The 105,832-nt window shown below is 35.2% G+C and carries 102 protein-coding genes and 1 riboswitch (1 of these 103 only partly in view); of the genes, 73 read left to right on the top strand and 29 right to left on the bottom strand.

The genetic code is table 11. The features are described 5' to 3' along the window. Positions 1 to 2,312 (top strand): MBG domain-containing protein (locus tag FD31_RS00985; protein WP_157049135.1); only part of this gene is annotated, 2,312 nt, incomplete at its 5' end. Positions 2,313 to 2,381: 69 nt separating this feature from the next. Here the strand turns inward: FD31_RS00985 and FD31_RS00980 are convergent. Further along, positions 2,382 to 3,671, bottom strand: a complete 1,290-nt coding sequence (locus FD31_RS00980) for a glycosyltransferase (protein ID WP_057890890.1) — start codon at positions 3,669 to 3,671, stop codon at positions 2,382 to 2,384. A 168-nt stretch (positions 3,672 to 3,839) separates the two neighbouring features. Here FD31_RS00980 and FD31_RS00975 point away from each other — a divergent pair, with 168 nt between their 5' ends. The 13 genes from FD31_RS00975 (at position 3,840) to FD31_RS00915 (ending at position 18,704) form a co-directional block, all read left to right on the top strand. Beyond that, positions 3,840 to 4,787, top strand: a complete 948-nt coding sequence (locus FD31_RS00975; RefSeq protein WP_057890889.1) for a LacI family DNA-binding transcriptional regulator — start codon at positions 3,840 to 3,842, stop codon at positions 4,785 to 4,787. A 94-nt stretch (positions 4,788 to 4,881) separates the two neighbouring features. Next, positions 4,882 to 6,543 (top strand): glycoside hydrolase family 13 protein, encoded by a 1,662-nt coding sequence (locus FD31_RS00970; RefSeq protein ID WP_057890888.1) that lies wholly within the window; start codon positions 4,882 to 4,884, stop codon positions 6,541 to 6,543. A 12-nt stretch (positions 6,544 to 6,555) separates the two neighbouring features. Continuing rightward, on the top strand, positions 6,556 to 7,851 hold the full coding sequence (locus FD31_RS00965) for an alpha-amylase family glycosyl hydrolase (RefSeq protein ID WP_057890887.1): 1,296 nt from the start codon (positions 6,556 to 6,558) through the stop codon (positions 7,849 to 7,851). Positions 7,852 to 8,035: 184 nt separating this feature from the next. Then, complete coding sequence (locus FD31_RS00960; protein ID WP_057890886.1) at positions 8,036 to 9,349, top strand: ABC transporter substrate-binding protein; 1,314 nt, start codon at positions 8,036 to 8,038, stop codon at positions 9,347 to 9,349. Between the two features lie 24 nt (positions 9,350 to 9,373). Further along, positions 9,374 to 10,234, top strand: coding sequence for a carbohydrate ABC transporter permease (locus FD31_RS00955; protein WP_057890885.1), 861 nt, complete (start codon positions 9,374 to 9,376; stop codon positions 10,232 to 10,234). Next, positions 10,234 to 11,046 (top strand): carbohydrate ABC transporter permease, encoded by an 813-nt coding sequence (locus FD31_RS00950; protein WP_057890884.1) that lies wholly within the window; start codon positions 10,234 to 10,236, stop codon positions 11,044 to 11,046. Before FD31_RS00955 ends, FD31_RS00950 begins: the two co-directional genes overlap by 1 nt. Positions 11,047 to 11,389: 343 nt before the next feature. After that, positions 11,390 to 11,989, top strand: coding sequence for a hypothetical protein (locus FD31_RS00945; protein ID WP_057890883.1), 600 nt, complete (start codon positions 11,390 to 11,392; stop codon positions 11,987 to 11,989). Positions 11,990 to 12,072: 83 nt separating this feature from the next. Further along, a complete protein-coding gene (locus FD31_RS00940) occupies positions 12,073 to 13,176 on the top strand; it encodes an ABC transporter ATP-binding protein (RefSeq protein ID WP_057890882.1) in 1,104 nt (367 codons plus the stop codon). A 63-nt stretch (positions 13,177 to 13,239) separates the two neighbouring features. Next, the gene (locus FD31_RS00935; RefSeq protein WP_057890881.1) at positions 13,240 to 15,483 is read left to right on the top strand and encodes a glycoside hydrolase family 65 protein; all 2,244 of its coding nucleotides are present in this window, start codon (positions 13,240 to 13,242) and stop codon (positions 15,481 to 15,483) included. A 67-nt stretch (positions 15,484 to 15,550) separates the two neighbouring features. After that, positions 15,551 to 16,243: a beta-phosphoglucomutase gene (gene pgmB, locus FD31_RS00930; RefSeq protein ID WP_057890880.1), complete on the top strand. Its 693-nt coding sequence runs from the start codon at positions 15,551 to 15,553 to the stop codon at positions 16,241 to 16,243. Between the two features lie 15 nt (positions 16,244 to 16,258). After that, a complete protein-coding gene (locus FD31_RS00925) occupies positions 16,259 to 17,245 on the top strand; it encodes an aldose epimerase family protein (RefSeq protein ID WP_057890879.1) in 987 nt (328 codons plus the stop codon). A gap of 13 nt (positions 17,246 to 17,258) precedes the next feature. Beyond that, positions 17,259 to 17,642, top strand: coding sequence for a VOC family protein (locus FD31_RS00920; protein WP_057890878.1), 384 nt, complete (start codon positions 17,259 to 17,261; stop codon positions 17,640 to 17,642). Between the two features lie 249 nt (positions 17,643 to 17,891). Further along, positions 17,892 to 18,704: an HAD family hydrolase gene (locus FD31_RS00915; protein ID WP_057890877.1), complete on the top strand. Its 813-nt coding sequence runs from the start codon at positions 17,892 to 17,894 to the stop codon at positions 18,702 to 18,704. A gap of 76 nt (positions 18,705 to 18,780) precedes the next feature. Here FD31_RS00915 and FD31_RS00910 read toward each other — a convergent pair whose 3' ends face one another. The 4 genes from FD31_RS00910 to FD31_RS00895 form a co-directional block, all read right to left on the bottom strand. Then, positions 18,781 to 19,368 carry a GNAT family N-acetyltransferase gene (locus tag FD31_RS00910; protein ID WP_057890904.1) on the bottom strand — a complete coding sequence of 196 codons (588 nt, stop codon included), beginning with the start codon at positions 19,366 to 19,368 and terminating at the stop codon, positions 18,781 to 18,783. 366 nt (positions 19,369 to 19,734) lie between these two features. Continuing rightward, complete coding sequence (locus FD31_RS00905) at positions 19,735 to 20,598, bottom strand: alpha/beta hydrolase (protein ID WP_057890876.1); 864 nt, start codon at positions 20,596 to 20,598, stop codon at positions 19,735 to 19,737. Positions 20,599 to 20,735: 137 nt separating this feature from the next. Then, a complete protein-coding gene (gene uhpT, locus FD31_RS00900) occupies positions 20,736 to 22,124 on the bottom strand; it encodes a hexose-6-phosphate:phosphate antiporter (protein ID WP_057890875.1) in 1,389 nt (462 codons plus the stop codon). A 225-nt stretch (positions 22,125 to 22,349) separates the two neighbouring features. Beyond that, positions 22,350 to 22,817 (bottom strand): ester cyclase, encoded by a 468-nt coding sequence (locus FD31_RS00895; RefSeq protein WP_057890874.1) that lies wholly within the window; start codon positions 22,815 to 22,817, stop codon positions 22,350 to 22,352. A gap of 202 nt (positions 22,818 to 23,019) precedes the next feature. On the opposite strand from FD31_RS00895, the gene FD31_RS00890 reads away from it, so the two are divergent. Both FD31_RS00890 and FD31_RS00885 read left to right on the top strand, forming a co-directional pair. Beyond that, positions 23,020 to 23,340: an ArsR/SmtB family transcription factor gene (locus FD31_RS00890; protein WP_057890873.1), complete on the top strand. Its 321-nt coding sequence runs from the start codon at positions 23,020 to 23,022 to the stop codon at positions 23,338 to 23,340. A 66-nt stretch (positions 23,341 to 23,406) separates the two neighbouring features. Then, on the top strand, positions 23,407 to 24,261 hold the full coding sequence (locus FD31_RS00885) for an arginase family protein (protein WP_057890872.1): 855 nt from the start codon (positions 23,407 to 23,409) through the stop codon (positions 24,259 to 24,261). Positions 24,262 to 24,269: 8 nt separating this feature from the next. Here FD31_RS00885 and FD31_RS00880 read toward each other — a convergent pair whose 3' ends face one another. Continuing rightward, the gene (locus FD31_RS00880; protein WP_057890871.1) at positions 24,270 to 25,151 is read right to left on the bottom strand and encodes a LysR family transcriptional regulator; all 882 of its coding nucleotides are present in this window, start codon (positions 25,149 to 25,151) and stop codon (positions 24,270 to 24,272) included. Positions 25,152 to 25,277: 126 nt separating this feature from the next. Here FD31_RS00880 and gap point away from each other — a divergent pair, with 126 nt between their 5' ends. Further along, complete coding sequence (gene gap / locus FD31_RS00875) at positions 25,278 to 26,306, top strand: type I glyceraldehyde-3-phosphate dehydrogenase (RefSeq protein ID WP_057890870.1); 1,029 nt, start codon at positions 25,278 to 25,280, stop codon at positions 26,304 to 26,306. Between the two features lie 223 nt (positions 26,307 to 26,529). Continuing rightward, complete coding sequence (locus tag FD31_RS00870; protein WP_057890869.1) at positions 26,530 to 27,786, top strand: GH25 family lysozyme; 1,257 nt, start codon at positions 26,530 to 26,532, stop codon at positions 27,784 to 27,786. An 816-nt stretch (positions 27,787 to 28,602) separates the two neighbouring features. On the opposite strand, the gene FD31_RS00865 is transcribed toward FD31_RS00870, so the two are convergent. Next, positions 28,603 to 29,013 (bottom strand): iron-sulfur cluster biosynthesis family protein, encoded by a 411-nt coding sequence (locus FD31_RS00865; protein WP_057890868.1) that lies wholly within the window; start codon positions 29,011 to 29,013, stop codon positions 28,603 to 28,605. Between the two features lie 194 nt (positions 29,014 to 29,207). On the opposite strand from FD31_RS00865, the gene arsC reads away from it, so the two are divergent. Both arsC and FD31_RS00855 read left to right on the top strand, forming a co-directional pair. Then, the gene (gene arsC, locus FD31_RS00860; RefSeq protein ID WP_057890867.1) at positions 29,208 to 29,621 is read left to right on the top strand and encodes an arsenate reductase (thioredoxin); all 414 of its coding nucleotides are present in this window, start codon (positions 29,208 to 29,210) and stop codon (positions 29,619 to 29,621) included. A 230-nt stretch (positions 29,622 to 29,851) separates the two neighbouring features. Further along, the gene (locus FD31_RS00855; RefSeq protein ID WP_057890866.1) at positions 29,852 to 30,826 is read left to right on the top strand and encodes an alcohol dehydrogenase catalytic domain-containing protein; all 975 of its coding nucleotides are present in this window, start codon (positions 29,852 to 29,854) and stop codon (positions 30,824 to 30,826) included. Positions 30,827 to 30,939: 113 nt separating this feature from the next. Here FD31_RS00855 and FD31_RS00850 read toward each other — a convergent pair whose 3' ends face one another. Beyond that, positions 30,940 to 32,055, bottom strand: coding sequence for a low temperature requirement protein A (locus FD31_RS00850; protein WP_057890865.1), 1,116 nt, complete (start codon positions 32,053 to 32,055; stop codon positions 30,940 to 30,942). A gap of 107 nt (positions 32,056 to 32,162) precedes the next feature. On the opposite strand from FD31_RS00850, the gene FD31_RS00845 reads away from it, so the two are divergent. After that, positions 32,163 to 32,429: a hypothetical protein gene (locus FD31_RS00845; protein ID WP_057890864.1), complete on the top strand. Its 267-nt coding sequence runs from the start codon at positions 32,163 to 32,165 to the stop codon at positions 32,427 to 32,429. Between the two features lie 49 nt (positions 32,430 to 32,478). Here the strand turns inward: FD31_RS00845 and FD31_RS00840 are convergent, their stop codons facing one another. Further along, positions 32,479 to 33,363, bottom strand: a complete 885-nt coding sequence (locus tag FD31_RS00840) for a LysR family transcriptional regulator (protein WP_057890863.1) — start codon at positions 33,361 to 33,363, stop codon at positions 32,479 to 32,481. 117 nt (positions 33,364 to 33,480) lie between these two features. Here FD31_RS00840 and FD31_RS00835 point away from each other — a divergent pair, with 117 nt between their 5' ends. From FD31_RS00835 to FD31_RS00775, 13 genes are all read left to right on the top strand, one after another. Continuing rightward, positions 33,481 to 34,344: an aldo/keto reductase gene (locus FD31_RS00835; RefSeq protein ID WP_057890862.1), complete on the top strand. Its 864-nt coding sequence runs from the start codon at positions 33,481 to 33,483 to the stop codon at positions 34,342 to 34,344. A 16-nt stretch (positions 34,345 to 34,360) separates the two neighbouring features. Continuing rightward, positions 34,361 to 34,948 (top strand): sugar O-acetyltransferase, encoded by a 588-nt coding sequence (locus FD31_RS00830; RefSeq protein ID WP_057890861.1) that lies wholly within the window; start codon positions 34,361 to 34,363, stop codon positions 34,946 to 34,948. 12 nt (positions 34,949 to 34,960) lie between these two features. Continuing rightward, a complete protein-coding gene (locus tag FD31_RS00825; RefSeq protein WP_057890860.1) occupies positions 34,961 to 35,578 on the top strand; it encodes a putative quinol monooxygenase in 618 nt (205 codons plus the stop codon). Between the two features lie 137 nt (positions 35,579 to 35,715). After that, the gene (locus FD31_RS00820) at positions 35,716 to 36,957 is read left to right on the top strand and encodes a PTS transporter subunit EIIC (RefSeq protein WP_057890859.1); all 1,242 of its coding nucleotides are present in this window, start codon (positions 35,716 to 35,718) and stop codon (positions 36,955 to 36,957) included. Continuing rightward, positions 36,944 to 37,834: an alpha/beta hydrolase gene (locus tag FD31_RS00815; protein WP_147007265.1), complete on the top strand. Its 891-nt coding sequence runs from the start codon at positions 36,944 to 36,946 to the stop codon at positions 37,832 to 37,834. Before FD31_RS00820 ends, FD31_RS00815 begins: the two co-directional genes overlap by 14 nt. A gap of 707 nt (positions 37,835 to 38,541) precedes the next feature. Beyond that, entirely contained in the window at positions 38,542 to 39,288 is a 747-nt protein-coding gene (locus FD31_RS00810) for a hypothetical protein (protein WP_057890858.1), read from the top strand. 136 nt (positions 39,289 to 39,424) lie between these two features. Further along, positions 39,425 to 39,757 carry a bacteriocin immunity family protein gene (locus tag FD31_RS00805; protein WP_057890857.1) on the top strand — a complete coding sequence of 111 codons (333 nt, stop codon included), beginning with the start codon at positions 39,425 to 39,427 and terminating at the stop codon, positions 39,755 to 39,757. Positions 39,758 to 39,833: 76 nt separating this feature from the next. Beyond that, positions 39,834 to 41,462 carry an ABC-F family ATP-binding cassette domain-containing protein gene (locus tag FD31_RS00800; protein WP_057890856.1) on the top strand — a complete coding sequence of 543 codons (1,629 nt, stop codon included), beginning with the start codon at positions 39,834 to 39,836 and terminating at the stop codon, positions 41,460 to 41,462. A 361-nt stretch (positions 41,463 to 41,823) separates the two neighbouring features. Next, positions 41,824 to 42,375 (top strand): PBECR4 domain-containing protein, encoded by a 552-nt coding sequence (locus tag FD31_RS00795; RefSeq protein ID WP_057890855.1) that lies wholly within the window; start codon positions 41,824 to 41,826, stop codon positions 42,373 to 42,375. Positions 42,376 to 42,573: 198 nt separating this feature from the next. Further along, complete coding sequence (locus FD31_RS00790) at positions 42,574 to 43,080, top strand: VanZ family protein (protein WP_057890854.1); 507 nt, start codon at positions 42,574 to 42,576, stop codon at positions 43,078 to 43,080. 278 nt (positions 43,081 to 43,358) lie between these two features. Next, entirely contained in the window at positions 43,359 to 43,724 is a 366-nt protein-coding gene (locus FD31_RS00785; RefSeq protein WP_057890853.1) for a helix-turn-helix domain-containing protein, read from the top strand. Between the two features lie 107 nt (positions 43,725 to 43,831). Further along, positions 43,832 to 44,341, top strand: coding sequence for a VanZ family protein (locus FD31_RS00780; protein WP_057890852.1), 510 nt, complete (start codon positions 43,832 to 43,834; stop codon positions 44,339 to 44,341). A gap of 108 nt (positions 44,342 to 44,449) precedes the next feature. After that, positions 44,450 to 45,136 carry a YjjG family noncanonical pyrimidine nucleotidase gene (locus tag FD31_RS00775; RefSeq protein WP_057890851.1) on the top strand — a complete coding sequence of 229 codons (687 nt, stop codon included), beginning with the start codon at positions 44,450 to 44,452 and terminating at the stop codon, positions 45,134 to 45,136. A 62-nt stretch (positions 45,137 to 45,198) separates the two neighbouring features. Here FD31_RS00775 and FD31_RS00770 read toward each other — a convergent pair whose 3' ends face one another. Then, a complete protein-coding gene (locus tag FD31_RS00770) occupies positions 45,199 to 46,059 on the bottom strand; it encodes a LysR family transcriptional regulator (protein ID WP_057890850.1) in 861 nt (286 codons plus the stop codon). 120 nt (positions 46,060 to 46,179) lie between these two features. On the opposite strand from FD31_RS00770, the gene FD31_RS00765 reads away from it, so the two are divergent. Next, entirely contained in the window at positions 46,180 to 47,019 is an 840-nt protein-coding gene (locus FD31_RS00765; RefSeq protein WP_057890849.1) for an alpha/beta fold hydrolase, read from the top strand. 50 nt (positions 47,020 to 47,069) lie between these two features. On the opposite strand, the gene FD31_RS00760 is transcribed toward FD31_RS00765, so the two are convergent. Then, the gene (locus tag FD31_RS00760; RefSeq protein WP_057890848.1) at positions 47,070 to 47,882 is read right to left on the bottom strand and encodes a Cof-type HAD-IIB family hydrolase; all 813 of its coding nucleotides are present in this window, start codon (positions 47,880 to 47,882) and stop codon (positions 47,070 to 47,072) included. A gap of 441 nt (positions 47,883 to 48,323) precedes the next feature. On the opposite strand from FD31_RS00760, the gene FD31_RS00755 reads away from it, so the two are divergent. The 3 genes from FD31_RS00755 (at position 48,324) to FD31_RS00745 (ending at position 51,448) form a co-directional block, all read left to right on the top strand. Continuing rightward, the gene (locus tag FD31_RS00755) at positions 48,324 to 48,989 is read left to right on the top strand and encodes an MmcQ/YjbR family DNA-binding protein (protein ID WP_057890847.1); all 666 of its coding nucleotides are present in this window, start codon (positions 48,324 to 48,326) and stop codon (positions 48,987 to 48,989) included. Positions 48,990 to 49,107: 118 nt separating this feature from the next. Next, a complete protein-coding gene (locus FD31_RS00750; protein ID WP_057890846.1) occupies positions 49,108 to 49,872 on the top strand; it encodes an ABC transporter ATP-binding protein in 765 nt (254 codons plus the stop codon). Then, positions 49,865 to 51,448: a hypothetical protein gene (locus FD31_RS00745; RefSeq protein WP_057890845.1), complete on the top strand. Its 1,584-nt coding sequence runs from the start codon at positions 49,865 to 49,867 to the stop codon at positions 51,446 to 51,448. Before FD31_RS00750 ends, FD31_RS00745 begins: the two co-directional genes overlap by 8 nt. 46 nt (positions 51,449 to 51,494) lie before the next feature. Here the strand turns inward: FD31_RS00745 and FD31_RS00740 are convergent, their stop codons facing one another. Next, a complete protein-coding gene (locus FD31_RS00740; protein WP_057890902.1) occupies positions 51,495 to 54,278 on the bottom strand; it encodes a cation-translocating P-type ATPase in 2,784 nt (927 codons plus the stop codon). A gap of 333 nt (positions 54,279 to 54,611) precedes the next feature. On the opposite strand from FD31_RS00740, the gene FD31_RS00735 reads away from it, so the two are divergent. Beyond that, positions 54,612 to 55,433: a Cof-type HAD-IIB family hydrolase gene (locus FD31_RS00735; RefSeq protein ID WP_057890844.1), complete on the top strand. Its 822-nt coding sequence runs from the start codon at positions 54,612 to 54,614 to the stop codon at positions 55,431 to 55,433. A gap of 168 nt (positions 55,434 to 55,601) precedes the next feature. Here the strand turns inward: FD31_RS00735 and FD31_RS00730 are convergent, their stop codons facing one another. Then, positions 55,602 to 56,810: an NADH:flavin oxidoreductase/NADH oxidase family protein gene (locus tag FD31_RS00730; protein ID WP_057890843.1), complete on the bottom strand. Its 1,209-nt coding sequence runs from the start codon at positions 56,808 to 56,810 to the stop codon at positions 55,602 to 55,604. A gap of 67 nt (positions 56,811 to 56,877) precedes the next feature. After that, positions 56,878 to 57,186 (bottom strand): ArsR/SmtB family transcription factor, encoded by a 309-nt coding sequence (locus FD31_RS00725; RefSeq protein ID WP_057890842.1) that lies wholly within the window; start codon positions 57,184 to 57,186, stop codon positions 56,878 to 56,880. Positions 57,187 to 57,353: 167 nt separating this feature from the next. Between FD31_RS00725 and FD31_RS00720 the strand changes: the two genes are divergently transcribed. The 3 genes from FD31_RS00720 (at position 57,354) to FD31_RS00710 (ending at position 60,186) form a co-directional block, all read left to right on the top strand. Then, entirely contained in the window at positions 57,354 to 57,668 is a 315-nt protein-coding gene (locus tag FD31_RS00720) for a bacteriocin immunity family protein (protein ID WP_057890841.1), read from the top strand. A 207-nt stretch (positions 57,669 to 57,875) separates the two neighbouring features. Beyond that, positions 57,876 to 58,784 carry a helix-turn-helix transcriptional regulator gene (locus tag FD31_RS00715; protein ID WP_057890840.1) on the top strand — a complete coding sequence of 303 codons (909 nt, stop codon included), beginning with the start codon at positions 57,876 to 57,878 and terminating at the stop codon, positions 58,782 to 58,784. Positions 58,785 to 58,833: 49 nt separating this feature from the next. Continuing rightward, the gene (locus tag FD31_RS00710; RefSeq protein ID WP_057890839.1) at positions 58,834 to 60,186 is read left to right on the top strand and encodes an MATE family efflux transporter; all 1,353 of its coding nucleotides are present in this window, start codon (positions 58,834 to 58,836) and stop codon (positions 60,184 to 60,186) included. Between the two features lie 68 nt (positions 60,187 to 60,254). Here FD31_RS00710 and FD31_RS00705 read toward each other — a convergent pair whose 3' ends face one another. Next, positions 60,255 to 60,809, bottom strand: coding sequence for a TetR/AcrR family transcriptional regulator (locus FD31_RS00705; protein ID WP_057890838.1), 555 nt, complete (start codon positions 60,807 to 60,809; stop codon positions 60,255 to 60,257). A 104-nt stretch (positions 60,810 to 60,913) separates the two neighbouring features. On the opposite strand from FD31_RS00705, the gene FD31_RS00700 reads away from it, so the two are divergent. After that, positions 60,914 to 61,570: an HXXEE domain-containing protein gene (locus FD31_RS00700; protein ID WP_057890837.1), complete on the top strand. Its 657-nt coding sequence runs from the start codon at positions 60,914 to 60,916 to the stop codon at positions 61,568 to 61,570. Positions 61,571 to 61,586: 16 nt separating this feature from the next. Continuing rightward, entirely contained in the window at positions 61,587 to 62,255 is a 669-nt protein-coding gene (locus FD31_RS00695) for an HXXEE domain-containing protein (RefSeq protein WP_057890836.1), read from the top strand. A 217-nt stretch (positions 62,256 to 62,472) separates the two neighbouring features. Here the strand turns inward: FD31_RS00695 and FD31_RS00690 are convergent, their stop codons facing one another. The 4 genes from FD31_RS00690 to FD31_RS00675 all read right to left on the bottom strand — a co-directional run bounded on the left by FD31_RS00690 (position 62,473) and on the right by FD31_RS00675 (position 65,770). Further along, on the bottom strand, positions 62,473 to 62,892 hold the full coding sequence (locus FD31_RS00690; protein WP_057890835.1) for a MarR family winged helix-turn-helix transcriptional regulator: 420 nt from the start codon (positions 62,890 to 62,892) through the stop codon (positions 62,473 to 62,475). A gap of 8 nt (positions 62,893 to 62,900) precedes the next feature. Then, complete coding sequence (locus FD31_RS00685) at positions 62,901 to 63,308, bottom strand: Rossmann-fold NAD(P)-binding domain-containing protein (protein ID WP_057890834.1); 408 nt, start codon at positions 63,306 to 63,308, stop codon at positions 62,901 to 62,903. A 450-nt stretch (positions 63,309 to 63,758) separates the two neighbouring features. Then, positions 63,759 to 64,772, bottom strand: coding sequence for an alpha/beta hydrolase (locus tag FD31_RS00680; RefSeq protein WP_201782106.1), 1,014 nt, complete (start codon positions 64,770 to 64,772; stop codon positions 63,759 to 63,761). Positions 64,773 to 64,897: 125 nt separating this feature from the next. Then, entirely contained in the window at positions 64,898 to 65,770 is an 873-nt protein-coding gene (locus FD31_RS00675) for a LysR family transcriptional regulator (protein WP_057890833.1), read from the bottom strand. Positions 65,771 to 65,888: 118 nt separating this feature from the next. On the opposite strand from FD31_RS00675, the gene FD31_RS00670 reads away from it, so the two are divergent. The 4 genes from FD31_RS00670 to FD31_RS00655 are packed head-to-tail and all read left to right on the top strand — an operon-like array spanning position 65,889 to position 68,863. Then, positions 65,889 to 66,281 (top strand): DUF2255 family protein, encoded by a 393-nt coding sequence (locus FD31_RS00670; protein WP_235805315.1) that lies wholly within the window; start codon positions 65,889 to 65,891, stop codon positions 66,279 to 66,281. 18 nt (positions 66,282 to 66,299) lie between these two features. Next, positions 66,300 to 66,941 (top strand): NAD(P)H-binding protein, encoded by a 642-nt coding sequence (locus FD31_RS00665; RefSeq protein ID WP_057890831.1) that lies wholly within the window; start codon positions 66,300 to 66,302, stop codon positions 66,939 to 66,941. Between the two features lie 15 nt (positions 66,942 to 66,956). Beyond that, positions 66,957 to 67,808: an aldo/keto reductase gene (locus FD31_RS00660; RefSeq protein ID WP_057890830.1), complete on the top strand. Its 852-nt coding sequence runs from the start codon at positions 66,957 to 66,959 to the stop codon at positions 67,806 to 67,808. Between the two features lie 11 nt (positions 67,809 to 67,819). Further along, positions 67,820 to 68,863, top strand: a complete 1,044-nt coding sequence (locus FD31_RS00655; RefSeq protein WP_147007269.1) for an NAD(P)-dependent alcohol dehydrogenase — start codon at positions 67,820 to 67,822, stop codon at positions 68,861 to 68,863. Positions 68,864 to 69,325: 462 nt separating this feature from the next. Here the strand turns inward: FD31_RS00655 and FD31_RS00650 are convergent, their stop codons facing one another. Together FD31_RS00650 and FD31_RS00645 are read right to left on the bottom strand one after the other, a co-directional pair. Beyond that, entirely contained in the window at positions 69,326 to 70,078 is a 753-nt protein-coding gene (locus FD31_RS00650; RefSeq protein ID WP_057890828.1) for an SDR family NAD(P)-dependent oxidoreductase, read from the bottom strand. 203 nt (positions 70,079 to 70,281) lie between these two features. Further along, entirely contained in the window at positions 70,282 to 71,172 is an 891-nt protein-coding gene (locus FD31_RS00645; RefSeq protein ID WP_057890827.1) for a LysR family transcriptional regulator, read from the bottom strand. A 191-nt stretch (positions 71,173 to 71,363) separates the two neighbouring features. Between FD31_RS00645 and FD31_RS00640 the strand changes: the two genes are divergently transcribed. From FD31_RS00640 to FD31_RS00615, 6 genes are all read left to right on the top strand, one after another. Further along, a complete protein-coding gene (locus tag FD31_RS00640) occupies positions 71,364 to 72,251 on the top strand; it encodes an aldo/keto reductase (protein ID WP_235805314.1) in 888 nt (295 codons plus the stop codon). Position 72,252: 1 nt separating this feature from the next. Continuing rightward, on the top strand, positions 72,253 to 72,894 hold the full coding sequence (locus FD31_RS00635; RefSeq protein WP_057890826.1) for an NAD(P)-dependent oxidoreductase: 642 nt from the start codon (positions 72,253 to 72,255) through the stop codon (positions 72,892 to 72,894). A 570-nt stretch (positions 72,895 to 73,464) separates the two neighbouring features. Next, positions 73,465 to 73,836, top strand: a complete 372-nt coding sequence (locus FD31_RS14545; RefSeq protein WP_057890825.1) for a cyclophilin-like fold protein — start codon at positions 73,465 to 73,467, stop codon at positions 73,834 to 73,836. Positions 73,837 to 73,849: 13 nt separating this feature from the next. Next, the gene (locus tag FD31_RS00625; protein ID WP_083483541.1) at positions 73,850 to 74,566 is read left to right on the top strand and encodes an SDR family NAD(P)-dependent oxidoreductase; all 717 of its coding nucleotides are present in this window, start codon (positions 73,850 to 73,852) and stop codon (positions 74,564 to 74,566) included. A gap of 32 nt (positions 74,567 to 74,598) precedes the next feature. Further along, on the top strand, positions 74,599 to 76,521 hold the full coding sequence (locus tag FD31_RS00620) for a cation:proton antiporter (protein ID WP_057890824.1): 1,923 nt from the start codon (positions 74,599 to 74,601) through the stop codon (positions 76,519 to 76,521). 273 nt (positions 76,522 to 76,794) lie between these two features. Further along, positions 76,795 to 77,616: a Cof-type HAD-IIB family hydrolase gene (locus FD31_RS00615; protein WP_057890823.1), complete on the top strand. Its 822-nt coding sequence runs from the start codon at positions 76,795 to 76,797 to the stop codon at positions 77,614 to 77,616. 56 nt (positions 77,617 to 77,672) lie between these two features. Here FD31_RS00615 and FD31_RS00610 read toward each other — a convergent pair whose 3' ends face one another. The 3 genes from FD31_RS00610 to FD31_RS00605 all read right to left on the bottom strand — a co-directional run bounded on the left by FD31_RS00610 (position 77,673) and on the right by FD31_RS00605 (position 81,580). Beyond that, positions 77,673 to 78,668, bottom strand: coding sequence for an aldo/keto reductase (locus FD31_RS00610; RefSeq protein ID WP_057890822.1), 996 nt, complete (start codon positions 78,666 to 78,668; stop codon positions 77,673 to 77,675). A gap of 421 nt (positions 78,669 to 79,089) precedes the next feature. Then, on the bottom strand, positions 79,090 to 79,473 hold the full coding sequence (locus FD31_RS14540; protein ID WP_420838389.1) for a GNAT family N-acetyltransferase: 384 nt from the start codon (positions 79,471 to 79,473) through the stop codon (positions 79,090 to 79,092). Between the two features lie 28 nt (positions 79,474 to 79,501). Then, the gene (locus FD31_RS00605) at positions 79,502 to 81,580 is read right to left on the bottom strand and encodes an extracellular solute-binding protein (RefSeq protein WP_057890821.1); all 2,079 of its coding nucleotides are present in this window, start codon (positions 81,578 to 81,580) and stop codon (positions 79,502 to 79,504) included. Positions 81,581 to 81,751: 171 nt separating this feature from the next. Between FD31_RS00605 and FD31_RS00600 the strand changes: the two genes are divergently transcribed. From FD31_RS00600 to FD31_RS00585, 4 genes are read left to right on the top strand one after another with little or no spacing between them, the layout of a single operon-like run. After that, positions 81,752 to 82,816: an extracellular solute-binding protein gene (locus FD31_RS00600; RefSeq protein ID WP_057890820.1), complete on the top strand. Its 1,065-nt coding sequence runs from the start codon at positions 81,752 to 81,754 to the stop codon at positions 82,814 to 82,816. 13 nt (positions 82,817 to 82,829) lie between these two features. Further along, the gene (locus FD31_RS00595; protein ID WP_057890819.1) at positions 82,830 to 83,846 is read left to right on the top strand and encodes an ABC transporter ATP-binding protein; all 1,017 of its coding nucleotides are present in this window, start codon (positions 82,830 to 82,832) and stop codon (positions 83,844 to 83,846) included. Beyond that, positions 83,843 to 85,579, top strand: coding sequence for an ABC transporter permease (locus FD31_RS00590; protein ID WP_057890818.1), 1,737 nt, complete (start codon positions 83,843 to 83,845; stop codon positions 85,577 to 85,579). Before FD31_RS00595 ends, FD31_RS00590 begins: the two co-directional genes overlap by 4 nt. Next, positions 85,569 to 86,405, top strand: a complete 837-nt coding sequence (locus tag FD31_RS00585; RefSeq protein ID WP_057890817.1) for a glycerophosphodiester phosphodiesterase family protein — start codon at positions 85,569 to 85,571, stop codon at positions 86,403 to 86,405. The genes FD31_RS00590 and FD31_RS00585 overlap by 11 nt, the downstream gene beginning before the upstream one ends. A 116-nt stretch (positions 86,406 to 86,521) precedes the next feature. On the opposite strand, the gene FD31_RS13840 is transcribed toward FD31_RS00585, so the two are convergent. Next, a complete protein-coding gene (locus FD31_RS13840; protein ID WP_147007271.1) occupies positions 86,522 to 88,348 on the bottom strand; it encodes an ISL3 family transposase in 1,827 nt (608 codons plus the stop codon). A 268-nt stretch (positions 88,349 to 88,616) separates the two neighbouring features. Continuing rightward, a riboswitch (FMN riboswitch) is annotated at positions 88,617 to 88,749 on the top strand. Positions 88,750 to 88,870: 121 nt separating this feature from the next. Between FD31_RS13840 and ribD the strand changes: the two genes are divergently transcribed. Genes ribD through ribH form a run of 4 tightly spaced genes read left to right on the top strand, consistent with a single transcriptional unit; the run spans position 88,871 to position 92,204 of the window. Beyond that, positions 88,871 to 89,917 (top strand): bifunctional diaminohydroxyphosphoribosylaminopyrimidine deaminase/5-amino-6-(5-phosphoribosylamino)uracil reductase RibD, encoded by a 1,047-nt coding sequence (gene ribD / locus FD31_RS00570; protein WP_083483537.1) that lies wholly within the window; start codon positions 88,871 to 88,873, stop codon positions 89,915 to 89,917. Beyond that, positions 89,917 to 90,522: a riboflavin synthase gene (locus FD31_RS00565; protein ID WP_057890815.1), complete on the top strand. Its 606-nt coding sequence runs from the start codon at positions 89,917 to 89,919 to the stop codon at positions 90,520 to 90,522. The genes ribD and FD31_RS00565 overlap by 1 nt, the downstream gene beginning before the upstream one ends. After that, on the top strand, positions 90,515 to 91,729 hold the full coding sequence (locus tag FD31_RS00560; RefSeq protein ID WP_057890814.1) for a bifunctional 3,4-dihydroxy-2-butanone-4-phosphate synthase/GTP cyclohydrolase II: 1,215 nt from the start codon (positions 90,515 to 90,517) through the stop codon (positions 91,727 to 91,729). Before FD31_RS00565 ends, FD31_RS00560 begins: the two co-directional genes overlap by 8 nt. Before the next feature lies 1 nt (position 91,730). Next, entirely contained in the window at positions 91,731 to 92,204 is a 474-nt protein-coding gene (gene ribH, locus FD31_RS00555; RefSeq protein ID WP_057890813.1) for a 6,7-dimethyl-8-ribityllumazine synthase, read from the top strand. Positions 92,205 to 92,310: 106 nt separating this feature from the next. Here ribH and FD31_RS00550 read toward each other — a convergent pair whose 3' ends face one another. Next, on the bottom strand, positions 92,311 to 92,697 hold the full coding sequence (locus FD31_RS00550; RefSeq protein WP_057890812.1) for a YxeA family protein: 387 nt from the start codon (positions 92,695 to 92,697) through the stop codon (positions 92,311 to 92,313). A gap of 161 nt (positions 92,698 to 92,858) precedes the next feature. On the opposite strand from FD31_RS00550, the gene FD31_RS00545 reads away from it, so the two are divergent. Next, on the top strand, positions 92,859 to 93,437 hold the full coding sequence (locus FD31_RS00545; protein ID WP_057890811.1) for a hypothetical protein: 579 nt from the start codon (positions 92,859 to 92,861) through the stop codon (positions 93,435 to 93,437). A 135-nt stretch (positions 93,438 to 93,572) separates the two neighbouring features. Here the strand turns inward: FD31_RS00545 and FD31_RS00540 are convergent, their stop codons facing one another. Continuing rightward, on the bottom strand, positions 93,573 to 94,793 hold the full coding sequence (locus tag FD31_RS00540; RefSeq protein ID WP_057890810.1) for an ArgE/DapE family deacylase: 1,221 nt from the start codon (positions 94,791 to 94,793) through the stop codon (positions 93,573 to 93,575). A 98-nt stretch (positions 94,794 to 94,891) separates the two neighbouring features. Here FD31_RS00540 and FD31_RS14005 point away from each other — a divergent pair, with 98 nt between their 5' ends. Then, positions 94,892 to 95,065, top strand: coding sequence for a hypothetical protein (locus FD31_RS14005; RefSeq protein WP_157049134.1), 174 nt, complete (start codon positions 94,892 to 94,894; stop codon positions 95,063 to 95,065). Positions 95,066 to 95,241: 176 nt separating this feature from the next. On the opposite strand, the gene FD31_RS14000 is transcribed toward FD31_RS14005, so the two are convergent. Beyond that, the gene (locus tag FD31_RS14000) at positions 95,242 to 95,421 is read right to left on the bottom strand and encodes a DUF2207 domain-containing protein (RefSeq protein WP_137432112.1); all 180 of its coding nucleotides are present in this window, start codon (positions 95,419 to 95,421) and stop codon (positions 95,242 to 95,244) included. Positions 95,422 to 95,572: 151 nt separating this feature from the next. Between FD31_RS14000 and FD31_RS14260 the strand changes: the two genes are divergently transcribed. Continuing rightward, positions 95,573 to 95,710: a hypothetical protein gene (locus tag FD31_RS14260; protein WP_164480477.1), complete on the top strand. Its 138-nt coding sequence runs from the start codon at positions 95,573 to 95,575 to the stop codon at positions 95,708 to 95,710. A 44-nt stretch (positions 95,711 to 95,754) separates the two neighbouring features. On the opposite strand, the gene FD31_RS00535 is transcribed toward FD31_RS14260, so the two are convergent. Further along, positions 95,755 to 96,261, bottom strand: coding sequence for an aminoacyl-tRNA deacylase (locus FD31_RS00535; RefSeq protein WP_057890809.1), 507 nt, complete (start codon positions 96,259 to 96,261; stop codon positions 95,755 to 95,757). A 175-nt stretch (positions 96,262 to 96,436) separates the two neighbouring features. On the opposite strand from FD31_RS00535, the gene FD31_RS00530 reads away from it, so the two are divergent. The 8 genes from FD31_RS00530 to FD31_RS00495 form a co-directional block, all read left to right on the top strand. After that, a complete protein-coding gene (locus FD31_RS00530) occupies positions 96,437 to 96,619 on the top strand; it encodes a hypothetical protein (protein ID WP_057890808.1) in 183 nt (60 codons plus the stop codon). Between the two features lie 285 nt (positions 96,620 to 96,904). Next, a complete protein-coding gene (locus FD31_RS00525; protein ID WP_057890807.1) occupies positions 96,905 to 97,783 on the top strand; it encodes an ROK family protein in 879 nt (292 codons plus the stop codon). 170 nt (positions 97,784 to 97,953) lie between these two features. Then, complete coding sequence (locus FD31_RS00520; RefSeq protein WP_057890806.1) at positions 97,954 to 99,447, top strand: PTS fructose transporter subunit IIC; 1,494 nt, start codon at positions 97,954 to 97,956, stop codon at positions 99,445 to 99,447. Positions 99,448 to 99,465: 18 nt separating this feature from the next. Next, positions 99,466 to 99,912, top strand: coding sequence for a PTS sugar transporter subunit IIA (locus FD31_RS00515; protein WP_057890805.1), 447 nt, complete (start codon positions 99,466 to 99,468; stop codon positions 99,910 to 99,912). Between the two features lie 34 nt (positions 99,913 to 99,946). After that, positions 99,947 to 102,574 carry a glycoside hydrolase family 38 N-terminal domain-containing protein gene (locus tag FD31_RS00510; RefSeq protein ID WP_057890804.1) on the top strand — a complete coding sequence of 876 codons (2,628 nt, stop codon included), beginning with the start codon at positions 99,947 to 99,949 and terminating at the stop codon, positions 102,572 to 102,574. Positions 102,575 to 102,585: 11 nt separating this feature from the next. Continuing rightward, complete coding sequence (locus FD31_RS00505; protein ID WP_057890803.1) at positions 102,586 to 103,389, top strand: MurR/RpiR family transcriptional regulator; 804 nt, start codon at positions 102,586 to 102,588, stop codon at positions 103,387 to 103,389. A 10-nt stretch (positions 103,390 to 103,399) separates the two neighbouring features. Then, positions 103,400 to 104,773, top strand: a complete 1,374-nt coding sequence (locus FD31_RS00500; RefSeq protein WP_057890802.1) for a glycoside hydrolase family 1 protein — start codon at positions 103,400 to 103,402, stop codon at positions 104,771 to 104,773. A 518-nt stretch (positions 104,774 to 105,291) separates the two neighbouring features. Continuing rightward, positions 105,292 to 105,832 carry the start of an RNA-guided endonuclease InsQ/TnpB family protein gene (locus FD31_RS00495; RefSeq protein WP_147007273.1) on the top strand. Its footprint extends 695 nt past the window's final position, so only the first 541 of its 1,236 coding nucleotides appear in the window; its start codon is at positions 105,292 to 105,294; the stop codon falls past the right edge of the window.

Genomic DNA, 105,832 nt, shown 5'->3' with positions numbered 1-105,832 from the left:
CTTTGAAATCAGATAAGAATTATGATTTTAAATCATTTGGCAGAGCTCTATTAACGGTCAATGCGGAAAATGCAAGCCCAACAGTTCAAACAAAAGAAATCACATATGGCGATAAAGTCTTACCAGAAATTACAGGTAGCTTAGATACTGCATCAGATGATCATAATTTAGCTCAATCAGATTTTGAAGTGGTTGATGCCGCAGGCAATGTATTAAAGCCTGAACAGTTACAAGCTGGTGGTGCCTATTGGATTCAATACACTGATAAAGCTAAGGCTGCTTTTGAAGCAGATAGAAATTATAATTTTAATTTTGGAAAGGCTGAGTTAACAGTTACACCCAAAGATGTAACTCCAACAATTCCTAAAATTACCGTGACTTATGGTGACGGATCACTGCCAGAAATTAAAGGTGATTTGGGAACGGAAGCAAAAGACCATAAATTAAGTCAGTCAGACTTTGAAATAGTAGATACTTCGGGTAATGTTGTAAAGCCAGAGGACTTACAGGCTGGTGGAGATTATACGATTCGCTATACTGATAAGGCTAAAAAGGCTTTAACGGCAGATAAAAATTATAATTTCAGTTCATTTGGAGAAGCACCATTGACGGTTGATAAGGCCGCGGCAACTACAACAAATACAGATCCAACAAAACCAGTGGAATCAACGTATGGTGATGCTCCTGAAATAACTAGAATTGCTAAAATAGGTCCTAAAACTATCAAACTTAATCCATATGATTTTAAATTTATTAATCTCCGCAAAGAGGAAGTTGCTCGTAAGCAATTACAAACGGGTACATATTCAATTGAATTAACAAAAGATGCTCTTAATAGATTAAAGGATGAGAATCCAAATTATGATTTTTCTAAATTGTCATTTGGTAATCTCACAATTCAACCACTTAAAATTACAGTTCAGATTAATAACCAAAACATGTACGCTGGTGATAGTAAACCCCAAGATACAGCTAAGTTGAAAGATGGTAGTCAATTAAAAGATGGTGACAACTTAGATAAACTAGGTATTAAGTTTGAAGATCCCAGTGTTTCTGATGTTTCTACGGTAGGAACTTACAAGATTAATGCCAAAACTACTAATCCAAACTATGATGTCACGATAGAAACAGGAACACTGAAGGTTTTAGGCAAAGATGTTGATTCTGATGGCAATGTCACAATAACTGAAAAAGATGCTGACGGAAATGTTGTCAAAGTTACTAAACAATGGAATGATGGCAGCAACACAGTTTATACTAATGATCCAGCCAATAACACTAAAGGTGCTGATGAAGTTGATAAAGATGGTAAAACATCTCCATATCAAACGATTGACCCACATTCTGGGAAGCTGATTTTGCCAAATTCTGATGGTTCTGCAACTGTCGTAACACTCGATGATTCTGGTCAACCAGTCTTCACACATTATGGAGTTGATCCTGACCATGATGGAGTTACAAGTGCAGACGAATTGAAGAATGGAACCGATCCACTAGTTTACAATTCACGTGGTGGCAGCGCTCCAGTAATTGGAAATGGAACGATGGTTAAGAAGAATCAAAACATTGCGACAACAACAAGTACCGTCAATCTCTATAATAATGAAGGTAAACTATTGGACAGTCGAGCTTTAGGTGTCGACAGTTGCTGGTTTAGTGATGAAGAATACACGATCGGTGGCATCATGTACTATCGTGTCGCAACCGACGAATTTGCTAAAGCAAGTGATGTCTACGTTTATATTGATCCAGAACCTGCACTTGTTCGTGTTTATAATAATATTCGTGGTAAATTAGTTGATTACCAAGGAACTAAAGTAAATCGCGAACTATCCCCAAGTTCTGAATGGAGAACCGATAGAATTGCCATCATTAATGGACAACAATTTTATCGTGTCGCAACTAATGAATTTGTTTCAGTTGATGAAGTTTATCCATACACAAACGTGAATGCGGAAGTCACGACTAATTCTGAACTACCAATATACAATGAACGTGATGAAAAGTTGGATATTGTTTTACCAGCCAATGGTACGTACAAAGCTGATAAAATTGTAGTAATGAATGGCGTGAAGTTTTATCGAGTAGCAACAAATCAATTTATTCCTGTTGCTGGAGTCCGTAATTACGCAAACGTTGATTTTAACGTCACAACTGATGCAGTTACAGCTACTTATAATGAACAAGGTGTTCTACTAAATAGTAAGTTGCCTGCCAATGCTACATACAAAGTCGATCGAGAAATCTTTGTTAATGGCAGTCATTACTATCGTGTTGCTACTAATATGTTTATTAAAGTAAAACGTTTTTAGAATGAATGTGATAATAAAAAACTTCTGAGTTTATATAGACTCAGAAGTTTTTTGTCATACACTAATAAATTAAATTCGTTTAGTCTTAGCCCAAGTATTTTGACCAATCATCTCATGGTAAATTGAAATAATGAGGCTAAAGAACAAAACCACATATATGTAAGAAATTAAACCAATTGCGAAGAAAATACGGTGGAGATGAAATTTAATATTAAGGACATCTTCACGATTGATAACCAGTTTGGCGTGGTCATTTAGTCGTAATTCTTGCAGATAAATAATGGTAAAGACAGTTCCAAAAAGTAAGCCAACTACCGCTAAAGCAAAGATAGCCACGAAAAGAAATTCAGGATTATTAATATGGCTCAAAATAAAGTGTGCTGTCAAATAAATAATACTAAAATCAGCTAAGAGATTTAGCACTGGTTGGAAAAAGAAAAAGTAAGTGTCGAATTTTTGAATTGTGGTCATTTTCTTAGAAGTAATGATTCTCCGCAAGTATTTCCAACAATTAAAACCACCTTGTGACCAACGAGCTCGTTGAACGACTAACTTTTTGACGCTGCGCAGAGCCTCTTGATCGACGTAAGCATCCCCAATATATCGAATATGTAATCCATGCAATTCCATCCGCAATGTCAGTTCGTAATCTTCCAACAAAGCATTTCCCCAAGGGGCAGTACCTAATTTCTTAGTAATACTGGAGTATCTGAAGAATTGACCATTACCACAAAGAGCAACGGCATTTAAGTTAGATCTAAATAATTGTGTCAAATGATTGATTGTAAAAAACTCGATATCTTGAAAGGTTTGTAAAACTTTTTTAGGAGCCTTCATTTTGACACGAAGTTGAACAGCATCAGTTTTTTCGTTAATGAAGGCATCATTGAGCTTATAAATACTGTTGTTGCTCAAAACACCGTCAGCATCAATAACGCCAACAATGCAGTTGTGAGGATTAAGGTGGTTATCACGAATGTATTTTTGAATCGTTGGCATTGCGTAATTGAGTGAATCACCCTTGCCAGTACGAGCATTCGGAAGTTTTCGTTCGACAGTCATAATTGGTCCGGGTGTCTCTTTAACCCGAATCAAGGTGTCATCAATTGAATCATCATCAATTACGATGATTTGCTTTTGTCCAGGAAGTCGGAGTGCATCTCGTAAAGTGGCCTGAATTACTTTTTCTTCATTTAAACAAGGTATCAAGATGAAATAAAAGAATTGATCAACAGACGTTTTCGAGTGGTGTGCATCCAATAACGCTTTCTTGTAGGGCTTACGTTGATTGAAATACACGAAAAGCATGATAAAGCACTGAGTCAAAAAGACGGTGAGGGCGGTCAAATAAATAATCATTTTTATCATCCCTTAAATATATTTACATTTATATATTCTTCCTGTCTAAACAAATAATCAATTTATAAAGATAGTCATTTTGTCTAAAAGTATCAACAAATTTATAAAAAACAGTTTGAAAACGCATTAAATTGGTATAATTAATTTGTGATATATGGAGGGGAAAGCATGACGACTTTAGTTGATGTGGCAAAAAAGGCCAACGTTTCAAAGATGACTGTTTCACGAGTGATCAATCATCCGGATAAGGTCACTGACGAGTTAAAGCAATTAGTCTATCAAGCCATGCGTGAATTGGACTACCATCCCAATATGATCGCCAAGGCATTAGTTAATAAGAGTACTCGAATTATCAAACTTTGTATTTTAGAAGACATTGATACAACGGAACCTTATTATATGAACTTAATGATTGGTATCGCAAAAACATTAGACTTGCATCAATATTCTCTGCAGCTAGTAACGCGGAAAAATTTTGATATTGGTAATTGCGATGGTTATATCATTACTGGTATGCGTGAACAGGATGTTGATTGGATCAATAATTTGAAGAAACCGGTTGTCATTTTTGGTGAAAACCGCTATGGTTTCGATTATGTTGATACCAATAATAAAGCTGGGACTTATTTGTTAGCGCAGTTAGCCTTAGAGAAGGGTTATGAGCGCCTGATTTATGTAGGAATTGATTCAAAGGAATCATTTGAATATTCTCGTGAAGCTGGTTATTTGCAACAAGTTCAAGAGAAACGAATGATGCCAGAGTTACATCGATTCGGGAATCACAGTCATTTGGCAGAGGAATTTGTTCGTGATAATTGGGATGATATTACCAAGAATACTGCCTTCATCTGTGCATCCGATCGTTTGGCAATTGGTATTGAACGAGGAATTACTCGTTGTGGTGGTAAGATTCCGGATGATTTTGGGGTGACTGGATTCGATGGTGTCTTTTTGAATCAAGTAGCATCTCCGAAAATTACTACTATTAAACAGTCGATTATCGAAATGGGCAGTGCCTGTGGCGAAAATCTCTTAGATAAAATCGATACGAATGCAAAACAGGGCGCATTAGTCTTTGAACCTAAAATTAGTTTGGGTGGGACATTACGCGAATAATTTGTTACCGATAATATTGAGGATAGCCTTGCTTAGGTGAGGCTTACTTTTTTATACTGGTGTGTAAGGGTTTACACGAAGGGGGCAGCTTATTGTGAGTTGGTATGATAAGGCAATTATTTACCAAATTTACCCTAAGAGTTTTCAAGATACTAATAATGATGGCATCGGTGACTTAAAGGGAGTAACAAAGCGCTTAGATTATATTAAAGATATGGGTTTTAACACGATTTGGTTGAATCCAATCTTCGTATCGCCGCAAGTCGATAATGGGTATGACGTTTCAAATTATTTTGCAATCGATCCAAGTTTAGGGGATACTGATGACTTTTCAGAAATGATAACAAAAGCTCATCAACTAGGTTTACATATTATTTTGGATCTACCGATTAACCACACTTCAGATCAACATCCTTGGTTTAAAGATGCGGTTAACAATGCAAATAGCATTTTTAAGGATTATTATATTTGGCATGATGCAGTTGCTGGTCATGAACCAAATAATTGGGGTTCATTTTTCGGTGGCAGTGTTTGGGAGAAAAACCCAACCGATGCAGGTGAGTATTATTTCCATCTCTTTGACAAACGCATGCCAGATTTGAATTGGAAAAATCCCGAAGTACAAAAGTCAGTTGCTGATATCGCTAAGTTTTGGCTGGAAAAAGGTGTCGATGGGTTCAGGTTAGATGCCTTTATCCATATTGCTAAAGCTAACTTGGAGCAAAACTCACTTTTGACTGATGGAAAATTTCCAATTGATGATACTTTTTATGCTAAGTTGCCCGCTGTGAAAAATTATATGGCCGGTTTCGTCAAGGAAATCAAAGACTATAATCCAGATGCTTTCTTATTCGGTGAGGCTTCATCAGCTAAAGCTCGTGATGCGGCTGAATATACACGTCCTGATGGTCATGTCTGTGATGTTGTTGTCAATTCTGATAATTACGGTGAAGTTTATGATGAAAGTAATCAAGATATTCCTAAGTTTTTCCAAAATCGCCAATTGTCATTACCAGCATTGAAACAGACCTATGTAACTTGGGAAAGTGTGCTCGATCAGGTCAGTTTACCAACATTAACGTGGGGAAATCATGATATTAGTCGAGTGCTAGATCGCCTGAATCTACCAGTTGCTGATGATAAAGTAACAAAATTATTAGCAATGATGTTGTTTTTACAGCGAGGAATTCCAGTAATTTATTATGGTGAAGAAATTGGAATGCATGGCCTAAAGTACCAGCAGATTACTGATTTTGATGACCAAAGAGCATTAGACTTGATCAAGAATTTACGTCAGAAGTCATATGATGATGCAACAATTTTGAAGTTGTTGAATAATCAAGACGAAATGACGGCCCGAGGACCAATGCAATGGGATACCTCAGAATATCACGGCTTTTCAACGCACCAACCATGGAATTGGGCTCAGACGGACACAAATAATGTTGATCAAGAAATCAAAGATTCAGAAAGTATTATGACGTTTTATCAAGCACTTTTACGTGTTAAAAAGCATGAATGTTTTACTAGCGGTAATTATCAATTGTTAATTACTGATCCGAAAATTTACGCGTATATCAGACAGACTGAGAAGTCGAGTGGACTTGTTATTGCTAACTTTTCCGATCAAAAGAAGACATTTACCCTACCAAAAGCAGCGTGGAAGAGTGTACTAACAAACGCAACAGTTAAGAAAACCAGTGGTACCATTGAGTTAGGTCCTTGGGGATGTTGTGCTTTAGAATCAAAAAAATAGAGGGGTGTAATAATGGCAAGTCAGACAGATATTAAATTGAGAAAAGTTCAAATTTATTCCATTTTTGTAAGAAACCATACCAAAAAGGGTACTTTGATGGCGCTAGAACCTGATTTACAACGTATTAAAAACCTCGGTACCGACTATATTTGGTTGATGCCTATTTATCCAATTGGTAAAAAAGATCGTAAGGGTAAACTAGGCTCACCATATTCGGTGAAAGATTATCGAGCAATCGATCCTAAATTGGGTAGCTGGCAAGATTTTCTAAAAATAATTAAAGCGATTCATGACCATGGTATGAAAGTAATGCTTGATATTGTCTACAACCACACTTCTCGTGATTCAGTTTTGTTACAAGTTCATCCAGAGTGGTTCTTGCACGATAAAGCAGGCAATCTTTATAACAAGAATGAGGATTGGACAGATGTAGCCGAATTGGACTATTCACACAAGGCTTTGTGGAACTATCAAATTGAAACACTAAAACGTTACGCTAAACTCGTTGATGGTTTTAGATGTGATGTGGCACCGCAAGTTCCAATTGAGTTTTGGAAAGAAGCTCGTAAAGAAGTTGCCAAAGTTAACCCTAAGTGTGTTTGGTTAGCTGAATCAACAAGTAAAGACTATATTCAAGACTTGGGAGCTAAGGGTTTCCACGTTTCATCCGATGCTGAGTTATATAGCGCTTTTGACATGACTTATGATTATGATATTGACCAAACATGGCGTTCTTATGTTGAAGGAGATACTCCTTTGAAGAAGTACGTTGATGCACTGAATACGCAAAGTGTTATTTATCCAAAGAACTATATTAAGATGCGTGGACTTGAGAATCACGATCAACCAAGAGCTCACAGTATGTTTATTAATGAGAATGATATGTATAATTGGACCGCTTTTTCTGAATTTCAAAAGGGTGCAACCTTAATTTATGCGGGACAAGAATACGGGTTTAAGCACACACCAAGCTTGTTTGATTCAGATAAGCTTGATTGGAAAGATGCAAAGATGAATTTGAGTTCATTGATTGCCAAAATGCATGATTTGAGTCAAAGTGATATCCAAGTTTCAGGTTCATATAAGGTAACAGCTTTGGAAAATGACACCGTTGAAGTAACATATCGTCTCGGTGATATTATCAGAATTGGTCTATTCACCTTGAAGGGAATGTCCAGTGAGGTGCCTGTTGCCTTGCCAAGTGATAGTTATACCAATATGTTAAATAATTCCTTGATCCATGTGAAAGATGGCTTGATTGAGCTTGATTATGATCCAATTGTTATTCAAGGGAAGACTAATGAATAAAGGTTTTTGATGAAATATAAAGCGACTAATTCGTTTGTGAATTGGCCGCTTTTTTCGTGGAAAGAGTTTAACTGGTTACAAAGCTGTTATCGGTAACATCTCGAAAGCGGTTGCAATGACAGCGGTTTCGCAACATAATGGAAATTGTAATAAAGAAATATTATTTTTATAGGGGGCTTTGGTAATGAAGAAGAACTTCTGGAAGCGTTTAGGTAAACGCGTGGGAGTTATTGCTTTGGCAGCCGGTGCAGCATTTATGTTGGCAGCCTGCAGTAACAGCTCATCCTCAGGTAAGGATGTTAAGATCACAATTCTTCAAGGAAAGGTTGAAAATAATAAGCAATTTAAGCAAATTGCGAAAGAGTATGAAAAGAGCCATCCAAATGTGAAGATTGAAGTTACATCAATCGGTGGTGGTACTCAATATGATCCAGTTTTGAAGACTAGAATTTCATCTGGTAATGCACCAACAATCTTCAGTTTGGCTGGTCCAGCTGATGTTAAACAATTTAAGGCTCACGAGGCTGACTTATCAGATACAAAGGCCGCAAAGGCAGCACAACCAGGAACATTGGATGCTGTTAAGAACGACCAAGGTAAGGCTGTTGGATTACCATTCAACGTTGAAGGTTACGGATTTGTTTACAACAAGCAAGTCTTTGAAAAGGCTGGAATCGATCCAGAAAGCCTAACAACAGTTGATAAGTTACAAGCTGCTGTTAAACAATTGGATGCTCAAAAGGATCAATTAGGCATCAAGGGTGTCTTTGCACTTCCTGGTAAAGAAGCATGGATCATGTCTGATCACTTGCTAAACCTTTACGTAGCACAAGATTACAACGGTAATGCTCAAAAGCTTTACAAGTCAAAGAAAATGGCATTTTCAAAGAATGCTGATATGAAGACAATGCTTGATCTTCAAAAAGATTACTCAATCAAGCCTGTAATGCAAATGGATTACTCAGCACAAGTTAACCAATACTTCTCACAAGGTAAAGCAGCTATGATTCAACAAGGTGACTGGATTTACCCAACAGTTGAAGGTATTGACAAGAACTTCGCTAAGAACGAAATTGGTATGATTCCTATTCCTGTACCTGGTGAAGAAGGCAAACTACCAGTTGGTACATCACTATACTGGGCTGTTAATAGTCAAAAATCACAAGCAGAACAAAAAGCTGCTAAGAACTTCTTAGACTGGTTGTACACATCAAAAGCTGGTAAGAAGGATGTTGTAGATACATTGCACTTCGTTCCTGCATACAAGGGTTACGACAACTACAAGATGAAAGATCCATTGACATCAGTAGTATTCAAGTACTCACAAGAACACAAGACAACTGGCTGGGCATTCCCAGGATACACTGGTACTTCATGGGATCCAGACGTTGCACAACCAAATCTACAAAAGTACTTATCAGGCAAACAAAGCTGGGATAAGACAGTACAAAATATGACTGATGGTTGGGCTAAACAACAAAAATCAGCCAATAACTAAAAGTAACAAAAGAGGGCAATGAATATGAAAAACAAAAGTCTTTCATTCTGGTTATTTTTAACACCAACCCTCGTTGCGTTAGCTTTGGTAGTGTTCATTCCTGTTCTTGAAGGTTTGTTCTATTCATTCACAAACTGGGACGGTTTAACATTTACTAAAGTGGTAGGATTTCAAAATTACATAACATTATTCCAAGATAAGGCGTTTATTAACGCCTTTTGGTTTACAGTGGGGTTTGTAATTGTCACTGTTATCATGCTGAACGTAATAGGCTTGGGACTAGCATTATTAGTTACACAAAAATTCAAGGGAAACAATTTCTTACGTACCGTATTCTTCATGCCAAATATGATCGGTGGTTTAATTCTAGGTTTCATTTGGCAATTTATCTTCACACAAGGCTTCCAAGCTTTAGGTAACGCCTTGCACATGGATTGGCTTCAAAACTGGTTGACTAATGAAACAACTGGTTTCTGGGGATTGGTTATTGTTACAGTATGGCAAATGAGTGGTTATATCATGATCATTTACATTGCATACTTACAAAACATTCCTAATGAAATCATTGAAGCTGCAAAGATTGATGGAGCTTCAGCTTGGCAACGTTTCACTAAGATTACGTTCCCAATGATTGCTCCAGCATTCACAGTCTGCATGTTCTTGACTCTATCAAATGGGTTCAAGATTTATGATCAAAACTTGTCATTGACAAATGGTGGACCATATAACTCAACCCAAATGTTGGCTATGGATATTGTTAATACCGCTTATAACTCTGGTAACTTCGCATTATCAGAAGCTAAAGCTATTATCTTCTTTATCATCGTTGCTGCTATTTCACTATTGCAAGTAGCATACAACCGTAAGAGAGAGGAGGATCTCTAATGGATAAAAAAGGTCGTGTCGGTTTAGGAATTATTGGACTATTACTCGGAATACTTTGGTTATTCCCGTTCTATCTAATCCTAACTAACTCATTTAAAACACCAAAAGGGATCTTCGCTTCAGTTCTCTCGTTCCCACATCCAAGTACCGGCGATAACTACGTGAATTCCTTCAGGGCATTGAACTTTATCGGTTCATTGACTAATTCACTTATTATCACAGTCTGCAGTGTCTTGTTGATCATTCTTTGTTCATCAATGGCTGCATATGCTTTACAAAGAAATCACAGTAAATTGAGTGGCGGAATCTTGATGCTCTTTATTTCAGCTATGTTGATCCCATTCCAATCAGTTATGATTCCTTTGACAGCTAACTTCGGTGCTGTTCATTTTCTAAACATGTGGGGATTGGTTATCATGTACCTCGGATTTGACGCTAGTTTGTCAGTCTTCTTGTATCAAGGTACATTAGCAAGTATTCCTATTGCGATGGATGAATCAGCTGAAATTGAAGGAGCAAGTCGTTGGCAGATTTTTACTAAAGTTATCTTCCCAATGCTTTCTCCAATTACAGTTACAGTTGCTATTTTGAACATCATTGCTATCTGGAACGATTATCTATTGCCATCACTTGTCTTGCCACAAGCGCAATATACAATTCCACTACAAATGTTCAATTTCTTCGGTGAATATACTAAGCAATGGCATTTAGCCTTAGCTGGTATCACACTTTCAATCATTCCAGTAATTCTCTTCTATCTATTTGCTCAAAAATGGATTATCAAGGGTGTTACAGATGGTGCTGTTAAGTAATTAATAAGATGTCGTCTCCGGTCACAAGCAGTGAAATCGCTGTGAGGACCGGCACAAGCCGAGGTCTTGAGCCTCGATTTTGAACTTCGCACAGACCGCGAATTTCAAAATACGTCCTGTGCTGTAAGGCCGAGAAAAAAGCTCGACCTAACACCACTGCCACTGCTGATTTTACTGCTTGTGGCCTCCGACTAGTGTATTAACTAATTAATTAAAATTTTAGTTTTTGGACGATATACAGATAATTATTTTCAATCTTTAAATTAAATAGAAAGGACAAAGTGTTGTGATCAATCTAAAATCAAAAAATGGACAGAGACTAATTGCGAGTGGGAACTGGTTGATGTCGTTATTCAGTATCAACTTCTCATTCTTCTTAATTAATTTTTCGGTTATCTTGACCGCAATCGTTTTGTTCAATCTAAAATTTTCAACTACGTATAGTGTTTTTTTGATAATTCTTTGGTTAATGATTTCGGTCTTCACGATTCCTGGATTGGTTGCGAGTTTCGCAGCTGTTCAAGAGTGGCAGACGAATGGTAGTGTAAGTTTCTTCAAATACTTTTTTAAAAAGTGGTTTGATTTTCAAAAGAACTATCGTATTAACTTTGGATTAGGCTTTATCGCAAGTTTGTTCATTTTGCTAAACAAAGTGACAGTTGGTAATCCTCAGTGGCACATGGCCGTGTTGATCTTTACATTCGTATATTGCATGGTTTTAGTCGCAACTGGATTTCAATTGGCAACACATAAATTTGCTAGCATCTTGACATTATTTGTTGAAAAACCTTTACCAATAATCATCTCAGTAATAGTATTTTTAATCTTGATCTTAATGAATTTCGTTTTGCAATTGGCTTTTCTAAGTGTCATCTGTAGCGTATCGCTTCCAACGTACGTTTCTTACAGACTACTTGGTGGTCAAATAGCCAAAAAGGATTGACTATAGGTGTGGTGGACACATCTAGATTAGTAAGATTAAACTTATTTGTTAGCTGAAAGTCGAAAATATAAGGAGCGTTAAAAATGGTAAAAATTAACTTGGAACACATTTACAAACGCTATCAAGGTAATACTGACTATTCGGTTAGTGACTTTAACCTAGACATTAAAGATGGTGAGTTTATTGTCTTTGTTGGACCTTCCGGATGTGGTAAATCCACCACATTGCGTATGATAGCGGGCTTGGAAGACATCTCAAAGGGTGACTTTAAGATGGATGACAAAGTTATGAACGAAGTTTCACCTAAAGATCGTGACATCGCCATGGTTTTCCAAAACTATGCTTTGTATCCACATATGACTGTCTTTGATAACATGGCTTTCGGACTCAATATCCGGAAAAATGATAAGGAAGATACTAAGAAACGAGTTGAAAATGCCGCCGATATCTTAGGATTAACTCCATATCTCAAACGAAAACCAGCTGCTCTATCTGGTGGTCAAAGACAACGTGTTGCTTTAGGTCGTGCGATTGTTCGTGATGCAAATTTGTTCTTGCTTGATGAACCATTGTCAAACTTGGATGCCAAATTGAGAGTTCAAATGCGTACGGAAATTGCTCAATTGCACCAACGTTTAGGACGTAATTTCATTTATGTTACCCACGATCAAGTTGAAGCTATGACTATGGCTGATCGAATCGTCATTATGAATGATGGTAAGATTCAACAAGTTGGGACACCTGCTGAACTATACAGCAAGCCTACTAACAAGTTTGTTGCCGGATTCATTGGTTCACCAGCTACTAACTTCTTTGATGTTAAACTCGTTGACGGTAAGATCGTTAATGATCAAGGTTTAAATATTGCTGTACCTGAAGGTCAATATAAAGTTCTTGAAAAGCAAGGCTATGTTGGCAAAGAAATTACATTTGGTATTCGTCCAGAAGACGTTCATGCCGAAGAAGTTGCTATTCAAGCTTTCCCTGATGCCGTAATTAATGCTAAGATCCAAGTTTCTGAATTACTAGGTGCTGAATCAATTCTTTATTCTAACCTCGGTGGAACCGACTTTATTGCAAAGGTTGACTCACGTGATCATCACAAACCTGGTGATGATGTTCAAATGGCTTTTGAAATGACAAAAGCACATTACTTTGACAAAGATACAGACGAAACGATTCTTTAAGGATTATGAAAAGGTAATTAGGTATTTTTACCTAATTACCTTTTTCTATAGGAGGTGTACTTGATGCAAAGAATTTTTGAAGTAGATCCTTGGAACGTTGTAACTCACAAGCTAGATAAAGAGAATAAACGTCTTCAAGAAAGTTTGACCAGCTTAGGAAATGGTTATATGGGGATGCGAGGTAATTTTGAGGAAGAATACACTGGAGACAGTCTTCCCGGAATTTATCTAGCAGGGATTTGGTATCCTGATAAGACTCGTGTCGGCTGGTGGAAAAATGGCTATCCCAAGTACTTTGGAAAAGTCATTAACGCCGTAAACTTTATTAAAATGAATTTTCTAATTAATGGTTCACAATTGGATCTTGATAAGGATTCGATCAGTGACTTTACATTAGACTTAAATATGAAAGATGCTACCTTAACTCGTTCATTTATCGTTGATAAATCAGGTAGTAAGATTAAATTTAATTTCGTCAGATTTTTAAGTGTTGCTCAAAAAGAACTTTCCGTTCAAAAAGTTAGTTTTGAAAATTTCTCAAACGAAAAGGTTGATATCAAGGTTATTTCATCATTAGATGCTGATGTTAAAAATGAAGATGCTAACTATGATGAACATTTCTGGAATGTTTTGGATATTACTAAAAACAGTTTGATTGCTGAAACTAAACCAAACGACTTTGGTACACCAAGATTTACTTCTGGTATGCAAGTCAATTATGTGACTGATTTACCTGAAACTGATACTAATATTACAGATTTGGAAACGAGTACAACGTTTGAAAAGGTTTTGGAATCAAAAGAAATCGGTACAATCGAAAAACGTGTTATTGTGTTGACTTCTCGTGATTATCAAGATATTGATGATTTGCGTGATGCAATGGAGGGTATCAGTGCCAAGGTTGCTAAAGTAGCTTATAAGGATCTCTATTGTGCTCATGAAAATGTTTGGGCTGAACGTTGGAATCAATCTGACATTAAGATTGACGGTGATACTGATGCTCAACAAGGGATGCGCTTTAACCTCTTTGGACTCTTTACAACCTATTCAGGTGAGGATTCACGCCTTAATATTGGTCCTAAAGGTTTCACTGGTGAAAAATACGGTGGGGCAACTTATTGGGATACCGAAGCATTTTGTATTCCTGTTTACCTAGGTATTTCTAAACCTGAGGTTTCAAGAAATCTATTGATGTATCGTTATAACCAACTGCAAGGTGCTTACATTAATGCACAGCAACAAGGTTTGAAGGGTGCATTGTTCCCAATGGTAACCTTCAACGGAATTGAATGCCATAACGAATGGGAAATCACCTTTGAGGAAATTCACCGTAACGGCGATATAGCTTTTGCAATTTATAATTACACTCGTTATACCGGTGATAAATCATTCGTTCTCAACGAAGGTAGCAAGATTTTGACAGAAATGTCACGCTTCTGGGCTGACCGTGTTCACTTCAGTAAACGCAATGGAGAATACATGATTCATGGTGTTACTGGACCTGATGAATATGAGAATAATGTTGATAATAACTGGTACACGAACTTCCTTGCTAAATGGACGTTGAAGTATACTTTACAAATTTTAGGTGAAGTATCCAAAGATCAATTTGCTAAATTAGCTGTTTCAGATGCAGAGATGAAACAATGGCAAGATATTGTAGACAAAATGTATTTGCCATACGATGAAGACTTAGGTATTTTTGTTCAACACGATGGCTTCTTAGATAAAGATCTTGAGCCAGTTAGCGCCATTCCTAAGGATCAATTGCCAATTAATCAACATTGGTCATGGGATAAAATCTTACGTTCACCATACATCAAGCAAGGTGACGTCCTCCAAGGCATTTGGGACTTTATCGATGACTTTACTGAACGTGAAAAGAAACGTAACTTTGACTTTTATGAACCACTAACAGTCCATGAATCAAGTCTTTCACCCGCAATTCATTCTGTTTTGGCAGCTGATTTGCACTACGAGGAGAAAGCGGTTGCATTATATGAGAGAACCGCTAGACTGGACTTAGACAATTATAATAATGACACTGCAGATGGTTTACATATTACTTCAATGACTGGTGGCTGGTTAGCTATGGTCCAAGGATTTGCTGGTATGAGAGTACATGATGATGGCTCCTTGAGCTACAAACCATTCTTACCAAAGAAATGGAATAGTTATTCATTCAGACAAGTCTTTAGAGGCCGTGTAATTGAAGTTGCGGTTGACAGTGATGGACCACATTTCAACCTTATTTCTGGAGAACCAATTCAGATCGAGGTCAATAATGAACCATTAATGTTGAAATAATTGTAGAATATGGGTGTCTGAATTACTAATTCAGGCATCTTTTTATTAAAAAAAGGAGCTAAGTAATATGGTTAAATTCGAACAGGTTAAAGGATTTTTATTCGATCTAGATGGAGTTATTGCTAATACATCAGCTTATCATGCCAAAGCATGGCACCAATTGGCTGATGAATTGGGTGTAACATGGACCGAAGATTTGGGTAATCAACTTAAAGGTGTCGGCCGTATGGATTCACTCAACCTCATTTTGAAGTATGGCGGTAAGGAAAATGACTATACTGAAGATGAAAAAGTTAAGTACGCTGCTGAGAAGAATGATAACTACTTGAAGTTGCTTGATACATTGGATAAATCAGAAATTTTGCCAGGTATGGAAGACTTCATCAAGGAGATTTCCGACCAACATTACTTAATTTCGCTAGCATCGTCATCCAAGAATTCACCGTTAGTTTTGGAAAAATTAGGCTTAGCTCAGTATTTTGATGAAAAAGTTGATCCTGCAACATTAAAACATGGTAAGCCAGATCCAGAAATTTATACTCGCGCCGCTGAAGTTCTAAAATTAAAGCCCGAAGAATGTATTGGCTTAGAGGATGCTTCAGCCGGTGTTAAATCAATCAACGGTTCAGGTGCTATTTCTGTTGGTATCGGGGACCCGAAAGTTTTAAGTGAAGCCGATATTAATTTCAATAACACTTCAGAAGTAACCTTACAAAATATTGCAAAGGCTATGGATAAAAAAAAAGTTTTAGATAGATGAGGGTCTGGATTGTAAATGGTAGTAGTAAAGACAAATTTTGGAGAAACTAATGGACAAGAGGTCTCTCTTTATAAAATAACTAATAAAAATCAAACAAGTATCAGTGTATTAAGTTACGCGGCCACTTGGCAAAATTTTGAAGTGGTTGAGGATGGTGTCAAACGTTCGCTAATTGAACGTTTTGATAATTTGAATGACTATATTAAAACACCGTATGAAGTTGGTAAAACAATCGGTCGTGTCGCTGGACGTATTACTAAAGCTCACTTCAGCATTAATGATGTGGGTTATCAACTACAACCAAATGATGGAGCAAATATTATTCACAGTGGGGATTACGGATTGCAGTCACAAAACTTCGACAGTATAGTGGATTCTGACAATTCAGTCTTATTTACCCACACGGTCAATGGTGAAGATGGATTTCCGGGTGTTTTAAAAGTTAAAATTCGTTATACATTGAATGATGACGATGAGGTAGCTATCACATATAGTGCTAGAACGAATCACGATACGTTGTTTAATCCTAGTTGCCATGTTTATTTCAACCTTGGTGAAAGCAATATCCGTCAACAGCAATTACGTATTAATTCCAAACATTTTTTGGATATGAATGCGGAAAAATTACCAACTGGTAAAATGTTGGCTGTTACAAATGCATATGATTTCAAAAACTTTAAAAAAATTGGTCAAGGCTTGAAACAACTTAAACCATTAGATAAGTTTGAATTTGATGATGCATATGTTGTACGTGATAAGGCAGCAACCTTGAAAAGTGACAAACGGGCAATTGATTTCTATACTGATCGTAATGGATTAGTTATTTTTACTGCCAATCCAATTGACCAGCAAAAGGCAAGTACCCATGATTACAGTTCAATCGCCATGGAATTGATGACTTTGCCAGATGCTATCAATCATGCTGACTTTGGTGAAACAATTTTAAATGCTGGTCAAAAAGTGAGCTATACGAATAAATTCAAATATCGAAAATTAGATTAGAGGGGTCTACTTTATGAAAATTGAACACGTTGGACTATTTGTAGGAGATTTGGAACGCACGGTTGAATTTTATCAAACATTCTTCGACGCAACAGCTTCTGAAAAGTATCATAATCCAGTTACAACTTTTTCATCACGATTCTTAACATTCCCAGACGGTGCCAGACTAGAAGTTGGTACACGTGATGATTTGAATCGTCATCATGAAAAAGGCTATCCATTAGGATATATGCACATTGCCATGTCACTTGGTTCCAAAGAACAAGTTGATAATTTAACAAAGGAAATTGCTGCAGCAGGTTATAAGCATCTCAGCGGTCCACGGACAACCGGAGATGGTTATTATGAAAGTGTTGTTTGTGATCCTGAAGGCAATCAAATTGAATTAACAGTTTAAAAAAAGAATCCTGATGAAGGATTCTTTTTTATGCTTTCTTAAATTTAATTAGAGCCGCCTCTGGGTACAAGGCTTCAAACCTAAGCAGAGGATTTTTAATTATACCGGTCAGATATTATTTATCAACAATAGATAATTTATAATTATACAATCCAATTTCAGAAATAAATCTCATAAACATAGTAAACGGTTTCAAAACTTTGCTACAATAGAATTGATAATTATTTTATTAATACGAGGATGATAGCAATGCCAAAATACTTAGTTTTTATGGATCTTGATGGAACACTACTTTCCAGTGACCATAAGCATATTTCTGTTCGGACAAAAAGCACAATTGAACGGCTTCAGAAACATGATGTAATGTTTTATATTTCAACCGGTCGTATGTATGAATTAGCTAAAATTACGCAAGGACTTTTAAATCCCAATGTACACATGATAACTTCTAATGGAGCGGTTTTTGACGGACCTGCTGGTCAAGAAGTTACTCATATGGGTGCTAAAGCTGTTGAATTGGCATATCAAGTTACACAAGTTAATAAGTTGCCTATGATGTTATTTACACCTAAGGAAGCTTACTTTACAGAAAAAATTCCCCATTTTATTGCTCAAAATGCTGGTAATTTCGATGAAGCATTCGGTTATAAAGAAATTAAAAGTCTCGATGAGTTAAAAGAGGTTGCTTCTGAAATTACTAATGGAGTTGTCTTGAGTAAGGGAGATTTGACTGAGTTGACTCAAGCTCATGATAAGATGGCAGAAAGTAAGTTATTGCGTTTGTCGTCTTCGGGTCCTGATAATATCGAAATGATTCCGTTGAAAACGGATAAAGGCACGGCTGTGAAACGAATCCAATTAGAACGTGGAGTTGATGCTGACCATACATTTGTCTTTGGTGATGGAATGAATGATGTTGGTATGATGAAAGAGGCTAAGTATTCGGTTGCAATGGGGAATGGTCTAGCTGAAGTTAAGGAAATTGCTAATTATGTAACTGAAACGAATGCCAATGATGGTTTGGCTAAATTTCTTGAGAATTTTTTTAAGAATGAATTGTAGGATTTAAAATATTGAACGCAAAACGGGTACCAGTAAGAATGCATTTCTTACTGGTACCCGTTTTCATATTAAAATATTAATTTTCACTGATTGTGGAGTGACTAATAATTTCAAATTCCTCTTGGCTAGGTTGCCACTCTTTTGCTTTCGGTTTGAAAGTTTGATCAAATGTATCAACCTTAGCCATATCGACATTCATTGCTGGACTTTCCTGATAAAGCCACTGATGTTCTTTAAGAACTCCAGGTACTAATTCTTTCACTAACATGGCCGTTGGATAAGTTCCATTCAAACTAACGTGATGTTTCAAGCAACTTTCAAAGCCACGACTGACATAGTTACTAGGCATACCGAAAATAACAATGGCATCGTAATTTAGTTGCTTGGCAATCGTGAAAGACTTTTCCAATAATAGTTTACTTAGGCCTTGACGTTGAAAATCAGGGTCAACACAAACGGGACCGAAAGTAAGAATAGTTTTCTCACGACCAGTTTCGTCAATCAATTTAGCCTTGGTATACATAACATTGCCGATGATTCGATTATCTTTTTCGACAACCAAATCTAGTTCAGGAATGAAGTCAGATGCAGAACGTAAAATGTGGGCCAAATAATGTTCAACACATCCCGGCATGTATAAATTCCAAAAAGCTTCACGGGTCATTTTTTCAACTGCTCGATAGTCAGCTGGTGTTTCGTTTCTAATAATAATATTTTTGTTTAAATTCAAAATAGGTTCCTCCTAAAAGTTAATGAACTGCTTTTGGAAGGCTTGAACTAAAATTGTTGCAGACCTTCCGGTTAAGCAACAATATCCAGACTATTATTTGTTTTTGTCATAAAGCGACTCCTTAAATTTAATTAATTATTGCGTTATGCTAGTTTATTCGTTGTTTTTGATTCCAATCAAGTTATGTTAAAAAATACATAATTTAAATTGATGGTTATAAATCAACTAGTACAACACATTAATTAGAGTATATCATACTGAATTAGGCTAACTGATTCATCTAAAAGATAGTTCACATGCTTACTTTTTGACAGGTTTTACTAGCTTTTCGCTACTCTTGATGATGAATTGATGGAAGAGGGTAATAAATTGCGAATTAGTTAACATATCTGAATGTTCAGCGTTTGAACCGGTCAAAGTGATAAACATATAGTGTTTGATTTGATCCTGATAAATATATTTACCTGCATCGACACTACTCAATGGCACAATTCCGTCGTCAGAGTATTGTTCAGTTCCTGCAATAGAATAATAGCTCATTGTCTTGGGGATATGGTTTTTATTCTTGATCAATTGATCCAACATTTCTGTCTTGTCATCATGACTAGTTTCCGCAAAATTAAACGGTGCTCCAACCGTCATCAAATGGTTTATTTTAACGTTGTGATAGTTGTCAAAATAGTCTTCTAGAAAGTAAGTCCAAATTAAACTGCCATTAGAATGTCCAAAGGCATTGAAGGTCTTAAAATGATATTTTTGCTGCAAATCTTTGAAAGCAGTATTGAACCAAGTTGTTTGTTTCTTAATATTCTCGAGTCCATCTTGACTGTTCTCAAAGCCGACGACGATATACGGATTTTTATCCTTAGTCGAAATATGACCGCTATACGTTAAGCTATTATCAGTATTGACGGTTACTTTCAGTACATTATGATGTTCCTTATAGCGTTTATCAACGTTGCTGATCAGACCATCTAAAACATTATTATCGGCTCCACTACCAGGAATCATAATAATTGGAGACATGGTTGAGCTTTGGTTAGTTGACGATGCCGCTGAATTGTTCCTTGTCCATAAATAAGAAATTGTAATTAATAATAGAATAATAATAGTTGTAAAAATCCAAAAGGTTCTTTTTTTATTATCTTGATTATGTTTACGCATTGGATAGCTACCTTCTTAAGCGGGATTAACAAATGCCAAATTGATTATAACTTGAAATTAAAAATGGTTTTACAAAAAAGTCTTGAAAATTGCAAAAAAAAATCAACCACCAAAAATGTGATTGATTAGATTAATTATTATTTATTAATTGATAATTGTTGACGAATTCGTTTCTCTTCACCAATGGCAATGACTGCTAAAACAATGATACTCAAGACAACAGCTAAATAGAAGACGATAAATGTATCATTCCAGCCATGTAAGTGCATCCCAAGCATTGAAAGACCATGAGCTTTTGGATCGGCAATGGCAGCAAAACCAACTTGAGCCATTAAGTCACCAAAAATGTAAGCAAACGTTCCGGTCATACCATCAGAAACATTCAAAGCATTCTTAGGAACAAAACTAATAACAGAAACACCAATCAAAAGTTGAGGTCCGTAAATTAACATCCCTAAGAAGAATAATGAAGTATTAATCATCATTGGAGTTGTTCCATAACGATAGCCCAAAACGACAAAGGCTGTTAGAGCCAAACAAATAATAGAAACAACAGCACGACGTCCCTTTAATAAATCAGAGAACCAACCCCAAACAACACTACCGATAATGCCACCTAATTGGAAAAGCAACAAAGTATTGGCACCTTGAGCAATTGTAAAGTGAAGTTGTTGAACGGTGTAGAGTGGTGCCCAGTTGACAATACCAATTCTGACGACATAAACGAAGACGTTAGCTAAACATAATAACCAAACCCAAGGACTCTTCATAACAAAAGTTTTGAAAATATCCCATTTACTCATTTTGGCAGCTGACGCATCAGCTTTTGAAACATTTTCGCCAAAGATTACTTCACTGGAGTCCCAGCCAAGTTCTTGTGGATCATCAGCACCGAAGAACAATCCCCAGAAACCAACGATTAAACCAATGACAGCAGGGAAAATGAACATTCCGCCGACGTTGCCGCTAAAAAGATGATTAGCACCCCAAAGTGCAATCACACCAGCAACAGCACCACCGAATTCATGTGAGATATTCCAAATACCAATATAACGACCACGAGTAGTTGTAGTTGTCCAACGTGAAATAGTTGAAAGTGAAGCCGAACCACCAGGTGATTGGAAAATACCATTTAATGACCAAAGTACTAAAATCAAACCAACTGGTGCTTGATTCATTAACAAGGCAACACCAATAATTAAAGTCATAATGGCAGCCAAGATAAGCAAGAATGACATGAATCGTTTAGTATTCTTACCATCAACGACATACCCTAAGACGGTTTTCCCAATACCATAAGCTAGTGAAAAGCCATAGCCAATCCAACCTAAAGCAGTTGTTGAGATACCTTGCTTAACCAATAGCGGTTGGGCAGCAGATAAGTTATTCCGTATCAAATACATACAGAAGTAAACAAAGAAAACGACCAAGAAAGACTTGAGAAATTCTTTGAACCAACGACTTTTTTGTTCGTCGATAGAAAGTCCCAATTTAGCAGGTCGTTTTAAATCAAAATAATGTAACATTTAAAACATCCCCCTCAAAATATCAACATTGAATTAAGCAGAGTGGGGATCAATTGAAAAGTATTTCGTGATTATGAATTATGATAAAAAATATTATAAATTGGTCGGCAACTGGTACTTAATTCACTTTAATTTTAGTTTATCGAACCGGTTCGATACCAAGTAGAAAATAAAAAAACACATCAAATTATCATAATTTATATAATAATTTGAAGTGTTTTAAATTTATTTATTTAATTTTAGTTGATAACCAATTTCACGAGCAACTTTCAATTCTTCAGTCATATACCACATTTCCTGAATTTTACCTTCATCATTGAAAGTAAATGTACCGACTTCGTCCCAAGTAACTTCCTTATTTGTTGCCGGAGCGCTGGCAAATGTTCCTTTATGTTGTACCGAGTAATGAAACTGTGCCATTACTTTGTTTTCTTCTGCCACGATAAATTTCATTTCAACTTTTTGTTCTCCAAGTGCGGCATGTAAGATGCTCCATCCGTCACGTACCCAGTCCATGAAATTACCTTCCTGTGGAATGGCGTCTTCGGTTGCCTCATATAGTGCCGCGAAACCTGCTCGATGAGTTACAGCATCTGGTACTACAACAGACTCTATATATTCTACATCGTTGTTGGGGAGAGCTTCGACGATAAGCTTTTCTACAATTTTCTTTTCTGCTGTTTCTTTTGTCATAATAAATGACCTCCAAAAAATTTTGTGATTGCTAAACTCATAGCGGCCGTCTATCGAGTTCCTGTTGAGTCACTTGTTAATGCGAGAAGTAATATAGCACGCAAATAAAATTAATGTCAACAATTTTATTCATAAATTCAAATTTGTCGATATGTTTACAAAAATCTATTTACATATCGTGAAATGTGAATATAATATAGTTATGAATATTAATACAAAAGTATTTACGGTTTTAGCCAACCAAACGAGGTTAGATATTTTACAATGGCTAAAGAATCCTGAAAAGGAAATCACTTCAGTATCATGTGAAACTGTGCAATTTATGATGAAAGAAAAGGGTGGCATTTGTGTAGCTGACATTGTTAAGCGTGCCGGCTTAGCACAATCGACTGTTTCAAAATATTTGAGTGATTTACAAACCTGTGGTCTTTTGATTTCTGAACGTCATGGTAAGTGGACATATTATCGACGAAATGAGGAGAACATTCAAGCTTTAGCTAAGGTGATTTCTGAGGAACTTTAGAGTTCCTTTTTATTTAAAAGAATACATCGTTAATTTGCGATTTATAATTATGAGGAGGTATTTTAGATGTCAGAAAATTTAAGAATTGTTTTACCACAATGGCAAGGTGGTATGAATCAAAATTATCGTATTGGTAGTAAAATTTTGGAAGCTATTGTACCTGAAAGCAGCCAGACACCAACACTTCATATACCAGTATCGAATGTCGCTGAAACTGAAAATGACAAAATTGATGCTGAAAAGACCTTGTTGAAACAGATGCAGGTGACTTTTGATACTTTACAACTGAAACAACCTAAGCGAGTAATAACTTTAGGTGGCGACTGTTCCATTTCTGAAGCTCCATTCGATTATTTGCACGGTCAGTATCCAGATAAATTTGGTGTAATTTGGTTAGACGCTCATCCAGATATTTCTGATCCTAAAACATCGCATCATATCCATGAAATGGTCGTTGCTAATTTATTACATAAAGGTGCTGAAAAATTTAATCAGCAGGTTAAGAATCCAATACAACCTAACCAGGTTTTGATGGCCGGGCTACAGTATGAACAATTACGGACAATGGATCAGAAAGTGAAGGATTTAAATCTTAGTTATGTGACACCATCAAAATTAGTTAATAATAGTGACAAAGTCATTGAGTGGTTAAAAGTTAACGAAATTAAGCACATAGCAATTCATTTGGACTTGGATGTTTTAGATCCTGATGATTTTCGCTCAATTTTGCCAGCTGAACCAGGAATGGATCGTAGTCAGTTTGGAGCTGCAATTGGTACGATGAAATTAGAAGCGGTAATTCGTTTACTACAAGATATTGGTTCAGTAAGTGATTTGGTTGGATTATCATTGGCCGAACATATGCCTTGGGATGCAATCAATTTACATAATGGTTTAGCTAAATTATCAATTTTTAAATAAGGGGTATCTTAGGATACTTCTTTTTTTGTGGTTTTGACAGCGGCATTATTTTTTAAAAGTTTGATGAATTCTTCAAATGGACGATTAATGAAATGATCTTTGCGATAGATGAAATCTAATTGAATCGAAGAAAATCCTGCCGGTAATTCTGTCATATATAGTAATTTTCTCTCAACGAAAGGTTGTGCAATTTTTTTAGGAACGATACTAATCCCAAGCCCTGAACAAACACTAGCCATAATTGCATCCAAGTAGTTGAATTCAATTGGGTGATGAATACTAATGTTTTGTGAGCGCAGCCAAGTTTCAGTAACTTCACGATAAATACAGCCAGTGGAAAAGACAAGAAATGAGGCAGTGTTTAAATCACCAATTTCTGGACTAGCAGAGACTAAGCACAGTTCTTCAGTTACAAGCGGAATGGAAACGAGGTCTGTCTTATCAATGTTTTCACCAATTACAGCACCATCTAATTCATAATTCAAAACCTGCTGAATATTCTCCATCGGATTACTTGTTTCAATAGCCAACCTAACTTTAGGGAAATTACGATAGTATTCAGTCAAAATTGGTGGTAAGAAGGTGGCTGAAGCTGATTGCAATGTTCCAATGCGTAAGTCACCCTCGACCTCATTAGGGTGTTTCATTTGATTAATAGTATCCTCAGTCAAGTCAACAATATTAATAGCCCGATTGTAAAATTCTTTGCCGGCATCAGTTAAAATAACACCACGATTAGTCCGATAAAAAATAGTCGTTCTTAATTCAGTTTCTAGTTGATGGACTCGAGCTGAAATATTTGATTGAGCATAACCCAATTGTTGGGCGGCTCCAGAAATACTACCGGTTTGCACAATTGCAATAATCATTTTGAAAGTATCGATATTCATAATAGTTCTCCTGATATCATTATTTGATATACCTACGTTCTGATTCTCGTAGTTTATTATATATCAAGTTGACCATATACTGTACTTGTAAGTTAAGAGAAAGAGGAAATCTTAGGAGGAAATATTATGACAACAAAAATTGGTATTAACGGATTTGGTAGAATTGGACGTTTAGCATTTAGAAGAATCGCAGCTTTACGTGATCAAGGTAAGACAGATCTCGAAGTTGTAGCAATCAACGATTTGACTTCACCACACATGCTAGCTCACTTGTTAAAATATGATACTGGTCATGGCAACTTTAAGATTGATTCAATTACAAATGAGGATAATGCAATCATCGTTGATGGTCAAAGAATTCCTGTTTACGCTGAAAGAAATGCCCAAGATTTACAATGGGTTAAGAACGATGGTGTTGATATCGTCCTTGAATGTACTGGCTTTTATACTTCAACTGAAAAAGCTCAAGCTCATCTTGACGCCGGAGCTAAACGAGTTTTGATTTCCGCTCCATCAGGACAAATGCCAACTATCGTTTATGGTGTTAACGAAGATACTTTAACAAACGACGTCCGCATTGCTTCAGTTGGTTCATGTACAACAAACTGTATCGCTTTGTTAGCCAATGCTGTTAATAAAGAATTTGGTATCAGAGCCGGTTCTATGACAACGGTTCACGCTTATACAGCAACACAAATGTTACAAGATGGCCCAGAACGTAATGGCAATGTTCGTGCCGCACGTGCTGCTGCTCAAAATATTATTCCTCATTCAACTGGTGCAGCCAAAGCTTTAGGGTTAGTTATTCCTGAATTGCAAGGTAAAATGGATGGACATGCACAACGTGTTCCTGTAATTTCAGGTTCAGTTACGGAATTAGTTACAACACTCGATAAAGAAGTAACAGTTGCTGAAGTTAATGCTGTTGTTAAGAAATATACTGATAACTCAGTTTCATTCGGTTACAACGATGATGAAATCGTCTCATCAGATGTCATTGGTACAAGCTATGGTTCAATCTTTGATCCAACACAAACACAAATTGTCGGATCAGGTTCAAGCCAAGTTGTTAAAACTGTCGCATGGTATGACAATGAATCAGGTTTCACAGCTCAAATGATTCGCTCACTTGAAAAGTATGCAAGTTTGGACTAATTAGGTAATAACAAAAGAATATTATCAAAATAAGGAATGAATTCGTTAGTGTGAATTCATTCCTTATTCATTTGATTGAATATTAGACTAATATTTTACTATTTAGTTACATTTTGGTAACTTTTATTACCGTTATTACACAGATGTGTAACTTTTAATCATAATCAGTAATCTTGACATATACTTCTTGTGTTGCTAAGGCGACAAAAGGGAGAGGAAGTTTATGGTTTTGAAGAAAAGGTTTATCGCGGCGTTAACAGCTGTGATGTCTTTGGTAGTCTTATTTTTTGGTGCATCGACGGTTGATGCGGCTAAGACGGATATGGTTGACGTCTCGAATTACAACGGTGATATGACTGTTGCTAATTTCCAAGATATGTATAACAACTATGGTGTTAAGGCCGTTGTAACTAAGATTAGTGAAGGTACTTCCTTTAAGGATAGTACTGCGGCTAACAATATCAAAACAGCTCAAGCAGCTGGCTTGTACATTAATGGTTATCATTATGCACATTACAGTTCTGTTGCTGGTGCGATTGCTGAAGCTGATTATGCAGCTCAAACAGCGAAAGCTGACGGATTACCTAGTGGAGCTGTCCTAGTTGCCGATGTTGAGAGTTCTGAACAAAGTGCTAGTTCGACTTCACAAAATGATGCGGACAATGCTGCTTTTATGAACGAGGTTGCTAAATATGGTTATCGTTCAACCATTTATACGATGGGTTCATGGGTCGGTTCAGTCATGAGTGTTGATCAAGGTTGGATTGCTTCATATCCATACGATCCAACAGGTCAAGATTGGTACACAGGTAATCATGGTTGGCAATGGTCAAGTACTTACCAATTTAGTGGTAGTTATGGTAATTTTGATGTTTCTGAATTGTACGATAGCTTCTTTACAAGTTATCAATCAACGACTGGTTCATCAACAAGTACTGGCTCAACTTCTACTGACAGTGGTTCGACATCAACTGGTAGTTCATCAAGTAGCTCTTCAAGCAGTTCATCAACAGATACAACTGTTACAGGAACTTCAGTTATCAATGTCAACAATGCTTCTGGTAGTTATGTACCACTAGTTTCAATCAGTAGCGATGGCAGTACCGTACAAACATTGAGTAGTCGAGCTTTGAGTAACCATTCAGCTTGGCAAACAGATCAAAACAAAGTTGTTAATGGGGTAACATATTATCGTGTTGCTACCAACGAATGGGTTTCTGCTCAATATTTGACTGATAATAATGCAAGTTCCAGTCAAGGTAGTTCAACAAGTAGTATGAGCGTTATTAAGGTTAAGAATAGTAATGCTAGCTTTGTTCAACTAATGGCTTTACAAGATGATGGTACGATGAAAGTTGTTACTAACCGTGCATTAGGTAACAATACTTCATGGCAAACTGATCAAAATAAAGTAGTTGACGGGGTAACATACTATCGTGTTGCAACTAATGAATGGGTTTCCGCTTCATATGTTATTTAAGCTTTATTAGGATATACATTTAAAACATACTTTTGATTATTGAAATCAAGGTATGTTTTTTTGAGTAGTTTTTAATTGGGTATATACTTGAGATATTTAAAAAATTAAGACGACAAACGTGAAATAAGCGGAAAGAAATGAAGTTAAAGTAAGAAATTGATTCTTACAATTTAAATTACATAATCTATGTTATATAAAGAGCTGGATTGGCATAGGAGGGTGCCTAAAAATCTTGATTTACTTTTGCAGATAATATATACTTACAACTGAAAAGAGACCACAAGGAATGCGACTCCTGTGATCTCAATCATTGAATGGAAAATGGTTAGATTTTGGTAAGACTAATCTAAATGATTAGTCTTTTTTAGTGTCTTAGCTTCAACGTATATATAATACGCTTTAGCTAAGTAATACACACTAATTGCAAACTCAAAGAGCTGCAAAGCCAAACCTCCAAACTTATCCTTGCTACCATAGTCATACACCTCCATCTAATGGATTAATTGAGGGGTGTTGCACCATATAACTGTTCGACTACAACCAACAAGGGTAATTACTCCTCGAAAGCTTTGCTGTATGTCTATTATATCGAATATCGCTAATGATTTAAAATTTATATATTTATTTACAATAATCGAAGAAATGTTTATTTCATGGGTGCTGACACGTGTATTAAAATACCTGTACAGTATTTCAAAGAAGATATGAAGATATCATATACAAATCTAAGTATCCTAATATTTTCGTGGCGTTAGTTGAATAGATACAAAAATAAGCTCCCAAGCCGTAATTTGCTTGAGAGCTTATTTCAATTTATTAACAAATTTTATCGCCTAAACTAATCATCTTTTCACGACGTTCAGCAGCCGTTTCAGGTTTAACATTTCTCCAGTCAACAACTGAGAGGGCACCATCTAAGATACCACTGTTATCTTTCAAAGCTAGGGCATTGTGCCAAAGTGAAATGTTTAATCCATTTGTCATTAAATCAGCATCTGATGGGGAGGTGCTTAAATCAAAACCGGCATCATTATCCAATTCAACGGTATATTTTGGATCAGCGTCTTTCAAAATTACAAGTTGGAACTTGTCACCGATAGCACAGCTACCACCGAGACTTGAGTATTTATTTGAACCATCATCAGTTGTGAGAATGATAGTTGCATCTGTTGGAACGTTTTTATTTTCTAAGTATGTGAGTGCTTCTGGTTTAATATTGATTTTCATGGTTAAAGGTCCTTTCTAATACTACATTTTATTAGCTTGCGCAAAATTGATTTGTACAAAACCTTTATTACAATTTTTAATATACATCATTTATGCCAAGTGTACAAATATTTGGCTTACGGTCTGAATTTAATTGAAATACCGGTTTGATTGGTCAATAATCTATCTATTAAGTAAATGGGGTATTTAAGTATATGAGGAAAATTTATTTCATTTGTACGGGAAATTCTTGTCGTAGTCAAATGGCAGAAGGTTTTGCCAAAGAATCCTTTAGTGAAGATTGGCAAGTTGAGAGTGCGGGAATTGAAGCTCACGGTGTTAATCCTTTGGCGGTGAAGGTAATGGCAGAAGTTAATATCGATTTATCTCACAATAAATCCAAGTTAATAGATACTGATTTTTTAAATGATTGTGATTTAGTGGTAACACTTTGTGGGGATGCCAAGGATCGTTGTCCTATGACTCCTCCAAGTGTGAAGAAATTACATTGGCCACTGCCAGATCCAGCTCAAGCAACGGGTACTGAAGCGGAAAAGATGGTTGTATTCCGTCAAGTTCGTGAGCAAATTAAAGATTTAGTAATCGATTTAGCCTCAAGTTTAAAATAATGGTTTAAAGGTGTTTCTCATGACGATATAATATGAGTATATTTTTAATTACTATATTAATTAGAGAGAAGAAAAACTATGTCTGAAAAAAATGAAAATCCATATTGCCATGCTGGAATGACTTGTCATGATGGTTGCCATTGTGCCAGTGACGATGGTATTTGTCATTGCCCAATGTTGGATGATGAAAAGTGTGCATGCAATGGTTACTGTGGAGTTAAAAAATAACGATGCGTGCTGCATATATTGAGCAAACCGGTGGAATAGACGAAATCAAAGTTGGTGAATTACCAATTCCTGTAATTAAGGAGACTGAGGTGTTGGTAAAAACAATCGCAGCATCAGTTAACTTTGTTGATACATTTGTTCGCGCTGGTGGTTTTAAAACTGAACTTGTTTTTCCATTTGTGATTGGTCGTGACGCCGTTGGAACCGTGGTCAAAGTTGGAGCCAATGTTAAAGATTTTCGTATTGGTGATTTAGTTTGGACTAACAGTATGGGCTATGACGGTCGCCAAGGAACAACGAGTGAATTGGTTGCTATACCATCTGAAAGACTCTTTGAAGTACCAAGTGGTGTTGATCCAATCAAACTAGTCGCTTCAGTTCATTCATCAGCAACGGCCGCAATTTTATTGGATGATATTTTGCAAGTAGAAGAAGGTCATCATATTTTGATTGAAGGTGCAGCCGGTCATGTTGGTTTGAAGCTGGTATCATTGGCAAAATCCTTGGGATTAGTTGTTTCGACGACTAGTAATAAAAGAGATTTCGAAAAATTAAGTCAAAATGGTGTTCAATCAACCAATGATTACCACCAACCAGTATTAGAAATTCCAGATAACTTTGACTATATCGTTGACACTTCAGGGAAGGTTGATTTACAGGATAATTTAGATAAATTAAATCTCCGCGGTCAAGTTGGGTTAATCACGGCTCCAAAATCGAATCAATTCACCTTTAATGTGAGTCAAATGTATACTAGTACAAAGTCAATCAAGGGCTTTGTCATTAGTCATGCGACGTTACCGCAATTACAAAAAGCTGGTTCTTTGTTGAATCAAAGTTTTGCGGCTGGAAAATTGCTAAATGATGAAGTTCTTCAATTACCAATGGAAAAGGCTGCAGATGCCCAAAAACTTTTGGCTGAAGGTCAGACACAAGGGAAAAAGATTGTTTTAAAAATGACAGAGAAAAAATTATAAAAAATTAATCATAATGATGGGTATTTTCGTTGCTTTTCTCACTTGAAACAAATAGCTCCAGCAATCCAAAATCGGATTGCTGGAGCTATTTATCTTAATGATAGAAAGCGGAATTAATTTGTTCTAGTTTGGCGACCCATACTTTCTGATAGGGTGAAAGCATTAACAATTGTCACGATTGTAGTGATAGTGACGATACCTTCAAATGTTGGGAAAAAGTTGCAGATAATTAGACCAAATAAAGTTGAAAAGATGAAAATCAATTGAACGTGACGTTCTTTTTTGATTTCTGCTTTATTGTAAAAGTCCGCTAAGAAAATTCCTAAGTAAAAGAGAATTAAGCCAGCATAGAGAATGGCAATTGCGGTTGGTTTTGACAATTCATTTTCACCAATAAAATCTAATGAAACAGTTATCAAGCTAATACCAAAAAGAATTGGGTAATGCAGATAAATTAAACGGTTGCCAGTTTGGTTAGCCTTATTTTCGTCAATATAGTGGTCAAATTGCGTAATATAAACCATAAATAGTGCACAAATAATTAGAAAAATCAAAATTGAATAAATATCAAATTCATTAATTTTAAAATAATCAGCAATGTCGACAATAGTTTCACCGAAACTAATAATAATCAGAGCTGTCAAACGTTCCAAAAGATGAGGAAAATTAACAGCACGATTTGTCATGTGGGAGGTGAAGATACCTGGTAAAATCCAACTAGCTAAGACCCCAATTAAAGCGACAAACAAGCCGATATTAAATGGTAAAAGAGCACCAACTAGTAAAAAGGCTGATCTTAGTGAAAGAATCATAATGAATAAACGAGTCAGACGTTTATCAACCGCATTGGTCGTTCGTAAATTGACTAATGAATATTGAAGTACCAAAGTACCCGATAAGATTGCTGCTGCAAGTGTAAAAGGGCGGAACCACTGTTGGATACTACCGTTGAAATTATTTGACATAAACAAAACAATTGCCATATCCAACATGAAAAATAAAATATTCACAATTGAATTTCGTCCATATCGATTCGTAAAGACAGTTTCAACCATCCACGTATTAATGAAAACAATCAGCACAATTGAGAAAATAACGAATTGCTGCAAGAAAGACGAGCCTTCAGGTATGTGACTGAGTAAACCGGTCAATTTCGAAACAGCATAGACGAAAACTAAATCATAAAACAATTCAGTTAATTCAACCTTCTTAGGGATTAACTTGTTCATAATAAACACATCCTAGTATTTGATAGCTAAATTATATATTTTCTGTCGTATAAATAAAATTAAAAACAGTATAATGGAGTACTTATCAAAATAATGGAGACGTTGTCATGGATAAAAAAGTTAAACTAGAGCAATTAAACGGAAAACTTGTTTTGCCAGTTCCTTTTAAAGAAGATCAAGTCGGGCAAGAATATTCTGTCGCTGAAAATGTGGATGGAACAATTATCTATACTCCGATTAATAAAAAACATGTAAATATATTTGAATCTGAAGAATTTAAAAATCATGATTTTCAAGCTGACTTGAAGAATCCAGAACTAATGGAATTAAAACCAGTAGGTAAGGAAAGATTGTTTGATGATGGCAATATTTGATAATTCTAAGTAAAAAATCTTAGGCCAATTGCAGTTAGCCTAAGTTTTTTTATTGGACTGATAATTGTCCCTTTATAAAATTAATGAGTGCCTGAGCGGGTTCACTGAGAGCGGTACCTTTACGCCAGATTAAGAAGTGGTTCAAAAGATGTTGCGGTTCAAAGGGGATGAATTTCAAGTGACTGTCAGCCGGTAATTCAACGCCTTTAATACAAATTAATGTACCTAAATCTGCTTTTGTTAAATAAATAACATTTGTCAATAAATTATATTCAGCAACAACATTCAAGGAAACGCCTGATTTTTGTAACCAATCGGACAAGTCATCTCTGACTAATTGTCGATGTGGAATAATAACAGGAATATCCTTTAAATCTTCCATGGAAACAGTTGATTGTTGAAATAAATGACTACTTTCATTTACAACTACGCCCCATAAGTCTTGAATTGGTAACTTTAAATAGTGATACTTAGCTGTATCAATTGGAGTCGAGACAAATCCTACTTCAAGCAATCCTTGATCTAATCTTTCTTTAATAGCAGTACCAAAAGCGTCATATATATTAAAAATAACATTAGGATTTTCTTGATGAAATTGACTGATTTTTGGAGTTAAAAATCTGGTGACGGCTGATTCAACACAGCCAATATCAATGGTTCCAGTGAGTTCATCATTATTAATGTTACGGACTAATTGATTAGCACGTTCTAATTCCAATAAAATTTGTTGAACGTGGAGTTGATATGCTAAACCAGCTTTAGTCAAAACCATTCGATGGCGTTCGCGAATAAAAAGAGGTGTTCCCAATTGTGATTCCAACTGTTGAATCTGTCGACTGAGAGTTGGTTGAGCAGCATGGAGTTCCCGAGCCGCTGCTGAAACGGTACCAATTTTGGCAATGGTTAAAAAATATTTGAGAATTCTTGTCTCCATAATTATTCCTCCACTTAATACAATTTGGGTATCAATGTATATCCATTATAAGTCTTTTACATGGAAATCTGGTGGTTTTATGATAGATAGTGTTAAGAGCATGAGGGGAGTAAGAAAATGATTCCAACGATTCAATTAAATAATGGTCAAAAAATACCACAAGAAGGTTTTGGAACATTTCAAATAACTGATTTTGAAACGTGCAAAACCGCAGTTTTGAATGCATTGAATGCCGGATATCGTCTGATTGATACTGCTCAAGTTTATCGGAATGAAAGAGCTGTTGGGGCAGCATTACAGGAGACAACCGTACCTCGGGCAGATATATTTGTAACGACCAAGGTTTGGTTACCATTTTTTGGTGATAAAATTACTGCTCAATCAGTTGATAATTCATTGCAGCGATTAGGCTTAGATTATTTGGATTTAGTTTTATTGCACGAACCTTATGGTGATTACTATGGCGCATATCGGGATTTGGAAAAATTAGTAGCTGCTGGTAAAGTTAAGTCAATTGGTGTCTCTAATTTTGATGCTGGACAATTGTTAGATTTATCGCATCAAATGAAAATTACTCCGGCTGTCAATCAAGTTGAATTAAACTTATATCAACAGCAGACTGCTTTACGTAAGTTTCAAAATGAACGAGGCATAGTAACTGAGGCGTGGGCACCACTTGGAGAAACCAGTGGTGCAATTTTACAAGAACCGGCTGTTTTACAAATTGCAGAAAGGTATCATAAAACTAGTGCCCAAGTTTTACTGCGTTATTTGGTGCAACTTGGTGCCGTGATAATTCCCAAGGCTGCTCAATGTCAACATATGCAAGCCAATTTAGAAATTTGGGATTTTAATTTAACGCCCAAGGAAATGAATCAACTGGCAAATTTAAATAAAAATAACTGGCTTTCACCTAATCGGCATTCTTTATGTGCTACACAGCATTATATGGATTTAATTGATGAAGGATTAGATTACTAAAATTGGAGGAATTGTTATGACAATGACTGAACACGAAAAACTTTTAGCGGGACAAGATTATGATTATCGTGATCCTGAGCTACAAAATATGTTGAGTAACGGTCGCAAGCTAATTGGACAACTTAATCAGACAACGGACTTATCTCAGAAAAATGATATTATTAAGCAATTATTTAATAAAGTTGGACAAGGATTGACGATTAATGGCCATTTTGAGGCTATTTATGGAAAGCATATTAGTTTTGGAAATGATGACTTTATTAATGGAAACTGTTTCTTCCAAGATTCTAATTTAATTACCTTCGGTGATCGAGTGATTGTGGCTCCAGATACCAAGTTCTACTGTGGTCAGCATTCATTAGACGCAACCAAACGTTTCGGAACAAGAGCTGATGGCAGCCGTTATTTGATTACTTATACTAAATCAATTTCTGTCGGGAATGATGTCTGGATTGGTGGCAATGTGACAGTCATTGGCGGTGTTCATATTGGTAATAACGTTATCGTTGGTTCCGGAGCAGTTGTTGTGAAAGATGTGCCTGATAATAGTGTTGTCGGTGGTGTTCCAGCAAAAGTGATTGAGCAGTTAAAACCATTACAATAAGGTCGTGTAAAGATGAAATTAATTGAAACACCAATCTTTCGAATGTATCAATTAACAATTGCCGCAGAAAAACGAGAAGCATTCCTTAAAGCGGGCGTAAATAATCTATTAACTTCACATCAAAATGAACCCGGGACACTGGCAATGTATGCGACTCACTTAGATGAAAAGGGCATTGATAACTTTGTTTTTGAACTTTATAAAAATGAAGCAGCTTATCAAGTTCATGCAAATTCATCACAATTTAAGGCTTATGGACAAGTGGCACAACAGGCAGTGACAGATAAAAGTCTTCAGGAATTACTTCCTAAATATATCAAAACAAATCAGGACGATATGACAATCCGTGGTAAAAATGATTATTTGTTGAAATTAACGACTTTTAGGGCAGATAATCAGACTATCGAGAAGATACTAAATGATTTATCCAGTGCCAACGAGTCTGTGACTTATTATTTGGCAGCAGTCGATGAGACCCAACAACAATGGCTTAGTTTGGAGCTGTTGGATGGTATGGAAGTGCCACTTTTAGATCCAACTGTTTTCGAACCAGTTACTGATAGAAAGACTAAGCTATTGCAAGTTGATACACTTGTCAGCCAAGGTAATATTTTGTTCAAAGGTTTCTAAATATTACGTTAAAAAGAATTCTATTTTTTCATAAGACATGTACAATCAGAAGGGATATTTAAATACCTGATGGTTGTATTTTTTTGTCGAAAAAATTCTACAGTAAATTGAATTAAAAATTGAGGAGATTCTGGGATATGAATAAATTACTGAATATCTCGATACGGTTTTACAGCAGTAAGATGATGCTGATTTTGCGTGATACTTTAAAAATGATGTTTCCGATTATGTTACTAGGGAGTTTTGCGGAAGTTATCAAGGGGGCCTTTTTGACACCAACGGGATTTATGGCAACGCTGTTTAAAATTACTAAGTGGCTGCCTTATAATCGGGATTTGGCTTGGATTATGGGCAGTATCTTTCATTGTACGATTGATATGATTGCTTTATATGGAGCTTTTGGAGCAGCTTATTACACGGCCAAAGTTTATGGTCGAAAGTCAGCTGCTGCCGGGGCAGTGGGATTGCTTTCATTTTTGATTATTTCGTTTCAATTAAGTGATTCGGGAATGCCAAATTTCAGTCCGAGATTGATGTCAGAAGGGATGTTGATTTCTTTAATCGTGGGCTATGTTTGCGGTCGAATTATGGTTAAACTAGTCGATGTCAAAAAAGATGAGCTATTTCAACTAATTAAACCAGTCGCGGTGGTGATTGTTTTATCAGCAATTATTAATATGATATTAGGTCTAGTTGGACGCTTAGAAATTCCCACATATGTCGCTAGTTTTGTCACACAACATACACAGATAAATGCGTTGTTATATGTTTTGGGTATGGGATTATTAACAAATTTATTATCATGGATGGCATTCGGAGGACCATTTACCAATAGCCCATCATTTGGTGACAATGCTTCCTTAGCCAATATGAACGCGGCTTTGAAAGCTGGTTCGGCTTGGAACGTCCCATTTAAATTTACGGATACAACGCTTTATCATAGTTTTGCTAACTTTGGTGGAACTGGAGTTGTTTTAGCCTTTATAATTGCGATCTTATTGTTCTCGAAGAAAGTTAATAATCGACGTGTTTCCAAATGGTCAATTTTTCCAGCAATTTTTAATAATAATTATGCAATGATGTTAGGGATTCCGATATTATTTAATCCGATTTACTTGATTCCATTTTTGTTGGCCCCATTGGTTAATATGATTTTAGCAGCAGGGTTATTGGCTTTGCGATGGATTCCGGCTGCTGCTTATCCAGTACCTGCAGGGACTCCGGGGCCATTAATTGCTTTCATTGGGACTAATGGTAACTGGTTGGCATTGATTTTCGGGGTGGTTTTAATTGTCCTAGATGTTTTAATTTACATGCCTTTCGTCAAGCTAGCCGATCAAATTATCGAAGAAGCAGGTGTCGCTGATGAAGAAATTTAATAAGTGGATATGGGCTGCTACTGGAGTAATCATTTCGATCATATTGATTGTGATGTCGCTACAGTGGTCACGCAACAACGTTGATGATTTAATGAAGTGGCATAATTCAAAGATGTCGCCAGTAATTATGATTCCCGGAAGTTCAGCGACAGTTAATCGTTTTGACACTTTGGTCAAGAAACTAAATAAGGGTAAAAGTCTCAAAAATCAACACAGTTTGTTAAAAGTACGTGTGACGAATGATGATAAACTGCATGTTTCAGGTCAAATTCGACAAGGTGACAATGAACCAATTATTGTGGTTGGATTTGAAAATAATCATGATGGTTATAGCAATATTAAACAACAAGCGCGGCGGTTTAACATTGCTTTTAAAGCGCTAACTTCTGAATATAGATTTAATAATTTTAAGGCTATCGGTCATTCCAATGGTGGCTTGATTTATACAGTTTTTTTGGAAAATTATTATAGTAGCTACTCATCAAAAATTACGATTAAACGTCTTATGACAATTGGCTCGCCATATAACTTTAATGAAAAATCTGTTGAACATAAGACACAGATGCTATCTGACTTTATTGCCGATCGTAAAAATCTGCCAAAAAGCTTGGATGTTTATGTCGTTGCCGGAACACAAACGTATAATTCAGATGGCTTAGTTCCGTTAGGGAGCGTGGTAGCTGGGAAGTATATTTATCAAGGTCAAGTTAAACATTTTACGACCATCTCAGTTTCTGGTTCAGATGCACAACATTCAGATTTGCCACAAAATGATCAGATTATTGATTTGATCAATCGTTATATTTTGGATAGGCAACAGGTCCCACAAAATGGACGGAAAAATAAGCAGAGTGTTGGTAAAATTAGTCAAAACTAATTGTTTTTTTGAACATAAGTAAGGCCACAATTAAATATTGAATAAAGTGCGAAGAATAGTTGAAACTATTCCAAGTATTGTTCTTTTAATATTTTTACTAGCAGGATTGTATTTAAAAATGGTCAACTAGCTTTGGGTAAATAGTTTTGTTATTGGCATAGCGGGATTGAGAGTATATTCGTTTGTGATAGTCATTATCGAGGGATTGGTTACTGGAATACGGGTTTCATTGCCACTTAGTTTGGCTTCCAAATTGGTTTCATGTCAGTTTGTGGATTCTTTCAACAACATTAGCAATATATTTAATGGCACATAATTGATGATGGAGGAAATTTAACAATGGATAAAACACGTCTTCGTATGGGGGAAATAAGGTCAGTTTGAAACGAATGATTGTTTCGATACTTCTAGTAATTTTTGTAATACAAGTATCCATTTTTCTAGAAGGATTTATTATTTAATAACTACGATACAAATTAATCCCGAAATATGGAATTTTTTTTACAAAATCTTTTGTATATTGATTAACTAATATTTTTTTTTGAAGGAATCAATTGAAAATAGTTTTCATAATAGATATCTTTTAGTCAAAGAGGGAAGGAGACGATAACGAGTAGTTCTTCTTCACTTTTTTATTTGATTGTTTTTTTTGCATGGAGTTTACTTGTTCAAGAATTAATTAATTGATAAAACTGGAGAGTGATGACATGGTCAACAATGAATACGATAAATTTAAGAACAGTCAGGACGTTTACGATTATTTTGTAGATAATATCTCATATTTAAGTGATTCAGAAATGGAATATTTGGATGGAAATGTAGAAAGATATGATGAAAATCAACACAAGTTGATATATAAATCGCTGATTGATAGGCTCCTCCAGAAAATTTTTGATAATTATAATGAACCTTCGCCAAATATAAAATTTGTTAATTCCAGTTTTTTAAGTTTTAGAGGTGGGATAGATATAATCTTTACAAAAGAAAGTGGTCAAACTTTTGAATTGAGTACTGAAAAAGACGAAAACTTAGAAGCAACTAACGTAATTTATCAAGCCTTTATGGATAAAGAAAAGTGTTTTAAATATTTTATCAGTAATTATACTTGGATGGATAATGAGTTTTCAAAATTAAAACCAAACGCAAAATTAAATAAATACATTACAGATGAAACAATGTTTTCATTAATGGAAAGCCATTATTTTAATGAGTCACCTACCCAAATTGTTAAAGCTTATACAGAGACTGAATTAGAAGTTATAAATGAAAATAAAATTCGATTAACCGACCATTATTTGGAGGAGGAGGCTTTCTCGGAAGAATACGCTATTACGGTTGAGTTCAGTATGGATACAAGTAGTAAAGAAATTGTAAATAAATGTGTTGAATCAATGATTAAAAAATATGCTGAAAATGGCATTGAGTTAAAAATTGAAACACATCGTATTAATTAAAGTTTATAAAAAATCTTCTTTTCTCAAAGTAGGGAAGAAGATTTTTTATAAACTTGCTTTTTTTTGTAGTTAGAAATTTCAATATAGAATATATTATGGGTGGATTTTGACATTAAGAATATTAGAGGATGAGCTCATGAACAAGCAGGTAAAAAATAAGGTGCTTGAGGCTTTTATAGATGAATTTCTAATTCAATTAAAAGAAGTTGCCCGTGATCCAGCAATGAAAAAACGTCCTGATTTGCAGGTAATCGTTGATCAAGATATAAAAATATTGGAACAAACCGATAATTTAGACAAATTGGCTCCTAAATTATTCCAACAGATCAGTACTAGATATATTGAGGAACCCAAGGATTTTCCAAAATCCTTGATTGAATTGTATTATTGGGCACGCGTGGAGACAAACAAATATGATGCCGTCGAGTGGAGCGATGTTCAGGCAGGTACCAATTGGTTGGAAAAGTGAAGAATATCATTGCGTATCATGACATTTCCCCGTATAATGCAAGCTAGACTACTTCGAAGAAATGAGGATTATATATTTGATTACTGTTACTGACGTTAGTTTGCACTTTGCTGATCGAAAGTTATTTGAGGATGTAAATATTAAGTTTGCACCAGGAAATTGTTACGGTTTGATTGGCGCTAATGGTGCCGGTAAATCAACTTTTCTAAAAGTTTTATCAGGCGAAATTGCGCCTTCAACTGGTTCTGTTAAATTAGGACCCAATGAACGTTTGGCTACATTAAAACAAAACCACTTTGATTATGACGACTACACAGTTATGGAAACTGTTTTGATGGGTCATACTGAGCTTTATAAAATCATGCAAGAAAAAGATGCTATTTATGCTAAACCAGACTTCAATGAAGAAGATGGTTTGCGTGCAGCTGATTTGGAAGCTAAATTTGGTGAAATGGGTGGCTGGGAAGCTGAAGGTGAAGCTTCCCAAATGCTCCAAGGACTAAATATTCCTGAAAAATTACACCAAGTTAAAATGAACACTTTGACAGCTGGTCAAAAAATCAAAGTCTTGCTCGCACAAGCACTCTTTGGTAAACCAGATGTTCTCTTGCTAGATGAGCCAACTAATGGCTTGGACGTTGATTCAATTGATTGGTTGGAAGAATTTCTGATCAACTTTGAAAATACAGTTATCGTTGTTTCCCATGATAGATACTTCTTGAATAAAGTATGTACTTACATGGCTGATCTTGATTACAGTAAGATTCAACTTTATGCTGGTAATTACGATTTCTGGCAACAATCTTCTGAACTTGCTCAAAGTATGAAACAAGATCAAAATGCGAAAAAAGAAGAAAAAATTAAGGAATTGCAAGACTTTATTGCACGTTTCTCAGCTAATGCGTCTAAGTCAAAACAAGCTACTTCACGTAAGAAGATGCTTGATAAGATTACTTTAGATGATATCCAACCAAGTTCAAGACGTTATCCATTTATCAAGTTTGTACCTAACCGTGATATCGGGAATGACTTGTTAAAGGTTGATAATTTATCAGTTACAATCGACGGCAAACAAATCTTGAAGGATGTTAGCTTTATTTTAAACAAAGATGATAAAGTGGCATTCTTAGCTAAAGATGATATGAAGACAACAGCATTATTCCGTGTTCTAGCTGGTGATTTAACACCTGATTCAGGAACAATTACTTGGGGTGTAACAACTAGCCAAGCATACTTGCCAAAAGACTTTAATGCCATGTTTAATGAAGAGACACCAATTATTGATTGGTTGCGTCAATTTGCTGAAAAGGGCGAGGATGATGATACATTCTTGCGTGGTTTCTTAGGTCGGATGTTGTTCTCTGGAGACGATGTTACTAAACATGTTGATGTTCTTTCCGGTGGAGAAAAAGTTCGTGTTATGCTTTCGAAGATGATGTTATTGAAGGCTAATGTCTTACTATTAGATGATCCAACTAACCATTTGGATTTGGAATCAATTACATCGTTGAATGATGGTTTGATTGACTACAAGGGTTCAATCCTGTTCGCTTCTCATGACCACCAATTCATTCAAACAATTGCCAATCGTTTAATCTACTTGACGAATGATGGAGTTGTTGATCGTGCAGATACAACTTATGATGAATTCCGTTTGAATCCCCAAGTTGAAAAGCAAATTGCTGAACTCGATAAAGAAGTTTAATTAAAGAAGGCATACAGAACCAAAAAGATAGAGAAATCTTTTCAATTATCTTATAGAATTATAATCTGTGAGATTCTTGAAGTTTATACCAGTCCTCTGTATAATGTGTTTGTAAGTAAGAGAGATGTAGCAGACATCTATAAAACCAGATATAAATGTAGGACGTACGGGCCTATCGGTCGCTGGGACCACAACTAAACCAGACATAAATGTACGACGTACGGGCGTACCGGTCGCTGGGACCACAACTAAATCTGCTCGAAGAGTTGTCAGTTTAATTACTGGCAGCTTTTTTTTATTTTGTTTTACCGTATATAGTTATTGAGGAATAAATTACACTTAGCACGAAAGGAATTATTGCATGGGACAGCGTAAAGGTGAGGGTATGCATGATGCAACCACATCCGACATTGAAATGTTAAATAGGTATAAGGGAACTCTTGTTAAAGCTTGTGCTATTTATGACAGGAATTTCCTAAATAAGCGAGTTACTTATATTACCAAAAGCAAAACAGTTTCTTTGGTTTGTAAAAGGAATAATTTTATGCACTTATGCGGTATAGATTATTATAATGAAAATCCCAGTAGATTTTATTATGATTGTAAAAGGGATAAATTGAATTTCAAGGAACATCACGTAAGAATAAAAAATGATGGTAATACTCCTAGAAAGCTACAGGTTATTGGATGTTTAGGTGACTTGTTAATCAAAGGAAAGGTTAGATTAGTTGGCAATACCATCACTTATTTTAGTAATTATAATTATGTATTAAGGTCTCATTCTGCAATAATTGATTTAGGATGTTCTTGGGGAAAAAATAATTACTATCCTAAATCTGTATTAAATTTAAAGTTTGAACAATTTGATTCCGGTGAAGAGATAATTGATATTCTTATTGAGAATTTAGTCTAGCAGTCTAAGTATTAGCTTTTTGTCTTAATACTCGAATGACCTTTTTTTGACCAACTATTTAATACTTTCTTCACATTTATCACAGAAAAGTCGTATTGATTTAAGCTTCTTTAAATTTACCGATAGTAGGATTGAAGTATCAATTAAATAACAAACAATCAAAACTTAAAAGTAAATTTAAATAAAGGAGTGTTGTTTATGCGTTGGATGCCATTATTTATTATTTTGATTTTGTCGCTGTTGAGTGGAATCTATCTTTTTAACAATATTAAAGAATTTAATCGACGTCGCGTAGCATTAGTTAGTTTGATCTACGTGACATTCTTAGGAACGATACTTTTTACACCAATGTCTTTCACCGGTACTTCGGTTTATATCATGCCGGCTGGAATTGGGAGTGTAAATTTATATCATATAACTTATGATTTAGGCTTTATCGAAAATATTGCATTGACAGTTCCATTAGGCTTCTTAATCAAACGAGCTTTTTCAAATGTATCAGTTGTTTCAATGGTACCAATTGGTTTAATGACAGGAGCTGCCATTGAGACGATGCAGTATTATTTGTCACACATGTTCTTGATTAATCGGACGAGTGACATTAGTGATGTAGTCGCCAATGGAATTGGAATCGTGATTGGTGCGACATTGGTTTTGGTTTACCGATATGTTTATGAGAAAAGAATATTGGAAAAATGGATATAAAGTAGCAATACAAAAGCGTTATGGAGTAAATTCCGTGGCGCTTTTGTTGTCGATTAAACTGGAACAGCGTTGTAGCAAATTAATAATGTTTGTTTGAAGAGACACTTCGCAACGTTGAATAACCTGATATATCAATGTTTGATTAAAAGATTGTACGTTTTTAGTTGCGCAAATTTTACTTTCTTTATTACATAATCTCTTAAAGATTTGCTTGTTCAATTGCAGAATATATAACAGAATAGAGTTAAGAATTAATCACTGATAAAGAAGGGATAATAATGACAAAGTTTGCGCAACAATTAAAAATGTATCGAACTGATCGTGGCATTACTCAAGATGAATTAGCGGGAAAACTTTTTGTTACCAGACAGGCCATTTCAAAGTGGGAATCTGGTGATTCAACACCGGATTTAAATAACCTAGTGAAATTAACGGAAATTTTTAATGTAGGTTTGGATGATCTAGTTTTCGGAATCAAGAATCAACCACAAATTGATGATGATGAATTTGTGCTTGATCCTAAGACACATACATATGTCCGACGTTATGGAAAGATGAATTTTTGGGATTATATCAGTAAAAATTGGTGGGTAGTCATTGCTGTTGGCCTTGTGATTATCAATGTAGCAATGTTTTTACATTAATATCGGATATTTTTTGCCATTCTTCACAAAAAAGTCTAACTTTCTTCGTTTTGTTTGAACCAAAAAACGGTATGATTGACGTAATAAGTTAAAAAGGAGCGATATGGATGCGTTGGATACCGTTATTAATTATATTGAGTCTGGCATTTTTAGGTGGACTTTATATTCTTGGTAATATTGATGATGCAAATCGTCGTAAAATATTATTAATTAGACTAGCTTATTTGACCTTTCTAGGCGCAATTTTGTTTTCACCATTATCTTTTACTGGTACAGCAGTTTATATCATGCCAGCTGGTATAGGAAGAGTTAATTTACGTTATATCTATATTGGATTAGGCTTTATCGAAAATATTATTTTAACTATTCCGTTGGGATTTTTAATTAAACGAATTTTTTCAAATATGTCATTAATTTCAATTGTGCCGATAGGATTTTCGCTCGGTGCAGGATTTGAAATTATGCAGTATTATTTGTCGCATACTTTTTATATCAATCGTATTAGTGATATCAATGATGTTTTAGCTAATGGGATTGGTATAATAACAGGCTTTATTTTGGCAATGATGTATTACTATTTTTTTGAACGAAGCCAATATACTAAACAAGGTAATTAAAAAGGTTTGGGTCTTGATAGAAATCAAGACTCAAACTTTTTGATTTTTGTGGCAGTAACCGTTAAGAATATAGTAAAGTCTTAGTTAATACAAGATAGGGAAATTATTATGATGAAATATATGATTTTTGATTTAGATGACACAGTTTTAGATTTCCATCGAGGCGAAATGGAATACGTTACTGAAATTTTACGTCAACAAAATGTTCCTGATGTGAATCAAGCTATGAAGGCATATTTAAAGCTTAATAAAAAGATTTGGGAAAATATTGAAGCTGGTGCCCAATCACAGCCGTTGTTAAATACTCGTTTTTCAAAAACCTTAGCATTATTCGGAATTGAGGCTGATGGAGTTAAGTTAGAGGCTCAGTATCGAGAGATGCTGAATCACAATTATTATATTGTTCCCGGAGCTAGTGATTTGTTAGGTGAATTGAAAGCTGCAGGGATTACATTATTTGTCGGGACTAATGGTGTGAAAAGAACTCAATTGGCACGATTACACGGATCTGGTTTAGATAAATATTTTGCGGAATATTTCATTTCAGAAGATATTGGTTATTCGAAACCAAATGTTAAATTTTTTGAACCGATGTTTCAAAAGGTTCCGGATTTAACGGCTAATAATACCATTATGGTTGGTGATCGATTGCAGTCCGATATTTTGGGAGCTACCAGAGCAGGATTACAAAGTATTTGGTTTAATCCTAATAAAAATATTAATGAGTTTGATTTTCAACCAACTTATATTGCAAATAGTTATCGTCAAATTGAACAAATTGTTATTAATGACTAGTTAGTATTAAGCAAATAAAAAAGTCAGCGGTCCCAAAGTGGGATGGCTGACTTTTTTTGCCATTAAATAGTAGTGTTAAGTAATTTTATTCCATCAAGAAACTTGTCAAATGCGGGTCCAGCAAAATAGTCTTTACGATAAATAAATGAGATTGGTAAGGTAGAGAACCGTTGGGGTAAATCCACTTTTTGTATAGCTCCAGAATCAATGTAGGGTTGAACTACTTTCTCAGGTAAAATGCTAATGCCTAGTCCAGCACTGACACTGGCAATTATGGCATTAAGGTAGTTGAATTCAATCGGATGATGAATCATGATTTGTTGTGAATCGAGCCAACTTTCTAAGGTTTTCCGATAAGCACAGCCAACGGGGAAAACTAGTAAAGAATCATTTTCGGTATCTACGTTACTACCCTGAGCAGTAACTAAGCAAAGTTTTTCGGTCATTAAAGGAATGGATTCTAAATCCTTTTCATTAACTCGACCGCCGATAATAGCGCCATCAAGTTGATAATTCAAAACCTTTTTAGCACTGGCTAAAGTAGTTCCTGTTTCGATGGATAGTTCGACATTAGGGTTGTTTTGATGATAATCAGAAAGAATCTTTGGTAGAAAAGTTGAAGCAGCTGTTTGAAGGGTACCAATTTTTAGTGATCCGGCGACTGTTTGGGGATGCTGCAACAAATTAACTGTTTCGTTGTTTAATTGAATAATTTTAATTGCTTGCCGATATAACTCGTTTCCAGTATCAGTTAAAGTTACTCCTCGGGCTGTCCGATACAGTAATTGGGTGTTTAGTTCTATCTCTAAATTATGGATTTTGGTAGAGATATTAGATTGAGCATAACCCATTTGCTGTGCGGCTTTAGAAATACTTCCCGCTTGTACGATTTGGACAAACATTTTTAATGCATCAATATTCATTATTTAACCGACCTATCTGTTTTTGAGATAACTCATTTCTCATATTCGTAGTTTATTATATACCCACTAAGCATTAGAATGAATTTGTAAGTTAAATAAACAGCTAAAGAGGATAAACAAATGAAATATTCAACAGTTAAAGTAAATGGATTAAATGTTTTTTATCGTGAGAGTGGAGACTCTAGTAAACCAGCGTTTTTATTACTGCATGGTTTTCCAACTGCCAGTCACATGTTTCGTAATTTGATGCCCATGTTGGAAAATGACTTTCACGTGATTGCACCAGATTTTATTGGATTTGGACAATCAGATGCACCATTACACACTGATTTTGATTATACATTTGAAAATTTAACTAATTACGTTGAGGGATTTATTAAGGAAATGCAACTTGATAAGTTTTATATGTATGTTTTCGACTATGGTGCACCAATTGGTTTTGAATTGGCTGCTCGTCATCCGGAGAAAATTTTGGGTATTGTGAGCCAAAACGGTAATATTTATCAAGAAGGTCTCGGTTCAAAATGGGCTGGACGTCAATCATACTGGGACAACCCTACACCGGAATTGCGTGAAAGTTATAAATCGGCTTTTAAACCAGAAACGATTATAGGCCAATATATGGGTGGAGAAAAACCTGGTAGCATTTCACCAGATGGTTATACATTGGATATTCATTACACAGAGTTACCAGATTATGCTGAAAGACAGTCAGATTTAATTTTCGATTATCAAAATAATGTTAAGAACTATCCTCGTTTCCAAAAGTACATTCGAGACTATCAGCCAGAAATTTTGGCTGCTTGGGGTAAAAATGATCCAAGTTTCGTATATCAGGGTGCCGAAGCTTTCAAGAAAGATGACGCAAATGTTGAGGTTCATCTGTTAGATGGTGGACACTTCGTACTCGAATCACACTGGCAAGAAATCGGTAAATTAATTTTAAATAAATGGGCGTAAACAAATAGAGCTTTGTCATGGAAAAAATTTGCCAAGACAAAGCTCTATTTTTAAATCTGCAATAATTTTTCAATAGCATTGCCAACACCGTCGTGGTTATTATCAGTCGTTACATAATCACTAGCAGCTTTTGAACCAGAGGTGGCATTTGCCATAGCAATTCCAGTTCCAGCAATTTTCAGCATAGGAATATCATTGTCACGATCACCAATCGCTATAACTTCTTGGAGGTCAATGCCAAGCTTATTGGATAAGAAGGCCACTGCATTACCTTTATTAACACGGTTAGGGAAAATCTCTAGGTAACCAACCCCAGTCCGCACAACAAAATAGTCAGTAAATGATTCTTTAATAAAGTTAGTAATTTCATCTAACTTCTGCTCCTGACCATTAATTACTGCTTTGGTGATTTCGAAACTAACTGGCAAATCCTCAGGACGACGAATTAGTAGTCCATCATTATTTTCGAAAGCCATGGCAATTGTATAAGCATCAATATTATAGTTGTTGCTCGTATAGACATTACCGTGAACATCAAAGACGCAATATGATAAATCATTTGTTTCAGTGAAGGCCACAAAGTTTCGGTAAAACTCATTTGAGAGTGTTTTTTGCATAACAAAATCACCGTGCATGTTTTCAATAATGGCTCCACCGTTAGTAATCATGTACTGTTCGGAGCCCTTAATCCCCAGTTCCTCAGCGTACTTAATCATAGCTTTGTGCGGCCGACCAGAACAGAGCACGATTTTGATATTATTTTGCAGAGCTTGGGCAATCATCAGTTTATTCTTAGTTGAAATAGTTTTGCGACTGTCTAAAAGAGTGTCGTCGATATCAATAGCAATTAATTTATAACTCATAATGTCTCCTAAAAGTTGATTTAACAAAATCAATATAATCAAATGAATTCTTTCAAACAAGGAAATGTTTTAAGTAATTAATTTTTTATTTTGAATTATTACTTGACTAACGTACGGTGGTAGTTAAATATGCCGTCTCCAGAATCGAGAAATAGTTACTGGCTGTGCGGACCGGTCTGAGCCAAGGTCTCAGACCTCGGTTTGGAGCCTCGCAAAACACGCGAGTCTCCAAACACGCCCGGTGGTGTAAGTACGGGAAAATCACCCGCACTAACACCACGTTCACAGCCAGTAACTATTCTCGATTCTTACGACTAAAGTGTTTTTTAAATTAGTGACAACAAATAAACTATCACCAAACTTTTGATTAGAAATTAAATTGTAGAACAGATGTTTGCTATAATTAACACAAAGGGTCAATTAGACGTAGGGGGAAAGATAATGGCAACAGTGATTTTCAAAGACAGTAAGGTTGATTTTGATAAATTAACCGATTTCGGTTTCTCTAAGCAAGCGGATTTTTATGTATATCAAGTACCGATTGTAGATCAACAATTTGAGTTAACTGTGAAGGTTGATAACGAGGGCCAATTAACGACTGATGTCATTGATAATGAAACAAAGGCTGAGTATGTTTTACATTTACAACCAGCAGCGAGTGGTAAATTTGTGAAACGTGTTGCTAATGAGTATCAGGCAGTTTTAGATGATATTAAAGCCAATTGTTATGAAACGGATATATTCAAAAATCAGCAAGCCAAGGAAATAATTAAGCATGTTGAAGATACTTATGGCGATGATTTAGAATTTCTTTGGAAAAAATTTCCACATTATGCTATTTGGCGTCGGAAAGATACTAAGAAATGGTATGGAATAATAATGATTATTCCAAAGTCTAAGTTAGGCTTTGATTCTGATGAACCGATAACTGTGATGGATTTTCATGATAAACCAGACAATGTTGCAAGTATCGTTGACAACCAAAAGTACTTTACCGGCTATCATATGAACAAACACAGTTGGTACACAATTATTTTGGATAACAATATTAAAAATTCAGAAATATTCGCTCGTTTACAAGTTAGTTATGATATGGCTAAAAAGTAAATACAATCTGTCAATCCAAAATCAAAAATAAACCAAAAACAAAATTTGCTGATATTCTAAATTCAAGATGTATGCTCTGTTATGCTTAATAGAATGAATTATTAAATGGGGTGTCTATATGATTGAAATTAACGATTTAACAAAAAGTTATGGAAATAAATTGGCTTTGCAACATCTAACGTTAAAAATTGAATCTGGAAAGATTTTCGGCTTTCTAGGTCATAATGGTGCTGGAAAATCGACAACAATCAAAAATTTGGTCAGTATTATTCAACCAACCAGTGGTTCAATCATCGTTGATGGTTTGGATTTAGCAGAACATCGTCAGGAGATTAAACAAAAAATTGCTTATGTGCCTGATACACCGGACATTTTTCTTCAATTGACAGCGATGGAATATTGGGACTTATTAGCTGCTGCGTATGATTTAGCTGAGTCCGATGTGCAAGCTCGTCGTCACAAATTAGTAGAATTATTCAATATGAGTGAACGTGTCGATGAAACAATGGCAAGTTTTTCACATGGTATGCGTCAGAAAGCTGTTTTAATTGGGGCACTATTGACTGATCCCGATATTTGGATATTAGACGAACCAATGCAGGGACTTGATCCACAAGCGGCATATGATTTGAAACAACTGATGAAAGCACATGCTGAGAAAGGCAAGACTGTTATTTTTTCAACGCATAATTTGGATACAGCCCAACAATTATGTGATGAATTAGCTATTTTAAAGACTGGTCAACTAATTTATAACGGTTCTGTGCAAGATTTATTGGCTCAACATAATGGTGAATCACTAGAAGATATTTATTTACAAATGGCTGGTCGTCAAGGTGATAGCCATTTAGTTGACGATATTGAGGGTGATTCCCATGAATAAACGACAATTACGTGCTTTAATGGCGGTTAATTTGCGACTATTGAATCCCCAAGTAACTGACCGTCTTCGTAAAAAAGGTAAAAGTGGTGCAGCGTTAACGAGAAAACTTTGGTCGCAATTTTTACTTAGTTCCATTGTCTTTTTGGTAATTTATGGGATGGCAATGGCAGCGGGCAATCTTAGCAAAATGCCGGGGATGTTTACTTTTTACGTGGCCATTTTTATACTATTAGCTTTTTCGCAGAGTATCTCCGGAATTTATAATCTTTTCTTTGCGGGTAAAGATTTAAATAGTTATTTACCATTACCGTTTCGGCAAAAAGAGATTTTTTTAAGTAAGATTTTAACAGTTTCATTTAATGTTATTCCGTATACATTGCCACTTTTGATGGCTTTTTTTCTCTTGAGTTGGCAGTCAGGAACAATGATTCCCTTAGCAATTGTGATGGCAGTAGTCGTACATTTGCTGATTATGGCACTGATTTTTATGCTTTGTTCGGTCATAGTTTTTGCTTTAACTAAGACAAAACTTTTCCATGACCATCAAAATTTGGTTATGAATGCTCTGACTGGAATTACGATGATACTTGTAATTGGTGGAATTCTTTTGATGAATCAAGGCAATAGTAGTTCTTCAGAATCGTTTGACCGTAATCCGATAGCCATTCTAATGCCCATTTTTGAGTTATTTAACAAACCAACTTCATTGATCAGTGGGTTAACATGGTTAGGTTTAATAGGGTTAATTCTCATTTTCACTGGTATAGTGAGATTTTTGATTTTACCAAAATTAAGTGAACAGTTGACTGCGGTCAATACAGCCATGTTAAGCGGTTCACATCGTCACCAAAATGTTAAACGTAGTGGTTTAAATGCTAATTTAGATGCATATAATCGTCAGCTATTAAAGGAACCCAATTTATTAGTGCAAGTTATTATGAATTCGGTAATGATACCGATTATATTTATGTTTTCTTTTGCATTTGCGAAAGTACCGAATGGCTTGCCACTAAAGTGGTTGGGTGTGTTCTTCGTAGCAGGTTTGGCTTTCAGTACATTTACAGTTAATCCAGCTTCTTTAGTTGGTAATTTAATATCCTTAGATCGAGCAAATCTGGAATTTGTTGAATCATTGCCAATTTCAATGAGACATTATTTGCAAAGAAAGTTCTTATTGGGATATTTATTGCAATTAGTATTGAACATTCTGATGATTGTTATCATTGCGTTTGTAATTAAAGCGGGATTTTTGATGTCTGTATCGTTAGTATTAGGAACCATTTGGGGAACATATTTAGTTAGTTTGCACTACTTCCGTCGTGATTATCGTTTGCTAGTTACCAATTGGACCAACGTAACGGAATTATTTAATCGAGGTGGCGGAAATATTGGGATGATGGCCACGATGTTTGGAGCATTATTTGTTGGGGTTATTATTATTGTTGCTTACAGCATGATTATCATGTTGACGCCTTTTGCAGTGTTGATCAATTTGATTGCAGCGACCTTAATAATTGTTTTATCAGTGTTAATACTTAGACATTATCAAACTAAATTTTGGCAAAGATTCAATTAAAATAGGACTTAAACTTACTGATTACGGTAGGTTTAAGTCCTTTAATTTAAGCGTTTTGTTGGAATTTAATTCTAACAATTAATTTTCTCAATTCTTCGACTAAGAAAATTGGGATTGGTACGATAACTAGGAAAATCCAGTCTTTAACTTGTAATGGTGCAGTATTGAAGACGGATTGGATTCCTGGTGTGTAAACCAAAATCGCCAAGAGAGCAATTTCGAAAATAATTCCGGCCCAAATCCGATGGTTACTGAAGAGACCGAGTTTAAAGACTGATGTATATTTACTCCGACAATTCAATGCGGCAGCAATTTGACAGAAGATAATGGCTGCCAGTGTCATTGTTGTTGCTCGATTATACCCAATACCAGATGATAATAGCTTTTGTACAGGCCAACCATTTTGCATATTAACGAAGAAGTAAGCAAATGTTGAAACTGCTGAGGCAATGGCACCATACCAAGCAAAAGCAGTTAAAATCAAGTGTTTATCAAGCAAGTGAGAGTTACGTGAACGTGGAGCTTGATTCATGATACCTGGTTCAGGTTGTTCTGATCCTAAACCTAAGGCTGGTAACATATCAGTTCCTAAATCAACTACCAAAATTTGTAAAACAGTCAATGGTAGAGGAATTAAGCCACGGCTGAGTAGGAATAAGACTGATGGAATAGCTTCAGGAACGTTAGAATTGAAAATATATAATAGAAACTTTTGGATGTTGCTATAAACAGTCCGTCCTTCTTCAATTGCAGCAACGATTGAAGCAAAATTGTCATCGGTCAAAATCATATCGGCAGCATCTTTCGCAACGTCAGTTCCGGTGACACCCATAGCCACACCGATATTAGCTTTCTTTAAGGCTGGAGCATCGTTGACACCGTCACCAGTTGAGGCTACGATTTGACCCATTTTTTGTAATGTTGAAACGATTTTATACTTTTGTTCTGGGGCAACACGGGCAAAGATAATTTCACCTTTTAATGCTTCAGTTAGTGCTTGTGAGTTCATTTCATCTAATTCAGTACCGGTGACAACTCGAGCTTTATCACTAGTGATGCCGATTTTAACAGCAATTGATTTAGCTGTGATTTCACTGTCACCCGTAACCATAATAATTTTAATTTTAGCGTTGTGACATTTCTTGACGGCATCGTAAATTTCAGGACGTGGGGGATCAGCCATAACAGTTAAGCCAACAAAGGTTAAGTTCTGTTCAGTGTTTTCAATGGTCATTTTATCAAGCTGTTCTGGACCAGTGTAAGGGATAGTTTGATAGGCAAAAGACAATGACCGTAATCCCTTAGTTGCATACATTCGGTTAGCTTGACTGATAGCTTTTTTATCATCAGCAGTTATTTGACGAACATTGCCATGATCTTGAATTGTAGTACATTGTTTTAATAAATCACTCAAAGAACCCTTAACGGCAACTAAAAGTTGGTTACCTTGTTGATGAATAGTCGTCATACGTTTACGGTCTGAATCAAAAGGCAATTCCTTTAAACGGGGACTATTCTTTAAGGATTCTTCAATTGGAAAACCAGCTTTTTGTGCCAAAATAATTAGAGCTGCTTCGGTTGGTGTACCTAGAATTTTTGGCTTATTAGTATCTTTAGCATATTCAACCGAAGTATCATTATTGAAACCAGCAATCGTTAAAAGTTGTTTTAAATCTGGATCGGTTTGATAGTCGATATCTTGCTGATGCTTTTGGATTTTTCCATTGTTGACGTAACCTTGACCAGAAACTGTGTAAATACCAGAAGGTAGCCAAATATGGTTAACGGTCATTTGATTTTGTGTTAAAGTACCAGTTTTATCTGAACAAATGACGGTCGTTTCACCCAAAGTTTCGACACTATTCAAATCTTTGACTAGGGCGTGTTTCTTAGCCATCCGTTGGACACCTTGTGCCAATGACAAAGTGACAGTTGGTAATAGTCCTTCGGGAATAAAGGCAACAATCATGCCGAGAGCAAAGATAAATGATTGAGCAACGGGATGATGAACAACAAGAATAGCAGCCACAAAGAAGGCCAGACCAATTCCCATTGCAATCAAGGATATCTGTTTAGTTAAACGATTTAATTCATTTTGGAGAGGACTGACTTCCTTATTTTGTTTCTGTGTCAAAGAAGCAATTTTACCAAACTCAGTCTTCATACCAGTAGCAATGGTAACAGCTTTGCCGTCACCAGCACCAACAGTGGTACCAGCATAGACTAAATTTGATTCGGAAAATTTTCCTTCACCAGATAAAAATTTAACATTTTTTGATTCAGGAACTGTTTCACCTGTTAAAGCTGATTGGTCAACTTGAACAGAAGTTGCTTCAAGTAGTCTGGCATCAACGGGGACTGAATTACCAGCTTGTAGTTCAAAGACATCCCCAGGAACTAATTCAGTGGCATTCAGTTGCTCAATTTTGCCATCACGATAGACTCGTGTGTATGTTGGTAACATAGCCATTAAAGAATCAGTGGCTTTAGCAGCTTTGTGTTCTTGCCAAAAACTGAAGATACCGTTAATGATATTAACGAGCCAAATAGCGATACCTAATTCCATTGACCCGGTTAACATTGCAATTAGACCACTTGCCCAAAGTAGAATAGCCATGAGACTAATAAAATTTTTCAGAAAAGCCTTAATTTGAGATTTCTGCTTACTATGGTTAATCGTATTTGGACCGTAGGTAGCTTGTCTCTTAGTGGCTTCAGTTTGTGTTAGTCCATTAGACGTTGTCCTTAGTTTGTTGAGTAATTGTTCAATCGGTTCAGTTGCATAATTTTCTTTTGTAGTTTGTGTATGAACTTCTTTCATATTTTTCACCATCTTTTTTGAAATTCTTCAATAGATCAATGAAAAGAGGTTTGAGTTAAGAAACTTTCATCACATTCATCAAAGTATATTATAGGTCTCATTAGTAATTATGAATAAGACAATTATAGTTATTTATTTTTAAATAATAATGTATGGTGCTAGTTAATTGTTTTGATGGGTAACAAATTGAAACGGAAATAAATAATCTTTAAGAAATACTTTTATCAAGCAGTTGGTACTGTTATTCATGTTAAAAAATCAGGTTATTATAGTGTTCAATTTTCTTAAAAAACAATTTTTATGATATTATGTAATAATGATTTTCAAGAGGATGTGGGTAATATGACTATTAAATTGGTTGCTTTTGACATGGATGGAACTTTTCTAAATGACAAGAACACATACAATCACCAACGTTTTGGTGAGATTTTACAAAAATTACGTGCTAGAGATATCCGCGTAGTTGCGGCCAGTGGTTCGCAATATCAGCGATTACTTGATCAATTTGCAGAATTTAATTCTGAAATGGATTTTGTTTCTCAAAATGGAGCTGCTGTTTATAGTAATGGTGAACCATTATTGATTCAAGCAATGCCAGAGGAAGCTGTTACAGCAACGCTGGATATTATTAATAATCAATTTCCGTCAACTGATATTGCGGAACATTTAGTTGTTGGTGTTAAGTCAGCTTATGTGGATCAGACAATTTCACAAGCTGCATTTGATTTAACATATCATTATTACAATCATTTACAACGTGTCGATAATTTACCAACTGTGACACCAAAGATTTTACAAGATCAAGTTACTAGTATTGGGGTGACATTTGCTAATCACGTTGACTTTAAATCCGTCATTACTAATTTGCGCCAAGCATTACCAGTTGGTTTGTCCAGTCAAACATCGGGCTACAATACTGAATTGATTAGTGAAAATTCAGTTAACAAGGCTGCAGGACTTCGTGAATTGCAAAATCGTTTTAATATTGCTGATGATGAAATTATGACTTTCGGTGACAATGAAAATGATTTGAGCATGTTGAAGTTGACTCCATATGGTTATGCCGTTGAAAATGCAACTGATAAAATCAAAAATTCAGTTAGTCACTATACTGAATCTAATAATGATGAAGGTGTACTCAACGTTTTGAGTCGCTTAGTCTAAAAAAGTGTGACAAAACATGGTTAGCTTTCGAGCATTAAGGCAAATAGCGCTAGTAATCCGATTTTGAATTGCTAGCGCTATTTGTTTTAAGCGGAAAAAGATATGTTTTGTTGCACGTTTATGCCGCATGTTTGGGGACAATAATAGTTTTGTCCCAAACTCGTTTTTTTAACCTCGTTGTGGTATAAATGCTGACAGACCCTGTCGTTTAACCGCAAATCCCAGTGAACTCCAGGCATTTTCAGTTATTTGAACGGGGAGTTGTTTAGCAACGCGGAACATTTGTTGTTGATAATAGCTTAATCCTACAAGTGAACCAACTTTTTTATCTAATCCTTTGAGACCAGTTGATAAGTGGTGTAATTGAATAGCAGTAAAGTTACCAACTTCAAATTGATTAGGTAAATCAGGAATCAGGACAATTGGTCGTGCTAAACCGATAAAATCAGCTTCGTTGTTTTCAATGGCTTTAGACATACCGTTGGCTGTACTGAATCCTCCGGTAACTGCCACGGGAGCTTTGACTGATTGTTTAACTTTTGCAGCGTAATCAATAAAGAAGGCACCTTTACCAATACCCTGAACAGTTGGTTTTTCATAATTTCCACCAGAAATTTCTATTAAATCTATTCCTAGTTGGTCCATCTTTTGAATTACTTTGAGTGAATCTTCTTCGGAAAAGCCCCCCGAACGTAAATCAGATGAGTTAATTTTTAGAGCAATCGGAAAGTCGGAGCCTAATTTTTCACGCATACCAGTGTAAATTTCGACTAAGAGACGCATGCGATTCTCAAGGCTACCACCGTACTCATCGACACGTTGGTTATCGTGAGGGGAGAGGAATTGACTCAATAAGTAGCCATGGGCGGCATGAATTTCAACTCCGGAGAAACCAGCTTCTTTTGCAACAACAGCAGCGTTAATGAATTTTTGAACGATTGTTTTGATCTCGTTGTTAGTCAATGCTCTAGGAGTATTAAAGGCAAAGCTGTTTGAGCCTTCCATAGGGACAGCACTAGCTGAAACAGGTTGTTTACTAATTGTCTTAGGTGATTGCTTACCAGGATGATTTAATTGCATAAAAATCTTAGCCCCGTTTTGAGTTCCAGCTTTAGCCCATTGTTTCAATAGTTCTATGTTTTGAGTGTCTTCAACAACGACATTGCCAAATTCTCCACGAGCGGTTTGATCAACCATTACATTACCGGTGATGATTAAACCAGTCCCACCATCAGCCCAGACTTTGTAAAGGTTAATTAGTTCTGCGGTGGGGCGATAGTTTTTGTCACCCATAGTTTCACTAGTTGCGGCTTTCATAAAACGGTTTTTGATGGTCGTTCCATTTGGTAGTTGTAGTTCTTCTAAAATGTTTGTCATAATTTATAATTCCTTCCGGTTGATAGGTTTAAACGCTTGAACATATGCTGCAAAAAATAATTTCATCTTAATTAGATGAAATGCTTTTTTCTAGTGCTGTGGTTAATTCTTTTAGTAATTGGACGGTGTCATCCAGTGCAACTTGATAAAAACGTTCTTTACCGACTTTATTGACGGTGATGACGTGTGCATCAAGCATCAGTTTTAGATGATGTGAAACAGCTGGACGGGAAAGTTCTAACTGATCTGTAATTTGATTTACAGTCATTTCCTTATGCTTGCACAGTAGTAGAATGATTTTTTGACGATTCTCATCTTGAAAGATTGAGAAAATCGGCATGCCACGTTTAAAGATTGCCATTACTTCTTCAGCCATAAATTTTCTCCAATGCGTTTAAAGGTTTAAACGTATTATATTTAGTTCTGGAATGAATGTCAATAATGAATTTAATTGAGGAATAAAAATCCCCCATTTAAGATATTTTATAGCTTAAGAAGTGCAAATTATCTATACTTACTATAGATTCGAAGGGAGATTACACCATGGGAGAAAATCTGGAAACGGAAACATTTCAAATAATTGATTCAATGTATAACCGCCTATATAAAGATAAAAAGGATCAACAAATATTGACCATATTATTAAAGGCAGCCGCCGCTTTAAATAAGAACGTTCCGCCACAGATTGTTGCTACTAAAACAGTCAATGGTTTTAGCTTATATATTTTGACACATATGGATGAAAATTTTGGACCAGAAGTTGACCAAGGTATTTCAGAGTTAACAAGAATTGCACGTTTAGCTGGGTATAAGTGGAACAGTATGGGCTTGGGAGATTTGCGAGTTCAATTTGAATAACATGAATTTGGAAGTAAAATAATACTTTAGATAAGTAAGAGAGTGATGACCAATATTTTGGTTTTCACTCTCTTTTAAATGTTAAGAAATTTGCATTTAACGATGGTATTATACAGAAATTAGATTGTGATTTAGATATTTTCTTAGTAAACACGACATATAGTTGTCATGTTTACTTTGATAGTCTAATCCAGTGAGGACGTTTATATGAAAATTGATAGATTAATTGGTATCCTTTCAATTCTTTTACAAAAAGATAAAGTAACTGCTCCAGAGTTGGCAGCTAAATTTGAAGTGTCAAAACGAACGATTAACCGTGACATTGATGTTTTGGAACATGCCGGGATTCCCTTATTTACTACTCGTGGAGCCGGTGGTGGCATCTCAATTATGCAAGGTTATCGGATGGAACGTACGTTGTTAACTTCAAAGGATATGCAAAGCGTGTTGGCGGGTCTTCGGAGTTTAGATAGTGTGAGCGGTAGTCACTATTATGAACAGCTGATGGAAAAGATTCAAATTGGATCGACAGAAGTCATGAAGGGTCGGGACTACATGTTGATTGATTTATCGTCTTGGTATTATAAGCGACTAACACCGCAGATTAAAACTATCCAAGATGCCATCGAACAACATCATTTACTTTCGTTTACGTATGTATCGCAATCACATGAAGGTCTAAGAAAAGTCGAACCGTATTTCTTAGTATTCAAATGGTCCAATTGGTATTTATGGGGTTGGAGTATTGATGACAATGATTGTCGGCTTTACAAATTACAGCGAATGACCGATATGCATATGTTAGCTCATACTTTTATACCACGTGATGTGCCGATGCCAATCATGAAACCGATGCAATCTCATCAAACTTCAGTACAATTTACGGCGTTGTTTGATCCGATAGTTAAGTGGAGGGTAGTGGATGAATTTAGTCCAAAACAACTTCAAGTAATGGACGATGGGCATTTGCTTTTGGAAGGTAATTATAGTGATATACCAAGTTTAGTCCAATGGCTGTTATCTTTTGGTAATCAGGCAGAATTATTAAAACCAAAAGAAGCACGTGAATCATTATTGTCAATTGCACAACAAATTGCTCAAAAGTATCAATTGTAATTTTATATAAACGCCTTTAATGCTTGGGATTAGAGGAGAATCAAGAATCATGAAACAAAATCAACACACTAATTTAGGACAGGATAATTTATTTCCTCTTGTTTTGAAACTGGCAATTCCGACTATGTTAGCCCAATTTGTTAATGTTTTGTATAGCGTAGTGGATCGCATGTTCATTGGTCATATTCCGGTAATTGGGACAGATGCTTTAGCTGGAGTAGGAATTTGTGGACCAATAATTGCGGTTTTATATGCCTTTTGTTATTTAGTCGGACAGGGTGGTACTCCAATTATGGCAATGGCATTAGGCGCTGGAAATTCCAAAAAAGCCGAAGCAGTTATTGCAAATTGCTTTCGGCTTTTAATTGGAATTGGGTTAGGGTTAACAATAATTTTTCTGTTGTTACGAGAAAAGTTACTGTGGTGGTTTGGTGCCAGTGCGGCAATTTACCCTTATGCAAAAACGTTTTTAACAATTTATTTATGCGGAACTGTTTTTGCACTTTTGTCTGGAGGAATGAATAGTTTCTTAATTGCTCAAGGCCATGCTGGATTAGGTGTTGGTACAGTATTAACAGGGACAGTACTGAATATTTTATTAGACCCCTTACTTATTTTTGGTTTGCACCTAGGTGTTGCAGGAGCGGCAATAGCAACAATTATTTCACAGGCTATTTCAGCAGGATTTGCGATGATATGTTTGAAAAAAATGCCTCTAGAGGCCAAACTGCATTGGGGTAAAATTGATTTAAATCTTTGTCGTAAAATACTCCGGTTAGGATTAGCACCTTTTTTAACTTATGCTTTAGATAGCGGGTTGTTAATTCTTCTGAATACGGTATTGCAACGGACTGGTGGACCAACAGAAGGAAATATGTTAGTTACTTGTGCAACTATTATTCAGAGTTATATGTTATTAATAACTTCGCCATTAAGCGGAATTACAATGGGATGTCAAGGTATTGTAAGTTTTAACTTAGGTGCCAAGCAATATGATCGTGTTAAAAAAGCCTTATGGTCAGTCTTCGCAGTCTGTTTTGCTTTTTGTTCATTGATGTTAATAGTGAGTTTGACAGCTACGCCATTATTTGTACGGCTGTTCACTCCGGATAAAGCTTTACTTGCAAGATCAATTCCGTATATAAAACTTTATTCAGCAGGAGTTTTGTTTATGGCTGTGCAGTGGACTGTGACAGATATGAGTATTGCAATGGAACAAACTAAGATAGCTTTAAGTTGTTCGCTCTTACGAAAGGGTTTATACGTGTTAGGAGTTTTATTGTTTCCAATCTTATTTCAGCCAGATATGGCATTTGCGGCTCAACCATTCTGCGATGTTATTGCTGCAATTGTTTCGGGAATCGTTTTTTTACGAGTTGTGCCAAAATACTTATATCAATAAAGAAGAATGCATAAATGAACTCTGAATTTGGATTAATTATCCGATTCGGAGTTCATTTTTTAGATACATCAATTATTGTTTAAATGCTGACGAATTGCAGTAGCAATTTTGACCATTGCTTGAGGTGATTCATTAGCACCTTGTTGAATCCAGTGTCGCAACATCGCAAACATTCCACCTAAAGCAAATTGTTGAAAATAGTCAGCGTCTGCCATGGAAATATTACTTAATTGACTGGAAACTAAATTATTACTCCAGGATTCTTCTAATAAGTAGAGTCGATCGTTATCAGCTAATTGGAGTAAAAAATTTTGATGTTGTTTCCAAAATAAAAAGAATATTTGAACAGTTTCCTCAAAAGATTGGCTGGGTGATTGGTTGTGATACTGATATAAATTTAAAGTTAATTCATCAATTTTTTGTTCTAAAACATCATCAAGCGTTGAAAAATGACGATAAAAGGTTCGTCTTGCATAGCCAGCACGCATAACAACATCTCCAACACTAATTTTGGTTAAAGGCTTATTGTTCATTAATTGAATAAGTGCAATAACTAAATCTTGTTTGGTTTGATTAGTTTGTGCGGTACGAATATGTTTTTTAACTGTCTCATTTTTATTCATATGTGCAGGTTATCCTCCTAAGTCTAGAGTTTGTCTAATATCTTGACTATAATTTGAATCAATAAATGTTTCAAGTGTGACAGTTATTTTAGGAGGAAAACATTATGATGATTTTTCGAAATTATTGGTTTCGTATCGGTGGAATTTTATTGGCACTGATTACTTTGGATTTGATTTTTAGGCAACCTCAATTGACAAAGGTACAGTGTTTACTAATTTTCAATTTTATGGCTTTGCTGGCTCATCAACTTGAAGAATACCAGTTACCGGGAGGAGCACCGCTAGTTATTAATCGAGTGATTTACGATGAACATGAGCTAACTGATCGTTATCCAGGCAATATGCAATCAATTATGATTGTAAATACAAGTGCTTGGATTATATATGTACTAGCAATTGCTTTTCCCGGGGTTTACTGGCTCGGATTGGGTGTTATTTTGTTCAGTCTATTTCAAGTTCTAGGTCATGTTTTTCAGATGAATCTGAAGTTACACACTTGGTATAATCCAGGAATGGCAACAACAATATGCTTATTTATACCCATTGGCGTTAACTATATTCGATTTGTGATGAAGAATAATTTAGTTACCGGATGGAATTGGGCAACAGCGGTTATTGTTCTGATGGCATGTATTTTGTTAACTATTGTTTTACCAGTACAAGCACTCAAAAATAAGCAAACTTCATATCGAATACCTAATTGGCAAATTAAAAGATTTCATGAAGTATGCCGGTTTGCACATGTAGGACGTTTGAAATAAAGTGAGGGAAAATATTATGGAAAGAATAGTTCGTCATTGGTATGAATTGGTAGTTTATATTGCTGGTGTATATGTTTTGATTTTAGGAATAGGAAAGTGGTCATTACAGCAAACGACATTGTTGTTAGGTTTGATTTTAATTCACCTGCACTTTTTTGAAGAATTTGGTTTTCCAGGCGGTTTCGCATGGGGTGGGATCAAAGTTGAGAAAGGCCGTGTTAGTGACGACGTTTCGGTTTGGCCATTAAATCAATTAAGTGCTTTGTGGGGCAATGAATGGTTTGCAATCTTGGTATATTTATTGCCATTATTTATTCCACAGTGGCATTGGTTAGCTTTGGCTGCAATTATTTTTGCATACGCTGAATTAATAATGCACTGGGTTATCTTTAACCTCGGATTACATAGTTGGTATAATCCAGGAAACTTTACGGCGTTATTATTGAGCGCTCTAGCAATTTGGTATTTGTGGCAAGCTGTTCCTATGAAAATATTCAATTGGGAGGATTTGATAATTGCTATTTTTTGGATTGCATTCAATTATTGGATGGCATTTAGATCATCAATTTTTAAATGGTTTAATTCACATACAAAATATACGTTTTCTTATGATGATGTAGCAAAAGCAACCCCCTATATGACCAAATTTGAGGTTCATATAAATGACTTTAAAAATTTGCATTAAATGTCATTTGCTAAATAATTCATTCACTTTTTTATAACAAACATGAATGATTGACAGTGGCAAAAAAGTTTCAACATTTGATATTGCTACAGCTTGAGTGGTTACTAAAGGAACAACCAATGGATAAAGAATTTTTAAATATGTTTTTTCTGTTTAAATCAAATAGGGCCATCCATCCAAAGAATTGGATCGATGGCTCTATTTGGTTCGTACGTTCTTATTCATCGATTATTGATGTCATTTTACGCATTAATTTGAGTAATTGTTCTAAATTATTATTACCCATGTCTTTAACAAACTCTGCGAAGGCCATGTCAAAAGCATCATTCGTCGCATTTAATTGGTGAGTACCTTCTTTAGTCAAAGTTAATGTTAAATTACGACGATTGTCAGGATCAATATCACGTGTGATTAAATTTTTCTTTTCCAACGAAGTAGTACCTTGAGAAACGGCAGCTTTTGTGAGACCTAATTCATTAGCAATTGTTACGGAATTTTTGCCGTCAACGATGCACTGCATAATCAGCAAGTCAGTTAAACTTAATACATCTTTTTTATTGTGTCCAAATTCAGTATTAATTACCTTTTTAAAATGGAAAATTGTTTTTAAATATTCTTCTTTTAGCTGGTTATTCATAGTTGCTCCTATTTGAGAATAGTTTCGTTATTAGAAATATTGGCGAGATCTAGGCTTTGTCGCCAAAGTTTATTTTGTGCGACTTTATTGTATGATGCTGGAGATGATTTGGTTTCTTTTCCACGATCAATATACTTGCCAGTAATACCTTGCCATTGGCTTCCAGTAACAGTTTCAGCTAGTTGTTTACCAGATGTTTCAGCACTTCCGTGACGACCAATTAAGTATGAAAAGGCGTTCATGGTTACTTTCATGATTCTGTTAGAGCCAGAATCGCCATTTAGATTAGTAGACGTCATCAGACCAGGATTGAATGCATTAACTGTGATATGCTTGTCAGTTTGTTCATTAATTTTTTCAGAAAAAATATAAGCGGCCATTAAATCGAGTAATTTAGATGTTGGATAACGAGACATGGAATTATCATCTTTTTGTGGATGTGCTAATTTATTGATATCAGTAAATTCTGGGGCAGGAAATGGGAAAATCTTTGGTGGATTATGTGTGTCACTAGAAACGAATACGATTCGTCCATTATCAACGACTGAGCTTAATAATAAGTTTGCCAGAAGGAAATGTCCTAGATAGTTTACTCAAAAAGTCGTTTCAAATCCTTCTTTAGTATAAGTTAAATTTGTAGGATTTAAACCTGCGTTACATATAAGCGCATATAGTGGTGGAAATTCGGAATTTTTGAACTCGTCAGCAAAATTACGAACTGAATTCCTTAGTTAAGTTATTTACAGTTTAGTACTTAACTATTTTTTTGTCAAGTAAAAAACTCTTTTTAATATAAACCCTTCTTGAAATAATTATGATTTCAAGAAGGGTTTTATATAAAGTTTAATTGTGGTGTTTATTCTAAATTACAAATTATTATTGAAAAAATCATTTAATTTGGCAAATGGAATTAAATCGGTTTTATCATATAAATCTACATGTCCAGCATTAGGCACTTTGTAAAGTTCTTTAGGTTCATTGGCAGCTTTATAAGCATCCTCACTAAACCCAAAGGAAATAGCTTTTTCACCAGCAATGAATAGTAATGGACGTGGTGAAACAGTTTCTAAGTCACTTAATGAGTAAAAGTTTAGCAATTTAGCAAAACTGGTTAATGTTGGGTGAGTAGTTGTTGCAGCGGCACCACGTTGTGTACGGTAGAAATCATAAAATTCTTTAGAGAAGGCATCAGAATTTTCATTGATTTCCTCTGGGGTTCCACTTGTATAAGCAATCGCTTGTCCAGCCATTTCTTGAGTACGTTGATTTGAAGCTTGGTCAACCATGGCAGTTTTACCCATAGCATCCCGTTGACCACGGGCAACTGCACCCATATCAGTTAAACTAACAGTAGCAATTGCTTTGAGTCGTGTATCAATTTTAGCCTCGTTTAAAGCAAAACTGCCAGAGGCACAAATACCAAGAACACCAATTTTGTCATTATCAACGTATTCTAATTTTGTGAAGTAATCTGCAGCGGCTGAGAAACTTTCCGAGTATAAGTCAGGGGCCATGGCATTTCGAGGAGAACCATCACTTTCACCCCAGAAAACTTGATCAAATGATAAAGTTACAAACCCATATTCAGCCATTTTAGTAGCGTACAGATTAGCTGATTGTTCTTTGACGGCACCATTTGGTGCACCGACCACGATCGCAGGGTGAGTTATCATTTTATTTAAATCTTTTGGTGTAAATAAATTGCCAGCAATTGACATGCCATAAAGATTCTTAAAAGTTACTGGAGTTTTGTCAAACTTGTCACTTGTATACCAATTATCAGCCCCATTACTTTGATCACCAGTAGGTAGGTCAGTATTTCTTGATTGAACATTTTTAATACCAGCAGGATATGTTGGTAAATCCTTTTCTTTATCCATAATATTCCTCTTTTGTTATTTGATAAATTCATTATAAAAAGGAAATCCTAAAATTACTAATACTTACAATCAATGGATTAGTATAACTACAAAACATACTCATTAAATTAATATAACGTAAAGTATCAATTAAGATCAGAAGTTATTTGTTTAAGAAATGCATCGGCAGCTAATGAAAGTCGAATGTCCTTTTGCCAAACTAAACTGGCTCCAGCTGTGTGTCGTGGTTCTAAGGGAATAAAATTTAAATCAGATTGATTGGTATTGATAATACCATCTAGGCAAAGTGCATATCCAACGCCAGCCGAAACTAGTAGAGAAGCGTTATACAGCAAGGTATAAGTTGCCACAATATTGAATTTGCGTTTACTTTCACCATACCAACTCTTTAATAAATTTAACATTCCTTTTTGACCGGAAATGATAATGTCATTGCCTTCGAGATCACTTAATGCTAAGTGGTCTTTTTTGGCAAGTGGTGAACTGTTAGGAACTAATAATCCCCAACGACTTTCACCTGGCAAACTTATAAAGTCATAATCACTTTTGTCAGCAGGTTCCATGACGACGCCAAAATCGTAAACTCCTGATTTCAATTGTGAACGGATTTCATCAGCATTAGTACTAACAATATTAGTCTGAATATGTGGATAGGATTTTCGTAAAGCGTGAATCGATTGAGCAACATTGATAAAACTACGAGCTTCAGCAGCACCGATAACGACTGAGCCAGTAATATCTTGATCTTCATGGATATTCTTCAGAGTTTTATCAGTTAATGATAAGATCTGATTCACTTGTGCTGAGAAGTATTCGCCACTGCTTGTCAATTCAATATTACGGCTACCACGTTCAAACAAAGTAACTCCTAATTCATCTTCTAAACTTTTCAGCTGACGAGATACGGCTGGTTGAGAAACGTGCAGTTGTTCAGCAGCACGGCTGATATTTCGTTCACGGACGACAGCTTGAAAGTATCTGAGTACACGTAATTCCATAATTACCTCCTATAACAAAAAAACATATATTTCAATTAAACCTAAGCATTAGACATGACACATGTCAAGCCTTAAGGTATTACTTGTGAACGACAGGGACTTAATGGAGGAATCAATTATGAAAGAAATCAAAACTTCAACTTTGAGTGATGAACAGATGGAACAATTTTCTCAGGCTGATGATTTAAGAATTTCACCATTTTACAGTGATGGAAAAACTTATGGAACACCAACATGGATCTGGTCAGTCGTCGTTGATAAAAAATTATATGTTCGAGCCTGGAATGGACAACAATCACGTTGGTATCGGTCAGCGGTGCAACAAAAAGCCGGTCGAATGCACTTAGCTGGTGGGAACTTTGAAATTAGTTTTAAACCAATTACTGATAGTCAGTTAATTAAGCAAATCGATCAAGCTTATAAGATTAAGTATGCGGACAGTGCCTATTTAGCACCCATGCTTCAGTCAGGACCACAAAGTTCAACTTTAAATATTGTACCTAGACAATAAAAAAGAAGGTTTTATTTTATGAAAAAAGTAATGATTGTTGGTGCTCATGGTGCCACAGCTCAAATTTTAACTAAGCGTCTTTTGAATGAAACAGATGATGAGTTGATTTTATTTTTGAGAAATGCGAAACGTTTAGATGAATATTCTGATAACAAACGTGTCACTTTGGTTGATGGGGATGTTTTGGAGACTACCGAATTAGCTAATGCTATGAAACCTGCTGACATTATATATTCAAATGTTGGCGGAACTAATTTAGCTGACCAAACAGAGAGTATTTTGGCAGCAATGAGACAAACGAATAAACAACGATTAATTTTTATCAGTGCCTTAGGTGCTCACCATGAATTATCTGGTAAATTTGGTCAATGGAATGAACAAGCGATTGCTGCATTTTTGCCAGGTTTTCGTAAATCGGCTCAATTATTGATTGATTCAGGAGTGATTTATACGGAAATTCGACCTTCATGGTTAACTAATAATGATGAAATTGATTATGAAGAAAAAAATTTAAATCAACCATTAACAGGGACAGAAGTATCACGAGCTAGTGTGGCTGATTTTGCTTTAAAGGTTATTAATAATCCTGAACAATATCAAAAAGCAAGTGTTGGTTTGAGTAAACCCAATACAAATGGTGATAAACCGAGTTGGATGTAGAAAGGAAGTTATTTAATGGGAACAATTAAGTTAAACAATGGTGTGGAAATGCCAGCTAAAGGTTATGGAGTATTTCAAATAACTGATTTAAAGCAATGTGAGACAAGTGTTATTGATGCATTAACAACTGGCTATCGCCTGTTAGATACCGCTGCAACGTATGGAAATGAAACTGCTGTTGGTAATGCGATTCAAAAGAGTGGCGTACCCCGTGATGAAATTTTTATTGCATCTAAAGTTTGGATTCAAGATGCTAGTTACGAGAAAACGAAGGTTTCCTTTGCCAAAACATTAGAAAATTTGCAAACAGATTATTTAGATTTATATCTAATTCATATGCCTTATGGTGATTATCATGGGGCTTGGCGTGCGATGGAAGAACTATATCAATCTGGAAAAATTAGAGCAATTGGTGTTTGCAATTTTGAAGCTAATCGTTTGGCAGATTTAATTTTGACACATGAAATAGTTCCAGCTATTAATCAAGTGGAAATGCATCCATTTTGGCAAGAAAAAGAATTACGTTCAGTTATGGATTGCTATGGAATTAGAACAATGGCTTGGGCACCTTTTGCAGAAGGTCGGCAAGGTATTTTCCATAATGAAATTTTTTCAACAATTGGAGCACAATATGGTAAAACACCAGCTCAAGTAGTTTTGCGTTGGTTATATCAGAGTCATATTATTGCGATTCCTAAGTCGGTTCATTTAGAACGGATTCAACAAAATTTTGATATTGATGATTTTGAATTATCGGACCAAGATATGATTCAAATCGAACATCTTGATCAAAAAAAGCCTTTGATTTTAAATATTCATGATTTGAATGAGGTTTATCGTTTACATGGAATTACATTTGAACAATAGGAGTGAATAAATTGGAAAAAGTTAAAGCTTTAGTAGCAGATCATTCAGCATTTGATTCATTTCATCATACAGTAATAACAAGACGTTCTTTACGACCAGATGATGTTGCGATTGATATAAAATATTGTGGTATTTGTCATTCGGATATTGCTCAAGTCGAAATGATAGATAATTTTCAACATCCAGTTGTGCCAGGACATGAAATTACAGGTATTGTGAGCGCTGTCGGTTCGGATGTTAAAGATCATAAAGTTGGCGACCGCGTTGGAGTAGGTTGTTTTGTAGATTCATGTGGTAAGTGTAAATATTGTAAAGCTGGTCAAGAACAATTTTGTGAAAAAGGTGTTGTTGCAGTATTCAATTCGCCTGATTATGAAGGTAACATCACTGCTGGAGGTTATTCACAATCGTTAGTTGTCAAAGATCACTTTGTTTTGGATATTCCGGATAAAATTGATTTAGCAGTTGCTAGTCCATTACTTTGTGCTGGTATTACAACCTATAATCCGTTAAAACGATATGGTGTTGGTAAAGGTTCTAAAGTAGCAATCGTTGGATTGGGTGGTTTAGGCCATATTGCAGTTCAGTTTGCCAGCAAGATGGGAGCAGAAGTTACCGTGCTGGGCCATTCAGAAAGCAAACGAAATGAGGCCAACCAATTTGGGGCAAACAGTTATGAGATTTTGAAAACTGATCATGATTTTGATCGGTTGGCTGGTAAATTTGATTTTATTTTGAATACTGTGGCAGTTAAATTGGATTTAGATAACTATCTCAAATTGTTGAATGTTAACGGTATCTTTTGTTTTGTTGGTTTAACAGCAGAGGAGCAGGAGTTTAATATTTTAAATATGTTTAATAAGCAAGCGACAATGACCGTTTCCAATGTCGGCGGAATTGCTATGACACAAGAAATGTTAAACTTTGCAGCTGAAAATGATGTTAAACCAATGATTGAAATGATTGGAATCAACGATGTTCCAGCCGCTTATCAACGGGTGATTGATAGTGACGTGCATTATCGGTTTGTGATTGATATGAGTACTTTGAATTAGAAAATAGGAACATGGTTAGTTTTAAAGCAAAAATCAGTAAGTTTCTTTCTCATACTTGGTTAGGGTATGATTGAAAAAAATAAGAGTGAATAAATCCTAGTAAAACTGGAATTTACTCACTCTTATTTGTCGTTCTTTTTAAAAGTAACTAAGTTTGAGAAAGAACCTCAGTAATCGAATGTAACACTATTCAATTGAAAATGTGTATACTTGTCTTAACTCATTTTCAATTTACGTAATATCTGTAGCACTAGCGTTTTTCGCGGTTTATTAAGTTTTGCTACTGGACAATCCAAGATTTTTGATTCAATAACCAGGCCAACGAAATTTGAACTGGAGAGGTATCATTTTATCTGCAATTTCTTGAATGAGATTAGTTAACTTTTGTGCTTTAATAATACCTTCACTTTAATACTTTAAAATGCGACTACGAAAGGTATTTTGTTTCTCTCTTGCTATAAATTAGGCTAGAAAGCCACCGTCTACTTTATAGTCCGCCGCTGTGACAAATTCGGCATCATCAGATGCTAAGAATGCTACGGCATTTGCAATATCAGCTGGTTGACCAAAGTGACCTAATAAGATATTTTTAGCAACACCATCGTGATGTGCTTTAGCTTCTTCAGGGGTTAGATCTGTTTTGTCATAAATTGGTGTTTCGATAGGTCCAACATTGACGGTGTTTACTCGAACATTATCGTGTGCCAATTCTTTAGCCCATGAAACGGTTAACGCCCGAACAGCAGCTTTACTTGCGGAATATACGGACATATTAGCCATTGGTCGATCAGCAACAGTCGAAGAAATATTGATGATGTTACTTTGGTTAACTTTTAATAACGGTAAAGCTGCCTGAGTCATGTAAATGATACCAAATACATTTATTTTGAAAGTTGTGGTGATCTCCTTATCTTTAACATCACTTAGGGGTGTGACGGGTGCGACACCAGCGTTATTGACAAGAATATCTAGATGACCGTAATTAGCTTTTATTTTGTCCATTAAAGCAGCCACGGATTCTTTAGAAGTGACATCTGTTACTTGGTAATTAATATTTGTATGTTGATTCGCTGAATCTTGTAAAGTTGCTTCAGTTCGTCCAATAATCGTAACTTGGGCACCTTCTTGGGCTAACTTTAACGCAATTTCTTTACCAATTCCTGAACCGCCACCGGTTACAACCGCAATTTTATTTTGTAATTTATTTGTAGTCATTATATGTTTCTCCTTAAATTTATGATTTGAAATATATCGTTTTGAACAAAGGTTATATTACTAGCAAATGCAAACTAATCGAAGCCCTCAAAAAGCTAAAGACTTATTAACCACTAGTTAATGCCATTCAGCAAAAATAATTTTTTGACAAAAAAGAGTGAAAATCGTAAACTGATTTTCACTCTTTTTTCGTGTGTGCCTTGTTAATTTAATTCATGACTAATAATGGAAACAAATCGTTTCATTTTATCAGACGGTTCCTTAGCGTAAATTAAGCCGTATGGTGATTCGTAGTCCCAATCAACTGGGATGGTCTTCATTAATGGATGCAGATTTTGCCAGATGTCACGTGTTAATAGTAGATTATTAGAATTTGCATATTCATTAAAGACATCTGTGTTATAAAAACGAGTTGTATTAATAATTGTGATTTTAGGGTGATTATTTTCTATATCCTGACAGATTTTTTCAATGATTGAGGCTTGGTCACGTGGTGGGAATACAATAGTTTCACCATCTAAATCGGCAAAAGTTAGTCGTTCTTTATCAGCCAATCGATGCGTTCGTGGGACGGCCAAACGGAATTTGTCCATACCTAATAGTAGAACACTGTAATTTTCTTGCCATTGTAAAGAATCAGATGGTCCGGCAACGCAGTCGATTTGAGTTCCAATCTCTGCTGATGGACTTTTCAAAGTAATATCATCATCGCTGATTGGAACCACTTGTAATTTATAGTCTTGTAGAGCGTCACTGTATTTACGCCAAATTTCAACTAGTGGCACACCTGGACGCATAATGGAAGCACCTACTTTAATAATTTCCTTTTCCTGTTGGCCCGCTGAACGAGCACTTTCAATGGCAGCATTAGCAGTAACGTTGATTTTAGTTACTGAATCAAAAAGACTCTGACCAGCTGCAGTCAGTGTGACTCCTTGGGTGGTTCTTTTGAAAAGTGGCACCTCTAACTGTATTTCTAGGTTGTTTATTTGTTTCATGACGGAAACTGGTGAAATAAATAATTGTTGGGATGCTTTTGAAAAACTACCACTTTGGGCAACTTGTAAAAAGGTCATATAAATTTGATTAATCATAGTACATTCTCCTAGCCATTAACTTAAAGTTAATGCAATTTAAACATTTTGGTCACTTCGCTGTCAATTAAATCGCTGATAAGATAGCTTTTGTTGAAACATTGATGTCGCATTTGATGCCAAGTAGTAATTAAATATATGACATGTTGACTCAATCTTTTAAGATACTTTATTTTTAGGAGGAAACAATAATGACAAATGTACCAATGGTAAAGTTAAATAACGGTATTGAAATGCCTCAAGAAGGATTAGGAGTTCTAGATGCAGGTAATTTCGATGAAGTTAAACAAGCCGTACTAGATGCTTTGGAAACGGGATATCGCATGATTGATACTGCCCAAGCCTATTACAACGAAGAGGCTGTAGGTGCTGTACTCAAAGAAAGTGGTATTGATCGTAGCGATGTGTTTGTTACTACCAAAGTTTGGATTAGTAATTATGGTTATGAAGCTGCAAAGGATTCTGTTGAGAAATCATTAAAGAAGTTACAAACGGATTACATTGATTTGGTCTTACTACATCAACCATATGGTGACTATTATGGTGCTTACCGAGCATTAGAAGATTTATATGAAGCGGGTAAGATTCGAGCAATCGGCGTTGCCAACTTTATGCCTGATCGATATGTTGATTTAGTCCAATTTAGTAAGGTTACACCCGCAATTAATCAAGTGGAAACGCATATATTTAATCAACAGTGGTCATTGCGTAAGTACTTAGATAAATACAATACCCAACTTGAATCCTGGGGACCATTTGCTGAAGGTAAAAATGATTTCTTTAAGAATGAAACTTTGAAAAACATTGGCTTGAAGTACGGTAAAACGGGGCCCCAAGTTGCATTAAGATATCTAACTCAAAACGGCGTCATTATTATTCCTAAGTCTGTTCATAAGGATAGAATGGCAGAAAATTTAAACATTTGTGACTTTGAATTGACCGATGAAGATTTAAAATCTGTTCGAGCTCTAGACAATGAGGAAACGTTATTTTTTAGTCCTCATAATCCTGAAACAGTGGAAATGTTTGCTAAATTTGTCAAAACTGGTGACTTTGATTTTCGGGAAGATGGTGAATAGAATGAGATTAGTTGTACTAGGAGCATATGGAAAATCTGGACAGGCAATTATTAATGCTGCCAGTGAACGTGGACATGAGGTTTTAGCGGTTGCTCACCGTCGGCACGATGATATTACACTGCCAACAAAGCATATTTTAATTAAGGATTTAATGGAACTAACGTTTGATGACATTGCCGGATATGATGCCGTCATTGATGCTGTCAGCGCTTGGACACCGTCAACATTTTCAGTACATACCGATGGTATTTCGCATTTGGCTAATTTGTTACGCACAACAAATACGCGTTATTTAAAAATTGGTGGTGCTGGAACGCTATATATTAACAAAATACATACTAAGCAACTTAAAGATCGTGAAAATTACCCAGCTGAAATGTTGCCATTAGCTGATGTTTTATGTGAAAGCTTGAATCGATTACGCTCGTATTCAGATTTAGCTTGGACCTATGTAACACCAGCATTCAATTATGATCCAGATGGTGTCGCTACTGGAAAATATCGTATTGATGGTGAAGAATTTCTAGATACTAGTGATGATGATAGTTATATCAGTTACATGGACTTCGCCACAGCATTGTTGGATATTATCGAATCAAAATCGTATATTCGTCAACGAATTACACTGGTGTCCTCAAGGTAGACAACAGGAGGTTTATTATCGGAATAGAAACGAATTGTTAATCGTATTCTGATTGTCGGTATTACATTATTGTATGAAATCTGGAATATTTTAAAATTATGGGTTGTTTGCTTAGGATGATGGGTTGTGATATAACTGTTTTTTTCTAAGCATGTAGCATAAACGTGGAACAAAACATAGCTTTTTCCGCTTAACTCAAATGGTTCCAGCAATTCAAAGTCGTGTTCTTTCTCAAACTTGGTTAGAATATGAATATCTTAAAAAACAAGAGTAAATAAATCCTCCGATTCCATAGGAACTTATTTACTCTTATTTTTTGTTCTTTTGTAAAAGTAACCAAATGTAAGAAAGAAATAAAATCAAATTACTGGAGCCGTTTGCCTTAATGCTCGAAAGCTGACCGTTTTTTGTCCCACTCTTAGGTTTTTTAATAGACTTTTGAGAGATTCGGAATCCCTTTTTTTACCTGTGCTTTACCCTGTAGTTAAAGCCCTCTTAGCATTTTGAGACCTTCGAAGGCATCAATTTAATTGTTAATATAGTTTTTGTAAAGTAATCGAGATAAGGAGGGTGATAATAACGTTAACTATTAAATTACAAAATAGACAAGAAGAATATCGCATTCAAATGGCCGCAAATATTCTTAGCCAGAGTTTTCTGAGACATTTACCAGAACAATTAGATTTATACGTAGGCGAGGATACACATTACTGGGGCTACTTGTCCAATAAATTAGAGTTTACACAAAGTCAACGATTGAAGGGTCTACCGGAACCTGGACTCTACTACGTGCCAAAGCTTCAGACTATAACCATTTATTATAGAAAAAGCCCTATTCCCGCACCTAACGATTTATATTTATTGGGAGAACCAGTGGATCAGTTAGAGGTATTAGCAACGCACGCCGATGAAGTGACTATTAGATGTAGTTTTAAAATTTAAGGAGGTTATCATTATGGCAAAAATTTTTGTTACGGGTTCAACTGATGGTTTAGGATTTTTAACAGCAAAACGTTTAATTAAAGAAGGTAATGAAGTTGTTTTACATGCACGAAATCAGCAGCGTGCTGAAGAGGTGAAACTTAAATTACCACAAGCTAAGAATGTTGTAATTGGTGATTTGAGCTCTCAAGTAGAGATTGAAAGCTTGGTAAAACAAATTAATGATTTGGGACCATTTGACACAATTATCCACAATGCTGGCGTATATACAGGAAATAAAAAGTTAACGTTTCAGGTGAATGTGTTAGCACCATATTTATTAACGGCTCTAGTTAAGAAACCTAAACGCTTAATTTACATTTCTTCTGGTATGCACTACGGTAGTTGCTTGGATTTAAAAAACTTATCTAACTTAGATTACTCGGGTTCGAAATTACAAATTTTGTTATTTGCAAAGTTGTTAGCACGTTTATGGTCAGATGTTACGACAACGGTTGTTGATCCGGGCTGGGTACCAACAAAAATGGGTGGCCCTGCTGCTAACGATGATTTAACGCTTGGATATACAACTCAAGTCTGGTTGGCGACACTTGATGATGCTGGTATCTCTGGGACATATTATCATCACATGAAACCAGATCGATATGATTCAAGAGTTGATAATCAGGCTACTCAAAATAAGTTTTTAATAGCTTTAGAGAAAATTACTGGAGTAAAACTACCACAATAATTTACGATTCATATTTATAAGAGGAGGGCATTATGCGGTTATTTTTTACGATTATGTTGTTATTGTTAGCTGTTATTCCGGCACAACTATTGTTTGATCGATTTAAACGAATACCATTGGCAGTCTATCAAATTTCATTGGGGTTTGGTCTATCATTCTTACCATTATTTTCTAACTTGAACATTGACCCAGAGGTGTTTTTACTAGTTATTATTTCAACGCTAATGTTCAGCGATAGTCGTAAATTAAACTTGGGTCGCTTTGCTTATTCTTTACGTTCCACACTATCGTTGGCTGTTAACCTAGTTTTTATGTCAATTTTAGTAGTGGGTACATTTGCACATGTTATTGTTCCAGAACTGACTTGGTTCGGTGGATTTATGATTGCAGCCATTTTATCGCCAACTGATGCCGTGGCTTATCAATCAATCACTGCAGGATTATCTTTACCTAACGAAGTAGATACCACACTTAAAAATGAGTCATTATTAAATGATGCAACGGGATTGGTAGCTTTCAATCTAACTGTATCAGCATTAATTACTGGTCATTTTTCTTTTTTTGGAGGATTGACCAGCTTCGGTTATGTATTTCTAGGTGGTATTATTCTGGGCTTACTACTGGGGTGGGGATTTATGACAATCCGTCGTTGGATGATTATGCATCATTCAGATACTAATATTGTGATTGTGCCATTTATTTTAGTAACTCCGTACATTGTTTATTTTATTGCAGAAGAATTGAATATGTCTGGAATTTTGGCGGTCGTTGCAGCTGGATTGTTACGAACCTGGGAACAAAGAAATTGGCAATTAAGTACAGCTCGGATTCAAAATAGTACTTATACTGTTGAAAATATGATTAGTTCTGTATTGAATGGTGTTGTCTTTATCATTTTAGGTATTAATTTGCTGACTATTTATCAATTAAGCACTACACTTCAAATAAATGTGATAATTATCGGTATTATCAGCATTAGTTTATATTTAGTACTTGCAATGGTTAGATTCACTTGGTTTTATATGAAGTCGAAAAATGATAATGATTGGCAAAAACGTTGTCAAAAAAGCTTACTTTCCAGCATTAATGGTGTCCATGGTACTGTTACATTAATGATGGCACTTTCAATTCCACAAGACCTACCAGGAGTATCAGTTTCTTTACGCTCAGCAATTGTATTAATCACAATTTTTGTGATTTTGTTAAGTATGATTGTTCCAATTATCTTTACTTCAAAAATAGTAAGAAATACTTCTATTTCGACCAAACCAAATAATAGGGATATCGAAATATGGAATGGATTGGTTGATAATACACTTCAAAATCTGAAATCTCAGAAATTACCAACAGTGATTTTTGATTTCTTGTATCCAATCATTGTTACTCAACGTCCAATGACTAAATTAAAGCAACGTGATTTAATGAATCTTTTTCAAGATACGCAAAATATTGAGCAGCAAGTCGTTAATACACTGATCAATCAAAAACTTGTGTCTACTAATATTGCTAAATATCATCAAAATATTATTGCTCGTGAAGTATTAAATCAGCAATTAACACCGTGGACATCTTTAATGTATTGGTTTCAAGTTATAAACCACCGTCAGTCTGTTTCAAATATAAAGTCAGAACAAAGTATTCTATATAAACAACGACAATTAATAGAATCGGTAAGCTATGAATTGATTATGGATTTTTTGAAGCAACAGGATACCAATTTACAATCTGTAACAGCTAATACATTAGCTAGAATTTATAGTACTCGTCATGATGAAACTTTGAATCTGGAAACTATCAATCAAGAACGTTTTTATATGTTGCAAATGTTTGCTAATGAAATTGAACAAGTTAGACAACTTTATTGGCAAAATGAGATTACATTAAGTGAAAGTCGAAAATTTATATATGATTTGAGTTTGCAGCAAACTATTTTTGTAGGTCGACATTTTGAATAGAAATGTCGATAAAAAATTTTTATATAAAGACTAGTGATTGTGAATTTTCAATAGGTGAAAATAGAAAAGAATTATCTTGATTTGATAGTTGGATACATATTTTGATATGTTTATACATGGTTTTATTTTAATTATTGGATTTCACAGTACCAAGGATTAGAGTGTGTTTGAACCTTTCAATTTTTAGTTAATTAATAAAATCACAGTGGTTGCGTTTACATCAATATTTCGCTAAGGTTAATAGGTAATCTTTAAAGGTGAGAGGGTTTTACTATGTATAAAATGATTGTGTGCGATCTTGATGAAACGTTAATGAATGATGATGGAAGTCTTTCTAAGAAAAATGCTGAAGCCATTCAAGCTTCCACAGCTAAAGGGGTTCACTTTGTAGTGAACTCCGGTCGCAGTTATACGTCATTTCAAAATGATTTAGAAACAATGCACTTACGTGACCAACCAAATGAATATTCAATTTCTTACAATGGTGGATTAGTTTTGGAAAATAAGAATAACAAACCATTGATTGTTAATGCGATGCCATTTGAAGTTGCTAAGGCTGTTTTCGAAGTCGGAGCAAGTAATCATGATGCTGCTACACATGTCTATACGCAAGATAAATTATATATTTACAATCCAGTTGCTGATGATTCGTCATACTTGAAGACGCGAGGTGTATCGTTTGAAATTATGGACACACCTGATTTTGATCAATTTAAGAATCAAAATATTATGAAAGTTATCATGGCTTTGCCAACAGTTGATGAACGTAAAGCAATGCGTGATGCGGTTTTAAATAAAGTTGACTCAAGTAAACTAGCGGTTACTTTTTCTTCCGGTCGTTATGTTGAATTTAATCCAGCGGGAATTGATAAAGGCAGTGCCTCAGTCCAATTAGGTAAATTACTCGGTATCAAACCAGATGAAATTATTGCTGCAGGTGATAATAGTAATGATTTGCCAATGTTAAAGGCTGTTGGATTACCTGTTAGTGTTGCTAATGGAATTGATACTGTAAAAGATGTTGCCAAATATGTGACGAAAGCTAATAACAATCAGGATGCTTTAGCTGAAGTTATTAATAAATTTGTTTTGTAAGAAATGAAAAAAATGAACTCTTATGCTGAATTTGCTTCAGTTAAGAGTTCATTTTTTTATTTAATTAAATTGTTTATTTGTTCAACTTCATCAGTCGAAAATTCAAGATTATCAAGTGCTTTGAGATTTTCATCCAAGTGCTCATTGCTAGTAGTACCAATAATAACACTAGCAACAACGGGATCACGAAGTAACCAAGCTAATGACATTTGACTGAGTGTTTGGTCACGGTCTTTAGCAATGTCATTCAATTTATTCAACTTAGCAACTAAGGCCTCTGGTCCATTGTCTAGTAAGCTGGCGTTAGTGTGATGAATACTAAAATCTTTAGAAATTCCGCCAAGATAACGGTCGGATAGAAGACCTTCACAAAGTGGCCCGTAAGCAATTGCACCTGCACCATTATCTCTTAGCACTTGAGCAACGCCACTTGTTTCAACGTGGTCGTTCAAGAGATTCATACTCATTTGATCTAAGACAAATGGTGTGCCAAGTTGCTTAAATAATGCGATAGCTTTCTTCAATTCAGGCACTTCATAGTTCGAAACGCCAACGTACAAAGCTTTACCTGAACGAACGATATCATCTAAGGCACGAACTGTTTCTTCAATCGGAGTCTTATCGTCATATCTGTGTGCATAATAGATATCAACGTAATCCAAGTTTAGTCTAGCTAATGAATCATTGATACCTTGAAGTAGTGACTTACGTGAAGTCCCAATACCATAAGGGCCGTCGTGAATTTCGTAACCAACTTTAGTTGAAATAACTAGTTCATCACGATAAGGTTTCAAATCATCTTTTAAAATTTGTCCGAGTAATTCCTCAGAACTACCGAAGCCAACGTTACCATCACCGTAGTGGTTAGCAACGTCGAAGTGAAAAACACCTTTGTCAAAAGCATGTAAAATCACGTCACGACGATCACTCAATGGATCGGCACTACCAAAGTGGCGCCAAAGTCCAAGTGAGATAGGTGGCAACATTAAGCCAGTTTTACCAGCGTGGCGAACGGTATTATTTTCATAACGATTATTTGCTGCAGTGTACATATATTCTTAACCTCCCAGTATTCTTACCATTTAATAGTATGACAATGCAAACGGTTACTCAAGAATATTGCCGTTTATCTTTATTTGGTCGAGGCAATCAATCGATAATAAATTATGTGTATTGCTGACAATAATAATGTGATTGTAAATGTCCAGCCGAAGATTCCTTGAGGACGATTATAGGCAAATATTGGTGTGACAGCTGATAGACCGTTTTTCTTTGCTACAAGTATGAAGAGAACAATTTGAATAATCCACACGAGTATTAAAATAATTCTTAATGTTTTGCGCATAATTTCTCCAATTCCAAATATTATATTATTTATTATAGCTCCAATTTAGTCACTAGACGTTACCAATCAATTATCAAAATAAAATACCCTTCCAGCAAATTGATTATTACTGGAAGGGTAGGCAGATACTATTTCCACCATTTAATATAATTTGTCTGATCTTTTCGAACTTGATAACCATTTTTCTCATAAAATTTACGAGCAGCTTTTCTTTCAAATCCGGTCACGAGTCGAATGCCATCAGCACCATTTTCTTTGGCCCATTGTTCACCTGCAGCTAACAGTTGTGAGCCTACACCCTGAGCTTGTTTAGAAGAATCAACGGCTAAAGTGACGATATTTTTTAAGCTCTTGTGATAAGTATTTTCATAATCAGATAATTGAATGTATCCGACAACCCCATCATTACTTTCAGCGATAAAAAGGACTGTCGTTGGTAAATTGATGATTTTTTGAATTTGTTCTTTAGTTTCTGCTAAAGGGAATTCATAACCTAAACTGTTGGTATTGATTTTTTGAATGGCTATATAGTCATTTAATTCAGCTTTTCGAATGATGATGATAATTACCTCCCATTAATTTTGAGCGATTTTTAATTAAATCATTATTCAAGTTCAACAAAACCGTAGCTGGATTCAATTTATTTTCAATCCCATTATAAATTTGAGTACCAATGATTTTTTCGAACAAAAGGGTGTTTATAGGTTTATTAGCATCCAACTTAGTCTTTCTTTTACCAGTCGAATAAAGCCTTGTTGAATAAGAAAGGAATGGAAATTGCTCATATATTTCTAATTCAAAGAATAAATCATTTGCCGGAACATCGCCACCCATTAGAGCAATTTCATGTTGAATTTGATATTGATATAGCCATTGAAGAAATAGTGTTGCTGCTTCGGTCTTATGAGAATTCTTACTAATACCGATTACGCCACCACCTAAAGCAGGCGTATTACCTGGTATCGGTGCAATCCCATAATTTGTTTGATTGATATTAGTAAGGTGATTTGTAAAGCCAATAATCAGAGCGGTCTTTTGGTTATTAAAGTCAGTAGTCTCAGAATCCCACCACGAAGTCTTAGTAATTCTACTTTGTTGTCTGACCTTTTTATACAGTTCAAAAGTTTTAATAAACGTTTCAGCATCAAATTCAAAGACATTGTCATCATAGGATATTTGACCACCAAGGGAATAGTAATACGGCAGAAACTCTGAAGCTATCAAAGTACCCGTATTATTGATGAGTGATATTGGCGAAAAATCATTTTTTTCAGGAATATTCAAATTCCCTAAGAACTCTGAAAAGTCAGCTAGTTCAGCGTAATTGGTAGGTGGTTGTAATGAACGATTATACTTTTCAATAAACTGTTTTTGCAATATAGAATTGTCAAAAATATCTTTTTGGTACAACATCATTTGGACACTTGGATCAAGTGGCAGTGCGTATGGAATTTGGTTTAAATTAATATATTTATTCCAATTAGATAATTTTTTAATAATTGTTTCCAAGCTTGGAAATTGCTTCAAGGATTGAAAAATATCTGGTCCATACCAGTTAAAATCACTAATATCGAGTCTAATTAAATCATAATCTTCTAATTTATTGGAGGAGAGAATTGTTCGCATTTCATTAAAGTTTTTAGTATGGATGTTTACTTTAATTTGATATTTGCTATAAAAATCGTCAATTAGTCCGGCTAAAATTTCTGAAAAAGGAGTGTCCAGCATTAAAATATTGATGGAGGAATGGACAGATTCATTAGTAAATAGTTTGTAATTGGTTTGATAAATGTTGATTTCATGCGTTTTATCAGTCGCCATGGAGCTGACAAAATCTAAAGCAGTTTTGTTAGCAGAGTAATGAAAGATATCTTTCTTCGGTGTTGGTTTAAAGGACACAATATTTTTAGAAGTTAATAAAATTATTTTAATTTCTTTATCAGACATATTATTCAAAATATTTTCGATACGGCTTGCTAGCTTGTCATCAAAGAGTATTATCGTGAAATTATTATGATCTTTTAAAAGACGATATATATCACGCATTGAGTTTTCGATAACTGGATGATTTGGAAAATATTTATAAAATCCTAATGACAATTCATCTTTGACAACAAAAATATTTTTGTTGTCTATTTTTTTTGTTATTTTAGTGAGATTAAATTGCAGTGATCCTGATGTAGATAAAATTGTCGGTTGAATAGAATTGTTCAACCATGTCTGCAAAGTTTTTTCACTTGCCAGTGGATTGATTACCAAAACGGCCTGATAATTTTGCTGATTAATTTGTTGGTAACATGCCTGTTCAGTGATTTCATTGGCATTAGTTTCGTATAGTTTCAATGATAAATTACGTCGTTTTAATTCATGATAAATATTTGTATACAGGGGATTTGTCTGATCATTTAGCTTAGGCATAACCAAAGCCACAACGGTTGAATCTTTTTGACGAATTGACAAAGCATCTTCATTTCGAAAGTAGTTCAATGATTTGGCTGCTTCTTCAACTCTGCGAATGGTATCGACCTTGACATTGCCTTTTTTATTTAAAACATTTGAAACTGTTCCGATGCTGACATGGGCTTTTTTGGCAATGTCACTGATAGTTGCGTTACTCATAATGGCCTCCAAAAGGTTAGTATAGTGGGCTTTTTGAAAAATTTACACAATCTTTACATTGATTTTGTTGAAGACTGTCGGAATTTCCATATAATGATTATATCATCTTGAATTAAAACGTTTCAATTTTTAAGATGAAAAATATTGAAACATTATAAGGGAGAACAGATTGTGAAGAACATTTTTAAAATATTCTTTATTTCGGTACTATTTTTAGGCGTTTTAACTGGTTGTGGAGCGAAGAAATCCAGCCAGAGCGCAAGTAAGGATGCAACTAAGAATGAAAAAATTGTTGTGTATTCTAATTCGGTTAGTAATGGCCGTGGCGATTTCTTAAAAGAAGAATCGCACAAGAAAGGCTTTAAGTTGGAAGTTGTTGATTTGGGTGGTAACGATTTATTCAATCGTCTGATAGCTGAAAAAGATGCACCAGTTGCTGATGTTACTTTTGGTATGAATCAGATGATGTTTACAACATTGAAACAAAAAGGGATGCTCTCAACTTATTCACCTAAGTGGCTTAGCAATGTTGATAAGAATTTAATTGATAAAGACAATAAATTTGCACCATTATCAGAACAACGAGTATTCATGATTTATAACTCAGAAAAAATCAAAAAAGATAAAGCAATCAAGTCTTGGAAAAATCTTTATACAACAAGTAATTTGAAACACAAATATATTGTACCAACAAATCTTGGTGGAGCGACCGCAAATGCTGTTGTCTATACACAATTAATGAACCATAAAGATAAGCATGGTAAATTGGGTATTTCTAATAAAGGTTGGAACGAGTTAGATAAATTCTTTAAGAATGGGGCAATTTTATCTGAGGGTCAAACCGAAGTCGCTGCTTTAGCTAACGGAGATGTGGATTATTCATATACTTTCTTGAGTAACATTCCAGTAGTTGAACAAAAGCTTGGCGTGAAGTTGGGCGTTGTAAATCCTCCGTATGGAGTGCCACAAACAGTTGAGCAAGTCGGTATTTTGAAGAAAAAACATGTTAGTGCTAGTGCTAAAAAGTTTGTTGATTGGTTGGGAACAGCTGAATTCCAAGGCAAATGGGCTAAGAAGTTTGGAACTGCTCCAGTAAATAAGGATGCACAATCATCAATGAATGAACGAGTTAGAGAAGTAATGAAGGAAACTACACCACAAAAGCTTGATTATGAATTCGTAAATGATCATACAGCTAAGTGGGCTGAAAACATTGAATTGAATATTTTGAAGTAGAGGAAAGAATGTCATGATTACGTTTAAGAATATTCAAATTAAGTATGACGATTTTGTAGCGATTCCTGATTTAACTTTTGACGTTAAGGAAGGTGAATTTTTTACCTTGTTGGGTCCCTCTGGTTGCGGAAAAACTACGACCTTACGAGCTTTAGCTGGTTTTTTAAAGACTAGTCATGGTGTAATCACGATTGATGATAAAGATATAACTGATGTTCCAGTTCATGAACGACAAGTTGGAATGGTTTTTCAAAGTTATGCCTTATTTCCAAGCATGTCGGCATATGAAAACATTGCTTTTGGATTAAAAGTCGAAAAACAATCGAAAGATTATATTAAAAAACGAGTTGCTGAATTGGCAGAAATGGTTGATTTGACTAAAGAACAATTAGCAAAAAATGTTTCAAATATGTCAGGTGGTCAACAACAACGTGTAGCAATTGCTCGTGCGCTAGCTAGGAAACCGAAAATCTTAGTTATGGATGAACCGTTGTCGAATTTGGATGCTAAATTGAGAAAGTCTTTACGGAAAGATATTCGTGACTTTCAAAAGAAGTATGGTATCACGATGGTTTACGTAACTCATGATCAAGAAGAAGCACTGATGTTATCTGATCGAATTGCCGTTTTTAGTAAAGGACAAATTGATCAAATTGGAACGCCAAACGAGATTTATAATCATTCGGCAACTGAATTCGTTTGTAAATTTATTGGGGATGCTAATTATTTCTCAAAAACTGATTTAGAAAAAATTGGTCTTAATCCGTCACACTTTGGACATGTCAATAAATTTTATATTCGTCCAGAAAAAGTATATTTATCAAAGGAAAAGCAAAGCTTGATTACTGGACGGATAATTTCCAAAGAATTTTATGGGATGTACGCTTATTACAAGATTGAAGTTAATGGTGTAAGTTTCTTGTCTTTCCAAAGTGAAAGTACTGCCGGTAAATTTGAAGTTGGTGATGAGGTATCAGTTTTCATTAATTTGGAGAACATTCTAAATTACGCTGATGAGGTTCAACTATGATGGCAAAATTAAAAAAAGTTAATTTTGGGATTGTGCTTTTTCTGGGAATATTCTTATGGTTTATTCTTGCTTTTGTCATTATTCCCAATTTCTCGATTATTAAATCAGTTTTCTTTACGGCTGATGGAGTTTCCACTGAAAGATTAAAAGCTATTGTTAGTTCGCAAAGAGCTGTCAGAGGAATTAAAAATTCGTTTCTCTTAGCAGTGACATTGCCGATAACGACGACTGTCATTGGTATCTTGGAAGTTTTATTTTTAGAATACTTTGAGATTAAAGGTCGTAAATTGATCAAAGTAGCTTATATGATTCCTTTGGTATTTGGGGGCGTGATGTTAGCCAATGGTTATATGTTTACGTATGGCTCCAGAGGTTTTATCACAACACTTTTATTGAATGTCTTTCCCCATATGAATCCAGCTTGGTTTCGTGGTTACGGTGCAGTTTTATTTTTGATGTCATTCGCTTGTACATCGACATATATGATTTTTTTTCGAAACGCTTTTACCAATATCGATTATCAAACAATAGAAGCTGCTAGAGGTCTGGGGGAGACGGATTTAAAAATCCTTTTAAAAGTTGTCTTTCCAACTTTAAAGCCAATTTTGTTAACGTGTACGATTTTGTTATTCCAAACGGGATTGATGGCTATGGCGGCACCTTTAATGATTGGGGGTCGCGAATTTGAAACGATTAGTCCGTTGATTTTGACATTCACACAACGACCATCTTCTCGAACTTTAGCAGCCGTTTTGTCATTCTTTTTAGGATTGATGCAATTAGTGTTGTTATATATAATTCAAAGAAATGAACGGAAAGGAAACTTTTTATCCATTTCTAAAGTCAAGACAACAATCAAGCGGGTAAAAATTCATAATAAATTATTGAATGCTTTGACACATGTCACAGCATACGTATTTGCTTTGATTAATACAATGCCGTTGTTGATTGTTTTATTATTTTCATTTACTGACTACCAAACAATCTCATCACGACATTTAACTTTTAAAAGTTTTAGTTTGGACAATTATCGGTTGATTTTGACTAGCGATACAGCTTATCGTCCGTTTGTAACTAGTGTGTTTTATGCAACTGCAGCTTCAATTATTGTTGTGTTGATGATGCTGGTGGTTACTAGATTTATTTTTAAAAATAGAACTAAATTTTCAACGATGCTGGAAATGTTAATCCATATACCGTGGGTCTTTCCAGGTTTAATGTTTGCCTTGGGATTGGTTATGACATACTCTCATCCACATGGTATTGTTTTCAATAACGTTTTGACTGGGTCCTTAGTAATTATGTTAATTGCTTACGTGGTTGTGTTAATGCCGAATACATTTAGATTTTTGAAAGCATCTTATTATGGAGTGGATCAATCCTTGGAAGATGCGGCTAAAATTTTGGGCGCTAAGCCATTGTATTCGTACATTAAAGTCGTGCTACCAATTATTTTGCCAACTGTTTTGGCTATGTTAGCAATTAATTTTAATGGAAAACTGAGTGATTATGATTTATCCGTCTTTTTGTATAACCCGATTGCTAAACCAGTTGGGGTAGTCATCAGAAGTAATTCCAGTTCAGAAGCGGGGATTGAAGGTATTGCGTTGAATTTTGTTTACTCGGTATTACTGATGGCAATTAATACATTAGTTTTCTTCTTCGTGTATGCTGACGGGAAAAATGTTCTAAGAAATCTATTTAAAAGTAGAAAGATGAAACATGAAAGTTAACAAAAATAAATTTTTAGAAAAATTACATCAAAATAAATTTTTAATTGTCGTTCATCGTGGTTCGCATGGTGGGAATGTTATTGAGAATACGAGTGATGCTGTTAAAGTATCCCAGTTGCAACATGCTGATATGATTGAGATTGATATTTCAATGTCGACTGATAATGACTTCTTTATTTTTCATGATGGCGGAGAAGAACGACTTTTGAACGAAACTCGTAATATTCAAGAACTTTCGACTGCTGAGATTAACTCTAAACATTTTAGAAATGCTTTAGGTGAAACCATCACTAAGTCTGTGGAGACATTTGATTATTTTTATGATCATATAAATCATGATGTGCTCTTAAATATTGACCGATCTTGGGATTATTGGGATACGTTTTTGCCAGAATTAGATAGATATGAAGCAATGCGAGAATATTTTATTTTGAAATCTCCAGTTAAACGTGAATATTTGGAAAAATTGAATAATCATTCAGTTCAATACTTGTATTTTCCGATTGTCACTAGTGTAGAGGATTTGGAAATTTTGGCTGATTATCCTAATTTGAATATTATTGGATTTGAAATTATTGAAAATAAGCCACAGTTTACGCTTATCAATGCACCAGAATTGGATAAATATCGAAACGGTGATTATATGTTCCTTGGGAACAGTATTAAATTGAATGATAAGACTGATTTGTTTGGTAAATTGGACGATAATTTAGCTTTACTGTCGGGAGTTGATTGGAGTTGGTCAAGAATCTTAAATTTTGGAATTAATACCATTCAAACTGATTGGCCAGATATTTTGAATGATTATCGAAATCGCTTGAATTAAAAAATGACTACCTACGTATTACTAAGATTCTTTCTCAACTTTGGTTATAGAACTGAATATAAAAATGGAGTGGATAAATTCAGATGGGTTCTTTCTCAAGTTTGGTTATAAGAAATTTAGACTGGATTAGTGATCCAGTTCGGATTAAATTTTTGAAGATTAAAATCATCTTGGCTAGCTGCAAATGCCAATAAACATTTTTCACGGAAGTTGACTATTCCACTTCTACCATATACAATTCTTTTGATTAGTTTGAGCTTATTGTTGTTGCCTTCAACAAAGCCAGAACTGATACTTAGAGATATCGCGCTTTTGACTGGGGCGATATCTTTTTTTATACGCTCACAAAAATTAGATATTATGAAATCATTATATTTTTCTAAAAAGTCGTCTAATTTATAAGGATTTTGTCCCATCAGGATTTTATGGAACTCTGAGAATATATGGGAAGCAACTTTAATTATTGGATAGGCATGTTCCATAACCGATAAGTTTAGAATCAAATCTTTATTTACATTGGCACTTTTATTTACAGACAACAGATATTTTATTAACCTATGTCTTTTGATGAGTATTATTGAAGTCTTCTTTGGAGAAGGTTCTACTCTACTCGATGGACGATTCGGAAAGTTATTTTCACTTATATATCTGATATATTCGTGCAGTTGTTTCTTGTTACCTATATATCCATGCGTAATGATGTAGGAGTAAATTACCGAATCAGTTAGTCCATCACACATCATTTTAAAAATAATATTCAAATAGTCATTCATAATAGATCTACGTTTTTTATAATTTTGTGGAGCGTTCAACTTTTGAATTTCTAAAGCAGACATTTTCATATACTTTTTAACAGTAATTTTACTTAGATCAAAATCCTCAGCTGCTTTTGCGATGGACTTTGATGTCAGTTTATAATTCAACTGGATGTATTTAATATTTTTTTGTTTTTTATGTCTCCTAGATGCTTGAGCCTTATATTGTTTTGAATTAAAATTATGTTTTTTATTATCAAATAATATCTTATTTTCTTTATTATCTGTTGGAGGAGTATTGTCATAATATAAATGGTCCAATAATTCTGGTGGACATAATCCTTGGCTATTTTTTCTCTGCAGTGGTTTCTCTATAACTTTTCCGTGCTGAATAAAAATGGTGGAAGGTAACTTCAATTTAAGAATGTCATTCAAACGACTTATTAAGTTCTGTAGGAGATGAAATCTGTCCGCCACTTGTACAGATTGAGGTAATTCTTGATTGATAGCAGTTGCATAGGCACTTTCACGATCTCTAGCTACAAGTCTTATTTTCTTATGACAGTTCAGCCAGTCCTTGACGGACTGAACTTCACGTCCTTTTAATAAAGTTATCATTTGATGATTATCTACTCTGTATATTGCCGTTGCATAATTATTTCCTTTTTTAATAGCAATGTCGTCAATCCCAATTGCCTTGATATTAGGATCATCATTAAATTTTAATTGATCATATAGCCTTTGAATTGAGTCATTGCTTACACTTACGCCAAGCATTTTAAGTATATGACTGGCACTCTCATTGCTTAATAGAATGGAACAACCGACTATAAATGTATTTAAGGCATGTGTTCTGACTTGATAAGAACCAGCAAATGGTAGTCTTTCTACAAAGACATTTTGAGAACAACTAGAGTTTAAACATCTGTACTTATAACAATCAATATCTAAGTAAGCTTGTTTATTATGGATGGGGGTATCTTGTAAAATACGATGATATGTGGCAGAAAATGTATGTGAGATAGTACCACACTTAGGACATGCACAACCATGTGGACGTGACTTTATATAAAAGTAAAGTTTTCTATTCAATTCTCTAAAATTGTAAAGAATATAATTTTTACCAAGTAAGAAATCACTAATATTCAAAGAAAGATATTTGCCCATAACAAAGCCACCTTTCATCATAAGCGTATACTCAAATATTAAAAATGTAAGAGAAAAGAAATAGAGTCATCATCAACTTGAATAATCAAATTGATGATGACTCTATTTCTTTATAACCAAACTTGAGAAAGAACCTCAGATGAGATTTATCTACTCTTTTTAATTTTATTCTAAGCTTACAATGACTTAGATTTCAGTTATGTCTAACCAAATTTAAGAAAGAAACATTATTGAATATAATTGCAATTATATTTTTGCAGTGATATTATTTTTTTTGAAAACTAAATAATGATTTCTTCGGGGCAGGGTGTAATTCCCGACCGACGGTAACAACTAAAAGTTGAAGTCCGTGACCCGCGTTTTGCGGTGGATCCAGTGTGAGTCTGGAACCGACAGTATAGTCTGGATGGGAGAAGAAAAATAAGATTTTTTCGTACTCAGTACGTTTATTTGAAATTGTCTTCGAAAGAAGTCTTATTTGGCTTATTAAAATAATGGGGCCCCGCATTTTTTGCGGGGCCTTTTTTTGTGGGGTGAATAAGATTGACAGATCAGCAGTATTTAGAAATAGCAATGGATCAGGCCCAAAATGGATTAGGTCAGACTTGGCAAAATCCTTTGGTGGGTGCGGTCATTGTTAAAAATGGTCAAATTTTAGCAAAAGGTTATCATCATCGTTTTGGGGATAAACACGCTGAAATTGATGCAATTAGTCATTTAAAAAATGAGAAAGCTGCAATTGGAGCAACACTTTATGTGACTCTAGAGCCTTGTAGGCATCAAGGAAAAACGCCGCCATGCGTAGACAAAATAATCGAACTTGGATTTAAGAGAGTGGTTGTTGGTCAAATTGATCCTAATCCATTAGTTGCTGGCAAAAGTGTTGAGCGCATGAAACAATGTGATATTCAAGTAACTAATTTGGATAATAGTAAATCAATGAATTTAGCATATAATTTTTATTACCAAAATAGCAGACCACTCATTACTTTGAAGTATGCCATGTCTTTAGATGGGAAAATTAATCAAAGAAATGGTGAACGAACTAGATTAACGGGAAATGATACTTTTCAAGATACTCAAAAATTGCGATTAATGAACCAAGCAATTTTAATCGGAGAGAATACCTTGAAAGTTGATAATCCGCAATTAACGGTGCGGTGTAACCCTACATTTCCACCTCTTAGAATTGTACTGATTCGTAATGCCCAAAAACTGGATTTACAACAGGCAATTTTTCAGTCAAAAGGTCCTATTTATATTTTGACTAGTTATGAGAATACCCAAGTTTTACCGGAAAATGTCCATGTCCTAGTTGATGAAGCTTGGACTCCAAAGAAAATTATCCATTTTTTAGCGCAACAAGGAATTCAATCTTTGTTGATTGAAGGTGGAAGTCATATCCACGCGAATTTTATTAAAAGTGGGTTAGTAGATAATTTGGTTGTCTATATTGCCCCAAAGTTGATTGGGGGAACCGGATTACCAAGTGTTTGGGGACAAGAAATTTTTGAGATGATGAACTTCAAAATTAAACAAATTGTTCAATTAGGAGCAGATGTAAAAATTTCAGCAAGGAGGGTATATTGATGTTTACAGGAATCGTCAAAGGACAAGGAAAGATTGTTCAACTACAAAAAAATCAGGGGACTAAGCAAATTAGGATTGCGTCACAATTAATTAATCCTGAAAGTTTTGCAGTTGGTGAAAGTATTGCCATTAATGGTGTATGTTTAACAATCACTAGATTTCAAAACAATGATTTTTGGGTTGACGCAATACCAGAGACATTAAATAGAACTACTTTCGATGAACTGCAATTAAATAGTTTAGTTAATTTGGAACCAGCCTTACAAGTAACTGAACGTTTGAATGGTCATTTTCTTTTGGGACACATTGATACGACGGCTATTGTGACCAATATTGAAGAATTATCTACTTCTAAGGTATTTACTTTTAAAATAATCTCCAGTCAAATGCCGTTTATTGTAGAAAAAGGATCAATTGGCATAGATGGCGTTAGTTTAACAGTGGTGGCTGTTGGACTTGACTGGTTCAAAGTAGCATTGATTCCTTATACATTGAAAGAAACAATATTAGGACAACTGAAAGTTGCAGAAAAAGTAAACATTGAGACGGATATTTTAGGTAAATATGTTGTGAAAATGAATGATGGAGTGATTGATCATGGGTAAAGATGGATATATCGAAAGGGTCGAATCAGCAATCAAATCTTTAAAACAAGGCAAGTTAGTTATCGTCGCTGATGCTGTTGATCGAGAAGGTGAAGGAGATATGGTCGGTTTAGCTGAATTTGCGACACCTTACACTGTTAATCAAATGATCACTCAGGCGAAGGGATTGCTGTGTGTACCTATGAGTCAGCAGGTTGCACAGAGATTATCTCTAGAACCAATGATCTCCCATGGAACAGATGCCTACGGAACTGCGTTTACAGTTAGCCTAGATGCTAAAACAACTACGACTGGAATATCGGCTTATGACCGTGCGGAGACAATTAAGACGTTAGCAAATCCGACGAGCAATTGGGATAAATTCTATCACCCAGGCCATATTTTTCCACTCATTGCTAAAGATGATGGAGTCAAAATTCGTGGTGGTCACACCGAAGCAGCAGTGGATTTGGCAAAACTCGCGGGAGCAACATCGGTGGCATATATTTGCGAGATAATTAAAAAAGATGGTCACATGGCTAGAACAAAAGATTTACAATTATTTGCCAAACAGAACAAAATGAATTTTTTGACAATTAACGATATTTTGAAATATCGGGAACATCAGGAAAATTCGCAGATTAGCCCGTATGCGGTTGTTGACTTGCCAACTATGTTTGGACATTTTCAATTACAGGCATTTGGTGATGGAAAAAAAGAGCCAAATCTACTAATATCTAAAGGTGATTTTAATAACAAGGAACCTTTATTGGTCCGTGTTCACAGTGAATGTCTAACTGGAGATGTTCTTGGTTCTCTTCGTTGTGATTGTGGCCCACAATTGCAGGAATCATTGCGTAAGATTGAACAAGCTGGCCGCGGTGCGGTGATTTATTTGCGACAAGAGGGTCGTGGGATTGGTTTAACTAACAAATTACGAGCATATCATTTACAGGATCAAGGTATGGACACAGTTGAAGCCAATCAAGCACTAGGATTTCCAGCTGATGCGCGTCACTATGGAATAGCTGCTGAAATACTTAAATCCAAAGGTGTTAAGCAGATAAAGTTAATGACCAATAATCCTGATAAGGTTAAGCAACTGCAAGAATCAGGAATTAAAGTCGTTCAAAGAATTCCCTTAGAAGTTGGCTTAACGAAAGAAAATCAAACTTATTTGAAAACGAAAAAGAAAAAATTCCATCATCTATTGAATGAGGTAAATTAAAATGAAGGAAATTACAACTAAACAAATTAATAGTTCTAAGAAAATTGGTATTGTGGTAGCGGATTTCAACAGTGTCGTTACTAATATGTTATTGCAGGGAGCGGTTCAAAAGCTCCAAGAAAGCTCTGTAACTTCCGAGCAAATTATGATTGTACATGTGCCTGGTGCATTAGAATTAGCTCGTGTTGTCAATAAATTATCAAAGAGTGGGTTGGTTGATGGAATCATCGCATTAGGGGCTGTTATTAAGGGCGAAACAAATCATTACGATTATGTCTGTAAAGAAACTGCAGCAGGGTTGAGTCAGGTATCTTTAAAGGGTGCAGTTCCCGTTATGTTTGGTGTTTTGACGACCGAATCTTTAGCTCAAGCGATTGATCGTGCTGGAGGTAAATCAGGCAATAAAGGTACCGAATGTGCTATGGGAATTGTACAGATGCTTAGTGTTGAAGATCAAATTGATAAGTTGGCGTGAGTAAACTACTCGATAGAACCATATTAATGACATAGCAAAAAGCACTTTTGAGGCAATTTCTCAAAAGTGCTTTTTATATAATTTGATCATTAGCGTGATTCAGTGTTTATTCAGTTAAAAGTTTGTTATAAACATTATTTGGCATGTCGTTTTTGAATACCTCTCGATAAGTAATAACATAGCCCCCTTTTGCTGTAACTTCTAAAAAGTGACCTTGTTTCAATTTGCCCATACCAGTGAATTTAATGGGATGTTTATTGCTATCCTTATCATAGCTGGTTAAAGTGTACTCATAATTGCCATAGCCGTCTTCATCTTTACTTTTAGAATTGTCAATTTTGACAAAGCGTGGTTCTTCTTTGACCAGAAAGTTGAATTGACCCATTGCCTGAGAAAATTCATCTGTCCGATCCTTTGTATAGGCGCAGGCACCGATGTAAACTATGCCGATAATTGTCATAGGTAGTATCAAAAACTTTAATAGTTGCTTCATTTGTCTGTACCTCCTGACAACTATATTAAAGAATAGGCTGATTTTTCTACATTTGATTTACTTACATCTTACTTACAGATATGTAAGTTTGGCAAAGAGTATCCTTAAGAGTTTGAAAAAATAAATTGTGCGATTTTACTATAATTTGGAGGAAATTTATTTTGAATGAATTGCGATTTGTAAGAGAACGTCAAAATGTGATTCTGGGAAGATATAATACCCATGGGAAAACTTATTCCTGGTATTTACCCTATGAGTTACAAAAAGTAATTCACGTTGGAGATATTGAAATAATCAATAGTGATGGAAACAAAGATAAGATCATCGTCGTTTCGTTTAAATATGAAAAAAACGCTAAATTGAAATATAAAAATTTTCCATACCGGAGGGGAATTGCTAGTTGGCAAGTTCAACATATTTGTAGATACTTAAAATCTTTGGGATATGATTATTCGCGTGAAAGACATTTCAAGGGATTGATGAACGAGAGGGGCCTACATCTTGGAATGGATATTGTTTTTTGTATAAATAAACGTATGTGTGTTATTGAGTATAATGGGGTGCATCATTATAATAATCAGGGCCCTAGATATAAGAACTTTAAAAAGAATATGGACATAAAAAGAAATTGGTGTCGTCAAAATGATATGCCTCTTTTAGAAATACCTTTTTGGTGGCAAAATGATTTGGATTCCATTCTTAATTTATTTATAACCAGTGTTCTGAGTGACAAGGGTTAAAACTCTATTAATAAGCGCTTTCAGTGTATTGAAAGGGTACTGAATTCAAAAAAATCTCACTAACTTAAATAGGTTAGCGAGATTTTTGAATTATTTTTTTACTTGTTTATTTTTTCATTTCTTAATTAATTGAGATTATCCAAAGTACTTAGTAGCAATAGTTTTATAAATATCAATATACTTCAAGTAATCATCTTCAAAAACAAACTCATTAATTTGGTGAGCTGATTCATTACCAGGTCCAGCAACGACAACATCTAAGTTTTGATTGGCTTGGATAAATTGAGAAGCGTCTGTACCACCGGGAGCACCGACTGTTAAAATGTTGACGCCTAAGACATCTTTATAACTTGCACGAACAAGCTTCATGAAGTCAGAGTCAATGTCAGTCTTAACTGGCCAGTTACTGCTTGATAGTTGGAATTCCAGATTCATTCTTGGGTCAGCTTGGTTCATCTTGTCGATAATATCTTTTAATTCAGCAATGATTTTATCGTTGTTATATTCCGGAATAGTTCTGATTTTAACCGTCATTTCAGCATAATCAGGGATAGTGTTTTCTTGTTTACCACCGTTCATAATTGTTACCGATGGTTTAGTTGTGCCAAGTACATCATCTTCAGCTTTAACTAGTTCTTGGAAATAAGTAGCTTGTTTGTTGTAATAAGCAACTAAATTGTCCAAAGCGTTGATACCGACTTCTGGCATTGAACTGTGAGCAGCACGCCCATGAGAAATAACTTTGTAAGTTACTGAACCCTTATGAGCACAAAAGGCAGCGATTCTTGATTCTGGCTTTTGACCATTAGTTTCAATCAAACCAGATCCAATTAGTTTTTCCATAACTAAGCGTGATGAAGAGTTACTTGGTTCACCAACAACTAAAGCGTCAACGTCATCGACATAGCCTTCTTTAGCTAATTTAGCAGAACCGATTTCACCGATTTCTTCACCAACGGTAGCGATGAATTTGATATTACCTTTGAAGTTTGCGTCTTCATTCAATTCAATTAAAGCAATAGCAAGTCCAGCTAAACCGCCCTTCATATCAGATGAACCACGACCGAAAATCTTGCCATCAATATGCTTAGGGTTGAAAGAACCATAATTCCATTTACTGTCATCAACAGTAGGGACGACATCTTCATGTCCAGTGAATCCTAAAAAGTTACCGTCACCCTTTTTGATAGTAGCAATTAGGTTGTAACGGTTATCATCGTATTTATTGAGTTCTGTTTTGATACCGTTTTGTTCAAATAAATCCCTTAGGTAATTAGCAACAATTTCCTCGTTACCATTGACTGTTTCCAACTTGATTAAATCATCTAAAACACTGAGTCTTTGTGCTTTATCCATTTTTAGCCCTCCAAGATAATGTATAATGTTAGTAATAAACTTATCACTCTTTATTTTAGTATTTTTTGGTTAAAATTAATAATAAAAGGACGTGCAAAATGAATTTATTGATGAAACTTGACCGTTGGTTGGGTATTTTACTATTAGTTGTGGCTCTTTTAGGTTTTATTTTTAAATGGTTTAGCAATTCACAGCTACTTTCGGCCGCGGTTGCTGGGGGAGTTCTATTGTTGATTTCGGCAACAGCTGATATTGATCGACCAAGTAAATAAGAAACAAAAAGGAATTATGACTTAACCATTTTTTCTTAAATATGCAGCATAAACGTGGAACAAAACATAGCTTTTTCCGCTTAAAACAAATAACGCTAGCAATCCAAAATCGGATTACTAGCGCTATTTGCCTTAATGCTCGAAAGCTGACCATGTTTTGTTCCACTCTCGTTGTTTTAGTTTACTTTTTTACGCCCATCAGGGGTATATTTATTGTTTTGATGTCTTCGATAGAGATAATAGATACCACCGATGATTGCTAGGATAACAATCAATGGCAATATTATGTGAATGAAGAATGAGAATAGTAGTAGGGCAATAAAGAAGCCCAAAACGTATTTCCAAATGTTATTCATTTAGTTCTCCTTTTCTAATTGTGTCTTAAATTTTATTCGAAATCCTTATAAAGTCAAGTGAAAGTGCTTTTGATTGACTTTAATTTCAAAAGCAAGTAGTATAACAATCAGTCGCTACCCTTTGATACGGAACATAAAGGAGATGTGAATAATGAAATACAGAATTTTATTAGATCTTAAGGATCAATTATTCACCGCAGTTGATGTTAACGATAGCAATAACTTTGGCAACGGTACAACCATTGAAAAAGCTATTAACAATTTAAAAAACAACAATAAAGCTGCATAAGGTATAAATTTAATTCGTCAATGACTTTGGTCATTGGCGTTTTTTTATTCTGGATTATCAACTGCAAAGTCACCAAATGTAGCGTTAACGGATTTAGCTAAAGCGTGTGGTTCAATTAAAATTGATTGACCAACTTTACCAGCCGAAACGATAATCTTTTCAGAACGTTCAGCTTCATTATCGAAGAAAATTGGATAATTGTGTAGTGAGTGGATACCAACGGGACTATTAGCGCCATGTTCGAAACCACTTGTCTTAATAAGATCCTTTAATGGAACCATACCAACTTTTTTATTACCGGAGAGTTTGGCTAGCATCTTATAGCTGAGATGTTTGTCTAATGGCAACATTCCCACTAAAGGACCAGTTTTATTACCAGTCAGAACTAAAGTTTTGTAAATTTTATAACCATCACGAGTACTCTTATCGGTAACTAACTCTTGAGTATCACCGTCGGATTCTGTTTCGAAAGTCATTGGAATGTAATCAACTTTTTCTTTATCGAGAATTTTCTCAACTAATGTTTTTTGTATTTTTTTCTTTTTACTCATTTTTTCTTTTCAACCCCTAAAACTTAAAGCTTACTTAGTATATAATAACAAAGCTACTAATTTTTAAAAGTGAAGTGACCTTGTAATAGGGGAAATTTAATTTTATTTTTCAGGTTCATTTTCATGCGATTGTTATATAATTATTAGCGTTACAACAGGATAAGGAGCGATTATCATGAGTTTTTTCAAAAAACATCAAGAAGATCCTGCCAAGAATGATTTTAGTAAAATTTCTCAAGAAATTAAGAATAGTCCTAAAAAATTATCTGAGGCTCAAAAATTATTTAAGAATGATGAATCTTTAAGAAAAAAAGTTGTCGATGGTCCTAATAAGGTATCTCAAGACGATGATAAGTAATAAAGGCGAATTGGAAGTTATTAAGTATGTAGCATAAACGTACAACTAAACATAACATTTTCCGCTTAAATACAAATAGGGCAAGTAATCCAAAAATCGGATTGCTTGTCCTATTTTTTATATGATTGAAAGCTGACCATGTTTTGTTCCACTCGCTGTGAAATAAAAATCAGGTCACTTGAAACTATTTTCAATATTAATTAAATCGGTTGTTAGTTGCGCATTTATCAGCTAGTATTTTGATTAATATTAGAATATTAAATAAAAGTTTGGGGTGGAATTTCGATGAATGCAGACAAATTAATTGTGATTGATATTGGCGGTACTTCTATAAAATATGGACTGTGGAATCAACGAGAAATGGCTATTTCAAATAAAAATAATGTTAAAACCCCTGATACTTTAGAAGAGTTTTATGGAATTATTAAATATATTGCTGATAAATTTAAAGGGGATGACGTTCAAGGAATCGGGTTAAGCATTCCAGGAGCTGTCAATCAAGCAAGCGGAATTATTAATGGTGTCAGTGCATTGCCATATATTCATGGATTCCCAATTTTGAAGGAATTAGAATCGCTAACTGGTTACAAGATGACGATGGAAAATGATGCAAGTTGTTCGGCTTTAGCGGAGCTCTCGACAGGAGCTGCTCGTGATTTCGATAATATTGTCTTTTTAGTTATAGGTACAGGTGTTGGTGGAGCGATTGTGATTGACGATCACATCGTTTACGGAAGCCATCTTTACGGTGGTGAATTTGGGATGATGTTAGTCCAAAATGGTCAAACTCTGAGTTCACTTGGTACAGCAGTGCATTTGGCTGAAAGATATAATCAAAGATATCAGACTAATTTTTCTGGAGAGCATATTCTTAAACTAGCTGATGCTGGTGATCGAGGTGCCATAAAAGAGGCTCAAGTTATGTATGATAGTTTGGCGCAGGCTATTTATAACTTGCAGTTTGTTACTGATCCAGAGGCTATCATAATCGGTGGTGGCGTTTCCGCAAATAATAACTTTTTAGCTAATCTAAAAGCTACTGTTTCAAAATTAATGAGTGCCTGGGGAGATACTCCGGTATTGCCACAAATAAAACCAGCTAAGTATCGTAATGATGCCAATTTAATTGGAGCTGCTTATAATTTTTATAATCAAATTAATTGATGAATATTATTTATAAAATGAAAAGATACCTTTGCATAAAGGTATCTTTTTTTGTAAAAAATTTCAGAGATAAATGCTGATAAGTAAATAGTTTCTAAATATACAGAAAGCGTTTACTATTTATTGACTATAAATTATTATCAAAGTATCAAAACAAAGGGGATGAAAGAATGGCTAAAAAATTAGTTGCAGTAACAGCGTGTGCTGCAGGAATTGCACATACTTATATGGCGGCCGAAGCAATCGAAAAAGCTGCTAAAGAGCTTGGATACGAGGTTAAGGTTGAAACTGACGGTGCTATTGGGGCCGAAAATAAATTAACCGATGAAGATATCGAGAATGCAGATTTAGTAGTTGTGGCAGCCGATATCAAAATTGATCCAATTAGATTTACTGGCAAGCGACTCTTTGTCACTGATTCGAACGATGCAATCAATGATGGAAAAGCAGTTATTGAAAAGGCTGAGAAAGAAGCAACTGTTTTTGGTAAAAAAGGTGGCAAGGTCGGTAAGATTCAGATTGGTAGTAATAAAGAGAAAACTACTTTCTTTACTCATGTCATGAGCGGTATTTCATACATGTTACCAATGGTTATTGCTGCAGGACTTATTTTAACTATTGCCAATTTATATGCATTCCAAAAAGATGATTTAGGTCGAATCGTTAAATGGGGATTTGATACAAGTACTCCAATGGGAATGCTAATGTCCAATTTATTTCAAGTAGGTCAAGTTGGTTTTAAATTGATGATTCCACTATTTGCTGGATTTGTTGCTAATTCAATTGCTGACAAACCTGCGATTGCACCAGCTATGATTGGTGCTTATATTTCAAATGATCCTGAACTATTACATGCTAAAGCCGGTGGTGGTTTTATCGCTGCCATGTTAGTTGCTTTTATTGTTGGTTACTTTGTACTACTTCTAAAGAAAATTAAATGGCCTAAAATTTTACAACCGATTGTTCCAATTATGATTATTCCATTTATTGCGACCTTGTTCATATCGTTAATGGTCTTTTATGTTATCGGTAAACCGATTGCTGGTGGTATGGATGGACTTTATTCATGGCTAAATTGGATTAATGCTAATTCAGCTAGTGCTCCAATTATCTTGGGTGCAGTTATTGGTGCCATGATTGGTTTTGACTTAGGTGGACCTGTTAATAAGACAGCTTTGATTTTTGGGACAGCTATTTTTACAGATACGATGACAAAATACGGTATTCAACATGCTAACTTTGTTCCCGGAACAGCAGCTCAAGCAGCTATTTCAGTTGCTCCGTTAGGTGTGTGGTTGGCTTCAATTATTTGGAAAAATAAATTTTCTAAAGATGAAAAAGCAGCAGCTAGTGCGGCTCTCGGAATGGGATTAGTTGGTGTTACTGAGGGAGCTATTCCATTTGTGGCGTCTGATCCACTTCGAATGATTATTGCAAATGTTTCAGGTTCAGCTGTTGCTGGTGGGTTAGTTGCTGCAACAGGATGTAAATTTTATGGTGGTATTGGATCTCCATTAGGAACTTTTATCGGATATATTGAACAACCAATTCCGTTTGTTACATGGATATTATGTGTTAGTGCTGGTATTTGTGTAACAGCTTTAATAATTGGTATGACGCGTAGTACAGCAGTTATTGAAGCTGCAAAGAGTGTTGATGAATAAAATAATGTAGGTGAAAACATGGAAAAAGAAATTTTCAATCAAACTAATATTTTTTTTGATAATGAAAGTCAAACACAGGATGAAGCTTTTCAAAGTATTGCAAAATTTGTAAGTTATAACGGATATAGCACATCAGAAAATGATTTTTATGAAGGACTGAAGAATCGCGAAAAAGAATCTACAACTGGATTTAAAGATGGGATAGCCATTCCACATAGTAATGATGATAGTGTCGTTAAGCCAGGCTTGTTCTTAGTGAAATTTTCAAATGCAATTGAATGGGATTCCTTAGATAAAAAGCCAATCACAGTTGCCTTTGTCCTAAGTATTCCCAAGAATGGCTCAACTGAACATTTAAAACTGTTGAGTAAAATAGCACGGAAATTAATGGATGAAAATTTCCGTCAAACTATTTTAGAAAATGAAGACAAAGTAGTTTTGGCAACAACAGTTGATGAAATTTAAATTATAAAAAGCCTCTCTTTTGAAAGGAATTGATATGAAAAAAGTACACGTAATTCAACATACGCACTGGGATTTCGAGTGGTATTTCACTAGAAATGAAGCCATCGTGCAATTTGTATATCATATGGACGAGGTTTTTAAGGCATTAGAAAAACAACAAGTTGATTATTATTTATTAGACGGTCAAATGAGTATTCTTGAGGATTACTTAGATGCATATCCAGAAAAGAAGTTTGAGTTGACTAAGTGGGTTCAAACGGGTCGATTGTTTATTGGACCTTGGTATACACAAACTGATGAGTTGATTGTTACAGGTGAATCCATTATTCGTAATTTGAGTTTAGGGATGAACTTGGCAAAAAAATTAGGCGGTAGTCAAAAAATCGGTTATTTACCAGATTCGTTTGGGCAAGGGGCTGATATGCCTAAAATATACAATGGGATGGATATCCATGATGCCGTGTTTTGGCGTGGACTGTCAGCTGACAAAACCAAATCCAGGGAGTTCAACTGGAAATCTGAAGACGATTCAGAAGTTACAGTGGCAAACATTAAGGATGGTTATTTTGTTGGCGTAGGTTTAATTTACGATGATAATGCAACAGAAGTTATAGAAACAGTTGTGGATGGTGCCACGATTGATGATATCGTTTTGCCAGTAGGTGGAGATCAGCGTTATGTTGATTATGATTTAAAGGAACGAATTTCTTTCTATAATCAACAGTTAATGGATAAAGATACATACTTATTTGAAAGCAACTATCCCAAACTGTTTGAAGACATTGAACAGTATAAAAATACGCTCGATAATGTTTCAGGCGAATTCATTAGTGGCTCAGTTTCAAAAATACATCGATCCATTTATTCTTCAAGATATGATCAAAAGTATTTAAACGATAAAGTTGAAAGAAGGATGATTTATCAGTTAGAACCTCTAATGGCTATGGCTGATCGAGTTGGTATTCCGTATAAAAAATCTTTGCTTGATAAGATTTGGAAATTGATTGTTAGAAATCAAGCACATGATAGTGCTGGTGGTTGTAATAGTGATAAAACGAATCAGATAATTTTAGAGCGACTTCGTGAAGCAGATCAATTATCATATTCAGCAGTTGATTATTTAACACGTAAAATTTCAGAATCTGAAAAAAATAAGCAGTCTAATGACCTAACTTTTTTCAACACGTTGCCTTTTCCAATTCAAAAGGATATTGAATTTAAAGTTTCCTTGAAAGAAAAGAATTTTGAGCTTTTTTATGAAAACTCCAAAATTCCTGTAGATATCTGGAATGTTACTAAGAAGTATCATGGTCAGATTAAGCGAGATGAATCTCAATATCTTGATGATGATTATTACTATGTTTATGATTGTTCGGCTCAAATTACAATACCTGCTTTGCAATGGATTACATTGAATATTAAGCCGATTACGGATAAAACTATTGAAATAGTTCCCGCAAAAGACTGTGACCAAATTCAAGATTCTCATTATCAAATTAAATTTCATGATGGACAACTGGCATTATTAAATCTTCAGACTGGCAAGACAATCGATAATTTCTTATCAATTGTAGATGACGGTGATGAAGGTGATACCTATGACTATTCACCAGCATACGATAACCAAGTTTTAGATTTAAACTTTTCAGACAGTCAGGTAAGTTGTGAGTGTGGCAATTTACGTCAACAGTTAAAAATTAAGGGTATTTGGGATTTACCCAAGAATTTAAGTGAACGAAGTTTAAATCAAAAGACAGTCCAAATTAATTATGAATTGCAGCTAGTATTGGATGACAGCGGCTTAGTTAAAACACATCTGCTCATTGACAATCAAGCAGAAGATCATCGGATGCGAGTTGTGATTAAGTCTAATACTCAGTTAAATAATTATTCATATTCAGATACACAATTTGGTTATATTAAACGACCAGTCGTTGATCCACACTTGCATGATTGGCAAGAAATTGGTTGGAATGAAGAACCAACTGCAATTTTCCCAATGATTCATTATGCTAATTTGCATGCAGACGGAGGCAGTACAACTGTTTATTCAAAGGGAATAAAAGAGTATCAGATTGATGGACAACAATTCGATCGTATTGCCCTGACGTTGTTCAGATCGGTCGGTTTCTTGGGACGACCAGATTTAATTAGACGTCCGGGTGTTGCTTCTGGAAATCAATTTACTTATATTCCCACACCAGATAGTCAGTTGAAAGAACAACTTCATTTTAAATTTGCGATTGGTTTCGATGAAAAATTCAATCCAGTACAGGCAATGGAGACTTTTCAAACCTACGCAACAAGTAACCCGTACTATCAAGTACAAACCTTGAATCAGTTTACGAATACATTGAAGTATTTTGTTATGCATGAGTTAGACGACCAGATTGAAAGTCACCCCTTCTTTGAAATTATGACTGATAATTTGATTTTTAGTAGCTTAACAGAAAGTGAAGATAAATCTGGCTGGCTAGTTCGAATTTATAACCCTAATAAATTTATTTGTGATGGAAATAACGTTTTAATTCTAAACAAGCCTTGTATTACGAGTTTGACGGACTTTACTGGTAAAATCGTTAAGAACCTGGGTGAACAAAGAAAAGTTTCAATGGAATCCTTTAAACCTGGAGAAATTAAGACGATTAAAATTAACAAGTAAAGAGGACAATTATGGCCAATGAAGTTAATGATTTATTTTTATTAATAGAATCTAAGCGTAACGATTTTACTTCAGTGGAACAGGTTATTGCAGATTACTTTATTGCAAAACGAAAAATTTTAAGTATTAGTAATTTGGCGAAAGAAATCGTTGTTTCAGCACCGTCAATTACCAGATTTTGTAAGAAGTTGGGTTTAAATAACTACAAAGAATTAATTTTTCTTTATAGTTTGTCATTACGGGATCAAACGGTAGATGCCAGTATGATTTCAACGCCAGTGACTGCTAGTTATCATGCATTAGCAACTCGAAGTGATGCCTCATATCGTAGTCAGGCTGTAACAAATTTTTGTGATTTGATTCACTCGACCCAAATTATTTTATTTTGGGGACTGGGATTTAATTCTTTTGCAGGACAAGACTTTACGTTTAAGTTTTCTCGATTTGGAAAGTTTATTCAGGTTTATAGTGATCAACATTCAATTTTATTATCAGCAGCATCAGCTGGAAAAGATAATTTGATTTTGATTTCTTCTTTGAGCGCAAAAGATTCCAATATTTTAAAGGCGATTCAATTGGGTAAGGAAAATGGAGCGCAATTTCTTTTAATAACCGCAAATGAGGATTCACCTTTTATTGATTACTGTGAAGAAACGATTTACGCAGCTAGTTTCTCACCCGATGAAGCTTTGGGCAGCGTTTCACCGCAAGTGCCAATTTTGATACAACTAGATATTATTTATTCAAAATATGTTAATTTGCACAAAAACAGTGTCGATAAATGGCTACTCTCAGAAAATATTTTAAAAAATTGAGGATTGATTGATGATAAAATTTCCAAATGATTTTTTATGGGGTGCTGCCGCATCAGCTCCACAGACGGAGGGACACAGTTCACGTAACGGAAAGTCGGCGACAACTTGGGATAAATGGTTTGAATTGGCTCCTGAAAAATTTAATGATAATCAGGGTCCTGAAAATACATCTAATACATATGAAATGTTTGTGGAAGACGTCGTTAATATGCGTAAAATCGGAATGAATTCTTACCGAACTTCGATATCATGGGCTAGGTTGCTTCCGGACGGACAAAACTTGAATGATGAAGCGGTTAATTTTTATCGGACATATTTTCAAACGATGATTGATAATGGCATCGAACCAATTATTAATCTATTTCACTTTGATATGCCTTGGTGGTTAATGGAAAAAGGTGGCTGGGAGAATCGTGAATCAGTCGATGATTTTGCTTACTATGCACAAGTAGCATTTGAACAGTTTGGTGATTTAGTTCACCGCTGGACAACTTTTAATGAGCCGACAGTACATATTGAATGTGGTTATTTGTATGGCTATCATTATCCAGCAGTAGTTGATTTAAGGCGTGCTATTCAAGTTGGTTATCATACTCTGATGGCACATGTTATGGCAGTACAAAAATTTCATCAAGTTAATGTGGATGGTCAAATTGGAATCATTTTGAACGTTTTACCGGCATACAGTCGCAGTGATGATGCTAAAGATTTAGGAGCAAAAGCAATTTCTGATTTATTGAGTAGTCGTAGTTTTCTAGATCCAGTTGTTTTAGGGCATGTTCCCAATGAATTGGTAAAATTGCTGAAGAGGAATGAACTATTGCCTGAAATTAACGATAACGATAAACAGTTAATTATTGATAATACTGTTGATTTCGTGGGAATTAATTACTATCAGCCACGTCGAGTTCAAGCACCGAAAAATCCGAATTTCCCTGCTAAAATGCCAAGTGATTGGTTTGAATCGTACGATTGGCCAGATAAACGAGTTAATCCTTATCGTGGTTGGGAAATTTATCCGCCAGCACTTTATGACATTGCCATTATGATGCGCGATGAATATGGGAATATTCCATGGTACGTGAGTGAAAATGGAATGGGTGTAGCTGACGAAGAAAGATTTATAGACGATACTGGGATGATTAATGATCAGTATCGAATTGATTTTATGAAGGAACATTTAGAACAATTACATAGGGGAATTGAAGCAGGTAGCAATTGTTTTGGTTATCATATGTGGACGTTCGTTGATTGTTGGTCTTGGCTTAATGGTTATCGGAATCGCTATGGATTTTATAGATTGGATTTGAATAATAACTATAAGCGAACTGTGAAAAAGAGTGGTTTGTGGTTTCAACAAATAACACAAAATAATGGATTTTAAATTGTAAAAAAGAAAACGTTTTATCTTTGTTAAGAATGTTTAACTAAGATAAGGCGTTTTTTCGATTTGACATCTAAACTGTGGCCAATTACGATAATCCAATAATAGTTAGCGCTTTCTTAAAATGGGAGGAATTAGTTAATGAGTAAAGTAATTGCAGGTAAGACTTATCGTTTTACGGTTATTACCGATAATTTATTGAGAATTGAAGAAGATACTACTGGTAAATTTGAAGACAGACCAACCTAAACGGTTGTTGATCGAGAATTTGGTAAACCTGATGTTCAAGTTCTATATGATAATAATGGTCACAAAGTAGAGATTGAAACGAAGGGATTTCATAAAAGTCGCTAGATAAGGAAACCCAGTAATTTATTGCTGGGAGGAATTATCGTTTTAAGCAACACCTTTCTTAATATTTTTTTGTATATTTTCTGCTTCTATTTACAGCTTAATTTTCTTTGATTTGTTATACTGCGCCTGTCTTAAAGAAAGGGCTGGGTCAGATGAATATAGCTATGTCAGAACTACCATTCCACTATGGTTTGAAAATGAAATGTTACCCATCATTCAAACAAAAACAGACGATTGAACATAATATCAATGCTTCTCGGTTTGCTTACAATGAGATGGTTGCTATTGATAAAGAGTTGTATATGCTATCTAAATGTAAATTGTCCATCAAGGAAGTTCTGGATCGTATTGCCTACTTGAAAAAGCGTAAGTCTACCAAGTATATCTTTGGACTTCACTCATGGTTAGACAGTTATAAAATCGGTACAGATGTGGTTAGTATGTCCAAACGTACTTATCAAGCTGCTTGGAATTTATTCCGTAAGGTACATACTCACGGAACACCTAATTTTCATAAGAAGACTGGATATGGCAATTTCCAATTGCCCAACCGATATTCTAGTAAAGTAAGTCCTAATTTATTTAACGGTAATATCAAGTTTTTGGATAACAGTCATGTAAAGGCTGCTCCTTTAGGTACTATTCGTGTTTCCGGTTCACAGAAACGGTTACTTCAACGAAACCAAGATATTAGAATTGGAACAG

This window comes from Companilactobacillus nantensis DSM 16982, from assembly GCF_001435815.1.
Lineage (GTDB): Bacteria > Bacillota > Bacilli > Lactobacillales > Lactobacillaceae > Companilactobacillus > Companilactobacillus nantensis.
Note: the sequence above shows the minus strand (reverse complement) of the source record. Positions and strands in the feature narration are given on the sequence as shown.

Coding starts and splice junctions, on each gene's coding strand:
- FD31_RS00795 (WP_057890855.1), top strand. CDS start 41,824: ATGGGACAGCGTAAAGGTGAGGGTATGCATGATGCAACCACATCCGAC.
- FD31_RS00605 (WP_057890821.1), bottom strand. CDS start 81,580: ATGAGTAACGCAACTATCAGTGACATTGCCAAAAAAGCCCATGTCAGC.
- arsC (WP_057890867.1), top strand. CDS start 29,208: ATGAGGAAAATTTATTTCATTTGTACGGGAAATTCTTGTCGTAGTCAA.
- FD31_RS00635 (WP_057890826.1), top strand. CDS start 72,253: ATGAGATTAGTTGTACTAGGAGCATATGGAAAATCTGGACAGGCAATT.
- FD31_RS00840 (WP_057890863.1), bottom strand. CDS start 33,363: ATGGAGACAAGAATTCTCAAATATTTTTTAACCATTGCCAAAATTGGT.
- FD31_RS00675 (WP_057890833.1), bottom strand. CDS start 65,770: ATGGAATTACGTGTACTCAGATACTTTCAAGCTGTCGTCCGTGAACGA.
- FD31_RS00560 (WP_057890814.1), top strand. CDS start 90,515: ATGGGTAAAGATGGATATATCGAAAGGGTCGAATCAGCAATCAAATCT.
- FD31_RS00935 (WP_057890881.1), top strand. CDS start 13,240: ATGCAAAGAATTTTTGAAGTAGATCCTTGGAACGTTGTAACTCACAAG.
- FD31_RS00550 (WP_057890812.1), bottom strand. CDS start 92,697: ATGAAGCAACTATTAAAGTTTTTGATACTACCTATGACAATTATCGGC.
- FD31_RS00950 (WP_057890884.1), top strand. CDS start 10,234: ATGGATAAAAAAGGTCGTGTCGGTTTAGGAATTATTGGACTATTACTC.
- uhpT (WP_057890875.1), bottom strand. CDS start 22,124: ATGTTACATTATTTTGATTTAAAACGACCTGCTAAATTGGGACTTTCT.
- FD31_RS14000 (WP_137432112.1), bottom strand. CDS start 95,421: ATGAATAACATTTGGAAATACGTTTTGGGCTTCTTTATTGCCCTACTA.
- gap (WP_057890870.1), top strand. CDS start 25,278: ATGACAACAAAAATTGGTATTAACGGATTTGGTAGAATTGGACGTTTA.
- FD31_RS00790 (WP_057890854.1), top strand. CDS start 42,574: ATGCGTTGGATGCCATTATTTATTATTTTGATTTTGTCGCTGTTGAGT.
- FD31_RS00805 (WP_057890857.1), top strand. CDS start 39,425: ATGAACAAGCAGGTAAAAAATAAGGTGCTTGAGGCTTTTATAGATGAA.
- FD31_RS00850 (WP_057890865.1), bottom strand. CDS start 32,055: ATGAACAAGTTAATCCCTAAGAAGGTTGAATTAACTGAATTGTTTTAT.
- FD31_RS00650 (WP_057890828.1), bottom strand. CDS start 70,078: ATGACTACAAATAAATTACAAAATAAAATTGCGGTTGTAACCGGTGGC.
- FD31_RS00765 (WP_057890849.1), top strand. CDS start 46,180: ATGAAATATTCAACAGTTAAAGTAAATGGATTAAATGTTTTTTATCGT.
- FD31_RS00520 (WP_057890806.1), top strand. CDS start 97,954: ATGGCTAAAAAATTAGTTGCAGTAACAGCGTGTGCTGCAGGAATTGCA.
- FD31_RS00660 (WP_057890830.1), top strand. CDS start 66,957: ATGGGAACAATTAAGTTAAACAATGGTGTGGAAATGCCAGCTAAAGGT.
- FD31_RS00725 (WP_057890842.1), bottom strand. CDS start 57,186: ATGGCTGAAGAAGTAATGGCAATCTTTAAACGTGGCATGCCGATTTTC.
- FD31_RS00680 (WP_201782106.1), bottom strand. CDS start 64,772: ATGGATAAAGAAAAGGATTTACCAACATATCCTGCTGGTATTAAAAAT.
- FD31_RS00715 (WP_057890840.1), top strand. CDS start 57,876: ATGAAAATTGATAGATTAATTGGTATCCTTTCAATTCTTTTACAAAAA.
- FD31_RS00685 (WP_057890834.1), bottom strand. CDS start 63,308: ATGTCTCGTTATCCAACATCTAAATTACTCGATTTAATGGCCGCTTAT.
- FD31_RS00810 (WP_057890858.1), top strand. CDS start 38,542: ATGGTCAACAATGAATACGATAAATTTAAGAACAGTCAGGACGTTTAC.
- FD31_RS00565 (WP_057890815.1), top strand. CDS start 89,917: ATGTTTACAGGAATCGTCAAAGGACAAGGAAAGATTGTTCAACTACAA.
- FD31_RS00640 (WP_235805314.1), top strand. CDS start 71,364: ATGACAAATGTACCAATGGTAAAGTTAAATAACGGTATTGAAATGCCT.
- FD31_RS00755 (WP_057890847.1), top strand. CDS start 48,324: ATGGCAACAGTGATTTTCAAAGACAGTAAGGTTGATTTTGATAAATTA.
- FD31_RS00825 (WP_057890860.1), top strand. CDS start 34,961: ATGAAATTAATTGAAACACCAATCTTTCGAATGTATCAATTAACAATT.
- FD31_RS00895 (WP_057890874.1), bottom strand. CDS start 22,817: ATGACAAAAGAAACAGCAGAAAAGAAAATTGTAGAAAAGCTTATCGTC.
- FD31_RS00845 (WP_057890864.1), top strand. CDS start 32,163: ATGGATAAAAAAGTTAAACTAGAGCAATTAAACGGAAAACTTGTTTTG.
- FD31_RS14260 (WP_164480477.1), top strand. CDS start 95,573: ATGAAATACAGAATTTTATTAGATCTTAAGGATCAATTATTCACCGCA.
- FD31_RS00925 (WP_057890879.1), top strand. CDS start 16,259: ATGGTAGTAGTAAAGACAAATTTTGGAGAAACTAATGGACAAGAGGTC.
- FD31_RS14005 (WP_157049134.1), top strand. CDS start 94,892: ATGAATTTATTGATGAAACTTGACCGTTGGTTGGGTATTTTACTATTA.
- FD31_RS00750 (WP_057890846.1), top strand. CDS start 49,108: ATGATTGAAATTAACGATTTAACAAAAAGTTATGGAAATAAATTGGCT.
- FD31_RS00885 (WP_057890872.1), top strand. CDS start 23,407: ATGTCAGAAAATTTAAGAATTGTTTTACCACAATGGCAAGGTGGTATG.
- FD31_RS00835 (WP_057890862.1), top strand. CDS start 33,481: ATGATTCCAACGATTCAATTAAATAATGGTCAAAAAATACCACAAGAA.
- FD31_RS00625 (WP_083483541.1), top strand. CDS start 73,850: ATGGCAAAAATTTTTGTTACGGGTTCAACTGATGGTTTAGGATTTTTA.
- FD31_RS00830 (WP_057890861.1), top strand. CDS start 34,361: ATGACAATGACTGAACACGAAAAACTTTTAGCGGGACAAGATTATGAT.
- FD31_RS00595 (WP_057890819.1), top strand. CDS start 82,830: ATGATTACGTTTAAGAATATTCAAATTAAGTATGACGATTTTGTAGCG.
- FD31_RS00880 (WP_057890871.1), bottom strand. CDS start 25,151: ATGAATATCGATACTTTCAAAATGATTATTGCAATTGTGCAAACCGGT.
- FD31_RS00780 (WP_057890852.1), top strand. CDS start 43,832: ATGCGTTGGATACCGTTATTAATTATATTGAGTCTGGCATTTTTAGGT.
- FD31_RS00515 (WP_057890805.1), top strand. CDS start 99,466: ATGGAAAAAGAAATTTTCAATCAAACTAATATTTTTTTTGATAATGAA.
- FD31_RS00610 (WP_057890822.1), bottom strand. CDS start 78,668: ATGTACACTGCAGCAAATAATCGTTATGAAAATAATACCGTTCGCCAC.
- pgmB (WP_057890880.1), top strand. CDS start 15,551: ATGGTTAAATTCGAACAGGTTAAAGGATTTTTATTCGATCTAGATGGA.
- FD31_RS00510 (WP_057890804.1), top strand. CDS start 99,947: ATGAAAAAAGTACACGTAATTCAACATACGCACTGGGATTTCGAGTGG.
- FD31_RS00785 (WP_057890853.1), top strand. CDS start 43,359: ATGACAAAGTTTGCGCAACAATTAAAAATGTATCGAACTGATCGTGGC.
- FD31_RS00945 (WP_057890883.1), top strand. CDS start 11,390: ATGTCGTTATTCAGTATCAACTTCTCATTCTTCTTAATTAATTTTTCG.
- FD31_RS00870 (WP_057890869.1), top strand. CDS start 26,530: ATGGTTTTGAAGAAAAGGTTTATCGCGGCGTTAACAGCTGTGATGTCT.
- FD31_RS00745 (WP_057890845.1), top strand. CDS start 49,865: ATGAATAAACGACAATTACGTGCTTTAATGGCGGTTAATTTGCGACTA.
- FD31_RS00705 (WP_057890838.1), bottom strand. CDS start 60,809: ATGAATAAAAATGAGACAGTTAAAAAACATATTCGTACCGCACAAACT.
- FD31_RS00960 (WP_057890886.1), top strand. CDS start 8,036: ATGAAGAAGAACTTCTGGAAGCGTTTAGGTAAACGCGTGGGAGTTATT.
- FD31_RS00530 (WP_057890808.1), top strand. CDS start 96,437: ATGAGTTTTTTCAAAAAACATCAAGAAGATCCTGCCAAGAATGATTTT.
- FD31_RS00645 (WP_057890827.1), bottom strand. CDS start 71,172: ATGATTAATCAAATTTATATGACCTTTTTACAAGTTGCCCAAAGTGGT.
- ribH (WP_057890813.1), top strand. CDS start 91,731: ATGAAGGAAATTACAACTAAACAAATTAATAGTTCTAAGAAAATTGGT.
- FD31_RS00690 (WP_057890835.1), bottom strand. CDS start 62,892: ATGAATAACCAGCTAAAAGAAGAATATTTAAAAACAATTTTCCATTTT.
- FD31_RS00615 (WP_057890823.1), top strand. CDS start 76,795: ATGTATAAAATGATTGTGTGCGATCTTGATGAAACGTTAATGAATGAT.
- FD31_RS00735 (WP_057890844.1), top strand. CDS start 54,612: ATGACTATTAAATTGGTTGCTTTTGACATGGATGGAACTTTTCTAAAT.
- FD31_RS00505 (WP_057890803.1), top strand. CDS start 102,586: ATGGCCAATGAAGTTAATGATTTATTTTTATTAATAGAATCTAAGCGT.
- FD31_RS00720 (WP_057890841.1), top strand. CDS start 57,354: ATGGGAGAAAATCTGGAAACGGAAACATTTCAAATAATTGATTCAATG.
- FD31_RS00975 (WP_057890889.1), top strand. CDS start 3,840: ATGACGACTTTAGTTGATGTGGCAAAAAAGGCCAACGTTTCAAAGATG.
- FD31_RS00665 (WP_057890831.1), top strand. CDS start 66,300: ATGAAAAAAGTAATGATTGTTGGTGCTCATGGTGCCACAGCTCAAATT.
- FD31_RS13840 (WP_147007271.1), bottom strand. CDS start 88,348: ATGATGAAAGGTGGCTTTGTTATGGGCAAATATCTTTCTTTGAATATT.
- FD31_RS00820 (WP_057890859.1), top strand. CDS start 35,716: ATGAATAAATTACTGAATATCTCGATACGGTTTTACAGCAGTAAGATG.
- FD31_RS00920 (WP_057890878.1), top strand. CDS start 17,259: ATGAAAATTGAACACGTTGGACTATTTGTAGGAGATTTGGAACGCACG.
- FD31_RS00775 (WP_057890851.1), top strand. CDS start 44,450: ATGATGAAATATATGATTTTTGATTTAGATGACACAGTTTTAGATTTC.
- FD31_RS00940 (WP_057890882.1), top strand. CDS start 12,073: ATGGTAAAAATTAACTTGGAACACATTTACAAACGCTATCAAGGTAAT.
- FD31_RS00910 (WP_057890904.1), bottom strand. CDS start 19,368: ATGACCCGTGAAGCTTTTTGGAATTTATACATGCCGGGATGTGTTGAA.
- FD31_RS00585 (WP_057890817.1), top strand. CDS start 85,569: ATGAAAGTTAACAAAAATAAATTTTTAGAAAAATTACATCAAAATAAA.
- FD31_RS00540 (WP_057890810.1), bottom strand. CDS start 94,793: ATGGATAAAGCACAAAGACTCAGTGTTTTAGATGATTTAATCAAGTTG.
- FD31_RS00670 (WP_235805315.1), top strand. CDS start 65,889: ATGAAAGAAATCAAAACTTCAACTTTGAGTGATGAACAGATGGAACAA.
- FD31_RS00965 (WP_057890887.1), top strand. CDS start 6,556: ATGGCAAGTCAGACAGATATTAAATTGAGAAAAGTTCAAATTTATTCC.
- FD31_RS00855 (WP_057890866.1), top strand. CDS start 29,852: ATGCGTGCTGCATATATTGAGCAAACCGGTGGAATAGACGAAATCAAA.
- FD31_RS00905 (WP_057890876.1), bottom strand. CDS start 20,598: ATGCGTAAACATAATCAAGATAATAAAAAAAGAACCTTTTGGATTTTT.
- FD31_RS00590 (WP_057890818.1), top strand. CDS start 83,843: ATGATGGCAAAATTAAAAAAAGTTAATTTTGGGATTGTGCTTTTTCTG.
- FD31_RS00620 (WP_057890824.1), top strand. CDS start 74,599: ATGCGGTTATTTTTTACGATTATGTTGTTATTGTTAGCTGTTATTCCG.
- FD31_RS00700 (WP_057890837.1), top strand. CDS start 60,914: ATGATGATTTTTCGAAATTATTGGTTTCGTATCGGTGGAATTTTATTG.
- FD31_RS00915 (WP_057890877.1), top strand. CDS start 17,892: ATGCCAAAATACTTAGTTTTTATGGATCTTGATGGAACACTACTTTCC.
- FD31_RS00730 (WP_057890843.1), bottom strand. CDS start 56,810: ATGACAAACATTTTAGAAGAACTACAACTACCAAATGGAACGACCATC.
- FD31_RS00760 (WP_057890848.1), bottom strand. CDS start 47,882: ATGAGTTATAAATTAATTGCTATTGATATCGACGACACTCTTTTAGAC.
- FD31_RS00535 (WP_057890809.1), bottom strand. CDS start 96,261: ATGAGTAAAAAGAAAAAAATACAAAAAACATTAGTTGAGAAAATTCTC.
- FD31_RS00770 (WP_057890850.1), bottom strand. CDS start 46,059: ATGAATATTGATGCATTAAAAATGTTTGTCCAAATCGTACAAGCGGGA.
- FD31_RS00500 (WP_057890802.1), top strand. CDS start 103,400: ATGATAAAATTTCCAAATGATTTTTTATGGGGTGCTGCCGCATCAGCT.
- FD31_RS00865 (WP_057890868.1), bottom strand. CDS start 29,013: ATGAAAATCAATATTAAACCAGAAGCACTCACATACTTAGAAAATAAA.
- FD31_RS00525 (WP_057890807.1), top strand. CDS start 96,905: ATGAATGCAGACAAATTAATTGTGATTGATATTGGCGGTACTTCTATA.
- FD31_RS00980 (WP_057890890.1), bottom strand. CDS start 3,671: ATGATTATTTATTTGACCGCCCTCACCGTCTTTTTGACTCAGTGCTTT.
- FD31_RS00955 (WP_057890885.1), top strand. CDS start 9,374: ATGAAAAACAAAAGTCTTTCATTCTGGTTATTTTTAACACCAACCCTC.
- FD31_RS00815 (WP_147007265.1), top strand. CDS start 36,944: ATGAAGAAATTTAATAAGTGGATATGGGCTGCTACTGGAGTAATCATT.
- FD31_RS00695 (WP_057890836.1), top strand. CDS start 61,587: ATGGAAAGAATAGTTCGTCATTGGTATGAATTGGTAGTTTATATTGCT.
- FD31_RS00710 (WP_057890839.1), top strand. CDS start 58,834: ATGAAACAAAATCAACACACTAATTTAGGACAGGATAATTTATTTCCT.
- FD31_RS00890 (WP_057890873.1), top strand. CDS start 23,020: ATGAATATTAATACAAAAGTATTTACGGTTTTAGCCAACCAAACGAGG.